We start from the raw sequence: 88,838 nt of genomic DNA, 5'->3' as shown, positions 1-88,838 counted from the left end.
AGCGTTGCTTTTTTTTATACATAAATAATAAATTCACTTCTTAATAAATTCACTTTTTATAATTTCAAGTTCTATAGCATTAAGTTTTGATGTTGTTTTTAGTTTTCCTATAAAATCATTAACTTCTTCAAGAGTTGCTGGACAACCTAAGTTTTGATCCTTATTATTTTTAGAGTTGATTAATTGTTTTCCATCAGCATCTAGAATAATCCAATAAGGTAAACCTTGGTTTTCTCCACCATTTGCTTTTAAAAACTCTGCGCCATTAGGGTTTTCTAATTTCTTATTATTTTTACTCTCTAGCACCGTAATGTGCTCAATAACATAGTTATTATTAAAAAGCTTTAAAGTACGTTCTAATTTCATATTCTTATCCATTTTTTTACACCAGCCACACCAAGAGGCATGAAACATAATAAAGATATTTTTATTTTCTTTTTTAGCAGTTATTTGAGCTCTTTCTACAATTGTTTTTGTGCTTTCTTGAGCTATAGCAAATTGTGCACTTGCTATAAATATTAAAGCTAATAGAATATGTTTAAATTTCATAAGGTAAATTTTAGATTTCCATAAAAATAAAAATTTAATTGTAAGTAATTAGGATTTGTAAACATAATTTTATAATCTTTGTGAAGAACAAAAACAGACATGAACTTTATTCAACTACATCATCATTTTCATACTTGCACTCAAGCGAGGTGAAGATGTATTGAATAAAATCAAAATATTTTTAAATCCGTTTGAGCAAATCAAACGGATTTTTTCTATTTATACCGTTTGATTTTGCCTAAAACAATAATAAAGCAAGATGACTAAACTAAAAATTGCAGTTCAAAAATCAGGAAGACTTAATGAAGATTCAATGAAGCTTCTAAAAGACATTGGTATTTCTATAGAGAATGGAAAAGATCAATTAAAAGCTGCTGCACGTAACTTTCCTTTGGAAGTTTTTTACTTAAGAAATGGGGATATCCCTCAATATTTAAGAGATGGAGTTGTAGATGTAGCCATTATTGGCGAAAATGTTTTAATAGAAAAAGGAAACGATTTACCAATTGTAGAGCGTTTAGGTTTCTCTAAATGTAAAGTCTCTATTGCTGTGCCAAAAGATTCTAAGGCTTCAAGTCTACAGGATTTACGTGGTAAGCGTATTGCAACATCGTATCCAAATACTGTAGAGCACTTTTTAGATAAAAACGGAATAGAAGCCAAACTCCATATTATTAGTGGTTCTGTAGAAATCGCTCCTAATATTGGATTAGCAGATGGTATTTGTGATATTGTGTCGAGTGGAAGCACGCTGTTTAAAAATGGATTAAAAGAAGTAGAAGTGCTTTTGAAATCTGAAGCCGTTTTGGCAAAATCACCAAAACTGTCTAATGAAAATGAAGCGTTATTACAGAAAATTCAATTTAGAATTCAATCAGTTTTAAGAGGTCAGAATTCTAAATATGTGTTGTTAAATGCTCCAAATGATAAATTAGAGGACATTATTTCTGTTTTACCAGGAATGAAAAGCCCAACAGTATTGCCATTAGCCGAAAAAGGTTGGAGTAGTGTCCACTCTGTTATCGATAAGAACCAGTTTTGGGAGGTTATCGATGAGTTAAAAGCTAAAGGAGCTCAAGGTATACTGGTTTGTCCAATTGAAAAAATGGTGATGTAATGAAAACAATTATAAACCCAAATAAATCAACGTGGTCAGAATTATTAAAAAGACCAACGCAAACAGTTGATGCTATTGAGAAAACAGTAAATGAGGTTTTCGAAGATGTCGCTAAACATGGTGATATAGCCATTGCTAAATACACCAAAAAATTTGATGGTTGCGAATTAGATTCAAATGTTGTTACTGCTGATGAAATAGAAAAGGCATCTGCTTTGGTTTCCATTGAATTAAAAAAAGCTATAGCGCAAGCGAAATCAAATATTGAGGCATTTCATAGCGCTCAAAAAACAGATAAAGTTTTTGTTGAAACCGTAAAAGGTGTACACTGTTGGCAAGAAAAAAGACCTATCGAAAAGGTTGGTTTATATATTCCTGGAGGAACTGCACCATTATTTTCAACAGTTTTAATGTTAGCAACACCTGCAAATATTGCTGGTTGTAAAGAATTGGTATTATGTACGCCTCCAAATAAAGAAGGTCAAATAGCTAACGAAATTTTATACACGGCAAACTTATGTGGTGTTACTAAAATTATAAAAGTTGGCGGTATTCAGGCTATTGCAGGTTTAACGTTTGGAACAGAAACGATACCTCAGGTTTATAAAATTTTTGGACCAGGAAATCAGTTTGTTACGGTTGCAAAGCAAATTGCGACTAAGTTTGGTGTAGCCATAGATATGCCTGCAGGACCAAGTGAGTTATTAATAGTGGCAGATGATTCTGCAAATGTAGCTTATGTAGCTTCAGATTTGTTAAGTCAGGCAGAACATGGAGAAGATAGCCAAGTTATTTTAGTTTCAGATTCAATTAAATTAATAGAATCTGTACAAAACGAGATACAAAAGCAACTTTTGGGATTACCAAGAAAACAAATTGCAGAAAAGGCTTTAATTAATTCTATAGCCATTGTTATTGAAGCTGCAGATTTAGCTTTAGATTTAATAAATGATTATGCTCCAGAACACTTAATTATTGCAACACGAAATAATGACTTTTTTATAGATAGCATAAGAAATGCAGGCTCCGTATTTATTGGTAATTATACACCAGAAAGTGCTGGCGATTATGCTTCTGGAACCAACCATACTTTGCCAACAAACGGGTTTAGTAAGGCCTATTCTGGAGTGAATTTAGACAGTTTTACAAAGGCTATTACATTCCAGAAAATAACTAAAGAAGGAATATTAAATATTGGTAAAACAATTGAATTAATGGCCGAAGCTGAAGGTTTACATGCGCATAAAAATGCAGTAACTTTAAGGCTAAAAGATTTAGAATAAACGGTCACTTCGAGTAATTTCTGATGTAGGAGAAAATGGTATCGAGAAGTTTTAGTAAAACCAAAGTTAACGATACAAAATTGTAGAAAAAGCAATTGCAATCGAACTGACAAACAATAAAAAATGAACACAAATTTCAACATAAACAACCTCGTAAGAGCAAATATAAAAGCTTTAAAGCCCTATTCGTCGGCAAGAGATGAGTATAAAAATAGTGCATCAGGCGCTATGGTTTTTTTGGATGCTAACGAAAATCCGTTCGAAAATGGTGTAAATCGTTATCCCGATCCACAGCAAAAAGAAATCAAACAAAAGCTATCTGCAATTAAAAAAGTAGAAACAAATCAGATTTTTGTTGGTAATGGTAGTGATGAAGTTATCGATTTAGCTTACCGTATTTTTTGTGAACCAGGAAAAGACAAAGTGTTGACTTTTTCGCCAACGTATGGAATGTACGACGTGTCTGCTAATATTAATAATATAGAAGTTATAAAGCAACCGTTAATTAATGATTTTCAAATCAATCTAAATCAGTTACAACCGTATTTAGATTTCGAAGATGTAAAAATCATTTTTATATGTTCACCTAATAATCCAACAGGAAACAGTATTAATTCGGAGGATATTGAATATGTTTTAGAGAATTTCAATGGAATCGTAATTGTCGATGAAGCGTACATCGATTTTAGTGCACAAGCATCATTTCTTAAAAACATTAACAAATACAATAACTTGATTGTAAGTCAGACGTTTAGTAAGGCTTGGGGATTAGCAGGTGTTAGAGTAGGAGTTGCTTATGCAAGCGAAGAAATTGTTGCTTTATATAATCGTGTAAAACCACCTTATAACGTCAGCACTTTAAATCAAGAAGCAGTTTTAAATCGCTTAGACGATTTAGAAGAAGTAAGCCATATTATAGGAATTATCCTTTTAGAAAGAGAGGTGTTAATTTCAGCTTTAAAAACGATTAGTTATATAGAAACCATTTATCCTACAGATGCTAATTTTGTGCTTGTAAAAGTAGATGATGCCACAAAACGTTACCATCAATTAATCGAAAAAGGAATTGTTATTCGTAACAGAACCACGCAACCTTTATGTGAGAATACGTTGCGTTTAACTGTTGGGACAGCAACAGAAAATAAAAAGCTTATTGAAGCATTAAAATCATTAGAGAAAAATTAAAACCATGAAAAGAGTCTTATTTATAGATCGTGATGGAACCATTATAAAAGAACCAGCAGACGAGCAAATCGATGCGTTTGAAAAACTGGATTTTTACCCAAAAGTATTTACTTACCTAAGTAAAATCGCTAAAGAATTAGATTTCGAAATTGTAATGATCACTAATCAAGACGGTTTAGGCACAGAAGTATATCCTGAAAACACCTTTTGGCCAGTTCACAACTTTGTTTTAAAAACTTTTGAAGCTGAAGGCATTACTTTTAAAGAACAATTTATAGATGTTACTTTTGCTAAAGATAATGCGCCAACACGCAAGCCGAACACGGGTTTATTAACGCAATATTTTACTGACGAATACGATTTAGCAAATTCGTTTGTTATTGGAGACCGATTAACAGATATAGAATTAGCAAAAAACTTAAATGCGAAAGGTATTTACATTAATGATGAAACGCATTTAGGAACCGATGAAATTACCGTAAAACGTGAGCATTTAGATCAATATATAGCTTTAGAAAGTAACGATTGGGAAACCATTTATCGTTTCTTAAAAATGGATGCTCGTAAAGGGTCAATTGAAAGAAACACCAACGAAACTAAGATTAAAATAGAGTTAAATTTAGATGGTACTGGAAAATCGAATATCGATACAGGTATTGCCTTTTTCGATCATATGTTAGATCAAATTGCACGTCATGGTCAATTAGATTTAGACTTAAAAGTAGTTGGTGATTTGGAAGTCGACGAACACCATACTATAGAAGATACCGCAATTGCTTTAGGCGAATTATTTGCAGATACTCTAGGTAATAAATTAGGTATAGAACGTTATGGTTTTTGTTTACCAATGGACGATTGCTTAGCGCAAGCTGCAATTGACTTTGGAGGAAGAAATTGGTTGGTTTGGGAAGCCGATTTTAAACGTGAAATGATTGGTAAAATGCCAACAGAAATGTTTTTTCACTTTTTTAAATCGTTTACAGATGGAGCACGTTGTAACCTAAATATAAAAGCTGAAGGTACTAACGAACACCACAAAATTGAAGCGATTTTTAAGGCCTTTGCAAAAGCGATTAAAGTAGCAGTAAAGCGTGATGCGGATAAAATGATTTTACCCAGTACTAAAGGAATGTTGTAAAGTGTTTGTCATTCCTGCGAAGGTAGGGATACACAAGCTATATAATTATAAATAGATTCCTGCTTTCGCAGGAATGACAGAAGAATGAAATTAGTTATAATAAATTACGGAGCAGGAAATATTAAAAGCATTCAATTTGCTTTTAAAAGACTTGGTGTAGAGGCTATTTTGTCTAACAATCCAGACGACATTAGAACTGCAGATAAAGTCATTTTCCCAGGCGTTGGAGAAGCGAATTCGGCAATGAAAATGCTTAAAGTATCTGGTTTAGATACGTTGATTCCTAATTTAAAACAACCGGTTTTAGGCATTTGTCTAGGAATGCAACTCATGTGTAAATCTTCAGAAGAAGGAAATACTAATGGTTTAGGGATTTTTAATGTAGATGTAAAACGCTTTTCGAATGTTGTAAAAGTACCGCAAATGGGATGGAATACCATTTCAGATTTAAAATCACCATTATTTAAAGGTATTAAGGAAGACGCTTTTATGTATTTGGTTCATAGTTTTTATGCTGAAGCATGCAAAGAACAAATAGCAACCACTAATTACGAGTTTAATTACGCATCAGCATTACAGAAAAATAATTTTTATGGTGTACAGTTTCATCCAGAAAAGAGTAGTGTAGTAGGAGAGCAAATTTTGAAGAATTTTTTAGAACTTTAGTTTGGATAAAAGAAGTTTGTCATTCCTGCGAAGGCAGGAATCCATATAATTGAATATATATATATTAATTAAAAAGAGACCCTTTTTTTTTAAGGGAATGTTATGAGAATAATACCAGCAATAGACATTATAGACGGGAAATGTGTGCGTTTAAGTAAAGGCGACTACAATACCAAGAAAATATATAACGAAAGTCCGTTAGAAGTCGCTAAAGCATTTGAAGCTTCAGGAATTGAGTATTTGCACGTCGTAGATTTAGATGGAGCAAAAGCAAAGCATATTGTAAATCATAAGGTGTTAGAGCAAATAGCGACGCGTACTAATTTAAAAATCGATTTTGGTGGTGGATTAAAAACTAACAAAGATTTAGGTATTGCCTTTAATTCTGGTGCTTCCCAAATAACTGGAGGTAGTATTGCTGTTAAAAATCCTGAGATATTTCAAGAATGGTTAACGAAGTTTGGAAATAATAAAATTATACTTGGAGCCGATTGCAATAACGAGAATATTGCTATTAGCGGTTGGTTGGAAGAAAGCGATTTAAAAGTGATTCCTTTTATTAATGAGTATCAGAAAAAAGGAGTGCGCTATGTTATTTGTACAGACATCTCTAAAGATGGAATGCTTGAAGGTCCAAGTTTTGAATTGTATAGTAGAATATTAAGAGAATGTCATTCTGAGCAAAGCGAAGAATCAATTAAGCTGATTGCCTCAGGAGGCGTTTCAACATTTGATGAATTACCTAAACTAGCTAAACTCGGTTGCGAAGGCGTTATTATTGGTAAAGCGATCTATGAAAATAGAATCAGCTTAAAGCAATTAGAGAATTTTATAATTAACAAATAAAGTCATTTCGAGTGATTTAGAGGTAGGAGAAATTGTATCGGGAAGTTATTCAGATGTTCTCGATACAAAATTGCAGAAAAAATAATTTCACTAGAACTGACGAAGCCAAAAGCTTAACAAAAATGCTTACAAAACGAATTATACCATGCTTAGATATTAAAAACGGGCGCACCGTAAAAGGTGTGAATTTTGTCGATTTACGTGATGCTGGAGACCCTGTAGAATTAGCTAAGCAATACGCTTTTAAAGGAGCCGACGAGTTGGTTTTTCTTGATATTTCTGCAACATTAGAAGGTAGAAAAACCATGCATGATATGGTTTTAAAAGTCGCAGAACACGTAAATATTCCATTTACAGTTGGTGGTGGAATTTCGAGCGTGGAAGATGTAGACGACTTGTTGCAATGTGGTGCAGATAAAGTGTCTATAAATTCTTCGGCTATAAAAAGACCAGAATTGGTTAACGAATTGGCGAACAAATTTGGGAGTCAATGTGTTGTGGTTGCTATAGACGCCAAAAACATAAATGGAAATTGGATAGTGTATTTAGCAGGTGGAACTATACCAACGGAACTAAATTTATTCGATTGGGCAAAAGAAGTAGAACAAAGAGGCGCAGGTGAAATTTTGTTTACCTCTATGGATAACGACGGCACAAAAGATGGTTTTGCTAACGTAGCATTAGCAAAGCTCTCCGAAACGCTTAATATTCCAATTATCGCTTCAGGTGGAGCAGGAACAATTCAGCATTTTATAGACACTTTTGAGAAGGGAAATGCTGATGCTGCTTTGGCCGCGAGTGTATTTCATTTTGGTGAAATTCCAATTTCAGAATTAAAAGAAGCATTGAAAAATAAAAATATTCCTGTAAGACAATAAGTTTAACAAACAAACTTTCTATCATCTTGAGTGCAGTCGAAAAAATAAAATGGTAACTAATTATACACTTAGACCGCGCTCAGTGCGACAAAACTAATAAAACGATGAACATAGATTTTAATAAAAACAACGACGGATTAGTTCCGGTAATTATACAAGACGCATCAACTAAAAACGTGCTCATGTTAGGTTATATGAATGAAGAAGCCTTAAAAGTAACGCAAGACACTAAAAAAGTTACTTTTTTTAGCAGAACTAAAAGTCGGTTATGGACAAAAGGTGAAGAAAGTGGTCACTTTTTAAACTTGGTAGATTTAAAATTAGATTGTGATAACGATACATTACTAATTACTGTTAATCCAGTTGGACCAACATGCCATAAAGGAACAGATACGTGTTGGGCAGAGTCTAATACAGAAAACTTTGGGTTTATTTCGAAATTAGAAGATACTATTGAAAGTAGAGTAAAGGCTGGAGATTCTTCGACATCTTATGTGGCTTCATTATTTGCTTCAGGAATTAATAAAGTAGCTCAAAAAGTAGGTGAAGAAGCTGTAGAAGTAGTTATTGAAGCTATGGATAACAACGACGATTTATTTCTAAGTGAAAGTGCCGATTTATTATTTCATTACTTAATGTTATTGCAAGCAAAAGGTTTTAAGTTGAACGATGTTGTAGCTGTTTTAAAAGGTAGAGAGAAGTAGTTTGTGATATTCTACAACAATAGATGTATAAATTTATTTTATGTTATAAATAAAACATATTAATATATGTTTATATATAAAGATTCGTCTTTTAAACAGGTATGAGGTATTTTTGTAGAAGAAATTATATATTATGAAAAACCTACTTACTTTATTTTTATTATCAGTTAGCATTTTTACATTTTCCCAAGATATAAAACGCGAAAATGTTAAAGGAAAAATTATTGTTGAAGGCAATGATATTGATGGCATAACTATTTTTAACTCCTCCTCAAATTTAGGAACAGTATCTAATGAATTTGGTGAATTTACAATTGCTGTAACTTCAAACGACCTCTTAGAGATTAGAGCAATAGAGTATCAAAATTTTAATATTAAAGTTAATAAATCGATTTTAGAATCGAAAAAATTAAGTATTTTTTTAATTGAAGAAATCAATAGATTGGACGAAGTTATCGTTTCGTCTAAAAGCCTCACAGGTGATATTGAGGCAGACCTTAACAGTATTCATACATTTAGGCCAAAACTAGATGTTATTTATTTTGGAGCCAAAAACAATAACAATGAAGATTTTAGTACTGATGAAATAAGCCAGGTGCAAAGTGCAGCTATGCACTCTCAAGCTCAAACTATGGTCAATGGTTTAAACGTTATAAATGTTGTAGATCAATTATTGATACCACTTTTTAGATCTGAAGTTAAAGACAAAAAAGCAGCTGGAATTCCTGAAGTACCAGCAAAATCAATTAAATACTATCTTGGCTCTAATTTTTTGATTGAAAATTTTAAAATCCCAGAGCATCGTGTTGAAGAATTTATTAGATATGTTGAAGATGAGGCGTTTGATTTTGACTTGTTAAATTATGGTCATGAATTAGAATTCCTTGAGTTACTTAGTAGAAAGAGTAAAATCTTTTTAAATACTAAAAGTGTCATAGATTAAAAAGTGTTTATTTTTCTTTAAGATTTTAAATATAAACTGTCGCTAAAACCAAATAGCGACAGTTATTCTAATGTGTATTTAGAAAGTTTAACCGTGCATTAGAACCACGTAAACTTGTTGTGTTTTTTTAATTATTGTCAGTTTCAATCATTTTTAAAGTTTGTTCAATCCAATCGGTGTTAAAATCTAATGGATATTCTGGTGAAACTCCCTTTCCTTCGAATGCTAAGTATTTACTAAAATTCATATCTGTAGGAGTCATGTTAAAATAACCAGAAGGCGTATTATAATTATAACCATAATTCATTCCGTAGGCAATAATACCACGAGTGGTTTGTCCTAAATGCTTAGCGTTTTTTAGTGCTTTGAGTTTTAAGGTGAATTGCTCGCCATTACTACCCGCAAAACAATTGGTTAAAATATAAACATTTTTGTTTTTTAAGAGTTTTAGAAAAGGATCTGATAATTTACTGTTTCCGCCAGCATTACTTCTTAAGTCTACAATCACATTTTTAGCGGTAAGTTTAGTTTCCATGTCTGCATAAAATCTTTTAAAGGCTTTTTTATTCTTTGTACTGAAAGAAGAAAAATCACCAAAATACATATACTGAGTTTCAGGTGTTAGTTGTTTAAATTCCCAATTGGTTTGGTTTTCTATTGGTAACTCAGCATTTGCCGTATTTCCTATCTTTTTATAAGACCATAGTCTTCCGTTTTCAAAAGAAATACTTTTAACAAAACCTGGAGTTCTTGTTGCTGGATGATAATAAAAGAGGTTGTATTTTATGCCATTAGTATGTGTTGCTTCAAAAATCACTTCTCCAGCTGTCCATTGTTTTAAATTGCTTTCTAAAACAATGCCAATAAGGTCTTTTTTGTTTTCGGCGTAATAAATACCAATGGTTTGCTGGTCTCCATATTTATAAAGTCCATCTAAATCTGTTGGTTTTTTTAAAGCCAATTCAGATTTTAAAGCCTCTAGATTAAGATTTGTTTTTGGATGATTAATATGTTTTTCTGAAGCTTTAAAATCGATTAGTTTTGCATCATCTTTACTATCTTCTTTGGTGATATATTTACTAACGAATTTCAAACTGCTGTGCACATCATTAACTAAAAGCATTTGTTGAAGTAGCATTTTGTAACATGCTTCTAAAGGAATTGGTTGCTTCATTTTAGATGACAGTGATTTATAACTTGTTTCAAACGCTGCTTTTTTATCGCCTTTTATTTGTTTTTTATATGAAGGCATTTTCTTCATTTTAGTGACTATAAAATCTAAATCAGTTTTACAGTCGCAAGTTTCTGTTTGTGCAAAAGCGCATGCGATTCCGAAGAAAAAAAGGAGATTAAGTGTGATTACATTTTTCATAATTAATTGGTTTTATGTTATTAAACTTTCTGAAGCAAAGATATTTCAGAAACAACTACAAACTCAATTATAATAGTGCTTTGGGGTGTAATGGTGCTATGTTGTGGCGATATTTAAGGTTCTTTTAGTAGCTTCTAGATACGTTTTAGAAATTGGAGTTTCAATAGCATTAGAAAGAAGTAAAAAATGTTTGCCTTTTTCGGTTTTCCACTGTTCAAAATGATATGGATTAATAATATAGGAGCGATGCGTTCTTAATAATTCTGGAAAGGATTCGGCGATTACAGATAATTTATTTCTTATTAAACTTTTCTTAAGTGTATTGTTAGAGAGGTAAAATACTTCAACATAATTGTCGCTTGATTTTACGCAAATTAAATCGTTTATAAGTAATCTTATGCTTTCGTAATTCCCTTCGCCTTTAATTTCAATTTTTTGATCTTCAAGTTTCTTGTTTCGGTATTTTCCAAATGCAAAACGACCAAAAATAATAATAGGAAGTATCGTTAGTAAAGCTGGTAGTAATATTCCTGTTAAGTGATAACTTAGTGGATAGGGATTAGGTTCGTTTGGTACTACAACAAAAAGATACAATAGTCTTGCGAAAATAACACCCAAAAAAGCAAAACTAATTAAAAAAATAAGTTCGTGTTTTATCAACCACTGTCCATTACTTTTTTTGTGTATGAATGATTGTAACGGTAAAAACACTAAATAAGAAATGCCGCCAATGCTACCATAAAGTGGTAAATATAATAATTTTTCATGTTCATAAAATTCGCTAACATCTAAAGGTTCTGTGAAATACAGAAATACAAAAATCCAAATAGCTAGGCCTAAAGCAATTAGTAAATGGTGTTTTATAGAGGAGTCAAAAGGATATTTAATATTCAATAGCGCTTAGTTTATAACGAAATTAATAAAAAAAGCATCAACCCTAAAATTTAAGGATTGATGCTTTTAAATTATTTTGGGATTCTATTATTTTATCCAACCTTTTGTTTTAAATAACCGTGCTATAAGAACAGAAATAACAGCAAAAACTAGTATCATAATTGTCATTCCAATACTACTAGCATGTCCACTAATTAAGATATGACTCATTTGGATTATTACTCCTAAAAGTGATATTAGCAGTAGAGCATATCCTAGTTTTTTTCTTAGTAATATAAATACAAAGCCAAAGAAACCTGTAAATACAGCAATTGCAAAAGTAGCAGTTACCCAAGAAGGTGCGCTTGCGACTATGTCTAATTGTTCTTGGCTGTACATATTTCTAAAACGCTCTGTATTGTAGGCTTGTTGAAGGTAGTGGTTAACTCCCATGACGTTCCATAGAAGGCCAATAACGGCAACTATCCAGAACCAAACAGGAGGTTTTTGTTTAAAATTTACAGACATAATATTTGTTTTTAGATACTTAATTCGCATACAAGTTATAATTTTTTTGCTTAACGCTATTTTATAGATTATTTTCGAGCAAATTATTTGACACTCTTTTGAAAAAATTCTTCTACGTTATTACTATTCAATATTTAGGCTATCGGTTTCACGGTTGGCAAAAACAACCAAATGTAAAAACATTGCATTTAATGGTTGATCGTACATTGAATTTTATAATGGAAGGCAAGCGTTTTAAAAGTTTAGCCTCTGGTAGAACAGATGCTATGGTTTCGGCTGAAGAAACGGCCATAGAATTATTTTTGTACGAGCCAATAGAGGATTTTGAAGCCTTTTTAAAACTTTTTAATAGAAATTTACCTCAAGATATTCGCGCACTAACGATTAAAGAAGTTGATGGTAAATTTAATATTATTCAAAACTCAAAAATTAAAGAGTACTTGTATTTATTTGCTTTTGGCGATAAGTTTCATCCTTTTTGTGCACCAATTTTAACTACTGTTCTTGATGATTTAGATCTTGAGCTTATGAAACGAGCAGCAAAGTTATTTGAAGGTGAACATTATTTAAAAAAGTATTGTTACAAACCAACGGATAATGGTATTTATATTCGTGAAATTTTAACCTGTGAGATTGTTGAGAACACTATATATTCTGCTAATTTTTTCCCTAAGAAAAGTTACTTATTACGTGTTAGAGGAAAAGGGTTTATGCGAAATCAAATACGATTAATGATGGGCACCTTAATAGATTTGGGAAAAGGGAAGCTAACATTTCAAGATATTGAAGCATCCTTAAAGCCCGATAATATAGTAAAGATAGATTATGTTGCGCCAGCTTCAGGCTTGATATTGAAGTCGGTTGAATTTGAATAACAATTTCCTAGAATTTAAAGTATAAACTCTATTTATACTTTTGTATTTTTATAGAGTAAATAAAACAATATGAGCATTAAACTGACCTTAGATTTCCTTGGAAAATTAGAAAAAAACAATAACCGAGATTGGTTTGCGGAAAACAAAAAGGAGTACGATACTGCTTTAGCTGAAGTTAAAGTTTTATTTAATGATGTTTACATAGAAATGGAAACTCATGACCAATTTGATAAAATGAAATTGTTTAGAATTTATAGAGATGTACGATTCTCAAAAAACAAGCAACCTTATAAAAATAATTTTGGAGGCAGTTTTCATCGTGCTAAGCCACAACTAAGAGGTGGTTGCTATTTACAAATTCAACCTGGGAACAATTTTATGGCGGCTGGTTTTTGGAGTCCTGAAAAAGAGGATTTACTTAGAATAAGAAAGGAATTTGAAATGGATGATAGCGAAATACGAGACATTTTAAATAATAAAACCTTTACATCTGCTTGGGGAGAGTTAGAAGGTGACGCTTTAAAAACGGCGCCAAAAGGTTTTGATAAAGAGCATCTTGCAATAGATTTATTGCGTAAAAAACAATATATTTTCTCACATAAATTTACAGATAAAGAAGTGCAATCACCAAATTTTGCCAAAAACGTAAGCGATAATTTTAAAGCTATGCGTCCTTTTTTCGATTACATGAGTGATGTATTAACTACTGATTTAAATGGAATGTCTTTAATTTAGTGTACTACATTTTATACTAAAAACAGGTTTAGCGGAATCCTCAAGGCAACGGCTAGCATCTTTTTTATTAAATAGCTGCAAGAATTTGAGCTTTTTCAAACAATTGAATATTGCTTTGTAAGCGTTGTATAATAATATTCATCATACGTTTATTTAATGCTGAGGAACTTTCGTTATAAAGAATATATTCATCTGAAGTAAACTGTCCAATTATCATTCCTTTTAGCACATTTCTAAACTTAATATCTTTATGGGTTGCATTGTCCATATACTGCAAACGTCTTTCGGTAGTGAGCTCGTAAAATACATTTTTGTGATTTGTAATGTAGTTTCTAAAGACTGCTATAAGTAAATCGTTTTGTAGTTTAATAATTGGACGTAACGTTAAGTTTTGAAAACGTTCTTCCTTGCTCATATTATCATTTATTTTAATGGAATGTATTAGAGGTCTAATCTCTAATAGTTGTAAATCTCTAGTTCTCATAATTAGATGTTTTTTTATAAAAATATTAATTTATGAGGCTATAATGATTTCATATTGAAATTTCTTGTTAACGCTCTTATCAACAATTACCTTTATAATAAATTATTTTACTATGAAATTTCACACAAGAAAATGGGTAAAACCCGAAGATTTAAACCCTAATGGCACTTTATTTGGAGGTCGTTTATTAGCTTGGATTGATGAGGAAGCAGCATTATATACTGTTGTACAGCTAAATAATTCAAAAATAGTCACTAAGTACATGAGTGAAATAAACTTTAACAGTAAGGCTGTAAAAGGGGATATTGTTGAAATAGGAATGGAAGTTAAGAACTTTGGAAAATCATCAATCACATTAAAATGTGCAGTAAGAAATATGATGACACGTGAAACTATTATTACAGTAGAAAATATTACTATGGTTAATTTAGGTGAAGATGGAAAGCCTAAGCCGCATGGGAAAACTAAAGTTGAGTATGTTAGCGATAGGTTAAAAGATTAACTTATTCTTTTAATACCTTGTTCTAAAGCACGACCAGAGATTTTCTGACTAGCACTATTTCCTTTTTTTTTAATAATTTAAAAGGAATAGATTCCACAACTTAACGAAAAGTGATGCTTTTATATTCTCTGTATAACGCAACCAAGTTTGTTTTTTTAGTACGACCATACTCACAGTAACTTGCCCAAAAACCTACTTTTTTTACAACAACAACTTCTAGTCGTTATCTACTAATATTTAAGTAATTTAAAAACAAGGTTCGGGCAGGCAAGGGTGATAATTGGACACCTGTTTAATATTTAATATTAGCCAATGGTTTTAAGTATTTTTTATCAACATAGAAAGCCCCAAATGGTATTAGTGAACCTAATACAATAATGATAAACGTTTTAGTGTTCCACTTATAAGTAATTCTTAAAAAAACAGCAAGCGCAATATAGGCTACAAATAATAATCCATGAGGCATGCCCAGGAGTTTTACATAAGCGTCGTTTCCTTCTGGCATGCGTTTGTATATTGAAGCTCCCATTAATAGTAGATAGGATGTTCCTTCTAGGAAGGCTATAATTCGAAAGGCTTTAAGCATACTATTTTTTTATTAATTTCTTTATTATTGTTTCGTTAGAATTTTGCTGAATAAACTTAGCAATATAGATGCCCGAAGATAAATTTGAAACATTTACACTCTCGCTATTATCCATGTTTTTTGATTGAATTAACATTCCATTCAAACTATATATTTCTACAACTAAATGATCTAAAAAATTAGTTTTCACATGCAATTGATCTAAAACGGGATTAGGATAAATGGTCACTGTGTTATTCAAAGTGTTTTCTGTAGTTGATAGAGTAGCGTCAAAATATTGTACAGCTAAAGCATAAGCATCTTTGCCAATTTTATCTCCAATTATGCGACCTCTAATATCGTCTATTGGAGGATGAATTCCTCCCCAAATACGTGATAAACTTGTTTGGTCTGATGCGTCTCTGTACGTTGCCCATTGTAAAGTAAAGCTTTCCGTAGGCCCTTCTTCAAAGACTAAAAAATCGTTTTGAGTAACACTAAAAGTTCCCATTCCGCCTGGAAAAAAGGCATCACCAGTTATTAATGTGAGCACTTCTGCGGCAGCTCTTGAAAAAGTAGAGTGTCCAGAAAGGTAACCTGCAAAAGGAGGAGTAACAAATGTAGGACGCTGGTAAGGCCACCATTTTTCTCCTAGAATCCAATCTACACCTGCGGCATCTGTATTTGGATCTGCAATATAATCAGGGCCTTTCCATGCTTTTATTTTAATTTTATCTATGTTTTCATCATTAGGTCCTGCTAAAGGATCACCAATAGTAACGAGTTCAATTAAATTAGTAATAAGTGGCATGCCATGCGGATCGTAACTTGGTAAACTAGCATCAGTACTTTGTCCTTTTCCTGCTAGGTATCTAATAGCTGAAACGGGACGAATATAATCGTAATAGCCTTTAATTCCCCATATGTTTACTGCAGAATCATGCATTGCGCCACCTAAGGTTAAATAGCTTTTAACATCCCATTCTAAATCACTTAAAACCAAACCTTGACCATTAAATTGCTTTACAGTATCTACATGATCGCTTACATAATTCAAAACTGTAAACCAATGTCCTGGTGGTGTTTCCGAATCAGGCCCATCAGCCCAAAACTCTGCTAAAACTCTAGCATAATCACTTCTTTTAATTAATTGAGGTGTGTATGCTAACCCTGTATTTGGATTTAAAGCATGTCCTGTTCCAGAATCTCCACCAGCAGTAAAGTTGTAAAACGCTTGATATTCTTGAAAGGTTTGTGGGTAGTTTGCAATATCAACATTGCCTATAGAAGCAGGGGAAATGTCAATTATTGTATTGTCATTAGGGTCTAAATGGGAAGACCAAGAAGCGACTAGTGCAAAATACCATTTATAAGGATCGTCAATTCCGTCTTCGTTAGAGTTTTGTATGTAATCTGGTGGTCCTGGATCGTTATAAACATAACAATCGAAACCATTGTTGATAATTTGTAAATCGATGTTCTTTAGAGCAAACGGACTCACTTCGCCCCATTCAGGGCTTAAAAATTCTGGTGTATCAATAGGGTAGGTGTTTCCGCTTTGGTCTACATATACGTCGAATGCTAGGGGTTGCCAAAGGTTTGGATTTATACTTGTATTGTCTTCATATAATTGAAGAACTAATGGTTGATTTGTAGCAGTATAGTTTTGGTTAGCGTAACTATTCAGTTCGTTGGCGCTATCTTGATTTCCAAAAGCAATAATTTCTTGTGCAAAATAATTTCCTAAAGCTGCGTAAGAATTTGTGCTATAGTCTGTCGATATAATCGTGTCATCATAACCTAGAGCATTAAAAAAAGTGCTAATTGAAGCTAAAGTAGTAGCCGAATTAGGAGCATTTGCAAAACGATGATTAAGCAAACGAAACATGGTGTAACTCATCATTTCTGCTCTTGCGGCATCAATATTCGAAGGTGTTGCAATGCCATTAAAAGTAAAGTGGTGGCCTTGATATATTTTTCCTAAAAAAACAGTTTCTGCTTGTGGATCAAAAAGGGCCCACGTATCATACATAGCGGTAGAAGTATGGAATAAGTTTCTAGCATGTACTGTAGGTCTTGCAAAATCTATACGAATAGCACTTAATAATTCTTCGTTCCACTGTCTTGCAATAGATTGCTGTGCAGTAATGGAACTCACCGTTACTATAAATAACGCAATTAATAGGATGATTTTCTTCATTATATATATAATTTAGGAAAGTTGTAAACTTACTAAAATTCGTATAATTAATACAATTAACATTAAATAATAATATACCTTTATTGCATAAATTTAAAAAGTTATTATCATGCGTGTATTAAAGCAAATCGTTTTATTTAGTATTATTTTATTTTCATTTAGTTGTTCGAATACAGAAAAACCAGCTTCTAAAGAAGAAGTATTTAAAATCGACTACGAGAAATTCACTCTAGATAATGGACTTGAAGTTATTTTGCACGAAGATCATAGTGATCCCATTGTAGCCGTTGCAACTATGATGCATGTAGGTTCTAATAGAGAAAAACCAGGACGTACAGGATTTGCTCACTTTTTCGAACACATGAGCTTTAATGATAGTGAGAATGTTCCTGTTGGCGCTAACCGAAAAATGATACCAGAATGGGGAGGTAGTAGAAATGGCGGTACTTCTAACGATTATACTGTGTATTACGAAGTGGTACCAAAAGATGCTTTTGAGAAAATTCTTTGGATAGATTCTGACCGCTTTGGTTATATGATTAATACAGTAACAAAAGAAGCCTTAGAACGGGAAAAACAAGTGGTTAAAAACGAGAAGCGTCAGCGTGTTGATAATGCTGCTTATGGTTATACAGATGAAATTAAACGTAAAAATCTATATCCTGAAACACATCCCTATAATTGGACAGTAATTGGTGCTTTGCCAGATTTACAAGCCGCAACTATAGATGATGTAAAAGAATTTTATAAGCAATATTATGGTGCAAGTAATGCGTCTTTAGTAATTGCAGGAGATATTGATATTAAAGAAACAAAAGCTCTGGTTAAAAAATGGTTTGGAGAAATACCAAGTGGGCCAGAAGTTGAAATTTTAAAGCCAATGCCAGTAAAACTAAAGGAAACAAAATCTTTATATTTTGAAGATGGTTTTGCAAAATTACCAGAATTACGCATGACATTTCCAACTGTAGAGCAATATAACCAAGATAAATATGCATTAGAGATTTTAGGTCAGTTGTTAAGTGGAAGTAAAAAAGCACCACTTTATAAAACTATTGTTGAAGAACAAAAATTAGCACCTGGAATTGGAACTTACCAAAGCAGTAGCGAATTGGCAGGTGAATTTGTTTTTAGAGTACGCGCTAATGCTGGAATAGATTTAGATAAAGTAAAATCGGCTATAGATGAAGGTTTGCTACGTTTTGAAAAAGAAGGTGTTAATACAAGTGATTTAAAACGTATTAAAGCAGAACTTGAAACTAATTTATACAGAGGTATTAGTACAGTCTTAAATAAAGCGTTTCAGTTAGTCGAAGATAATGAGTATAAAGGAGATCCAAGTTATATTACGCAGACAGCTAAACTAACAAACGCTGTTACTGCAGAAGATGTTATGCGCGTGTATAACAACTATTTAAAAGATGAAAACTATGTAATGACGAGCGTAGTGCCAAAAGGGAGTTTAGATTTGGCTGTAGCCGAAGCAGAAAAAGCTACCGTTTGGATTGAAGAAGTAAAAAAGGATGTTGCTAACGAAGAAGTTAGTCAAGGTGCTGAAGCTGTTTACAACAAAACACCTTCTAAACACGATAGAAGTGAACCCGCTTATGGTGAATTACCGTTGTTTAAATCTCCCACTGTTTGGCAAGATGCGCTTAGCAATGGCATGACAATTTATGGTATTGAAAATAACGAAGTGCCATTAGTACAATTCGATATTACCATTCCTGGAGGTCATTTATTAGACCCAATGCATAAATCTGGAGTCGCTAATTTGTTAGGAGATTTAATGTTAGAAGGTACTGCTAATAAAACACCAGCAGATTTGGAGGAAGCTATTGGTTTATTGGGAGCAAATATTAACACGTATTCTACAAATGAAGCATTCCATATCACTGGATCGTGTTTAGCTAAAAATTTCGATGAAACCATTGCATTGATTAGAGAAATAATTATAGAACCACGTTGGGATGAAGTAGAATTTACAAGACTTAAAAACGCCTTAGAAACGAGTTTAAAAGGTAGGGAAGCTAACCCTAATAGTATTGCTTCGATGGCTTATAATAAGTTAATATATGGTGAAAAGCATATTTTTTCTGTTCCAGGTTCTGGAACTCAAGAATCGGTTAAAGCTATTTCTATTGCTGATTTAAAAGCGTATTTTAGGAGTTTTTCACCAGAACAAGCAACATTTCATATCGCTGGCGCATTAGATAAAGTGGCTATTAAAAGCACATTAGAATCTTTAAACAATTGGGATACTAAAAGTGTAGTCCTTCCAGTATTTCAATTACCAGAAAGCACAGCAAAAAATCAACTGTATTTTATTGACTTTCCAGGAGCGAAGCAATCGGTATGTTTAATAGGGAAATTAGTATTATCACATGACAATGAAGATGCAAATAATTTGAGTTTTGCAAACGAAATTCTAGGAGGAGGTTCTAGCGGGAAATTATTTCAAACCTTAAGAATAGGTAAAGGATATACTTATGGAGCTTATTCAGGCATAGGCAGAAGTAAAGAAGTGTCTCCATTTACAATTAGAACTAGCGTAAGAGCAAATGCAACATTAAAGTCTTTAGAAATTATTAAGAATATGGTTGCAAATTATGAACAAGACTTTACGGAAACAGAAGTAGAACTTACTAAAAATAAAATTTTAAAAGGAAATACTAGAGCTTTCGAAAGTTTAGGAGCTCAATTAGGCATGCTAAGAAAAATCAGTAAATACAACCTGTCTAAAACATTTACAGAAGATGATCAAGAGGAATTGGTTAATATGTCTTTAAAAAATTACAAAACTATTATTTCTAAATATCTAAACGAAGAGGATATGATTTATGTTATTGTTGGTGATAAAGCAACTCAATTTGACGAAGTAAAAAAACTTGGAAAATCTATTGTTGAATTAGATATTTATGGCAATAAATTATAATTATTCATAGTAAGCATAATCAATGATAGCGATATGAATAATACACCTTTAGACTTCAATTCTGAATACATATTAGAAAATGATGTTGTTAAGCTCATACCTTTAAAAGCTGAAGACTTCAAAGTATTAACAACCTTCGCAATTAATGAACCTACTTTATGGGAATACGCTTTAATGCCAGCAAATGGATTAGATAATTTAAAAACCTATTTATATAAAGCATTACAAGATAAATTAGATAAAAAAGCCTATCCCTTTTTGGTATTCGATAAACGTACAAATGAATATGCAGGAAGTACACGTTTTTATGACTATCAATTGCAATACAACACGGTGCAATTAGGCTATACTTGGTATGGGAAAGCGTTTCAAGGTACAGGGCTAAACAAAAATTGTAAATTATTATTACTCTCTTTTGCTTTCGAAACGCTTGGAATAGAGCGTGTAGAATTTAGGGCAGATAATGATAATAAAAGAAGTATTGCTGCCATGAAGAGTTTAGGTTGCACTGTTGAAGGTGTATTAAGGCAAAATTGCGCTACACCAAATGGAGAGAGGCGGGACAGTATTGTATTAAGTATTCTAAAAGGCGAATGGTTTGGAGGACTTAAAGCTAATTTAGAATCACGGTTATAAATTTTTATTGTTTTCAATACAAAGCGCATAAGTCTTGGTTTCTTATTCTAACAGTTTCAAAATTTCCGAACGTTCTTGTTTCTTGAATTTGACCTTATTGTTTATTAAACTGTAGTTATCTTTGCCAAAAAAATAACAATGTCCAATCAAAAAAAATCGCAACAAGCAATTTTAGATAAATTGAATATCGAAGCGCTAAACCCTATGCAAGAGGAAGCGTTTTTGTCTATTTCATCTATTGCTAATACTGTTTTGTTATCACCAACAGGAACAGGTAAAACACTTGCGTTTTTATTGCCTACAATAAATGAATTGTCTCCAAAATGCGAGACTGTACAATTGCTGATTCTAGTACCTTCAAGAGAATTAGCCATACAAATAGAGCAGGTGATAAGAGAGATGGGTTCTGGCTTTAAAGCCAATGCTGTTTATGGAGGTAGACCATTTTCTAAAGATAAAATTGAGTTGGCTCATGCTCCGGCAATTTTAATTGGAACACCTGGTCGCGTTGCAGATCATCTAAGAAAAGAAACCTTTTTAGTAGCAGATATTAAAACCTTGGTTTTAGACGAATTCGATAAATCTCTAGAGATAGGTTTCGAAAAAGAAATGAGTGAAATTTTAGCAAGCTTACCAAATATTAAAAAGCGCATTTTAACCTCTGCAACTCAGGATATCGAAATTCCGAGATTTGTTGGTCTTGAAAACGAAATAACAATTGATTATCTAGATACTAAAATCTCAAATTTAGTAGTTAAAAAAGTAATCTCTCCAGATAAAAACAAACTACAAACCTTAGTCGATTTAATACATCATATAGGTAATAAGCCCGGTATTATATTCTGTAATTTCAAAGATACTATTCAATATGTAAGCGACTTTTTAGATAAAAACGAGATTCCTCATGGTTGTTTTTATGGAGGTTTAGAGCAAATAGAGAGAGAGCGTGCGCTTATTAAATTTAGAAACGGAACACATCAAATTATTATTGCAACAGATTTGGCCGCTCGTGGGTTAGATATTCCAGAATTGAATTTCATTATTCATTATCAATTGCCTTTAAAAGCGGAAGAATTCACACACAGAAATGGTAGAACAGCAAGAATGAATGCTCAAGGAACAGCTTATGTTTTACAATGGGAAAATGAATATCTGCCAGAATTTATTGCATTATCTGAAATTGCAAAACTAAGCAGTAAACCAACAACTATCGGCAGTCAATGGTCTACTTTGTATATTTCGGGAGGACGAAAAGATAAGATCTCTAAAGGTGATATTGCAGGTTTATTTTTTAAACAAGGAGGTTTAGAGCGCAATGAATTAGGTGTTATAGAATTAAAACAAGACTGCGCTTTTGTAGCTGTGCCTAAAGAAAAAGCCTTGGCAATTGTGGAGAAAGTAAATAATATGCGCGTAAAGAAGAGAAAAGTGCGTGTTACAATCGTTTAAATTCTTTTTCTTTGATTTCAATTGTCAAAAAAGTGTAAAAGAAGTGTCAATTACTATTAGAAGTCACTAAATAATAAGTTATTTACCTAGATTAAAAAATAGAATCACATTGAAAATAAATAGGCTACTTCTCATATTAATAATTTCTATGGCGTTTTCTTCGTGTCAAAACGAAGACTACGACAATATCTCAGCTACAACTAAGGTTGCTATTAGAGAAGCTGGTAATCAATTATTACTTAAAAATCAAGATTCTACCTCGTTAATTTTGCCTGTTTTAGAACTTGACTCTTCGGTTTATAAATTAGAATTTAATCAGCCTTTAACTTTTGAACCAAATCAATTAGTAACTGCAATAGATAGTAGTTTTAATGTTGCGTTTTTGCCAAAAAATTATCGTGTAGAAGTATTACAATGTTCAGATAATGAAGTTGCTTACAGTTATGAAATTCATACAGAAAAAGAACGTACTTTAATTCCATGTGCAGGAAGGGTTTTGCCAAATGGCTGTTATACCATTAAAGTCTCTTTTTTAAATCTAACGCAGGAGAATGATAGTTACACTTGGCTTTTTTGTTTTTTAGGATTTGGGATGCTTCTTTTTATACTAAAGTATTTCTTAAAGAAATCTAAACTTAAAACCAATGTAAAGGCTATAGATGATGATTTCGAAAAATTAGGCGTTTTTCAGTTTTATCCAGAGCAGAATAAATTAGTAAAAGCAGCAACAGAGATTAGTCTATCTAAAAAGGAATGTGAGCTTTTAGCTATTTTTGTAGCCAATCCAAATCAAATTATTAAAAGAGACGAACTTACCAAAAGAGTATGGGAAGATAATGGTGTTTTTGTAGGTAGAAGTTTAGACACTTACATTTCTAAATTACGTAAAAAACTACAAGACGATACATCTATTAAACTTACTAATGTTCATGGTGTTGGTTATAAGTTAGAGGTTTAAAGCTAGCGAATCCATATAATTTTCATATTTCGTATTTCTGTAATATAAAATTGAACGTTTATTTCTTTCTTAAAACGGTCCTTATTATATAGAGCACTTTTAATTTTGTTTGTTATCATTCATTTAAATTAGGATTTAATAAAATATGTATTACTCATTTTTTTGTGTAATTATCGCGTATTCTGACAATAAAAAACCTTGATTTTTGTTGGATTAACAAATAACTTGATTTTTTTTTAATCAATTCATATTTAGACGTATAGCCTTAGAAATAAACATATTTTATATTACCTGATTTCCATAAATGTTGTTTCTTTGTAGGCTATTTATCAGTATAACAAGAAATATCATATTATGAAACATTATTACAAAATTTTTGCAATAGCACTTATCTTAACCATAAGTACGCAGCTATCATTTTCACAAAACACAAACAACGGCTGGTCTTTTGAGGCAGGTTTAAGTGTCGTAAATCTTTACCCTGTTGGCGAAGACGCGCCACAAGGCGAGTTTTTTGACGAATTTATAAACCTTAATGACCATGGGAATTTAGGCGTTTACTTGGGAGTAACAAGAAATCTTACTAATAATTTGTCTATTACAGCAAAAGGAACGGTAAATGAAATAAGTAAATGGGGAGAGTTTGGTGAAGCAGATGAAAGTGTATTGGTAGACAATCTTAAGTATTATGGACTTGATGCTATGGTTAACTACAGCTTTGGTAAAGGAAAACTTCAACCGTTTATTGCAGTTGGTGGAGGTTATACTTGGATTGAAGAAGGACCATTTAATACATTCTCAACTACTTCTGGTACAAAAAACTTAATTGGAGCAGGAACAGCAAATGGATCTATTGGTCTAAAGTACTGGATTAGTGATAAGCTAGGAGTAAATTTACAAACAACTTATAAGCATGCATTTAAAGATTACTTACCTAAGCATTGGGATCACAATGTAGGTATTGTTTACAAACTTGAAAATAGTCAAGAGGTAACAATAGAAACAGAAAAGGTGACCACTACAGAAAGTCTTTGGTCTTTTGAGGTAGGTGTAAGTGTGGTAGATCTTTTTCCAGTGGGTGAAGATGCACCACAAGGTGAATTTTTTGATGAGTTTATAAACTATAATGACCACGGAAATCTAGGATACTACATTGGAGTAACAAGAAACCTGACAGACAATTTTTCTTTAACTGCAAAAGGAACAGTAAATGAAATAAGTAAATGGGGTGAATTTGGTGAATTAGACGAAAGTGTATTAGTTGATAATCTTAAATATTATGGACTTGATGCTATGGCTAACTATAGCTTTGGTACAGGGAAACTTCAGCCTTTTGTAGGCGTTGGTGCAGGTTATACTTGGATTGAAGAAGGACCATTTAATACATTCTCTACTAGCAATGGTACTGATAATCTAGTTGGAGCAGGAACAGCAAATGGATCTGTTGGAGTTAAATATTGGATTAGTGATAAGTTAGGAGTAAATGTACAAACAACTTATAAGCATTCGTTTGAAGATTACTTACCTAAGCATTGGAATCACAACGTAGGATTAGTTTATAAAATTAACGGAAAAGAAAAAATAGAAGATGATACTGTTAACGATACAGATGGTGATGGTGTTCCAAATGAATACGATTTATGTCCTGATGTAGCTGGTTTAGCTAATCTTGGTGGTTGTCCTGATACAGATGGTGATGGCATTACTGATAAAGATGATTTATGCCCAGAAATTAAAGGGACTATTGCTTTTGGTGGATGTGTTGATTCTGATGGTGATGGGATTCCTGATAATAGAGACGCTTGTCCTGAATTAAAAGGAGCAGATAATGGTTGTCCAATCAAAGTTGTTGAAACTCCAACTATTGAACCTGTAACTCCAGTTATTGTGGAAAGAAAAGTGTATTTTGGTTATAATAGTACTAAGCTTGATTTAAATGCAAAAGTGTTATTAAATGATCTTGCAGCTAGTGTAACAGGGGATTCTAATTATAGTATTGCTATTGAAGGTCATGCAGATAGTAACGGTTCTAAAACTTATAATTATAACCTTTCTCTAAAGAGAGCTGAGGCAATTAAAAGTTACCTTGCTACTAAAAACTTATCTAGTAGTTTTATTTCTATTTCTGGTAAAGGAGATACTGAGCCAGCATCTTCAAACAAAACAGATGAAGGAAGGGCGTTAAATAGAAGAGCAGAATTAACTATAAATATTTCCGCTAAGTAAAATTTAATTTATTGTTAATTAAAAATTGTGCTAACCTATTTAATAGGTTAGCACTTTTTTTTTAACACTACATTTTCTGTTACCAAAACTGACTCTTAAGATGCTAAAACAACATTAGTGTTTTTTTTAAAGAAACTCAACAACACAAACCATGTTTGTAAAACGCTAGGACAGCTGTACTTTAATAATCTGTGTGGCCTTTATTTGGTAACAAGTTATTAATTCAAATGCTATTTAATTTTATATTTTCAATAGTAATTCTCCAAAAAATGTACTACCGAAGAATAAACTATTCACCAGTGACGGTAGAAATGAAGGTGTAAATGACTTAAAAACAGAAATAAATAATTATTTAATAGAATAACACTTGTTTTCTAACTTAATCACATTATATTTGCAAAACATTAATAAATTAAATTACATTACAATGAGTAAAGGAACAGTAAAATTTTTCAACGACGCTAAAGGATTTGGATTCATCACAGAAGAAGGTGTAGATAAAGATCATTTTGTACACATTTCAGGATTAATCGATGAGATTAGAGAAGGTGACCAAGTTGAATTCGACTTACAAGAAGGAAACAAAGGATTAAACGCGGTTAACGTAAAAGTTATCTAAGATATATTCATATATTTTCAAAAGAGCCCATCTTATAGATGGGCTTTTTTTATGCGCAATAGTCTGTGCTCCAAAAAGTGTGGTTATCTTTGCCAAAAAATATTTTATGTCAAAACAGTTTTCAGATATTGGAATTAATAAGCAACTACAAGAGAGTTTAGCAGCTTTACAAATATCTATACCTACAGATATTCAAGAGCAAACCATTCCTATTATTCTAAACCAAAAAGAAGATGTTGTTGCTTTAGCAAAAACAGGAACTGGTAAAACAGCTGCTTTTGGCTTACCACTATTACAATTAATAGACGTAGAGAAAACTAATATTCAAGCTATTATTCTTGCGCCTACAAGAGAACTAGGGCAACAGATTTTTAATAATCTTGAGTCTTATGCTTTACATAGCCCTAATATATCTATCGCTTCCATTTGCGGTGGTGTGCCAATAAAACCTCAAATAGAGCGCCTAAAAAAAGACACTCATATTATTGTTGCCACTCCAGGTCGTTTGGCAGATTTAGTAAAACGTGAAGCCGTAAACATTAAAAACATCTCTTATTTTATTTTAGATGAGGCAGATGAAATGGTTAGCGCATTAAAAGAAGGGCTAGATAGTATTATTAAAGAAATCCCTAAATCTAGAAGAACATTACTATTTACAGCTACAATGCCAGGAACCATTAAGCAAATGGTTCAAAACTACATGTCTAAACATGTCGTGCATATTGAAGCAAATATGGAAACTGTTGGTCATCAAGATATCGACCATCAATATATAGTTGTAGAACCTATAGAGAAACTAAACGTTTTACTTCATTTTTTAAATGCAAATGAAGGACAGCGCGGTATTATTTTCTGTAAAACTAAAGCAGCAGTAAATAAGCTAGCAAAAAACTTAGCGATAAATAAATTCTCATCTGGAGCCATTCACGGAAGCTTAACACAAGGTATTCGCGATCGTATTATGGGACAATTTAGAGAAGGTCATATTGATATTTTGGTTGCTACAGATTTAGCAGCTCGTGGTATTGATGTAAAGGACCTGTCTTGGGTTGTTAACTACCATTTACCAGATACTTACGAAGCCTATGTGCATAGAAGTGGTCGTACCGCCAGAGCAGGAGCAAACGGGCTATCACTAACTATAATCCAGAAAGAAGAAGTAGAAGATATTGGTGATTTTGAAAAAGAACTAGACATTACTTTTACAGCCTTTAAAAAGCCAGACATTAAAAGTATTGAAGATAATAACACTCTATTATGGGCTAGAAAAATATTTAAAGCAAAACCAAATAGAGATGTTAATGAAGCTTTAAAATCTCAAATTAAAACAATATTTCATCATCTTACAAAAGAGGAGTTAGTTGATAAAATATTAGCAAGTTACTTAGCGCAAACAAAGGCGTCAAATGCAAAACCTGAAGACTCTAAAAAGAAGAAAAGTAAGTAGTTTTTATGAGTAATAATGAAAACAATCAAGATATTGAAAACTGTATTGCTACACTTCAGAAGTTATTAGAGGATACCAATAAACTTTTCGAATTGCCTGAGGATCAGCGCGTCGCACTTTTTAAAGTTGCTGGTGCATTAACGCGACCAAGTCGTGACGAGTTTCAACGCAGACGTAAAGACGCTAAAAAAGCGGCAAAACGTAAAATGATTGAAAGTGATAAGCATGCTAGAAAAACGACGGGTATTCGTTCTGCAAGAGAAGCGACTTTATTTGTAGCACCTAAATTATTGGCTGCGGCTGTAATTTCTGAAGATACTCCAGAATTAGAATCACCAAGAAACTGCTACGTTTGTAAAGCAGTCTACACCAAATTACATCATTTTTATGATACGATGTGTACCGATTGTGGTGATTTAAACTACGCTAAACGCTTTCAGACTACAGATTTAAAAGATCAAGTTGCTGTAATTACAGGTTCTCGATTAAAAATAGGATATCATATTACTTTAATGTTATTACGTTCTGGTGCAACGGTTGTTGCAACTACGCGTTTTCCTGCAGACTCTGCAATCCGTTTTTCTAAAGAAGACGATTATAAGCAATGGAGTGATCGTTTACATATTCATGGACTCGATTTACGACACATTCCAAGTGTAGAGATCTTTTGCAATTATATAGAGCAAAAATACGATAGACTAGATATTTTAATTAATAATGCAGCGCAAACGGTAAGACGACCATCTGGTTTTTATTTTCATTTAATGGAAAATGAAAAACGTCCTATCGATCAATTACCAAAATTAGCACAAACCTTATTAAAAGACCACGAAAGTTGTTTAGAAGAATTATCGAGTTTAAGTGTTGGCCCATCAAAAACAGATAAAAACAATGTGTTGCCAGTCACTTGGCATGGTCCAGAGCCTGGTATTGGTTTACGGAATTCAGCAGAGTTATCACAAATCCCATACAGTTTCGACAATTCATTACAAACAGCAGAAGTATTCCCTGAAGGTGAATTGGATGCCGATTTGCAACAAGTAGATTTGCGTAAAACAAACAGTTGGCGTTTAAAATTAGGTGAAATAGAAACTACCGAGATGGTAGAAGTACAGCTTGTAAATGCTGTAGCACCTTTCGTGCTGTGTAATCGTTTATCTAATATCATGATGAAAGAAAACACAGGTAAAAAGCATATTATTAATGTGTCTGCAATGGAAGGGAAGTTTCATAGGTTTAAAAAAGAAGACCGACATCCACATACAAATATGGCAAAAGCGGCCTTAAATATGTTAACACATACGTCTGCTGGAACCTTTGCCAAATCTGGTATTTATATGAATGCAGTAGATACAGGTTGGGTTACAGACGAAGATCCTGCAGCATTATCTAAACAAAAAGTAGAAGTACACGATTTTCAGCCTCCTTTAGATATTGTAGATGGCGCAGCACGTGTAATGGATCCATTAATAGATGGTATCAATACTGGTAAACATTGGTGTGGTAAATTCTTGAAAGATTACTTTCCTATTGATTGGTAGTTAATGAGTACAAAAATTATGAACACAGCTTTATTTTATAAAACACTTTAAAATGCTTAAACTTAATAGAAATGTACTCATTATACTTGCGTTTATCTCCATTTACATAATTTGGGGTTCTACCTATTTACTTAATAAAATTGCAGTGACTGAACTGCCTCCATTTTTCTTGGCTGCCATTCGTTTTATTTGTGCAACTGTCTTAATATTTGGGATTGCCAAGGCATTAAAAATGAAATTGTCTATCACAAAAAAACAGTTTAGAAATTCAATCCTAGTAGGGTTCCTATTTTTAGTTTATGGAAACGGCGTGTTTGTTTGGGCTTTAAAGTATGTAGATAGTGGTTTTGCTGCTTTGTTAGCTTCTACACAACCATTATTTGTGTTAGTATTAATGCGATTAATGGATAATAAAAAAATGAAACTTAAGTCCTTAATTGGTGTTGCTTTAGGTTTTGTAGGAATGTATCTATTGGTAAGTCAGCAAGAACTGGTAACCAATGAAGATGCGCTTTTAGGAATTTTTATGATTCTTACTTGTGTTTTTGGTTGGAGTTACGCTAGCGTCTTTGTCTCTAAAGCCGATTTACCAAAAAATTATTTTGTAGCTGCAGGTTACCAAATGGCTATAGCAAGTGTTATGTTGGTCGCGCTAAGTGTGTTAAAGCAAGAGGTATGGGTTTCACCGTTACAATGGAGTACAGATGTGCAAATAGTGATGTTGATATTAACCACTTTAGGAAGCATAATACCTTTTACGGCTTATAATTACTTATTAAAGCAAGTCTCCACAGAAAAAGTAGCAACCTCGGCGTATGTAAACCCAATTGTAGCGATGTTTTTAGGTTGGTATGTTTTAGATGAAAAACTAAGCTTGCAATCTTTAGTCGCAGCAATAGTGATATTAATTGGTGTTTATTTTATTACTTCAAAGAAAAAAAATAACCTTTTTATAATTCTGTCACCATTTTTGATTTCCAGATAGTAATTATTGTAATTAAATATAGTATTATTATGAGTAAAGGAACAGTAAAATTTTCAACGATGCCAAAGGATTTAGATTCATTACAGAAGAAGGTGTTGAAAAATATCATTTTGTACACATTTCAGGTTTAGTCGATGAGATTCGCGAAGGCTACCCAAGTTGAATTCGGCCTAGAAGAAGGTAACAAGGGATTAAATGCAGTAAACGTAAAGGTTATCTAAAATACATAGTCTTCAAATTTTTTCAAAAGCCTATCAATTTATGGATAGGCCTTTTTATTTTTCATGTCTACTATGTAATACTAATTTGTTTAATGTTTTGTTAAATATTTTAAACAAAAGTGGTTTTCTACTATATTTGTAGTGTTAACAAACAAACAAACAAAAAAATAAAAGATTATGAAAGTATTGAAAACATTAGGTGCATTTGCGGTAGCAGGATTATTATTGACTTCATGTGCACAAGAGAAAAAAGAAACCGTTGAAGTAAGCGAAGAAATTGCTTTAGTTTCTAAAGAATTAGTAGTAAAGGAGCAATCACCAAATATTGTTGAAGTTGCTGCAGGTAACGAAGCATTTTCAACTTTAGTTGCTGCTGTAAAAGCTGCTGGTTTAGTAGAGACTTTAAGTAGTAAAGGACCATTTACTGTATTCGCTCCAACTAATGATGCTTTTGCGGCATTACCAAAAGGAACAGTAGCAAGTTTACTGTTACCAGAAAGTAAAGCAACATTAACGTCTATATTAACGTACCACGTAGTTTCTGGAAAGTTTGAAGCTGCTGCAGTAATTGCAGCTATTAAAAAGAATAACGGTGCGTTTACTGTTACAACTGTACAAGGAGAAAACATTACGTTATCACTAAAGGGTGGTAAGGTTATGCTTAAAGATGCAAAAGGAGGAACAGCAACAGTAGTTATTGCAGATGTTGCAGCATCAAATGGAGTTATACATGCTATTGACTCTGTAGTAATGCCTAAATAAAGTATATTAAAATTGTTATGAAAAAGCATAAAGCCACTACGTATGTAGTGGTTTTTTGCTTTTTGTAAACGATGTTATTAAAAATTCACAAGTCTATTACCAACTCACGAAAATAAAATCTTACGGTTATTACTTATTAAAGATAAGGAGTCAATATTAAAACAAAGATAGTAGCGTGGTTATAGTTTGATAAATCTTATAAAACTTTAAAACGTCTACTTTAACTATTTTTAGTTGGATTTAATTGTTATAAATTCGTAGAAGTGTAACACATCATAAAAATTAAAATAAATGAATGTAATCGATTATATAATTATTGTATTAAAAGTCATTGTGTCTGTCAGTATTTTAAATGTTTGGCTAATTCAGTATAAGAAACCTACAAAGTGGAGAGGTGGTAAAGCAAACACTATTTTTGAAGAATTCGAAGTATATGGTTTGTCAAAAACATTTTGTTATGTAATTGGCTTTTTTAAGGTAAGTTTAGCCTTAGTATTACTGGCTTCAATACAATTTGGTTATTTAACTTTGATTGGAAGCTTAGGATTAGCTTTACTATTAATAGGTTCAATACTTATGCATATTAAAGTAAAAGACGAATTATACAAATCGTTTCCTGCCTTTTTATTTATTATTATGAATTTTATTATTGCCTATTTTTCTTTTTAAAAATAGTTTAAACAAGTTTTATACACAATATATAGGTTTAGCGCAGCAAAAATAAAAGATGGCGAAGATTGAATTAAATTATCTTTAATTTTAATTCGTACTGCAAAGCCAGCCAACATTAAAAATCCTAATCCTGCAGATGATAATAGTAACAAAGTAGGATTTTTATATAAACCTATTAGTAATCCAATAGCACCTATTAATTGAAGAAATCCAGTTAGTTTTCTGTATTTGGCTAGCTTATAGCGATGAAATTCTGCAATAATAAATTTTGAATAAAAACAATTCATCCCAAAATAAATAAAGGCCAAGCTTGAAAACCAAATTAATACTGTTAGTAAATCCAAAGATTATAAATAAAGTTAAAAGTTCTAATAGTTGACAAGATTACAATAAAACTAGGATTATTTAATCTAATACACATATATTTATTTTTGGCATCATCTTTGATATCTATATAGTAATTATTAAAATTAAATATATTATTATTATGAGTAAAGGAACAGTAAAATTTTTCAACGATGCCAAAGGATTTGGATTTATTACAGAAGAAGGTGTTGAAAAAGATCACTTTGTACACATTTCAGGATTAATTGACGAGATTCGTGAAGACGATCAAGTTGAATTCGATCTACAAGAAGGTAACAAAGGATTAAATGCAGTAAATGTAAAAGTTATCTAATACATACTTCAATTTTTTACAGAAGCCCATCATTCGTGATGGGCTTTTTTTATTTTTGAAATGTCCATTTTTAAGTATAGTTTAGTACGTATCAATAGCAGAAATATTAAATAGTATTATATAACAATCTATATTTAATCTATCTTTACAATATTAGTTGTTGATTGCATTATTTTAATAAATCATCCCTTTTATTTTAATTTTTGTTTTTGTCAATTTTTAAACAGATGGTATTCAGTATAAAAGAAACTGATGATTAGAACTGTTTTAATTTAAAAATTAATAGCATCAATACTCCTAAATTTTCTAGAGACATCAATCCTGACTTCGCAAAAACGTTACGATCGAGAGTAAATACCTACTTTAAAACACAAAAAATAAGCCGAAACGCTAATGCAACAATGGTTATTAAAACAATCATTATGCTATCGTTGTTTATTGTGCCATTAACATTACTATCTTCTGGTGTGGTCACAGAAACTTGGCAACTATTCACTTTGTACATTCTTAGTGGCTTAGGAATGGCAGGAATTGGTATGGGTGTTATGCACGATGCTATCCATGGATCGTATTCAAAAAACAAGTTCATAAATAAACTTTTAAGCTATTCGTTTAATCTTATTGGTGCTAATGCAACGGTTTGGAGAATTCAACATAATATTTTACACCATACATACACCAATATTGATCATGCAGACGACGATTTAAATGCACCTTTTTTTCTTAGGTTTTCGCCAAATGCAAAACATTATAAAGCGCATAAATATCAACATATTTATATTTGGTTTTTTTATGGTATCTCAACCATATCGTGGATTACGACTAAAGATTTTGTGCGTTTAAAACGCTACAGGGACATGGGTTTTTTAAACGGAAAGCACGAATATAAAAAAGCATTAATTAGCATGACTGCATGGAAGCTTTTTTATTATTCTTATGCTATCGTGTTACCAATGATTTTATTGCCCTTTGCTTGGGGCACTATATTGTTAGCCTTTATATGCATGCATTTTGTAACGGGCCTTTTGGTAAGTACTGTTTTTCAAGTCGCACATATTATGGAAGATAACACCTTTCCGTTACCAGATGCAGATGGTGCAATGAACGATAATTGGTATAGTCATCAATTTGCTACTACGTGTAACTTTTCTCCTAATAGTAAATTTCTATTTTGGCTAATTGGTGGTTTAAATTATCAAGTAGAACATCATGTATTGCCAGACGTATGCCATGTACACTATAAAAATTTAAGTAAAATTGTTTCAGATACTGCTTTAGAGTTTGGGATGCCATACCATGTTAAAAAATCGTTTTTTCAAGCGATTGTAGATCATACAAAAACGCTTAAACATTTAGGGAAAAAGGATTTAGAAAATGTTGTAAATAAAGAAAAAACAAGACTTAAGACCGCTTAAATTTTATAAATAAAACCGACACCTAACAATAACTAACGGCTAAGTGGTAGCATTATAAATGCAACCTTTAAATGAGCATTAGGTTTCCTTGGGGTTAGCGTATTAACTAGAATACAAAATCAAAAAAACACCAAGCATAATACCAGCGAGCGGCACTAATTTTTTACGCTTGTTTTTCTCTTTAAACACCAAACCACCAACCACTACAGCAATGAGTATCTGGCTTCTTTTTATAGCAGATAGCAACATAATTAATGCCTCAGGATCTTGCAAGGCTTTAAAATAGAAATAATCTGCAGCTACTAATAGCACACCAACAGCAATAATGGACCAGCGAAACTTAAACGCTTTACGTTTTGCTGCATACGGAAACCAGGTAATACTTAAGATAACCAGTAAAATAAGGATGGTATATAAGCAAAACCAAAACTGTAAGGTTTGAGGATTTAAAGTTAAACTTTGGATTAAAAACTTATCATACAAACCGCTAGAAGCGCCTAGAAAGGTTGCACCAATAATAGCAAAGACCCATTTGTTACGTTTAAAATTTATGCCTTCTTTTTTGCCGATTCTAGAGTATAATAGCACCGAAAATATAATTAAGAAAAACCCAAACCATTGGTACACATTTGGACTCTCTTTATAGATTACAATAGCACCAATAAAAGTAAAAAAGGGTCCTGCCGAACGTATTGGTGTTACAATAGTAAGTGGCAAATGTTTTAAGGCTTGATAGGCTAATATCCAAGACGCAGCCATAATAGCCGACTTTATAAAAATAAAACCATGTGTTTGCAGAGTAATGACTTGAAAATGATATCCATTGGCTTGTGCGTATTCTGGATAACAAATTGAGAGCACATAAAATACTACTACTAATAAAAACCCACTAGAAACAGTGCCTAAAAGCACTGGAAACACCTCATTACCTTGTACCGCATGCTTCTTGCATAAGTTGTGTAAACCCAAAAAAAGTGCAGCCAATAAGCCTAAATAAATCCACATCGCGCGAATATAGTTTTTTGTGGGAATTTCAGCTTAAAATATAGGATGTTATTTGTGAGCTTTTCAAAAACAAATGATTCGCTAACATGGTTAATTTTAATATTGGGTACGTAGAGCAAAAGTAGACTGGTCTATACTTTATAATCAGGTGTTTATACGCTGTAAAAAAACCAGTCTATTGTTTATGTTTGTACATTAACCTACTAAAACTTGATATCTCATGAGCTATTTTCCATTTCAACCTAACAAAAAATCATCCAAAAAAGAAATAAAAAGAGCAGGTTCTGTTCGTAATGCCTTCTCAGAATGGCTAATAGAGAACCACGGTTCAGAATACGAAGACACCATTAATAAACAACGCGCTCGAAAAAAAGCAACTCATTTTAAGGCTTCCATAACTTCCGATGACGACAAGCAACCCATTGTAGGTATTGTTGGTGGTGGTTTCGCAGGTTTATATGCTGGTCTTATTTTACAGTCTTTAAATATAGAATGTGAAGTCTTCGAAAGTTCTAAACGCGTAGGAGGTAGAATAGATACTTGGTATTCCACAAATTACGATGCAAAAGATAAAGACAAAGCCGGTTTATATGGTGAAGTAGGAGGCATGCGAATTCCGCAGTTTTCAGAAGACATGTTACCAGTACAACAATTAGCATTGTCTCTAAATACCGTTTTAGAGCGCAACGGACTTGAGGATAAAGTACTAAAGTGGCGAAAGTTTTATTATAATTCTCCTGTACAACGTTTACGTTACAATAACATGAAGGAGCCTATTACTGCTGGAGAGGCGGATTTAAACACTTTAAATTTTGATGTGGATAACGGTGGAGATATTCCTATGGTTTGGCTTACAGAAGTACAGCCCTCTAAAAGCGAAACCTATCTTCCTATAAATAAAGTATTAGATAAAGTCAATGAACCGTTTCTAGAAGCAATTAATAAATCGTTTTCTAAAGGTTTTAAAAAATTAATGAAGTACGATAATTATTCCATGTGGGCGTATTTAACTAATGTGTTTACTTTGGGAGACTTAGGGGAATATTACGATCCGGAAATGGGAGAGAAATCTGACTTTTTACCATACAATATTGCAAGTTATTTAGAAACCTTAAATGTAGGAACAGGCATGTACTCTGTGTCTTTTGTAGAAATTGTTTTGGCGACTTACGATTGGCTCGGAAGTAAAAATCCGTACGATACACAAGACGAAAACATATACATGGTAACTATAGATAAAGGGATGCAACACTTTCCAGAGGCCTGCAAAGCAGTATTAAATTTAGATACAGGTGTTTTGCCGTCAGACGGAAATATAGCCCAAGTATTAACAGGAATGATTAAAGGCGAAAAAGGATATTATGGCTATTCTCCAACAAATTTAACACCAGCAGCACACGCTCCAGATTCAGTACCAACAGCAGATGCAGCAACACCGGTTCCTGGTAAAAAATCAAATAAAAAAGAACGTGTGTTTATGAATCATAGAGTCTCTAATGTAACCTATGATAAAAAATTATACAATGGCCATGGTGGCATGAAAATGACTATTAAAAATGACGATAAAACCATCGAAAAGCAATATCCTTATGTTATAAGTACCTTACCAAATGGAGCGTATTTAAGTGGCGATTTAAAAACTAATTTTTTCGATAAACTCTCCTTCTCAAAGGCACGTGCCATTCGCGAATGTAATTATATGCCATCATTCAAAGCGTTTATTACTTTTAAAACACAATTTTGGGCCACTTTAGGCGAAAGGCAAGATGCTGGTTTAGGCGTTGGGGTTTCAGATAAATCAAACCGACAAATTGTATACCCTTCTTATGGTTACGACGCTAAAGGTGGTGTTTTACAAGTCTATTGTTGGGCACAAGATGCAGAACGTATTGGCGCATTGTCAGACCAAGAACGTGTAAACGAATGTTTAAAAGGCATTCAATACCTCTATCCAGAAGTAGAAGTTTACGATGAGTTTTCAGGCTATAAACCAGAAGACACCACAAAAACGTGGTTTTGGGATAACCATGCCAATGGTGGTGCTTTTGCTTTGTTTAAGCCTGGACAATTTAAAAACTTGTATCCAACCTTATTAACACCAGAATTTAATGGCTCTTTAATGTTGGCAGGCGAATGTTGCTCTGTTCATCATGGTTGGATTGTTGGTGCTTTAGATTCTGCATACAACGCGGTTTTAAATATTTTAAAACAAGCCAATGCAACAGATAAAATAAAACACATGGAAGACACTTGGGGAAGCCTTTCTAGTCCAGATTTAGCACTTAAAACACGTAAACTGAATAGAGAAATGAGAAATGAGAAAAAAAAGAATAAAAAAGCTTAGGGTTTTATTAATCGCGCACTAAATGTGTCGCGTAGCACTAATAAAGTACAGCAGTAATACACTATAAAAAACAAACACTAAAAGAGTACTAACTTTACATCGAAACCCATGAAATTAAAAAACCAGAACCTATTAACGCTATTAATGCTCGCTTTTCTTTTAGCATCTTGTGGGAAGAGAACCGAAACTAAGGCCGTTTTAATAGAAAGCGGCGTCCAAGCTTTTTACACCTATTCTGTAGCCTTAGAAGCTGTCGACACTAATTATCTCGCGCCAGCTTTGCAATCTTATGCACATGCAAAAATTGGTAACGATTGGTTGCTTTTTGCAGGAAGAACGAACGAAAACGAGAATCTAGGAGGATTACACAATCTTAACACAAACGATTATTCGTTAAAGTCATTTCCAGCGAAATCTTTTAACTCATTTATTTATGCGTTTAATCCAGAAACAGGAACCAAAGCATTTTTAGATTTTTGGACCCTGCTAGGAACTATTCAAACGATGGCAAAAGGTGAAAATGGGGAGTCTGAAGTTGTTAAAGCGACTTGTCTAAAAGTGGCAAACCTATTAGAAGAATACGGTACTGTTTTTATCTGTACCAATCCTCAAGCAGTACAATCTGGAGAGTACCTCTATGTTGTTGGTGGTTATGGACCTCCAGCAGGACAGAAAGCAACAGCAAAAAATTATACAACATCAGATGCTATTGCGAAAATAAATGTCCCACTTTTAATGCGACTAGTCAATAACGATTGGAATCTATCAGCTTTAGAATGGACGGATCTTTTTAAATTTGGAAACAACAGCACTTTAAAGGCTACTGGTGGTGAATTAAAAGTGATAGACAAACAATTTTACTTGGCTGCTGGACACGATTTTGGTCCAGGTCAGGTGTATTTAAACGCGGTTTATGAATTTGGTTTCTCAGCAAATGTGAGCACTTTAGAACTTACCGCAACCGTAACAGATACTATTAGCGATATGTCATCTAGTGTTTTAAGAGATAATCCGAAGCTGGCAGACAGCACTTCTATTTTTAGAAGACGCGATTTACCAATTGTTCCTGCTGTTTATCTCGATAAAAACAATGCGATCGCCTCTAATTTTGCATTAATGGCTGGCGTATTTAAATACGGTGAGAAGGTATATGCGGCTTGGAACGATGCCATTTACATTACACCAAACGGAACAACAAAATTTACTGTAGATGCTAAGCACAACCAGAATAATTCTAATGTGTATTCTTGCCCAGATTTTGTAATCTACGATACGCAAAGTCAAGATCTTCATACCTTTTTACCTGGAGGTATTGGTAATGGTAAACTTGATAAATTCTTGTCTGGGTTTTCAAATACTTTAGGCTATTCTAAGTACAATGTAAGCACTAAAGTTAGTGCGTTTGATACTATTTCAAACATTTTTCCTTCCACTAAATTTTACGGAGCAGAAGCCGCATTTATGCCAAATAGCAATGCTAAGTATTTAACGATAAATAATATGGAAACCGATGTTATCGATGGTGATAGCACTTTTTCTGGTACAGAGCCAGTACATATTGGATATATTTATGGTGGTATAGAATCTTACGAAGAGTCGCCTTCAACTTATGGTAGTGGTAAATCTGGAGCGTCTAATAAATTGTGGAAAGTGATGGTGTCGCGGTTTCAAATTGCGGATGAAAAATTGGAGTAGAAGAGCAATGCGTTTCTCAAATAGTACTTGCCTGAAATAACTTAATGTCATGATTTAAAAGCGTAATTATAATATGTAATTGCGCTTTTTTTTTGACATGAATAGTATCATAAAAAGTGCTATTTCATTGTGCTACTATTTATGTTCAAAAGTTAAAAGGTAGACTTAAAGAACGCAGATGTAGCAGTAGTAAAAGCTATATAAAAACAGCATCATTTTAATTCTTAATGGTTTCCTTTCTTTTAGAGGATTTGGCTTTGTTAAAGTTCATAAAAAGATTTATCCATATATTTCTTGACACCCTTAAAATTACTGGTAGCGCGAGAAGCATAACGATAACTAGTAAAAGGTAGCAAACTGCTAAAGTGAGATTAAATACAAAATAGGTTAAAAAGAAGGACGTTCCGCCAATAGCAATACCTACAGGATAACTAACATACATGGCTCCAAAAAAGAAAGAAGGTTCAATTTTATACCGTGTGTTACAATGGCTGCAACGCTCTTCCATAGTTAAGGTACTTCTTACATGGTATGGATTAGGCACGGTATACATGCTTTCATTGTGGCACACAGGACAGTTTCCAGTGAAAATACTATAAATTTTAGTTCCTTTTAAAAATTTCATAATCAAACGCTTTATTATAATCATTCACTACGTATTATTTGTTTGTAAATAAGACGTATTGCATTCTAAAGCCATTTTGGTATAAAACACAATAATATACTGCTTTAATAGCGCAAATGTATGGTATTGTTTTAGAGTTTTGTTTGTACAAAGGGCTCCAGTTTTTGTATATTTAGGACCTATTTTAGTATTATGAAAAGTTTGCCAATTTTAAATATTGAACAGTTTGAAGAAGAAGACGCGTTATCAAATTTTTATAGCAACGCTTTAAGTCTACATTTAAAAAAGAATGAGCGCATTGTACACAAACCACACAGTCACGATTTCTTTTTATGTGTGTTTTTTTCTGAAGGTACAGGAACACATGAAATAGATTTTAATACTTATAGCGTTTCTCGTGGAAGTGTTTTCTTTTTAAGACCAGGGCAAACACACCGTTGGACATTTTCGAGTGTTCCAAAAGGCTATATTTTTTTTCATACTCAAGCGTTTTACGAACTTCATTTTTTGAATAAAAAAATAAGCCAATTCCCGTTTTACTATTCTTATAAGAACCCTCCAAATCTTATGCTAAACACAAAACAATTGGGTGCTATAGCAACACGTTTTCAAGAAATAAATACCGAATACCACGAAAAGAACACTTATAAAAAGCAAAAGTTAGCAAGCCTTATTAATCTCACCTATATCGATTTGTCTCGTATTTATAGTACTATGGCCTCTAGAAAAGAAGTTTTGTCGTCCTCTTATTTACAAGCGTTAGCTGTTTTAGAAAACACAATCGAAACGTATTATAAAACTGAAAAATCTGCAAAATTCTATGCCAATAAATTAAACATCACTTCTAAACACTTAAATAGAATTACTAAATCTACTCTAAATAAAACCACAACAGCACTTATTACAGAGCGTGTACTATTAGAGGCCAAACGATTACTAGTACATTCTAAAAACCCGTTATCTACTACAGCCGAAACTTTAGGGTATACAGACTATGCACATTTTTCTAAACTATTTAAATTAAAAGTAGGCACAACGCCTTTAGATTTTAAGAAAAAATATGATGCTACTAGTTGATGCGTACTTTTTTTAATAAACAGGTATTTATACGCTATAAAAACACGATCCAATGGTATACGTTTGTGTATTCACGGAGCATAAGCTATAATTAGTTTCTCTTATTTTTAATGAGTTACGGGTTACCGTAAAATGATGCTGTTTGTTTTTTGTAGTTTTAATTTTTATAATTAAAAGGAATGATTTGTTAAGGATGATAAGAAAGAAGAGCTATTTACATTATCGCATTAGTACTACAAATTATATTATATTTGAATACCTTATTAATAATACTTTAAATTCTTTTTATGAAGCCTGACATTAAAAATAAAATCAATCCAAAGAATCCAAATAAAATAAAAGATTTAAGGTTAGAAAATGGTCGACTAAAAAGTGTTCCAAGTGAAATTAAGAACTTTAAAAGATTAAAATTTTTAAATTTATTTAATAATAGTTTAACTGAATTACCTGACTTTTTTGAAAATTTCGAATTGTTGGAGAATTTAAATTTGAGTAATAATAAGTTTATTCTTTTTCCAGAAGTAATTACTTTATGTAAAAGTCTTAAAGTTTTAAATTTTAGAGGTAATAGAGTAACTGATTTAATTGGTTTACAGAAACTTTTTATTTCATTAGAAAAAATTGACTTGTCATCTAATAAATTAGAAACATTAAGAGTTGATTTTTCATCTTTTGATAAATTAAAAGAAGCGGATTTAAGTAATAATGGAATTTGTAAATTCCCAAAATCATTACTTCTTGTAAACCTTAAGCATCTAAATTTATCATCAAATTCCATTGAGAACTTGCCTGATGATATTAATAATCTAAAATCGATAAGGCACTTAGATTTAAGTTATAACAATATAACTGATTTACCTGAAGAAATATGTGAACTGACAGAGCTTCGTTATTTAAATTTAACAGGTAATAATATTATTACTTTACCAAAGTCATTTGCAAAGCTTAAAAAGCTTCAAGATTTGAACTTAAGTGGTAATCCAATAGGTGATGTTCCAGTTGAAATTTCAAAACAAGGATTAAAGGGTGTTTTAAACTACTACATGCATTTAGGTGCTTCAGTACGCTTAAACGAAGCTAAACTTTTAGTTGTAGGTCAAGGAGCTGTGGGAAAAACCTATTTAATTAACAAGATGATTAATGGTAGTAATCCTGAAACCCTTACTACTGAAGGTATTGATATCTTTAAATGGCATCTTAGTTGTGAAACAGAGAATGATGGAAATCAAAGAATTAGATTAAATGCTTGGGATTTTGGAGGACAGGAAATATATCATTCTACTCATCAATTTTTTCTAACGAAAAGATCTATTTACCTATTTTTATGGGAAGCCAGAAAAGATGAATCACTAATAAATTTTGATTATTGGCTGAATATAATACAAATGCTTAGTAATGGATCTCCTGTAATTATTGTTCTCAATAAAATTGATGAAAGAGTAAAAGAAATAGATGAGAAATCTTTGAAAGAGAAATTCCCAAATATTAAAGCTTTTAAATCAGTAAGTGCAAAAGAAGGAACAAACATTGAAGATCTAGTTGATTGTATAAAATCAAATATTGCTACTCTACCACATATTGGAGATAAATTACCTGAAGTTTGGAGTAATATTAGAGAAGACTTAGAAGAACTTACGGATAACTATATATCCTATGAAACTTATATAGATATTTGCCATAGTTATGGACTTAATAAAGTAGAATCTAAACATTTAAGTAATTATTTTCATGATTTAGGAGTGTTTTTGCATTTTATAGACAATCCAATTCTAAAACCAATAGTATTTTTAAAACCTGAATGGGCAACGAATTGTGTATATAGAATACTTGATTTGAATGATGTAATCAAAAAATTTGGTGAGTTTGATAACGAATTATTAGAAAAACAGATACCTGATTATGATTCTCAGCAGATGAGTTACATAATTGAGTTAATGAAAAAATTTGAACTTTGTTTTGAAATAAATAAAGGAACTTTTATTATACCAGAATTATTAAGACCAAGTTCACCTGATTTAGAAATTAAAATTATAGACCCAATAAGTTTAATTTATAAATATGACTTTATGCCAGCAGGAATTTTATCACGTTTAACTGTAAGGTTAAAAGATTCTATTTTTGACAATTTTTATTGGAAAAATGGTCTTTATGTTAAGCATAATGATTCTATAGGAATAATTGAAAGTAATCAGTTTTCAAGAACAATCAAGATTAAAGTTTCAGGTAATAATAAAGCTACATTATTGAGTATTATTAAAAGAGAATTAGATATAATTAATGAAACATTAAATTTTCCACATCACGAAACTAATATACAATGTAATTGTGAGAATTGTTTAAAGGAAGATTCTCCATTCATGTTTGATTATGAATACCTTGAAAGAGCAAGAAATGCTAAAGTTCAAACGGTTCAATGTCAAATGTATTTGAAAAATGTAGATTTATCAAAGTTGATTGGCCCATATGATATGTCATCAGGCGAGTATAAAACTGATTTCGGATTTACTACAGAAGACTTAACGTATGATATATGGGAAATATCTTCTAGGATTTTAGAACGTAAAAATATTGTTAAAATTGAAGATTTAATTACGGATAATTTTACTGATAACCTTAGATCAAAAGGATATTTTGTTACTGACCAAACTAGAAGTGGTAAAGCCAAAAAATTTAGTGGAGAATTAGATATAATGGTTCGAAATAGTAGAAATATGCCTGTTGCCATAGTTGAAGCTATGAGATTAAGTTCTTTTAATTCTGGAAACAAAACTATTATTAATCATTTAAATAAGCTATTAATCGATTATGATACAAATGGATTATCTAGGAATTTTATGCTTATTTATTCGGAAACAGAAAAATTTTCTGAGTTTCAAGATAAGTACATTCAGTATATTAAGGAATTACCATTAAAAGAAGAATACGATGAAAGAGCAAAACTTATTTCATATAGTATGAATATTGAATTAAGTAAGAATAGTAGTTTAAAAGTAATTAAATCGATGCATCAAAGAGATAGTGCAATTTGTGAAGTTTATCATTTCTTAATTAAAATGAATTAGTTTTCGATAAAAACGTAATAGGTTCCTAGAAGAATTCAAATTATCGCTCGTCTCTTAAGAATAGTATAATTCAATAAATATCAATATTAAATTTTCACTGAACTTAATAGTGTTATTGTAAAACAGTTGTTAGTGAGTGGAATGTTATACTGTAAGAGCTAGTTATTCATTTCACACAACACTCTCCAACCTATTCTTCACATTATCTCAACACCCAAAAACAAAACAAAAAAACACCCAATTTCCAAAAATAACCAAACCTTAATCACAACATCATTTTCAAGAAAACCACTACCCAACACCATACAACTCCAATTGTTTTTTCATAATCGGTCTAAACAAAAAGGGAAAATAAGAGAGTACGAGCATCGCTGGATAACCATAAGGTAAATTAGGGCTGTTTTCTTTAGAGTCTAGTAAATGGTATGGTTTTGCGCCCATATGGTGATGGTCTGAATGCCGTGTGAGTTCAAATAATAATACACGTCCTATAATATGATCTGAATTCCAAGAATGTTTTGGTTTTACACGTTCATATCTTCCGTTGTCTTGCATTTTTCTACGCAAGCCATAATGTGCAAAATAGTTTTGTGCTTCCAAGATAGAAATACCAATAACACTGGTAATAAAGTAGATAAACATAACCTGTAGACCAAAGAAATAAAAGATGCTAAAAAGCAAAAGTACTGGTAAAAGCGTATAGATAATCATAGGATTAAGAATCGCGTTTTTGCCTTGCGCTTTTAGGCGTTGTGCTTCTAGTTTCCATGTTTTAAAATAGCCACCAATTTGAGAGCGTATTGCAAAAAAGTAAAAAATACTGCCTTCTTTAGCAGAAGTATAATCGTCTGGTGTGGCAACATCTCTATGGTGTCCACCATTATGATACGGTATAAAATGATTTTGAAGCGATGTTAATAGCATAATATGTGCTAAAATCTGCTTTACTGGATGCTCTGTTTTGTGCCCCAATTCATGACCAATATTAATGCCGTTAACGCCAAGAATAGTACCCATCATTAAAATACAAGCAATCAAATGGGAGAGCGGTATTGCTGTACTAGAAACAGTGATTAAAAACTGGTAACCAACAAAAAGATGAAGCGGTACAGAAAGATAAAGGACCAAATCGAAAAACACATCTTTCTTTGCGAGACCTTTTTCAATGTCATTTAAATTATAGGTATTGTTTGGAAGGATTTGCTCTAAAACAGGAATTAAAACGTATAAAATAAATAATCCTATATACGCATAAATACCTGTGGTATTAAAGGTTAGTAAACCTAGAAGTGGTATAATATAAGCGGCGAAGTATTTAAATTTTATCATATAAATAGAGGTGCAGTCAAACGGTTACAGTAAATATAGTTCGATTTATTATAAATTACAAGCCAAAAACCACATCAGAATTCCCACCTAAGAAACCAATTTCTCTAAAGCTTTTAATTCAATTCCAAGTTCGTTCATCATATTCATAATACAACTTATTTTAAGTTCTTCTTTGCTATATTCTTGGGTATTTATACTACAGGTAAATTCCCATAATTCTAAAATATCGTCCATAGGCACGCTATAATCATTATAGAATTTATTATCAGACATTAACAATAGCGAATTATTAAAAGCAATATTATTAAAAACTCTTTTGTAAACCATGCCATCGTTTTTAGTGAGTAACACATAGGTATTGCCTGTTTTTATTTGGCTTCTATCTTCAATAAAACGGCCAATAACAAAAGCGCCATCTTTCATGGGTAACATAGAATCGCCTTTTATAGGGAACGCTCTATGCTTGCCTGTGGGAAGAAACGGCAGCTTAATTTTTTGCAGTTGCTCAATATATTCTGGATCGTCGTAACCAGAAAGATAGCCTGCAGAAGCTTTTATAGGGACTATTTCTATAAGATCTTCATTATCAATATCTACGGTTATAGGAAACAAGATGCGCTGGTTTCCTAATTCTATAAACGAGTTGCCGTTAAGCTTGCTTAAATCGGTTTTTAAAATCGCATCTATAGGGATTTTAAAGAAATTAGAAATCGCCAGTAACATCTCTACATTAGGTTTTGTTCTGTTAGATTCATGCGCAGCAATTCGAGATCTGTTAACACATAACTCTTCGGCTAAAGTTTCTTGAGACAGGTTTTTTAAATGCCTGAGGTATTTAATATTTTTTGAGAAATAATCCATAATGTTTCAAAACTAAACAATCATTGTTTGATTTGCAAACTATATTTGCATTATGCTAAATACTATTTTACATCTAGACTTAGATACGTTCTTTGTCTCCTGCGAAAGATTGATTGATTCGCGTCTACAAAACAGACCGTTATTAGTTGGTGGCACAGGAGATAGAGGCGTGGTAGCGGCATGCAGTTACGAGACTAGGTTGTTTGGTGTACATTCGGGAATGGCCATGAAAATTGCTAGACGTTTGTGTCCTGAAGCAGTTGTAATTAAAGGGAATTCTGGTATTTATACTAAATATTCTCATTTGGTTACAGAAATTATAAAGGAGAAAGTACCTGTGTTTGAAAAGGCAAGTGTAGATGAGTTTTATGCCGATTTAACAGGTATGGATAAGTTTCATGGCACTTATAAATACGCTTCAGAATTAAGACAAAAAATTATAAAAGACTCTGGACTTCCAATTTCTTTTGGACTGTCTGGAAATAAAATAGTGTCTAAAGTGGCCACTGGAGAAGCCAAACCAAATAACCAATTAAAAATTGATTCAGGTTTCGAAAAACTGTTTTTGGCGCCTTTATCCATTCGTAAAATCCCTTCTGTTGGTGAGAAAACATATCAGATTCTTAGAAATTTAGGTGTTGATACCGTTGGTGTTGTACAACAAATGCCCGTTGAAATGATGGCGAGTGCTTTAGGTGTTAACGGTGTTACGATTTGGAAACGCGCACATGGGATTGATAATGCGCCTTTAATTCCTTTTCACGAACGGAAATCGATCTCTACAGAACGTACGTTTAATAGAGATACTATTGATGTTGCCAAATTGAGAACCACCATTTTTGCGATGGCTGAAAATTTGGCCTTTCAATTACGACGTGCAGATAAATTAGCAGGAACATTGAGTGTTAAAATTAGATATTCAGATTTTAATACCTATAGTAAACAAATAAAAATTCCTTATTCGAGTGCAGACCATACCATTATTCCAACGGCTTTAGAACTCTTTGAAAAACTCTATAACCGACGTTTATTAGTACGTTTGGTTGGTGTGAAATTCACGGATATTGTGAGTGGTAACTATCAAATAAATTTATTTGATGATACCGAAGCCTTACTAAATTTATACAAAGCTATGGATGGTGTGCGCGAGAAATATGGCGAATTAAGTATTATGCGCGCCTCTTCTATTGGTGCGAAAACCATTGGGAGATTTCAGAATCCTTTTAATGGCGAACCACCAGTTTTATTAGCACATAGAAAGCAATAATGTATCTAAATTGTCACTCTTATTATTCGCTGCGTTATGGTACTTTTTCTGAAATTGATGTATTAGAATTAGCCAAAAAAAACGAGATGTCTTGCGTAGCATTAACAGATATTAATAACACGTCTGCCTGCCTGAATTTTATAAAACAGGCAAAAAATTACGCTATTAAACCTATTGTTGGCATTGATTTTAGAAATGGTGCCAAGCAGCAATTTGTTGGAATCGCGAAAAACAATAAGGGTTTCCATGAATTAAACAGTTTGCTTTCTCATTATTTAGAAAACAAGCTTGAGATTCCAGATAAAGCCCCAAAATTGGAGCATGCGTTTATAATTTATCCTTTTGAAAACGTCTTAGAATTAGAGATCTCTGTATTCGAAGCTTACGAGTTTATAGGTATTTCCGTAGCAGAAGTTAGAAAGCTTAGGTTTTCTAAACTCAAAACCTTTACAGATACTTTGGTAGTGCTTCAAACGGTAACCATTAGAAATAAAAGAGATTTTAATGCGCACAGATTATTGAGAGCGATTGATAACAATTGCTTATTAAGTAAACTGGATAAACAGGAAGAATGTAAACAGGACGAGATTATGTTGCCTAAAGAAGATACAGCATTAGCCTTTTTAGACTTCCCAAATGTGCTAAAAAATACAGCAAATCTTATGGCATTGTGTACTATTGATTTTGGGTTTGGAAGCGAAAGAACCTCTCAAAATCTTAAACGGTATACCAAAAGCAACGCAACCGATTATAAACTACTGGAAAACCTGTGTTATCAAGGTTTGCCAAAGCGCTATAGTAAGCCAACAGAAAAGGTTTATAAGCGCATAACAAAAGAACTAGACACTATAAAAGCTTTAGATTTTGTAAGTTTCTTTTTAATCAATTACGATATTATTTCTTATGCTAAACGCAAAGGTTATTTTCATGTGGGTCGAGGCAGTGGCGCCAATAGTATTGTCGCTTATATTATTGGGATTACAGATGTAGATCCTATAGAATTAGATTTGTATTTTGAACGGTTTATCAATCCGTTTCGAGCGTCGCCACCAGATTTTGATATCGATTTCTCGTGGAAAGACCGAGAAGATGTTACACAATATATTTTTAATAGATTCGAAAACACTGCGCTTTTAGCAACGTATAATACGTTTAAATATAGAGCTGTAGTTAGAGAATTAGGTAAGGTTTTTGGATTGCCAAAAGAAGAGATAGACAAATTAAGTAAAGGCCGTTTACCTAGTAATCAATTGGATGACGTTGGACAGCTGGTTTTAAAATACGGAAAATTAATTGAAGGCTTTCCTAATTATATTAGTGTGCATTCGGCAGGTATTTTAATTCTTGACGAACCTATTCATAAATATTCAGCAACATTTTTACCACCAAAAGGCTTTCCTACAGTTCAGTTTGATATGAATATTGCAGAAGAGGTTGGCGTTTTTAAGTTTGATATTTTAAGTCAGAGAGGTTTAGCTAAAATTAAAGATGCTTTGCAAATTATTGCTAAAAACAGACCCGAGTTACCACCAATAGATATTCATGATTTGGAGCGTTTTAAAACCGATGTAAACATTAATAACTTACTTAAAAGTGGTGGTGCTATTGGCGCTTATTATGTAGAATCTCCTGCTATGCGTGGATTAATGACAAAATTACAAACGCAAGATTATTTGGGTTTGGTTGCCGCAAGTTCTATTATTAGACCAGGTGTTTCGGGTTCTGGAATGAAGGAAGAATATATAAAAAGACACCGGTTTCCAGAACATAGGAAAAATGCACATCCAATACTTTTAAAAATTATGCCAGATACTTATGGCGTGATGGTCTATCAAGAAGATGTTTTAAAAGTAGCCAATCAGTTTGCAGATTTAACTTTAGGCGAAGCAGATGTTTTAAGACGTGGCATGAGCGGTAAATTTCGTTCCAAAAAAGAGTTTGAAGGTGTGGAGCAAAAATTTATTGCCAATTGCAAAAAAAAGGACATTCTGAAGCTTTAATATTCGAAGTTTGGAATCAAATTAAAAGTTTTGCAGGTTATGCTTTTGCAAAAGGCCATTCTGCATCTTATGCTGTAGAAAGTTATCAAAGTTTGTTTTTAAAATGCTATTTCCCTATAGAATTTATGGTGGCTGTTCTTAATAATGGTGGTGGGTTTTATAGTGCAGAACATTATTTACACGAAGCTAAAATGCAAGGCGCCATTATAGAATTACCGTGTATTAATACTAGCGACCACCCAAATAGAGTGCTAGGGAAAGCTATTTATCTGGGTTTTGGATACCTTCGGAATTTAGAAAAACTAGTGATTCAAAGGTTTTTAAACGAACGCCAATTGAATGGTAATTACTTGTCTTTAGAAGATTTTATAGACCGTATTAACGTGAGTATCGAGCAGTTATCGATATTAATAAGAATTGGGTGTTTTAGGTTTACTAAAAAGCCTAAAACCGAATTATTATGGCATGCTATTTTTAAACTGAATGCTAGTACATCTAAAAGCAAGCACCCTAAATTATTTAAACCTGTTCACAAGCATTTTGAGTTGCCTAAATTAGTGACAGATCCCATTGAAAATGCTTACGATGAGATGGAATTATTAGGGTTTCCGTTGTGTGGTTATTTTAATTTAATAGGTGAAACCGTCGCACATGATATTACAGCTCTTGAAATGCCTGAGCATGTAAATAAACAAGTTATTATCTATGGAAACTTGGTTAATTCTAGACATAACAGAACGTCACAAGGAAAACTAATGCGATTAAGCACGTTTGTAGATAAAACTGGTAAGTATTTTGATGCGGTACATTTTACAGATGTGGTTTATAAATACCCAATACATGGTTTGGGCGTTTATAAATGTTTAGGTTTTATTACAGAGAAATTTGGTTTTTGTAGTATGATTATTTCAAAAAGTAGAAAGGTCGGTATTAAGTCAAATCCTAGAGTTGCAGGTTAATATGCTTGGTTATAAAATGGTTGTACTACAACGCTAAGGAATGAGCTTAAGCGTTTCCGCTATGAAACCAAAAGATTCTTAATCGCAACTGTTTTCTAAAACGCTAATGTCCATTAAATCGCGCCATACTTTATGATTAAACTTTTTAGGCGATACTCTAAAGAGTAGTATAGATTCACCATTTTTGTCGCAAAGGGTTTGTTTTATATTAAAGTGTAAAACTAGTGGTTTTCTAGTAACAAAAGTATCGTAAATAGTTGTTTCACCTACAAAAGCACCTTCTTTATTTTGTGTGATTTCTACAGTTGTTTTAGGCAATACAAGGTCTTTTTCTTTATTAACACCGCTTAATAAACCATTGTAATATTGTATTAAATAGTCTTCTACTTGTGTTTGCGTTAGCGGTTTATCAATATTAACTTTCCAAGCAAAAGCGTAGGTCCAAAAATTAGGACTTTTGGTATCGTTCCAGCCTTTTGGAAAACGTGCAGCTTCGAAACCTTTAAGTTCAATATCTGGAGCAAAGTGTAACGGGATTGCAAACAGTTCTTTTCCCCAATTATTTGTTTTTAAAAGATCTGTACTATATGTTACGCCTAATTTAGCGAGCATTTTAATAGCGTTATTATTCTTTGGGTTTAAGGTCAAAGACTTTTTATAATTACTAATCGCTTCATCGTTTTTTCCTAATGCCATTAATGCTTCAGCATAACTATCGAAAGGATTGTCATGGTCTGGAAACACTTCTGTAGCTAGCTTGAAAATTTTGGCCGCAGCTTTTGGGTTTTCAGCATGTAAAAAACGATAACCAGCAACGACAAGTTCTTGTTCACTTACATGATATTCTGGTGCATCTTTATGGTTTTTATAAAACTGAATGCCTTTATCGATGCCTTCATTTTCAATGGTTTTAAGCATGAATTGTGCTAAAGGAATAGAAGGTAAATCGTAAGGTTGGTTATATAGTATTCCTGTAATAGCCGTTGTTATAGACGTACGAAAGGAGCGACTGGAATTATTTAATATGATAACCGAAGCATTACGAGACGGGATTTTAGTGTATAACGAACGAAAACCACCAATAGAACCACTGTGTCCAACAGTTTCTACTTCTTCAGCCGTATTGCCAATAGGTTTTGTTATCAGTTCCCAACCATAGCCATAATGGATATCAGAATCGATAATGTGTTTTACAAAAATGAGATCCATATACTTTTTAGGTAACAATAGTTCTGTATTCAATGCTTGATCCCAAATAAAGAGATCTTCTACAGTAGAGTAGATGGCGCCTGCTGCATAGGCTGTAGTTTCGTCTGTACTATCATTATCATAATATTCGCCAAAGTTTTTATTATAACCATAAGCCATGTTTTTAATCAACTTTCTATGTTTGTGAAATCCAGAGTTTTTCATTTCTAAAGGTTTAAAAATGCGTTCTTGCAACACGTCTTCATAAGATTGTGCTGTAATGGTTTCTATAATGTATCCTAATAGTGTGTAGCCAGAATTACTATATTTAAAGCGTTCTCCTGGCGTAAACCGTAAGGGAATACTTGCAAATTGATTGACCATAGCTTCTGGTTGATTGTGTTTTTCTTTATTAGATCTATCGCGTCCAATGCCCGCAGAATGGGTGAGTAGGTGATGAATAGTAATCTGGTCTCCATTTGTTTTAGGATAGTCTTTAAGATAGGTAGAAATTGGTTCGTGTACATCCAATTTATGTTCAACAACCAATTGCATTATTAGCATGGCAGTAAACGATTTGGTCATGGAAGCAATTTGAAACTTAGTATCTACTTTGTTAGGAATATCCCATTCCATATTTGCAAATCCGAAGCCTTTTTTATAGATGATCTCACCTTGATCTGCAACGAGAATTGTACCATGAAACATATCGTATTCTGAATACAAACTAACGAGTTCGTTTATTTTATCAACTTTACTAGTTGTTTCATTTTTGTCTGTTGATGGTTTACAGTTAAGAACTGATAGCGTTAATACCAATACGAGTAAGCGGCTTAAGATTTTAGTCATGAGTTTATTTTTATAATTTCAAAACTAGTTGTAATGCCTGTGTTAAGTGTCAAATAAATGTAAAATAAGTGTGAATAATTGTAAAAAGAATACTGTTTATGACGAGAAGAAGCTAATAAGCACAATACATTTGGGTAAATAGTGTACATTAAAAACACTAGACTATAGTTTTTGGTGAACGGATTCAAATTAAACATTTAAGCTCTTTTTTCTATCTAGTTTATATATCTTTAGTGCGATTATTAAACACGCTACAATGTATAGATTATTACTTTTCTTTTTTTTAATTATTGCGACTAACTTATATGCGCAAACGAATAGTACTATTCCTTCCGGTCAATTGTATACCACTGCGCCAGAATGGGCAAAATCTATGTATGGTACTAATCCAAGTGTTAACCAAGTAGATGTTTTATACAAGCGCTATTATAAAGATAATTTATTTGTAAAATCATATCACACACAATATTACAAACGCTGGAGAAAAGCGATTAATAATTTTGTAAATGATGACGGTTTTTATGATCATAATAAAAAAACTGAGCTTAAAACGCTCTTAGATAAAAGACTATTACAAACGGCTTCAAAAAATCGAGGATTTACAGGTAATTGGTCAATGCTTGGTCCTTTTCAAAATTTTAGAGCAGGTGGCACAATAGAAAGCGGCGCACAAGCAAACGTGTATTCTGTAGGACAATGTGCAGCGGCTACTTCTATTTTGTATTGTGGAACCGAAAACGGAGAAGTTTATAAAACGTTAGATGGCGGAGATAACTGGTTTAATGTGTCTTTATCTTTAATAACAGCATTGGCTCCACAAGCAGTAATAGCAAATGCAGGGATTTCTGCGCTAGCGGTTCATCCTACAAATCCAGAAATTGTATACATAGGTTCTGGAAGTGAGGTTTTTAAAACGATAGATAGTGGTATAAATTGGACTGCTGTTTTTGATAGTAACATTACTTTAGGTGGTTATATTGAAAATCCAGCAGAGATTTTTATCAATCCTGTAAATCCTCAAATAGTATTGGTAGCAGGCAAAGCAGGAATGCATCGTACTGCAGATGGAGGCGCAACTTGGACACAAACTTTAAATTTTGAATGTTTTGATGTTAAAGCAAATACTAATGATCCTAATATTTTATATACGGTAAGACGTAATAATGCAACCAATACCCATCAGTTTTTAACCTCTACAAATGGAGGCGTAAATTGGACTCCACAAACTACAGGTTGGTATAATTCTACAGATGATAATAGAACTGTTGTAGGAGCCAGAATTGCTGTTTCTAACGCCGATCCAGATAGGATTTATGCGTTTTTAATAGGAGATTCTAAATCTGGTGATAGTGGGTTTATAGGCATCTATAGAAGTAATGATGGTGGAACCTCTTGGGCAAATACTATGGGATTTGACGGTGCACCTTACGACGGAACAACACATCCTAATCTTATCTCATCTAACCCAGATGGTAGTGGTTTTAACCAAGGCTTTTATAATTGTGCTGTGATGGCTTCTAATACCAATGCAAATGAAATACTAGTAGGAGGCATTGGGATGTGGCGTTCTACAGATGGCGGGCAAACCTTTACTTGTATTTATAATTATGGCTGTGGTAATTACAATCCAATGCATGTTGATATGCAAGATTTTAGAGCTTTTGGTAATGAATATTGGGCAAGTACAGATGGTGGTGTTTATAAATCTAATGATTTGTTTGCAACGCAACCAGAATTTAAAATGAATGGTGTAAATAGTGTAGATTTTTGGGGATTTGATTCTGGATGGAATAACGATTTACTTGTTGGCGGAACGTTTCATAATGGAGTAGATGTCTATTATGAAGGATTTCCTAGTGGCGCATTTTTAGATTTAGGAGGTGGAGAACCTGCTTCAGGATATGTAAATCCTAGTAATACGTTACGTGTATATTCTAGTGTTATTGGAAGTAAAATTATACCTCAAACTATTACTGGTTCTGTATTAAACGCAGCAATAGCCATGCTACCAAATGAAAGTCCGTGGTTTGCAGAGTCTTCAGAAATGGAATTTCATCCCAGCTGCCACAACATTTTGTATTTAGGAAAAGACAACCAGTTATATAAAAGTTTAGATGGTGGAACTAGTTTTACATCAGTCTATACAGCAGCAGCGAATACAGAAGTTTTGGATATAGAAATTTCTAGAGCAAATACAGAAACCATGTACATTGTTGTGCGTCCAAATTCTGGTAATGCTTCGATAATAAAAACAACAGACGATTGGCAAAACACATCCACAATAACATTGCCAAGTACAGGAGGTAACCGATCATTAATTAGCTTAGACCCAGAAAACGATCAAGTACTATGGTTGGCTTATGCCCGCGGAAATAATGGCAATAAAGTATTCAAAACTACTTCTGGTGGAACGTCTTGGACTAATGAAACGTCAAGTGCATTAAATGCTCAGAACATTCAATCTATTGTTACTATTGGAGGCACAAATGGAGGCGTTTATGTAGGTACAAGTGCTTCTGTGTATTACAAAAACAACAGCATGTCTTCATGGACTTTAGATGCTATAAATTTACCAGCGACGGTAGGAACAAGTGCTTTAAAACCATTTTATCGTGATGGTAAAATACGTTTGGCAACCTACGGAAAAGGAATTTGGGAAAGCCCATTGTATGAAGCAACAGCTAGACCTGTTGCTAAAATTATGGTCGATAAATTGACGGCAACTTGTGCAGGTGATGTGTTTTATTTTGATGATTACTCGATGTTAAATCATAGCGGAGCCACTTGGGCTTGGACCTTTGAAAATGCGAATACAGCAACCTCTAATATTAGAAATCCAGAAGTTGTTTTTACTACTTTAGGCTCGCATTTGGTTACTTTGACGGTTACTAATGCTGCAGGAGTTGCGTCTAGTGATACTTTAACAGTAGACGTTCAAGCTTTAAGCGCAACAAGTTTAGCTGAAGATTTTGAAGTCCAATTTATGCCAGAAGGATGGACACAAGAAGCCAGTAGCAATTTTAATTGGACGTATAATAACACGGTAGGTGGTTTTGGACAAAGTACAAGTTGTATGATGGTTAATAATTATATTTTTAGCGCTGTTGGAGCATATTGTGACATTATTGCGCCTTTAAATATGACAGCAACCAATGCTAGTGATGCTGTACTTACTTTTGATGTTGCTTATGCACTATATTCAGGTCTTTATGCCGATGGTTTAGAAGTTTTAATCTCTTCAGATTGTGGCACGACCTACACATCTGTCTATAATAAAGTGGGAGCAGATCTTGCTACAGCACCAAATACAACTAGTGAATTTGTACCAACAGATACGCAATGGAGAACAGAAACCATAGATTTAGCTGCATATATTGGCTCTAACAATGTGTATGTGAAATTTAGAAATGTAAATGCTTATGGTCAAACCTTGTTTATTGATAATATTAATCTAGGAAATAATATACTTAGTGTCGATAATTTTGAGACTAACACATTTTTAGTCTACCCAAATCCCGTGTCAAGTAATGGTATTATAACAATAAAAAGTCCTGAAGATAATACCATTAAATTTACACTGTATAGTATTCAAGGAAAGCAGATAGCACAATTTAAGACCGCATCGAATACTACAATTCCAATAGGGCATTTACAATTAAGTTCTGGGCTTTATATGTATGTTCTTCATAGCGAAAATCGAATTCAAAAAGGAAAACTTTTGGTTTCAGATAGTGTTAGAAAGTAGTGTTTAATATCACTTTTAGTTCTATAGATTAAACTTATAACAGAGAAAATTTAAATTTTTTATAGCAGCTTCTTTTTTAGGAGTTGCAACTTTTTTATGATCTCACAAACTCAATCTGCCATTCATAAAGTCTATTAGGTTAAATAATAGTACTATGCTTATATTTGTTTTTATGGATAAAATTAATGCTATACTAATAGATGACGAACAAAGCGCAAGAAATGTGCTCACTAATTTATTAGAAAGAACATCTTCCAATATTAATATCCTAACCACTTGTAGTAATTTAGAAGATGGTGTAAAACAAATTAAAGCACTACAACCCAGCGTAGTTTTTTTAGATGTACAAATGCCTAACTATGCAGGTTATGAAATTGTAAACTTTTTTGATGAAATAAATTTTGAAATTATTTTTGTAACCGCTTACGACCATTACGCTATAAAAGCTTTTGAATTAAATGCAATTGACTATCTCGTAAAACCTATTGATAGAAAAAAATTAGCATTGACTCTAGTAAAATTAGAGGATAAATTAATAAAACAAGCTGCATTAGTAGACTACCAAACCTTATTAAAAACAATTAAAGATAAGGATTATAAAAAAATTATAATCCCAGAACTAGGTAATAGACGCATAGTAAGCATAGAAGATATTATTGCTCTTGAAGCTGATGGAGCTTATAGTAAAATCTATTTAAAGAATAGTAAAACCATTACAACGAGTAAGAATTTAAAATATTTTGAAAACGTTTTCCCTAAAGATGTCTCATTTTTTCGTTCTCATCGGGCATGGATTATTAATATTATACATGTAGAATGTTTAAATAAAGCAGAACAAACTATTACTTTAGCTAATGGAACGGTTAAAGCTAAAATTTCTAGATCTAGAATAGATCAATTTAAAAACATTGTTCAATTATAATAACTATTATCTCTATTGATAAAAAAAATAACATTATTAATTATTTTTTGTACTTCATTTTTTATGCAGGGACAGGAACCTGTGTATGTACATTTCTCAGAGAAAAATGGTTTACCAGACAAAGAGTTTTATGATCTTTTTGAAGATTCTAAAGGCTTTATTTGGGTGTGCGCAGACAAAGGTTTGTTTAGATATAATGGTAAAAACTATAAAAGTTATAGTAATAACTTACAACGAGCCTTATCTGTTTTTAATGCCCAAGAAGATCATTTAGGGCGTATTTGGTGTAATAATGTTTCTGGTCAGTTTTTCTATACAGAAAACAATGAATTACAATTATTTGCAGATTTAAGCAAAGAACTTAGAGGGCAGTTAGCAGAGTTTATTATTAAAAAAGAGTATTTATGGGTATTTGCTTATTATAAAACCTATAAAATAAATTTAAAAACAAAAAAGATAGAATATACTCATTCCCTTCCTAGAAAAATAAAGGGAGCTCCTTTTGTATTTAAAGATGCCATTTATTTTGGAAGTATAGACTCTATATATAGTATTACTCCCAAAAATAATATTAATAGAATTGTACCAGTAGGTTTACCTTTTAAAGATAAAAGTGGTAAAAAAATAGGTGTAGATCAAGCCATTATTTTTAAAATAGATTCAACACTGTTTTTTAGGCAAAAAAGAAATGGTATAAATCGTTTCTTTCATATTAACAAAAAGAAGAAAGAGGTAAATGTTATTAATGGTTTTGAAGCTATTGCTAGAGAACGTATCTATCATCAATTTGAAAATAATAATGAAATTTGGTTTGCTACAGGTACAGGTGTTTGGGTCTACGAATATAAAAAACAGTCTTTTAAATTAAAGAAACGCTTTTTAAAAAAGAATGATGTAACAAAAATTGTAAAAGATAACGACGCAAATTATTGGTTTACAACTTTAAACGACGGTATATATGTAATCCCAAATATTAATATTGAAAAAGCTACAATTTCTAATGAAAATAAAAACATTAGCAGTTTAGATGTTATTAATGATAGTACACTAGTTTTTGGAAATACGAAAGGGAATATTGGGTTTTATAATACTAAAACAGATAGTATTAGTATTATAGATTTACCAACAAAAGATCGTGTTTCTGTTTTAAAGTATTTTCCATCAAAAAACACCGTATTTATTAGTAAAGATTTTGGTGGATTTACGTTTAATATGAAATCCTTTGAGCTTAATAAAATTAGTGGCCTTTCAACGGCTAAAAGTTTAACGATATTAAATAATAAAAAACTACTTTATACCAGCAATAGTGGTGTGAATATAAGTGATGAAACAGGTTTAAATAATGTTGTAATTGACAAAGATCAGGGAGGGAAAAGAACGTATACATCTTATTACAACACCACTAATAAATCTGTTTATATTGCCTATGTCGATAATTTATTGCGCTACGATAGCTTATGGAATTCTAAACCCATTCGTTATAATAACAAATCAATAGATGTCAAATCTATAACTAAAACTACAAACGGTGTAATCTGGGTATCTACATTTAAAGATGGTGTTATAGGTATTAAAAACGATAGTATTATCCATCATTATTCTATTGAAAATGGATTAACATCTAATAAAATTGGTATGGTTAAAGCAGACCATAACCAATTATGGATAACCCTAGATAATAGCATACAATTATTAGATATCAAAACCAAGAAAATACAAACTCTAACAAAGAGAGAAGGTGTTGTATCCTATGATATTTCGGGAATTGAAATACTTAAAAATAAAGTCTACTTTTCGTCTAACGAAGGTTTGTTTTCTATAAATAAAGAACAACCATTTAAAAACGAAAATCCAGAGGTTTATTTTAATACAGTTGAAATTAATGAAAGTGACACTTTAATCGCCTCTAATTATAGCTTAAAATATGACCAGAATGCTATAAAAATAGGGTTTAATGTCAATGGGTTTTTATATAATCAGAAACGAAAATATAACTATCGCCTAAAAGGGTTTAATAACCAATGGTTAACTACAGATCAAGGAGCGAATTCTGTAAAATATAATAGTCTACCTGCTGGTAAATATACTTTTGAAGTGCAGCCTATTATCGACGAAAAATTTGATGTTAATAAAATAAAAGCAATCGATTTTACAATAAATAAACCTTTTTGGAAAACTTGGTGGTTTATTTTAGGAATTTTTGTGTTCTTTATTGGTAGCACTATTTTGTACTTCAGAAAAAAAATAAAAAAGGATAAGAAGGAACGCCTTACGGAATTAGAAAAAATATCTTTAGAAAAAGAACTGATATCCATAAATTTAACAGCACTAAGGTCACAAATGAATCCGCATTTTATTTTTAATGCTTTAAATTCTATACAAGATTTAATATTAAAACAAGATACAGATGCCTCTTACGATTATATTGTGCTATTCGCACAATTGGTTCGAAACACCCTTGTGTATTCAAGTCAAGATTTTATTTCAATAGATAAGGAGTTAGATTTTTTAAATGTGTATTTACAATTAGAAAAACTACGTTTTGGTGATGATTTTAATTATACCATTCATTTTGATGAAAAAGAATCTTTAGAAGTTCCATCGTTGTTAATACAACCATTTATAGAAAATGCTTTAGTACATGGTTTAATGCATAAAGCGGGTAAAAAAGAACTCCATATTGTATTTAGTTTTGCGAAAAACGTACTACAATGTACAATTACAGATAATGGTATTGGTAGAGTGAAGTCTACAGAAATATCAAATAGACAGGGAAACCATCACAAATCATTTGCTTTAAATGCAATAGAAAAACGCTTAGAAATCTTTAAAAAACAGTATGCCGAAAATATAGGTTATGTTATTGAGGATTTATATGAAAATGAAATAGCCAAAGGCACAAAAGTAATTTTAACGATGCCCTATAAAAATAGGTTTTAATTTTTTTATAACACGTTAACTATTTTCTAGTAGTTATTTTATTCTTTTCTTCAACTCCAATTCTTACCATTCGCAAAGCCAATCTGCAATTCATAAAACGTTTTGTTATAATAATACATAGTTCTGTTTTATTTGGTCTTTTAAAATAAAAATCAAATATATTATGAAAACACGTTTACTTTATTTATTGCTACTTGTATGTAGTTTTTCTTTTTCACAAATATTACCATCTGGTCACTATGGTAAATTTGAATTTACCAATGGAAGTTTGGTAAACATAGCAGCAAATGGAGGTCCAGATTTGGCAGGAACAGTAACATTTGGAATAGATAGAAATGGGAATGTTAACGATGCAATAGCAAGTACTAGTGTTTTAGCAGGCCATACTTTAGGAACTTCAGACTACAAAGAGGTAACGTTAAGTTTTTGGGTGAAAAACAATCTATCAACCAACAGTAACGGTCAACGTATAATTCAAGTTTATGGAGCTGGAGGTTATGGTTTTAGATTTGAAATGGATGGTCAAAAACTGTATCTAAGGTCAAAAATTGAATCAGTTGTATCAGGTACACTTAATGATTGGAACTCGGACGATTATGTTACTATAGCAGATAATCAATGGCATAATATTACTTTAAGAACAACTCTAACGTATTCAGGAGCAAGACTAGAATTAGATGTTTTTGTTGATGGCACTATACAAAATAACATTTCTGGTTTTATTGATCCATTTAATACTGGAATTGCAACATTTTTAGAATCTGCACAAATGGTGATAAACCCAACCGGTGGATATACAGGAAGTATAGACGATGTATATTTCTATAAATCGGCACTTTCAGATACACAAATCGCTGATTTATCTGCTTATTACCCAACTACAAGTGCACTAACTAAATTTTATATTGATGCATCAGTATCAGCAACAGGAAATAATGATGGTTCATCTTGGTCGAATGCATATAAAAATTTGCAAAGTGCATTAACAAACGCTACAGATGGAGATGAAATTTGGATAGCTTCTGGAACATATAAGCCAGAAATAAGCAATCGTTCTGCAAGGTTTGATATTATAGCTCCAAATTTAAGTATCTATGGTGGTTTTACAGGTACAGAAACACAACTGTCTGAGCGTGTTTTAGGTAGTAACGAAACTATTTTATCTGGAGATTTACTAGGAAATGATGTTTTTGTAGACGATCATTATATAAATAGTAATAATCATTCAAGTAAGACAGATAATAGTCATCACATTTTAAATATTACAGATTTAGGTGAAAATTTAGTATTAGACGGTTTAACGGTTTCTAACGCTCATAATAGTACTTCAACAAGAGGTGCTGCTATTATTAAAGAAAAGTCAATAGTAAAATTAACATTAAATAATTGTACTATTTTAAATAATATAGCTAAAAATGGTGCATCAGGTTTATTTGCAGAATTTGAATTAAATAATGGCTTTCCTTCTTTAAATTCTAATACAGGTGCTAGAGGAGAGCTTATAGTAGAGAATTGTAAAATTATAAATAATATGTCGCTTTATGGTTCTGGTATTTACAGTTATGCAAAAGCAGATACAAATGTCGACATAAGGATTGAAAATAGCTTATTCGACAATAATGTGGCCGGAGATTTATCTAATAGCACTAAAGGGTTAAGTGGAAGTGCAGCATGGTTTAGATCGATTGGTACAAGTACAGATGTAAATATAAAATTAATAAATAACACTTTTGTTAATAACATTGATGATTCTACAGGAAATAGTCTTAACGATAACAGTAGAGCAACAGTTGCTATTAACAAAACAGCGGGAACTATAATAGCAGAAGTTGTTAATTGTATTTTTTGGGATAACTACAGACCAACACAGACTACAAACACTCCAGTAAGATCTATTACGAATACTTATAATGCTGCAGCGCAATCTATAAGTGTTTTAAATTCTATAGATCCATTAAACTTTAACGATGCAAGTATTACAAGTGCTACAGCTACAAATACTGCAAATCCATTGTTTACAAGTCTAACAGACTATACATTGCAAGCTAATTCTCCAGCAAAAGATGCAGGTAATAATAGCTATGTAAATACCACATTAGATTTACTTGGAAACCAACGTGTTTTTAATACAACTGTAGATATGGGAGCTTACGAGTTTAGTACTACTTTAAGTGTAAACGAAGTAAGCGTTTTATTGGAGAATTTTGCAGTGTATCCAAATCCTGTAACTACTATTTTAAATATAAAACTAGAAGGTACAATAGAAAAAGTAGAGGTGTATTCTATTTTAGGTGCTAAAGTTTTGGAACGTACTAAAAACAATATTAATGTTGCAAATTTATCATCTGGAGTATACGTTTTAAAAGTATATACAGAAGATGGTAGCATTAGAGTAAAGCGTTTTATAAAAGAATAAATTCATTTTTAGTAGGCTATGTTTTTTTAAAGGCTCAGTTGTTATAACTGAGCCTTTTTTTGTCATTTTTATAGGCTATATACGTGGCTGATGACTTTCAATTTTAACTCAAAATAAATCATTTATTGAAATGTTTTCACCCCTTACAAAGCCAATCGGTAATTCATAAAACCCTTTGTTATACTTTACTACGATTCATTTTTATTTGTATGAATCTTAAAATTAAATACAAATGAAAACAATAATTACAGTCGCTGCCTTATTTTTTGTGGTAAGCATATCACAAGCTCAAAAAAACTTTTACGAAGCAATAGAAGCTAATGGAGAAACGACCACTTACGAAGGTTTTGCGGGAAAATCTGCAAATGGCGATGGAACTTACAATTTTGAAAGAGGTGTGCCAGCTGTTAAATTAACAGTAAAGAGATTAGCTACTGGTCAGCCGGTAGGTTTCAAAGCAGTACCAGTTTTAGAAAATTATGGTGGTTTTAGTGAAACCGAATTAAGCGACTACGGTAGAGTAGATAGCTACCCAAATGTAATGTCTATAAAACATGACTATACAGACGACGGTTATATGATGATTGACGATCTATTATTTGTAGTAGATAATATCCCAGATAACGGTGTTCCAAAATTAGGAAACGTGACTTCTATATTTGTAATGGTCAAAGACCGAGCAGAAACAAAAGCGGAGACCGGAAAGAAAAAGAAGAAGAAAGGTGGTTTATTAGGAAGAATGAAAGCAAAACTAAAAAATGCAGGACGTAAAACGTCTCCAGCATTTAAGTATATAAAGACAGTAAACATAGAGAAAAAATTTAACGATTATGTAACTGCAATGAAAACCAAACAAGCAATACCATTAACGTCTAAAGATAAAGCTGATATTGCTAAAATTAAACGCGCAAGAGAAGCTGGAGATGAAGAAATAAAGAGATATAACGACTCTATTAGAGCGACACCTGCTCATAAAAAATTAGTGGCTCACCAAGCACGTATGAAGCAGATGGATAATAACAATGCTAAAAAAACAGTAACTATTATTAACAAAACTGGTAAAGATATTTACGTTTATAAAGAAGGTTCTAGAAATGGAACACGTATAAATAGTAATAGCTATACAAAAGTAGATTGCTCATTCAATTACACATATAAATTCGATTCAAATTCTGGAGGTGCAGGTTCTAGTTGTTACACAGCAAATTCTGGTTGTGATAGAAGCGTTACAATTAAATAATTATTAAATTATATATAGGAGGCTATCTTTTTTGGTAGCCTTCTTTTTTGTGATTTAATACTATAAATACTGTTTTCTAATAGTATTTCTCCTATGTGATTTTAAAAAGTTGGCCATGCGTTTTTTAAACCTCACAAGTAAAAAACACCATTCACAAAGCCAATCTGCAACTCACAAAATGATTTGTTATAACATAACACGATTCCATTTTCTTTACACAAATATTTTAAAACAATACTAAAATGAAAACAAAATTACTTTTACTATTCACACTATTATCTTCATTAAGTTACTCCCAAACGTTTGATTGGGAATCAGTGTCATTTAATGGCACTAACTATGTAAGACAAACTGTTGCGGGTATACAAGCGGAATGCACCAATTCTTCAAATGATGTTACTGTGCTTAATGGCGGTGGTTTTGCAGGAACTACTGGAAATATAATAGTTTCTGGTCAACCTGTAAACTCTATCACTGTTACATTTAGTGCTCCTATAAATATTCAATCCATATATGCTTTTGACGGAAATGCTGCTGCTGGTAGTAGAACATTCTCACCAACAGGAGGTGCAAATTCTAATGTTGTTGCAATACTAGCTTTAGGAGCAGGAAGTACAGTAAATGTTAATTGGACAGGTGTTACTAGTTTTACAATTACAGAGAGTAGTGGTGGTTTAGCCAGGTTTGCTATAGATGATATTGTGTTTACACCCTACACTGTACCAGGTTGTACAGGAACTGTAAACATACCGGATACCAATTTTGAATTGTATTTAGCTAATAATTCAGCAATTGATACCAATAATGATAATGAAATACAATGTAGTGAAGCAAGTGCCTTTACAGGAACTATTGATTGTTCTAGCCTAAATATAACAGATTTAACAGGTATAGAAGCTTTTACGGCTTTAACATCGTTAAACTGTAGTGATAACTTACTAACTTATTTAAACGTTTCTAACAATACGAATTTAACAGATCTTAATTTCAATTATACTTCTATAAGTAGTATTGATCTTTCTAATAATACGGCTTTAACAGAATTGCGATGTGTTGGTAACTCACTAACCAATTTAAATGTTTCTACCAACACCGGTTTAACATATCTTGATTGTAATAATAATTCTATAAGTACTATAAACGTTGTCAACAATACAGGTTTAACGTATCTTGATCTTACTTCTAATTCTCTAAACAGTTTAAATGTTTCTACCAACACCGGTTTAACATATCTTCATTGTAATAATAATAATAATATAAACAGTTTAGATATTTCTAATAATTTGAGTTTAACAGACCTTAATTGTGCTAATAATTCTATAAATAGTTTAAGTGTCATAACAAATACTAATTTAACGAAACTTAATTGTGCATCAAACTCTTTAATGAGTTTAAATGTTTCTAACAATACGAGTTTAACAGAATTATTTTGTCACTCAAACTCTTTAATGAGTTTAAATGTTTCTAACAATACGAGTTTAACAAAACTTAGTTGTAGTTACAATTCTATAAGTAGTTTAGATGTTTCTAATCATACGAATTTAGTAGAATTGTATTGTAGATCAAACGGTTTAACAAGTTTAAATGTAGCGAATGGAAACAATACAAATATTACAACCAACAGGTTCGATGCAGGTAGTAACCCAGATCTAACTTGTATACAGGTAGATAATGTCGCTTACAGTACAGCAAACTGGACATACATAGATCCTGCATCAAGTTTTAGTCTTAATTGCCAAACAACTATACAAAGAACCTTAGCAATTACTGCTACAAACGGATCCGTTGCAACCAATCCAAATCCAACCAATGGAACATATACTGATGGAACAGTAGTTAGTGTAATACCAACTCCAGATGCAGGTTACCAATTTGATGGCTGGTCAGTAGATGCAAGTGGAACTACAAATCCATTAAGTATTACAATGGATTCTGATAAAACTATTACAGCAATATTTAGTTTAATTCCTATACAACATACATTAACTATCATTGAAACAAATTCAACAGTAACAGTGAGTCCAAGTCCAATAAACGGAACTTATGCAGACGGAACGGTAGTTACATTAACAGTAACTCCAGATGCGGGTTATATATATAATAGTTGGAATATATCTAATTATGGTGTGTTTTCTCAGAATCCAACAACTATTACTGTAACCGCTGATACAACTATTGAAGGCGTTTCTGTTATAGAAAGACCAGTTTTAACTATAAATGCAATCAACGGAACAGTAACAACAAATCCTAACCCAGTAAACGGAACCTATGCTAGTGGAGAGGAGATTGTTTTAACAGCAATACCGGACACAGGATATCAATTTGACGGATGGTCTGGTGATGCCAGTGGCAATTCAAATCTAACAGGTATTACAATGGATTCTAATAGAACGGTTACAGCAACATTTAGTTCAATTCAACGAACATTAATTGTTAATATTATTGGTACAGGTACTGTAGATGTTGCTTCTGGAACAGTTTACAATCATGGAGACGTAGTAACATTAACGGCTACACCAGGTTCAAGTTTTGCTATAAAAGAATGGACTGGAGATGTAGTAGCAGGTACTGTAAATTCAATACAAATTACAATGAATGCCGATAAAGCAGTGACTGTAGAGTTTGAACCAGCTTTAGGAATAAATGAAGTAGATTATCTTCAAGGGTTGAAAATATATCCAAATCCAACTAATGCTATTTTAAACATTCAATTATACGAAACTCTGGAAAAAGTAGAAGTATTCTCTCTTTTAGGAACAAAAGTTTTAGAAAGCTCCAGCTCTAGAATTAATGTTTCAAACTTATCGAAAGGAATGTATTTGTTAAAAATTGAAACTCAAAAAGGTGAGGTAGGCGTAAAGCGCTTTATTAAAGAATAAACCCTATCACGAATAGATTATTTTTAAAGGCTTAGTTATTATAACTGAGCCTTTTTATTGTCATTTTTTTTATGTTGAAAAATTAATCTTTTTTTTTAAAGAAGCTAGTTAATAACAATAATACCATTCACAAAGCCAATCTGCAATTCATAAAACGCTTTGTTATAATATAACACGATTCCATTTTCTTTACACAAACAATAAAACCCTACACAAACATTAAAATATTACAAAAATGAAAACACGAATACTTTTAACACTACTTTTAGTAAGTAGTTTTGCTTTTGCTCAACTGCCTACAGACGAAATTGCTAAATATTCCTTTACAAATGGAAACCTTGAAAATCAAGTTACGCCAGGAGTAGAAGATTTGGTGCAAACAGGAACAGCAACAGTAAATATTAATGATCGCTTTGCGACAACAACAAATGCTAAACAACTTAATGGAGATTACCTTACTAGAGGGAATTTTAATTCAACTAATAGTTCTATAAGTTTTTGGATTAAAACGTCGACAAACGACGCGAATTATAGAACAATTTTTGATAAAAGTTTTCGTTCTGGAGCTGGTTTCGGAACATTTGAAACAGGGTTTCATATCTATCAAAAAGATGGACAAATAGGAATTCAAGGTTCTTACGTACAAAGTAATGCTCCAGGAGGTGCGAATACACAAAATTCTTTTGATTACTTCAATACAGAATTAATTGATGATGATGAGTGGCATCACATTGTTGTGAATTCTCGTCGTACTTATCCAGAGGTTGGTAATTTTGCTAATTCACAATATCTTCTTACCTATTATTTTGATATTTTTATAGATGGCGTTTCACAATCATTTACAAAAACAAATCAAAACTCTTTGTCTATAGACAATCCATTAAACGCAAATCAAAACGTAACGATAGCAAATAAAGCTACTGCTTCACCACTAACAAATGCCAATGTGTATTTAGATGAAATTGATGATATTTATTTATATGAAAGAGTATTAACAACTCCAGAAGTAAATGCATTAGGAAACAACTTAGGGTTTTGTTTTCCACCAACGACAGCAGAGTTTTCAATAACAAATACTTTGTCAACAGAAACAAATATTATTTTTCCAGAAGTTGCTACGTATGACATTGCTGTTGTTGAAGATGGAATGCCATTTGCGAGTGCATCAATAATTACTAGCCAAGGTACTATTAATACGACTATTCCCAATCTAACTCCAAACACAACATATAATGTTTACTTAAGGAGGCATTGTAATTACGGATCACCATCTGCATGGTCTGGTTTTAATCAGTTTACTACAAGTTCGGGAATTGTATATGTAAATCAAACTGCAGCTGGATTAAACGATGGAACGTCTTGGACAAATGCATATACTAATTTACAAACGGCATTTACAAACTATATAACAGGAACAGATATTTGGGTTGCTACAGGAACATATATTCCAGATTTTATAGATACTTCAATTAGTTTCAATATTACTGAAGATAATACTAAAGTGTTTGGTGGTTTTGCAGGTACAGAAACAAGTTTGTCACAAAGAGATTTGATTGCAAATCCAACTGTATTATCTGGTGATCTTTTTGCAAACGATGATGCTATACTTAGTTTTGGAAACACAACACGAGCAGATAACAGTTCACGGGTATTACATATCTATTTAGCAGATGATGTTACTATAGATGGGTTTACAGTAAGTGGAGGAGAAGCTGTTGGAAGCGGAGCAGGAATTCACAAAAATGTAGAATCTGGGAATCTGGTAATGCGTAATGTAATTGTTGAAAATAATGTTGCAGTTAATTCTGGTGCAGGAATGTTATGCCAATTAAATAGAACAGATGATGTACGCATAGAAAATTCTATATTTAGAAATAATTTAAGTACATATTATGCAGGTATATATGCATATTTTTTTAAATCAAGTAGTACAACTGGAGTAGTAGAACTTCAAAACGTTTTATTTGATGGTAATAAAATTGAAGATGCACCAGGACGACCAGGGTTAACAGGTCCAGCAGGTGGTTTTAAAGCTAGTAATTCAGGAAGTTTAAGCTTATATATGCGTAATTGTACAGTCGTAAACAATACAGATCAAGGAACATTAAGTTATTCGTTTAGAGGTGCAATATATACAGATGGAACGCAAGGACAAATGGCTTTCTATGCATACAATTCTATTTTTTGGAATAATAGAAGAAGTGGGTTTTTGTTACATTCTCAAGGATTTGGTGCTAATGTAGAAAGAGCAAATAATGTTATTGCCGAAGATGGATTATTAAGCTTTCCAGCAGTTTGGAGAGTTAATGTTTCTACAAGTGATCCTTTATTTACAGATTTAGCAGGTGGTGATTATACTTTACAAAATGGATCGCCAGCAATTGACGCAGGAGATAATACTTTTGTGTTAAATGATGTAGTTACAGATTTAGTAGGAGAAGACCGTATTATTGCTAATACTGTCGATTTAGGCGTTTATGAATTAAGAGCAGAATGTAATGAAATATCTATTGCAGGAATAACAGCGGTACAAGGTACTAATCAAGCAAATATATCTTGGAGTCATTCATTCAATCCATCTGGACCATTCGATTTAATTTATGTAGAAAGTGGACAACCAATGAATACTGGTACAACAGTTTCTGGCTTAACAACAACAAGTCATCAAGTAACAGGATTAGCATCTGGTTTTTATGATGTATATGTGAGAGCTTATTGTTCAGGAACTCCAGGAGTATACACAATGAAAACAATAGGCTTCGATACTCCAATTTTTGTTAACGAAAATGCAGCAGGAACTAATACAGGTGCAAACTGGCAAAACGCTTTTGTTTTATTAGAAGATGCATTAGCAGTTGCACAAGATGGAGATAAAATATGGATAGCAGCTGGAACTTATACGCCACCAGCAGGAAATCGTAATAATTCTTTTACAATTACTCAAAATGATTTAAAAGTTTATGGTGGATTTGTAGGAACGGAAACACTTTTAAGTGAAAGAGATTTTATCAATATAGAAAGTACATTAAGTGGTGATATTAATAATAATGATACAGGAGTCGGATTTAGTGGATATTCTCGCGGTGAAAATGTATACCATGTTTTAACAATCAACGGAAATAATGTGTTAATAGATGGTATTGTAGTTGAAGGAGGACAATCGAATGGTGGTGCAGTAAACGAAAAATTTGGTGGAGGTATTATTAAAGGCTTTACAGTTCTAGATTTAAGTATTAAAAACTCAACGTTTAGAAAGAATGTCGCAATTGGAGGTGCTTCTATCTATTCTAGATTCGATTCAGGAGGAGATTTAGACATTCAAAACAGTACTTTTTATAACAACCTATGTACTTATGGAGGTATTTACATATTAAATGGAGTCAATCAAGTAAGTAGTGCAACAGTAGTAAACAGTTTGTTTTATAATAATACATCACAAAATAATGGTGGAGATTTAGGCTTTACAGGAAGTGCAATGTGGTTGAGATCTAATGGAAGCGGAGGTACATTAACATCTAATATTGTGAATTGTACATTTGCAGAAAACAGAGATATTGGAACGCGACCACTTACACAACGTGGTGCTGTAAGTTTATCAAGAGGAACTGGAGCGACACACAATACTACCATTTCTAATAGTATTTTTTATGGGAATGAAGGTGGTGGAAATGCAGTAACTCCTGCTTTAACTAGAGGTCATACAACATTTGTAAATGCAATTTCTGTAAATAATTCTATAGCAGAAGATAATTTTTCTACCGTTCCACCATCTGTAAAGAATAATACTAGTAATGCAAACCCTTTATTTATAAATGTTGTAGCAAGTGATTTTACTTTAACTTCTATATCACCAGCAATTGACAATGGAGATAATAGTTTTGTACTAGGAACAGAAGATCTTTTAGGAAACCAAAGAATATTCAACTCAACAGTAGATATGGGTGCTTACGAGTATAATTCTACATTGAGTGCAGAGAGTTTCGAGTTAAATATAAATGAATTGAAACTATACCCAAATCCTGTAAATAACATTTTAAATATTCTGTTAGATGGTACTTTAGAACGAGTAGAAATCTATACTGTACAAGGACAAAAAATACAGGAAGGAACTACTTCTAAAATTTATGTTTCAAACCTATCTACTGGATTGTATTTATTAAAAGTATATACACAAGATGGAAAAATAGGAGTAAAACGTTTTATTAAAAATTAAGCTATTAACCACTAATTTTTAACCGTAAAAACTCAGCTGTAATGGCTGAGTTTTTTTTGTTTAACTATTTTAAATTTTAATTCTGAAGTTTGATAAAAAGGCATTTTTGAATGTCTTGAAAACAAAATAACTTTGTAAAGTTTTTTTTCTTAATAAACGAATAAGAATCAATATTATGTGAGGAATAGAAGTACTCTAAAAACTATGTTTTCAAATAAAAAGAGACATAAATCTAGTCATAAACACTGTTCTCGTTTAATTTATTAGAACAATTAATATATACGCATTACTGCGTATTGTATGAGTCTTAAAAATAAATAATATTTGTATATTATATTAAATATCAATTTATTATGAACAAAAACAGACTTGTAATCCCCGTTTTATTAGTGCTAACTGCTCTTGTTTCTTGTAAAAAAACAGAAGCCATAGATAAAGGTGTTTCTTTAAGTTTACCAGCAACTACTGCTGCACCTGTAATAGTCATAATAAGAAAACCAAAAGGTTGGCAAGAAATTTTATGGGGAGGAAACACCTGTAAAATATGTGGTTGTAAAATGGATAAGCATGGTAATAAAAGGATTTCAAAAAAATAATATTAATATAATTAAAAATATTATAGTAGTACTAATTGTATTTGTTTTAATGCCATTCCACTCGTTTTCGCAGGATGTTACTCCTTCTAAAAAGGAAAAAAAGCGTCAAAACAATCAAGTGAAAAAGCAAAAAAAGCAAGCTAATAGTCATAATAATAAAACATTGAATTGGTTAGCGGTTATTGATAAACCAATGGATAGTGATGAGGTAAAACAGCTTTTTAATACACTAGGAACGCCAAGTGAATTAAAGGACAATGATAAACTTACATAAGCTTTAAAAAATATACTTCTTAAACTTTATCGCAATGAAGGTATTAGACTAGGTTTTAATAGTAACAGTGAAAGAGCTTTAAAATCAGTTGATTTTTTCCCTAATAATAAGGACTATCTGGAATGTAAAACATATTTACCAATGGGTTTTAATTTTACAGATACACCCGAAGAATTAAAAACAAAATATAAGAATAGTATTGAAAAAGGAGATACGTATTCAATTTTTATTGGCCCAACAAAATATCCAAATCTTATATTTAAAGTGTTTTATAGTAACAATGAAATTTCTCAAATATCTTTTATGTCTCTAAATGCCAAAGAATAAAGGGAGCTGCTTAAAAAAAGGACATCCAAAAAAATCACTAAAAATACTAGAACTGAAGACAATTCCCTCCGCGGTTGTTATAAAAGAATATATAACAATTACCGTAACGATTATTTAGATCTTACTGATAAAAAGAGGCACAATAATAGTTTAGTAGAGGAATGGGATGCAAATTTCGCTATTCCGCCTGTTTTTAGTCATTACACTATCGAAACAAAATATGGTTCATTTCAATTAGAAACTTACAAAGGCCTTGATTTAATAAATGCAAATACAGCATTAGAAAAGTTATATAATAATTGGTATGCTTGCAGAACTGGCAGTGGTAAAGCGTTTCAATTTATAAAAGAAGTAGAAGATTTAAAGAATGAAGATTATTTAAATAAAGAAATAATTTTCTTTTTAACCACTACAAACGACAATTTATTAATAAAATTTCATTTCAAAAAATTCACGATACAATTAATAATTCTTATAACGAAAACAGAATAATTACATATCAAAAAAGCAATGGTAATCTAGTAAAGAAGATAACAGACCTTAAAGGTAATCTTATAAATACTATTAAGCTTGATTATGATAATGAAAGTAATTTGTTATTTGAAACGACTCTTGATGAAAAGGAACATGAAGTTCAAAAAATCACCTACAATTACGATAAATGTAAATCAGCATATATTACAGATTTGTTAGACGATTCTAATTCTCAAAACCCAAATAAAATTTTTAGTTGTAAAACTAAAACAACAGTTAAAAAAATTAGCAATTTTACTTTTTCAACTGTATATATTAATAAAATTGGAGTGGGAGAAGTAAAAAAAATCGATTTAAAACAACATAAAGATAAACCAATTTTAAGGTATTACACCTTTAGTTATAAAGAAGACGAAAATAGTATTCAAACTAACTTACATAAAAAAGATAAAATTAAAGTGTATTAAACGCGTATATATGATGATCAAGGCAACATAATATATATTAAAAGTGGCTATGCAGAATTGTTTTACACTTATAAATATGATGAAAATAATAATTAGAAAGAGAAAATAGAAACTTCTAAAATAAAAAGTAAAAGAAGAATTTTTAAACAAACGATTACATACTAAATCACATGAAAAAATATGTCCTCATTGTATTCTTAGGTTTCACATTAGTGCTAAACGCAAATATGGCATCTCCAATGCAATCGGGAACCTTAGGCGCAAATCCATTTTTAAATAATCATGTAAATGTATTACACGAAAATATTTTAATAACTATAGATGAGGATTTTCAATACGCGAATTTTGATATAGAATATAGTATTCAATCTGAAAAAGATGGAATAGAAATACCATTTTTATTTTATGCGTCAGAGTATTATAACGATTTTAAAGTTACAATAGATGGCAAACCTGTTGTATTAAAAAAATACAATGATTTTTGGGATGACTTTAATATGAAAAACAAAAGGCTAACCAATTTCGATTATTTATATAATCTTAACAGGGAGGACATTTCAGAAATAAATACAGTGTTTAAAAAAGGAAAGTCTGAAACTATTAATATCGATGATTTTATTTATTTTGAAACCAATATAGCAAAAGGACAGCATAGCATTAAAGTAAGTTATAAAGCCACTAAATGGCAATATAAACATAGTAGAATAAACGAAACTAGTTTTAGATATGCGTGAGCTCCAGCAAAATATTGGAAATCATTTGGAACACTAGATATCAAAATTGACGCTAGCAAAGTAAAAGAGAACATTTCAACCAATTTAGGAATACCAGTAAAGGGAGAAATAAACACAATTTCAATTTTTCATTTTAATCAATTACCTGTAGATATCCTACAAATAAATTTAGAACCAAATTTAAATGGTTTTACAAAGCTGCTATTAAAAATAGAGACGTTTGGCTTAACTTTAATTTTTATGCTATTAATCACAGCAGTCCATATCAAGCTACTCTTTAAATACCGTAAAAATAACCCTAAAAGTAAATTCTCTGTAATTACATTACTTGGAGGTTTAATTATTCCTTTACTATTTGTTTTAGGCTTAATGTTTTCTAGCTTTTTAATCGATTACTTTATTGGTGTTTACGCAAGTGGTAGATCTAGTTATGGTGTTTTTTATTCCTTTTTACTATTACCAAAATACTGGTTGTATTATTTAGTATTTGTTTTTATACTCGATTTTATTTTTAAGAAACAAAGTCAAAAAAAGTTTTTAATTTTTTAGTAACCATTGGTAAGTTTTATTCTTTATTACGTAAATCTAAATCAAGTTCATTAAAATTATTGGCTGCGCGAACTAAAAGCGTAGACCCAATAGATTCGAATAAATTATTTGTTTTTAGAACAAATTCAGCTTGTTTTTCAGTGTTGTAATCTGGAATACCAATAATAGTAAGATTAGTAGCTTTTGATTCTTCTTCTATAATATTATAAAACGGTTTTTGTTCCAAAGTATTATTTACAATTTTAATCTCCACTTTAACCCTTATATCTTCAACAAGTTTTGAGATTTTAGATTCAATAATGGAAACATCTACATTATTGTTATTTACAAAAAGGACTCTAATAGTGGTGTCATGCCATCGTGGAGAAGCAATAATAAAACGTGCAATATTAAGCATCATTTCTGCATTTTTACTATCTGTTTCTCGCCACCAAAAATCAACTGAACTATAGTTCCCGAATTTTGATACACGATCAAAATCTAAATACAATAAATTATAATCTAGATGCAATAAAGTTTGTGTCATGTTAGAATATTCTTTAGAATCTTCTAAACCTTTTGGCCAGCCCATCATAATGGTATTGGGCTCTACACCAGAAAACCCAAAGGTTGATGCAATATTAGTAATACCATTATAAATATTATCTACTTTTATTTGTCTAGCAAAAATACCAAGGCCTTGAAACATATCATCTCTAACAACCTGATCGGTTTTTTTTAATGGAGGCTTACTGTTTTCTTTATCTAAAATCAGGTTAAAATTGGTTACAATTCCTGTACGTCCAGAAACAGTTTTACATAATTCTAATAAATAGGATTGATGCTCACTTTTACCACTAAACAGTATAATATTTGGATTCCAATTCGAATTTTTATCTACTTGAGCATCAATTTTCTTGAGTCCTTTACTAACTACGTTTTCCCAAACACTTTTCCAAACATCGTTAGACTGTAATTTCACTTCTTTACGTTGTAGCCCAAAATACATTGCGCTAATAACAGCTAAAGCTGCTACCATTGCTATCATGTCCAATTTAAACATCACGGTAAAACAGGCTATAAACCCAATTAAACCAATCCATCGCTTGACCTTAAATTTAGGCTGAAAATCAGGATTTGCCCAACTTTCAAGAAAAAACGAGATATTTATAAACCCATAAGCGGTTAAATAAAACATAGAAACCACACGCGCAATAATGTCTAATTCTCCAATAATAATTCCTAGTTCTGCAATAATAAAAGCAAGAAATAAAGCATTAACAGGTTCGTTATTTGTTCCTTTTCCTTGGCTAAAAAAGGATGGTGTAACTTTATCAATGGACATGGCTTGCAAAATTCTAGGACCTCCAAGGATGCCTCCCAAAGCTGAAGATAGCGTAGCTCCCCAAATTCCAGCTACAACAACAGGAGCAAAGAGCGCCATTTTCATTAATATATTATAATCTGTTTTTAACACTTCAGAATCGATTGTAAAAGCCATAAAAACAGCCAGTAGAATATAAACAACAAGACCAACTCCAATAGCATATAAAGTACCACGAGGAATAGATCTTTTTGGGTCTTTTAAATCACCACTCATGGCAATTCCAGCTGTAAAACCAGTAACTGCAGGAAAAAACACGGCGAATACTACTTCTAAAGGGACTGCATTTTCAGCTGAAAATAAATTTATTGTTGTTGGAGCAAATGCTGTAGAACCAAGAAATATTGAAATCAGTGAAAGAACAATTGCGGCTAGAATAATAAACTGAACTTTTAGGGCAAAGGATGTACTTATAAGCGCTAACAGTGTAAGTGCAAACAGCGCAATAGTGCCTGTAAGTCTTAAATCATTAATTGATGTTCCAAATCCAAAATAGGCATTAAAACTTTCGGCAAAACCAATTAAATAGAGCGCGATTGAAAATGCTGTTCCAACAAATAATGCAATACCAATGGAGCCTCCAATAGGAATCCCCATACTTCTGGATAGCACATAATAAATACCACCAGCACCGATTTTTTTATCTGTAGCAACAGAAGAGACACTTAAACCTGTAGTAACAGCAATAACATGGGCAATAACGATAATTACAATAGTACCAATTAGGCCTGCATTACCAACAACCCAACCTAAACGCATATACATAATAACGCCAAGAATGGTTAAAACAGAAGGCGTAAAAACACCTGCAAAGGTTCCAAATTTCTTTTTTTGTGGCATTAATAAAATTTTATTTTTTGAAGAAAATATTCGGATGCCAATATAACTATTCTTTTTATTATATAATACTTGTATGTATATTGAAATAGTTAGGCTCGAGGTTTTTAAGTTTACTGGAAGTTTTAATCACTTAAATACCTTGATTTTAAAAAATTATTTTATGAAATGCTAATAAGATATCTCTTCGTTAAGTAACGTCTTGATGGTTATCTTGAGAGAATAGAGGAATTTATTTAATATGTAATACTAACGTAAATACTAAAATAGTATATCACTAAAAAAAAGGTTGCCTCTAGAGACAACCTTTTAATAACCATTCCTATTATTTTAAACTTTCTAATAGTTTTTCAGCAACGAGTTCAGACGAAGCAGGATTTTGACCAGTAATTAGATTGCCATCTTGTATTGCATAAGCTGCCCAATCTTCTTTTTTAGAGTAAATTCCACCATTTTCAGTTAGCATGTCTTCAACTAAAAAAGGAACAACATCTGTAAGACCAACGGCAGCTTCTTCAGTATTAGTAAAACCAGTTACTTTTTTTCCATGTACTAGAGGTGTTCCATCTGTGTTTTTGACACCTTTTAAAGCAGCAGGAGCATGACATACAAATGAAATTGGCTTATCTTGACTATTAAACTTTTCTATTAATGCAATAGAAGTAGTGTCGTTTGCTAAATCCCATAACGGACCATGTCCTCCAGGATAAAATACAGCATCAAAATGATCTGGATTCATATCTGCTAATATCTTAGTATTAGCGATTTTTGATTTTGCATCTTCGTCTTTATTAAAACGATCTGTATCTGCTGTTGCGGCATCTGGTGAATCACTGCTTGGATCTATTGGTGCAGCGCCTCCTTTGGGTGTTGCAATAGTAATAGTTGCTCCTTTATCTAATAATGTGTAATATGGGTTTGCAAATTCTTCAACCCAAAATCCTGTTTTTTTTCCTGTATCTCCCAAGGTATCGTGAGATGTTAATACAAATAATATGTTCATGTCTTTTTCTTTTTTAATTATTATTGTGTTCTTCTTTACTAATTAATTATGCTATAACAGTTACTAAGTCTTCCATTGGTTTTCTAACCTTTACAAGGTTTACTAACCAATCTTCATCTTCTTTTCTATACCCTAATGGTAATAAAACAGCACTACGCAATCCCTTTTCACGAAGGCCTAAAATTTTGTCTACAGCGTCTGGCTCAAAACCTTCTAATGGAGTAGCATCGACACCTTCGTAAGCTGCAGCGATTATAGCCGCACTAAAAGCAATGTATGCTTGTTTAGCCGCGTGATTAAAGTTTTCTTCTGCGTCTTTTTGTGGATATAATTTTAAAAGCATTTGACGATAGTTTTCCCAACCTTCGTTTTTAAATCCACGAATCTCGTTTGTTAAATCGAACATATAGTTTATTCTATCTACAGTGTAGGTATCCCAAGCAGCAAAAACGAGTAGGTGAGAACAGTCCGTAATTACGGATTGGTTCCAAGCTACGGGTCTAATTTTTTCTTTAATATCTTGATTTTTAATTACAAAAATCTCGAAAGGTTGTAATCCACTTGAAGTAGGAGCTAAGCGTGCCGCTTCTAAAATGTGTTCAATTTTATCTTCGGCTACTTTTTCGCCATTCATAGCTTTTGCAGCGTATCTCCAGTTTAACTTATCTAATAATTCCATATCATTAATTTTATTTTTTAGTTATTTTCTGTTATTCTTTTTATGTCATTTGAAGTAATTATTACTTCGGCATGACTTGAACTATTTGCCAAGTTCAGCATTGCTTGCGCAATACTTTCAGGGTTTATTATCTTGTAGTCTTTTAATTTTCCAATAAATAAAGGTTGTATTATTTTAAATACATTCAACGCTATTTTTTCTAATGCTCTACGTTCTTTGCGTTCACCGCCAATTAATGAAGGTCTTAAAACAAAGGTGTTTTTTATATTTTGTTCTAGTACATCGTGTTCCATTTCACCTTTTGTTTTATTATAAAACACATTACTTTTTTTATTGGCTCCCATTGCAGAGATTACTAAAAACGTAGAGATGTTATTTTCTTTTGAAAGGATTGCAGCAGTTACCGGAATACCATAATCGATCTGTTTATAACGCTTTTTATTTGGTGTTTTATTAGTCGTCGTGCCAACGCAACAATACACTTCGTCTGCTATAAAATGGGCTTTAAATTCTTCTAACTTTAAAATATCGCCTATAAATTGTGTTACCTTATTAGGTAACCCTTCAATTTTGGAACGTGAAAACAACTTGATGCTTTCGTATCTATCATCTTCAATTAATTTTTGAAGTAAAATAGTACCCGTTAAACCTGTTGCGCCTAATATAATTGCAGTTTTCTTCATATTACTTAAATACTTTTATACTAGTCCAAGCAGATTGGTAGGCGTCTTCTAAATGTGTTTTGTCTAGTGTAAATGCACCACGTTTTTGAGACATCATTAAAAATGATAACGGGTTTATGGAATAGGCATATAACAGATAATTTGACATGGGTTTAATTACACCTTCTGTTTTACCACGATCCCAAAGGTCGAGTAGCGGTTGTAAATGTTTGATCCCTTCTTGTCTGCTAGTTTCATCAATCATTGGAGTATTGTCACATTGTGCTAAAAACATAGCATTTTCACATTCTTTAAGTTTATAATCTGCAATACGTTTCCATATTAACTCAAAGCCTTCTTCAACAGATAGTGTTGTATTGTAAGTGGCAAATGCATACTTTGTGTATTTTGCTTTAACTTCTATATAAGTCTTATTTACTAAATCTTGTTTGTTTTCAAAATAGATATAGATTGTTGCTGGAGAGACGTTTGCCATTTTAGCGATTTTACTCATTGGTGTAGCATGAAAACCACTATTGTTAACTAGTTCTATTGTTGCGGTAACAAGTGCATTACGTTTATCTATACTTTTTTGAAGTTTAGCCATCATCTTTTCTATCTACTACAAAGGTATGATAAAAATGAACGTTCATTCTTTTTTTAACAAAAATTTAGATTTATTGTGTAATACAATACAAGAGGAAATGTGTCATTAAGTAAGTTAGAAGAGAAACTTATAGAACTAGTACTAAAATTAGTATCATTTTAGTACTAGTTAAAAAGCGTACACCATTGTTTCGATTAAAAATCATTAATTACTCAAAAGTATGGCGTTGCTCTTGTGTTGAAGATGCGTTTAATAATTGGTTAAATATTTTGATGCTATCAAAATCTTGGGTGATTACTTCAGATACAGCAATTCCCGAAATACCAATTTCTAATAGGTATGAAACGTCTTCTGTAGTTATGCCTCCAAAACCAATAATAGGGATAGGTGTTTTTAAAACATCTGTAATCGCTCTATAACCGTTTAAACCTAGAACGGGATCCAAATTATCCTTAATACTTGTATCTCTAAATGGACCTAAATTAATATAGTTAATTTCTTTATCTAATAATTTTTCGCAATCGGTTAAAGTATTTGCTGTCCCGCCAATACTTTGCCAAGTGTATAAATGTTTTCGCACTAGAATAGGACAGGCGTCTGTTTTCTCTAAATGCACACCATCTGCCTTAATGTCTTTTGCTATTTTATAATGACTACTAATTATTAATCTAGTTTGAAAATAAGTAGTGATTTTTAAAACGTCTTTTGCTAACTTTAAATATTTCTTTTCTGAAATATTTTCACAATGTAATTGTACTAATTCAGCACCTGAAGTACAAGCTTTTTGTATGTTTTCTAGATGTTCTTTTGGAGAGTTTCCTTGAGATATATAATGTAATTTAGGTATAATCATGTTTTAGTATTTTTGTGACTGTTCAAATGTGTTTTATTTAAATGACTTCAAATGTAGTTTCATTTTTTTGAAAATTGCTAGAGGTGTAGTACTATTCCAAATACCACCTAAAACCCCAACACCATTATAACCTAAGGTATCAAATACAGATAAATTATCTGCCGTAACGCCACCCATTCCAATAATTATTTTGTCGATAGCATTAACATCAAAACCACGACCATTATAACCTTCTTTTGATAATGATGACAATACAGGACTTAATAAATGATAATCAAATTCAAAATAACAATTTTCTAAGTCCTTAGGTTCATGAAAAGACGAACTTATAGTTTTGCCAAATAGGCTAAGATTTTTAAAGTAACGACCAGGATTATCTATATGCTCTATTCTTTCTTGTTCTTGAAAATGAATGCCTTTTAAATTAAACGTGTTAATGAGCTCATGATGATAGTGCACTACTATTCTGTTGTGGTACTTTTTATCTATTTTATTTAAATAGTCACAATGCGCAGCGTAGTCTTTATGTGGTTTTCTAAAATGATAATTTTCTAAGCCTTCTTGAAATAACTGATTAAGAATTTCTATTTCGTTTGGGACATCATTTTCTGGAGCTATTACAACTATCATTGTTTAATTCTTTTCGTCAGCCTTAACGTATTTAAGGATTTTATTATTTTTTTTGATGTGATATTAAAACAACCTCAGCAATACAATTCTAAATAAAGCATAAAAATATCTTAATCTTTGTTTTACAAAGATACTTTAGATTCATAATACTTTATGGGTTTATACTTTTATTTCATTCTTAATTATAGTTAGATTGTTTCTTGATACATGTGTTTTAAACACGAGTCAATCCAAATTCACCAAGTATATTATCTAATGTATTAAATAATCCAGGATTTTTTTTAAATTTTAGTACATAGGTTATAAAAGAACAATTGCCAGAAAATTTGAAAAGGACTTGACGACACTTGAATTCACACTTTATTTTTTAGAAAATAGAACGACTACCAAACGTATTGTAAAGTAATAATTAGAAAAATAATCTCCAAGAGCAAAAATGCCCGTTTCAACAATATTGAAGGGGATATTTTTGTTTTATTTAGACTCATGAAAACTCTTTTTTAGTCGCTAAAAATAGTAAAGCTTTAGTAGTTTAGTGTATTTTTTTTATTTTAGCTAAGAAATGTTAATCGCGTTGTGATTACTTGATTCCCCGAATGTCACCATTTTGAAAAACAATTATTAACGTTTAATTAAATATTATGACCTACTTAGTCTCCCAGATTAGCACAAAAATGTCCTTTATATCGCTTGTTCTCTTTTTTAGCATTCAACTTAATAGCCAAAACTTATCGTGTGGTACTCCATCGATGACTGAAAACCAAATAAGATATACACTTGATGTTGTGGATAAGGCAGGAGCAGAGGGTAAAAATGCAGGGACTACATGTTTGCCAATTAGAATTCATATTGTTACGGATGATGTTGGAAATGGAGGAGTTCCGATGGCAGATGTGAATGAAGGCGTAGCAAACTTGAATAATTTCTACCTAGTTGCAGGCATTGAATTTTATATACATTCTGTAAATAGTATCAATAGTAATGCTTTGTATACATTCGATACTACAGAAGAGACTGCAATGACTGCTGCAAATTCTATTTATGATGCCGTGAATGTCTATTTTGTGAATAGCATCACTGTCCCTGGTATTGGAGGAGCTTGTGGTTATGCTCGTTTTCCAAACAATAATACTTCGACTCTTAATATGCTAATGGATAATGCATGTCTATTAAATGGTCCTAATGGAACTTTTGTGCATGAGTTTGGACACTTTTTTAACTTAGGACATACACATCAGAGTACAGGAAATGGAAATACAGACCCATTCGCTGAAAATGTTCCTAGAACTGGACCAAATGCGAATTGCGATACTACTGGTGATTTATTATGTGATACAGAAGCAGATCCAAATGGTAGTAATGATGCCAATTGTAACTTTATAAATGATGGCGTTAGTACGCAAGATGAAAATGGTCTTACCTATACACCAGATATCAATAATGTAATGTCATACTACTCAGATGCATGTGGTGGAATTTTTACACCAGAACAGTATACACGAATAGCAAATGGTTTAGCAACACGACTTAGTCATACTGCTTATAATTTATTGGGAGCTGCGCCTGCATCTGTAACAAACCCTTCAAATTTAACAGCTTCTTTAAATAATTTATACGGAGCAGATTTATCTTGGACTGACAACGCAACAAATGAATTAGGATATTTAATTGAAAGATCTAATGACGGAGGTGCGACTTGGATTGTTCCTGTTGGAGCTGGTGTGGACGCTAATGTTACTTCTTATACGGATACTACAATAGTTTCAAATACAACCTATGATTATAGAGTAAAAGCTTCAAATGATAGTTGTAATGATTATTCAGCTACGGCATCAATTGTAGTAGGACTATTTTATTGCGGACCTTTATATTTCCCATCTAATGTTGAACCTATTACTTTGGTTGATGTTGCCGGCATTAGTAATGTAACAGATGCAACGATAGGCGGTCCTGAGCATGAAGACTTTACACTCGTTGTGGGAGCAATGGAAGAAGGAATGTCCTATCCAATTGCTTTGGAAGGAAATACAGATGGTGGTTTTACAAATAGATTTGCTGTTTTTATCGACTGGAACCAGAATGGTGTTTTAGATGATGGCGGAGAAGTTTATGAAATTATAGAAACGATTTTTAACTCAACCGGAACCGATGGCATGCAAGCTACAGGTATGATTGTTGTACCCGCGGGCGTTACTGCTGGTAATACTATAATGCGAGTTAAGAAAATATATAACACTACCAATTATTTAAATCCTTGTTTAGGAGCCGGATATGGTCAAGCTGAAGACTATACAATTACTGTAACTGCTAGCGACGGCGTAGGATTAAGTCCAAAAGTATATATTCAAGGCGCAGCCTTAAACCCCAATGTGGGAGAAGAAGCCTTAATGCGTGACGATTTACGTGTAGCAAATCTATTACCAACCACAAGTCCGTATACAGATGGATTATCTTGTGATATTTCCGTATTTAATACCACAGGAACGAATGCGGTTGTAGATTGGGTTTATATAGAATTAAGATCTGCTGCATCAAATACAACAATTGTAGACAGTCAGTCAGCTTTATTGTTAAGAAATGGGGCTGTAGTAGGTGTAGATGGTTTTTCTGATCTAGAATTTGAACAACCACATGGAGATTATTATGTAGCTGTTAAACATCGTAATCATTTAGGCATTATGAGTGACTCAACAGTAAGTTTGTCAAGTACTGTAACATCAGTTGATTTTACAGATGCCAATAATCAAATCACTTATGGTATGAATGCGCAAACCACTTTTGGTATGCCAGCCAATATAGTCGCGCTATGGTCTGGAGATGTTAATGCAGATAAAAAGGTTCAATATTCTGGTACCAGTCCAGATTCATCAAGCATATTATCTCATGTATTAAATGATATTGGAAACGTTTTTAATTTTCCAACATTTTCGGTTTCAGGTTATAATAACAATGATGTTGATATGAATGGAGAAACACAATATGCAGGAACAGGTCCAGACACACCATTTATACTTCAGAACGTAGTATCACATTCAGGAAACTTTTTAAATTTTAGCACATATACTATAGAGGAGCAATTGCCTGAAAATTAAATTGTTATATAATTTTCAAAATATAGGAGAGTACAATTAGTTGTATGATGTTAAAACACAAAAACAAACAAAACTTCATATAAAGACTATCCATAAAGGACTGTTCAACATTGGTTTATTGTTTTTTGTCGATAGTGTTAAATTAAGTTCTAAAAAATAGAATTAATTAGAGTATATTTAAAGAGTATTTCTTGCCTTAGTCTTAGTAATTATAAATTCATATTGCTTAATTTTAGGTTTTGAGAACAATCAATTTTACCATATATTTTAATACCAACAGCTATTATCCTATTCATTATGCAAAAAACAAATCACTTATTTAGCAGGCAAGTTCTCTTCATATCAAACCTTCAAATAAATGTAAAAAAGGTTAACAAAATTAGTTTCTTAGCATCCCTTTAATTTTTTTTAGCCCTTTTTTCCTACGGTGATTACTTTTAATAATCTTAGTAGATTAGATGAAGAAAGCCAATAAATTTCAGTGTTATGCGCAAATAGAAATTCATTTATATCTAAAAAAAAACAGTAGCTTTCATCTATGATGATACGTAAAAATATAATTCAATCATTTTTTATTAAAAGGTGTTTTAAAGATTACTAATTATTTATCTTTTAATAGTCCTAAAAAAGTAAACAAATGAATAACATTACAATTGATATACTTTTGAAACCAAAAATTTCGTACAGTACTTCTATTTTTAATATCATTTCCTGCATATTTATGTTATGGCTATGTCTGATAAATACAACAGAAGTGTGTGCTCAGGAAAAAACTGTATACGATGTACAAAACCTGAAGCTAGATGAAACTACAGCTGACGGAATTATATCTTTTCAAACTATTGCACCACACCTCACAGGTGTTGCAAAACTTCGACAGCATGTCTACGAAAACCAAGAGCTTTATCCTATGGAGCAAAAAGCGATTGAAACCAGTAGAGATAAAAAACATGAAGCCCATAAGCGCTGGGAACGTTACATGCGAAAGTTGCCAGTATATGTTTACATAACAAAAGATGTGCAAAATTACATTGAAGTAACAACGGAAATTAGTAATAGTTTTACAGTCTGTCAAAAATTCAATGACAATTTGATGGTGAAAATTGAGAACAAAAATGATTATCCTATCAGTGCAGAAATAGAGTTCGAAGCTGGTAATCTTGTTAATTTCCCAAAATCAGACGAAGAAATAAAAATTGTATTCAATAAAAATCAAAAAATAATCTTCAATTACATTGGTAACGGAAGGGCTACATTTAGTTTGCCTGCAAAATCAAAAGTATCAGCAACTATACCCGTAGTATATACTTGCGATGGAAGAAAAGGGAAAACAAATAGAACTGAAAATAATCAAATCTCGATAAATCACAAGATTAATCTTGTCGGATATATTTATAATAGTGAAAAAAAGGAGTTAAACAGAATAACTTCATTTCCTATAACGACCTCTAAGATTAAACTTGTATATCTATAAAATAAAGCTTCTTAATTATGAAAAACATAACAGTAAAAACGGTAGTAACACTTGTAGCATCATTACTTATTTTATTTACCGCTAGTGCACAAAATATTTCTGGAGTAGTAAATTCATACACCGCAGTTTCTGCTGTAAGCGGAACAAGTATCATTGTAGGAAATAGTGCTGGATTGGCAATTAATGATCCCATAATGATAATACAAATGACAGGTATTAGTGGTGGTGGAAATGCTGGAGGAGTTGATAACGGCGCAGGTAACTACCACTTAGCAAAAATAACAAACATTGTTGGTAACACATTAACGGTTGATACAGCTGTAATAAAAACATTTACACCTGGAACAGAAAGAGTGCAACTGGTAAGAATCGCAAAATATTCAAGCGATGTAACAGTTGTTGGTACAGTTTCAGCGCAACCATGGAATGGAACCACTGGAGGCGTTGTTTTTATAGATGCGTGTGATAGTAATATAACGATGAATGCAGATATTAATGCTTCAGGAGATGGTTTTTTTGGAAGAAATACAACAGGAGATTTTGCAGTAGATAACTGTGCTGAGTCTGCAATTTTTTTAGCTACACCAGATGATAATTGGGGAACTGACCCTTTATATTTTGGTGGAGACGCTGGAAATTCAGCGCCATTATCGGGAGGTACAGGTAGAGGTGGACATGGTGGTTGTGATGGCGCACAAGGATCACCAGATGGAGGAGCGGGAGTAGGTGGTGATGGAGCAAATTCTACAGATGTAGCACTTGGTTCTGGTGGTGGTGGTGGTGGTTATGGTGGTGGTGGAACTAGTGGAGGATTTGGTACAACAATTTCCGGTACTGCAGCACCAGGAACAGGAAGTGTTTTTGATACAGCAAATAACTTACGACTATTTATGGGAGCTTCAGGAGGTTCTGAAGTTGAATGGGCTCCAGCTACTGGTAACGGTGGAGGAATAGTAATTGTACTGGCTAATAACATAACAACAAATGGGTCCAATAGAGATATAGTAAGTGATGGAGATGATGGACCAAATTCAGGAGTATATTCCTTTTTCGGAGATGCTTCAAATGTAACAGGTGGAGCTGGAGGAGCAGGATATATAGTTGTGCAAGCAACTTCAATAAATGCACAAGTAAGCGCATTTGCTAGAGGTGGAGATGCTACAATACAAAACGGAGCGGCGCCAGCGTTTGTTGAATATGGAGGTCCAGGAGGTGGAGGCTTTATTATTAGTGCTTCTGCAATTACGACTACAGATGTAAATAGTGGTACTATTTTGGCCGGAAACGGAGCTTTAGCAGGAGCTTCTGGTAAGGTAGTTACTGACGCAGGAATTAGTACTGCTTTTACAATTGCATGTTTAAACTGTTCGTTTGCAAATGCAGGTAAAACTGCAGAAACATGCAACAACAACTTAACGCGTCTTCGCACAGATGACTTTGCCAGTTTCGATTTAAACCCAACAGGAACAGATCTAGGATCAACCTACACAGTTTCTGTTGATAATGGCGGCGTTATTACACCAACAACAGGAACATATGGTTCTGCAACAAGTTTTAGATTGCAAGATGGTTCTGCCAATAATACTTTATATATAATTAAAATAACCGACAGCACAACAGGTGCATGTACCATAACAACAACAGTACAGCAAAGTAACTGTGATATAGATTTCTGTGATTTAGCTATTGTTGGAAACGTAGATAGTGACTTAGATGGTGTAGCTGATTATTGCGATGACGATGATGATAATGATGGAATCTTAGATGCACAAGAATTGTGCGGTACAGATCCTTTAACGTTAAATGCTGATGTAGATATTGAAATTCAAATAGATCTTGATCAATTTTCAACAGAAGTTGGATGGCAATTATCACAAGGAGCTACGGTACTTTTTAATGTGCCTCAAGGAACTTATACGACAGGAAATATAACAGTAACTCAAACAGTAACTATAACAGAAAATGCAAATTATACCTTTATAATTACAGATACTTTTGGTGATGGGATCCAAGGGAATTCATACCGCATTTTAGTGGATGGAGTACCCGTGGTTAACCAAACTTTTGGATCGCCAACGGATACGACTACATTACAACAAACTAATAATTTCTTAATAAACACAATTGCAAGTAATCCTTTTAGTTGTTTATTGGATGATCCTTCTGGAGATTCCGATGGCGATGGAATCATAAATTATAGCGATGCAGACTTTTGTGTATTAAATGGAAATGGTGTTTGTTCTAGTTTAGATTCAGATGGCGATGGACTTATAAACTCATTAGACACTGATAGTGATGGCGATTTATGTTTTGATGCACTTGAAGCTGGACACGCAGATGGAGATACTGATGGAAATCCTGATGGAATACTTGGAAACGCTCCAGTTACAGTAAACGCTGTAAATGGCAGAGTAATTGCACAAGGTGGATATACAGGAACCGATTTAGCAGTTACAAACGCAGCAATTTCAACAGCCTGTGTGGTGCCAACAATGAGTGTTGGCGATGTAACGATCGCAGAAGATGGCGGAAGTGCATCAGTTCCAGTAAGTATCGATAATCCAAGTTCAGTAGATACTGTAGTTTCAATTACTACTGTAGACAACTCAGCAACCAATCCAAACGATTATACTACTACAACAGTAACGGCAACGATTCCAAACGGACAAACGACTGTTAATGTATCGATTCCAATTACAGATGATACCACAGGAGAACCAACCGAAGACTTTACCGTAAACGGAACAGTTACAAGTGGCAATACAAGTAATCCAAGTGATAGTGGAACAGTAACCATTACAGATAACGACACACCAGCCATGAGCGCAGGCGATGTAACCATCGCAGAAGATGGCGGAAGTGCATCAGTTCCTGTAAGTATCGATAATCCAAGTTCAGTAGATACTGTAGTTTCAATTACTACTGTAGACAACTCAGCAACCAATCCAAACGATTATTCAAGTACTATAGTAACGGCAACGATTCCAAACGGACAAACGACTGTTAATGTATCGATTCCAATTACAGATGATACCACAGGAGAACCAACTGAAGACTTTATCGTAAACGGAACAGTTACAAGCGGAAACACAACTAATCCAAGTGATAGTGGAACAGTAACCATTACAGATAACGACACACCTGGAATGAGCGTAGGCGATGTAACCATCGCAGAAGATGGCGGAAGTGCATCAGTTCCTGTAAGTATCGATAATCCAAGTTCAGTAGATACTGTAGTTTCAATTACTACTGTAGACAACTCAGCAACTGATCCAATCGATTATTCAAGTACTACAGTAACGGCAACGATTCCAAACGGACAAACGACTGTTAATGTATCGATTCCAATTACAGATGATACCACAGGCGAACCAACTGAAGACTTTACCGTAAACGGAACAGTTACAAGTGGAAACACAACTAATCCAAGTGATAGTGGAACAGTAACCATTACAGATAACGACACACCTGGAATGAGCGTAGGCGATGTAACCATCGCAGAAGATGGCGGAAGTGCATCAGTTCCAGTAAGTATCGATAATCCAAGTTCAGTAGATACTGTAGTTTCAATTACTACTGTAGACAACTCAGCTCGTATAACTATACGTGGCGT

General features: G+C 32.4%; 66 protein-coding genes and 2 pseudogenes. 48 read left to right on the top strand and 20 right to left on the bottom strand.

What is annotated here, in order from left to right:
• Positions 1–33: 33 nt before the first annotated feature.
• Positions 34–549 carry a thioredoxin family protein gene (locus RH82_RS05720; protein WP_034058942.1) on the bottom strand — a complete coding sequence of 172 codons (516 nt, stop codon included), beginning with the start codon at positions 547–549 and terminating at the stop codon, positions 34–36.
• A gap of 259 nt (positions 550–808) precedes the next feature.
• Here RH82_RS05720 and hisG point away from each other — a divergent pair, with 259 nt between their 5' ends.
• The 9 genes from hisG to RH82_RS05675 all read left to right on the top strand — a co-directional run bounded on the left by hisG (position 809) and on the right by RH82_RS05675 (position 9,309).
• Positions 809–1,666: an ATP phosphoribosyltransferase gene (gene hisG / locus RH82_RS05715; protein ID WP_034058940.1), complete on the top strand. Its 858-nt coding sequence runs from the start codon at positions 809–811 to the stop codon at positions 1,664–1,666.
• Complete coding sequence (gene hisD, locus RH82_RS05710) at positions 1,666–2,949, top strand: histidinol dehydrogenase (protein ID WP_034058939.1); 1,284 nt, start codon at positions 1,666–1,668, stop codon at positions 2,947–2,949. Before hisG ends, hisD begins: the two co-directional genes overlap by 1 nt.
• Positions 2,950–3,072: 123 nt before the next feature.
• Positions 3,073–4,134, top strand: a complete 1,062-nt coding sequence (hisC, locus tag RH82_RS05705; RefSeq protein WP_034058937.1) for a histidinol-phosphate transaminase — start codon at positions 3,073–3,075, stop codon at positions 4,132–4,134.
• A gap of 4 nt (positions 4,135–4,138) precedes the next feature.
• Complete coding sequence (gene hisB / locus RH82_RS05700) at positions 4,139–5,272, top strand: bifunctional histidinol-phosphatase/imidazoleglycerol-phosphate dehydratase HisB (protein WP_034058935.1); 1,134 nt, start codon at positions 4,139–4,141, stop codon at positions 5,270–5,272.
• An 84-nt stretch (positions 5,273–5,356) separates the two neighbouring features.
• Positions 5,357–5,938 carry an imidazole glycerol phosphate synthase subunit HisH gene (gene hisH / locus RH82_RS05695; RefSeq protein ID WP_034058933.1) on the top strand — a complete coding sequence of 194 codons (582 nt, stop codon included), beginning with the start codon at positions 5,357–5,359 and terminating at the stop codon, positions 5,936–5,938.
• Between the two features lie 102 nt (positions 5,939–6,040).
• Positions 6,041–6,784, top strand: coding sequence for a 1-(5-phosphoribosyl)-5-[(5-phosphoribosylamino)methylideneamino]imidazole-4-carboxamide isomerase (gene hisA, locus RH82_RS05690; protein ID WP_034058931.1), 744 nt, complete (start codon positions 6,041–6,043; stop codon positions 6,782–6,784).
• Between the two features lie 122 nt (positions 6,785–6,906).
• Positions 6,907–7,662 carry an imidazole glycerol phosphate synthase subunit HisF gene (gene hisF / locus RH82_RS05685; protein WP_034058966.1) on the top strand — a complete coding sequence of 252 codons (756 nt, stop codon included), beginning with the start codon at positions 6,907–6,909 and terminating at the stop codon, positions 7,660–7,662.
• A gap of 62 nt (positions 7,663–7,724) precedes the next feature.
• Positions 7,725–8,366 (top strand): bifunctional phosphoribosyl-AMP cyclohydrolase/phosphoribosyl-ATP diphosphatase HisIE, encoded by a 642-nt coding sequence (gene hisIE / locus RH82_RS05680; RefSeq protein ID WP_262494851.1) that lies wholly within the window; start codon positions 7,725–7,727, stop codon positions 8,364–8,366.
• 133 nt (positions 8,367–8,499) lie between these two features.
• A complete protein-coding gene (locus RH82_RS05675) occupies positions 8,500–9,309 on the top strand; it encodes a carboxypeptidase-like regulatory domain-containing protein (RefSeq protein WP_034058928.1) in 810 nt (269 codons plus the stop codon).
• A gap of 127 nt (positions 9,310–9,436) precedes the next feature.
• Here the strand turns inward: RH82_RS05675 and RH82_RS17730 are convergent, their stop codons facing one another.
• From RH82_RS17730 to RH82_RS05660, 3 genes are all read right to left on the bottom strand, one after another.
• Positions 9,437–10,681 (bottom strand): S41 family peptidase, encoded by a 1,245-nt coding sequence (locus tag RH82_RS17730; RefSeq protein ID WP_052158236.1) that lies wholly within the window; start codon positions 10,679–10,681, stop codon positions 9,437–9,439.
• A gap of 96 nt (positions 10,682–10,777) precedes the next feature.
• Positions 10,778–11,575: a LytTR family DNA-binding domain-containing protein gene (locus RH82_RS05665; protein WP_034058926.1), complete on the bottom strand. Its 798-nt coding sequence runs from the start codon at positions 11,573–11,575 to the stop codon at positions 10,778–10,780.
• Between the two features lie 87 nt (positions 11,576–11,662).
• Positions 11,663–12,082, bottom strand: coding sequence for a hypothetical protein (locus RH82_RS05660; RefSeq protein WP_034058925.1), 420 nt, complete (start codon positions 12,080–12,082; stop codon positions 11,663–11,665).
• Positions 12,083–12,180: 98 nt separating this feature from the next.
• Between RH82_RS05660 and RH82_RS05655 the strand changes: the two genes are divergently transcribed.
• Both RH82_RS05655 and RH82_RS05650 read left to right on the top strand, forming a co-directional pair.
• Positions 12,181–12,957, top strand: a complete 777-nt coding sequence (locus tag RH82_RS05655; RefSeq protein WP_034058923.1) for a tRNA pseudouridine synthase A — start codon at positions 12,181–12,183, stop codon at positions 12,955–12,957.
• A 69-nt stretch (positions 12,958–13,026) separates the two neighbouring features.
• Positions 13,027–13,692 carry a DUF2461 domain-containing protein gene (locus tag RH82_RS05650; protein WP_034058921.1) on the top strand — a complete coding sequence of 222 codons (666 nt, stop codon included), beginning with the start codon at positions 13,027–13,029 and terminating at the stop codon, positions 13,690–13,692.
• A 67-nt stretch (positions 13,693–13,759) separates the two neighbouring features.
• On the opposite strand, the gene RH82_RS05645 is transcribed toward RH82_RS05650, so the two are convergent.
• Complete coding sequence (locus RH82_RS05645; RefSeq protein WP_034058919.1) at positions 13,760–14,176, bottom strand: hypothetical protein; 417 nt, start codon at positions 14,174–14,176, stop codon at positions 13,760–13,762.
• Positions 14,177–14,288: 112 nt separating this feature from the next.
• Here RH82_RS05645 and RH82_RS05640 point away from each other — a divergent pair, with 112 nt between their 5' ends.
• Positions 14,289–14,678, top strand: coding sequence for an acyl-CoA thioesterase (locus RH82_RS05640; protein ID WP_034058916.1), 390 nt, complete (start codon positions 14,289–14,291; stop codon positions 14,676–14,678).
• A gap of 292 nt (positions 14,679–14,970) precedes the next feature.
• Here the strand turns inward: RH82_RS05640 and RH82_RS05635 are convergent, their stop codons facing one another.
• Together RH82_RS05635 and RH82_RS05630 are read right to left on the bottom strand one after the other, a co-directional pair.
• Entirely contained in the window at positions 14,971–15,264 is a 294-nt protein-coding gene (locus RH82_RS05635) for a DUF3817 domain-containing protein (protein ID WP_034058914.1), read from the bottom strand.
• 1 nt (position 15,265) lies between these two features.
• Entirely contained in the window at positions 15,266–17,443 is a 2,178-nt protein-coding gene (locus RH82_RS05630) for a T9SS type A sorting domain-containing protein (protein ID WP_034058911.1), read from the bottom strand.
• A gap of 109 nt (positions 17,444–17,552) precedes the next feature.
• Between RH82_RS05630 and RH82_RS05625 the strand changes: the two genes are divergently transcribed.
• From RH82_RS05625 to RH82_RS05570, 12 genes and pseudogenes are all read left to right on the top strand, one after another.
• Complete coding sequence (locus tag RH82_RS05625) at positions 17,553–20,378, top strand: M16 family metallopeptidase (protein WP_034058910.1); 2,826 nt, start codon at positions 17,553–17,555, stop codon at positions 20,376–20,378.
• Positions 20,379–20,411: 33 nt separating this feature from the next.
• A complete protein-coding gene (locus RH82_RS05620; protein ID WP_034058908.1) occupies positions 20,412–21,014 on the top strand; it encodes a GNAT family N-acetyltransferase in 603 nt (200 codons plus the stop codon).
• Positions 21,015–21,152: 138 nt separating this feature from the next.
• Positions 21,153–22,463: a DEAD/DEAH box helicase gene (locus RH82_RS05615; RefSeq protein ID WP_034058906.1), complete on the top strand. Its 1,311-nt coding sequence runs from the start codon at positions 21,153–21,155 to the stop codon at positions 22,461–22,463.
• A gap of 148 nt (positions 22,464–22,611) precedes the next feature.
• Positions 22,612–23,421, top strand: a complete 810-nt coding sequence (locus tag RH82_RS05610) for a winged helix-turn-helix domain-containing protein (protein ID WP_052158235.1) — start codon at positions 22,612–22,614, stop codon at positions 23,419–23,421.
• Positions 23,422–23,775: 354 nt separating this feature from the next.
• The gene (locus RH82_RS17725) at positions 23,776–25,647 is read left to right on the top strand and encodes an OmpA family protein (RefSeq protein WP_052158234.1); all 1,872 of its coding nucleotides are present in this window, start codon (positions 23,776–23,778) and stop codon (positions 25,645–25,647) included.
• A 427-nt stretch (positions 25,648–26,074) separates the two neighbouring features.
• Positions 26,075–26,266 (top strand): cold-shock protein, encoded by a 192-nt coding sequence (locus tag RH82_RS05600; RefSeq protein WP_034058905.1) that lies wholly within the window; start codon positions 26,075–26,077, stop codon positions 26,264–26,266.
• Positions 26,267–26,372: 106 nt separating this feature from the next.
• Positions 26,373–27,713, top strand: a complete 1,341-nt coding sequence (locus RH82_RS05595) for a DEAD/DEAH box helicase (protein WP_034058904.1) — start codon at positions 26,373–26,375, stop codon at positions 27,711–27,713.
• 5 nt (positions 27,714–27,718) lie between these two features.
• Positions 27,719–29,254 carry an SDR family NAD(P)-dependent oxidoreductase gene (locus RH82_RS05590; RefSeq protein ID WP_034058901.1) on the top strand — a complete coding sequence of 512 codons (1,536 nt, stop codon included), beginning with the start codon at positions 27,719–27,721 and terminating at the stop codon, positions 29,252–29,254.
• Between the two features lie 52 nt (positions 29,255–29,306).
• Positions 29,307–30,239, top strand: a complete 933-nt coding sequence (locus RH82_RS05585; protein WP_034058899.1) for an EamA family transporter — start codon at positions 29,307–29,309, stop codon at positions 30,237–30,239.
• 29 nt (positions 30,240–30,268) lie between these two features.
• Positions 30,269–30,460 (top strand): annotated as a pseudogene (locus tag RH82_RS05580) (cold-shock protein).
• A 177-nt stretch (positions 30,461–30,637) separates the two neighbouring features.
• Complete coding sequence (locus RH82_RS05575; RefSeq protein ID WP_081979196.1) at positions 30,638–31,222, top strand: fasciclin domain-containing protein; 585 nt, start codon at positions 30,638–30,640, stop codon at positions 31,220–31,222.
• 291 nt (positions 31,223–31,513) lie between these two features.
• The gene (locus tag RH82_RS05570) at positions 31,514–31,891 is read left to right on the top strand and encodes a DoxX family protein (protein WP_034058896.1); all 378 of its coding nucleotides are present in this window, start codon (positions 31,514–31,516) and stop codon (positions 31,889–31,891) included.
• Here the strand turns inward: RH82_RS05570 and RH82_RS05565 are convergent.
• Entirely contained in the window at positions 31,888–32,238 is a 351-nt protein-coding gene (locus tag RH82_RS05565) for a DoxX family protein (protein WP_034058894.1), read from the bottom strand. The genes RH82_RS05570 and RH82_RS05565 overlap by 4 nt on opposite strands.
• Positions 32,239–32,381: 143 nt before the next feature.
• Between RH82_RS05565 and RH82_RS05560 the strand changes: the two genes are divergently transcribed.
• Positions 32,382–32,573, top strand: a complete 192-nt coding sequence (locus RH82_RS05560) for a cold-shock protein (protein ID WP_034058891.1) — start codon at positions 32,382–32,384, stop codon at positions 32,571–32,573.
• Positions 32,574–32,974: 401 nt separating this feature from the next.
• The gene (locus RH82_RS05555; protein WP_052158233.1) at positions 32,975–33,988 is read left to right on the top strand and encodes a fatty acid desaturase family protein; all 1,014 of its coding nucleotides are present in this window, start codon (positions 32,975–32,977) and stop codon (positions 33,986–33,988) included.
• A 102-nt stretch (positions 33,989–34,090) separates the two neighbouring features.
• Here RH82_RS05555 and RH82_RS05550 read toward each other — a convergent pair whose 3' ends face one another.
• Positions 34,091–34,993, bottom strand: a complete 903-nt coding sequence (locus RH82_RS05550; RefSeq protein ID WP_034058886.1) for an EamA family transporter — start codon at positions 34,991–34,993, stop codon at positions 34,091–34,093.
• A gap of 220 nt (positions 34,994–35,213) precedes the next feature.
• On the opposite strand from RH82_RS05550, the gene RH82_RS05545 reads away from it, so the two are divergent.
• Together RH82_RS05545 and RH82_RS05540 are read left to right on the top strand one after the other, a co-directional pair.
• On the top strand, positions 35,214–37,337 hold the full coding sequence (locus RH82_RS05545; RefSeq protein ID WP_052158232.1) for a flavin monoamine oxidase family protein: 2,124 nt from the start codon (positions 35,214–35,216) through the stop codon (positions 37,335–37,337).
• Positions 37,338–37,445: 108 nt separating this feature from the next.
• The gene (locus tag RH82_RS05540; protein ID WP_034058884.1) at positions 37,446–39,032 is read left to right on the top strand and encodes a hypothetical protein; all 1,587 of its coding nucleotides are present in this window, start codon (positions 37,446–37,448) and stop codon (positions 39,030–39,032) included.
• Positions 39,033–39,249: 217 nt separating this feature from the next.
• Here the strand turns inward: RH82_RS05540 and RH82_RS05535 are convergent, their stop codons facing one another.
• A complete protein-coding gene (locus RH82_RS05535; protein ID WP_034058954.1) occupies positions 39,250–39,657 on the bottom strand; it encodes a DUF983 domain-containing protein in 408 nt (135 codons plus the stop codon).
• 192 nt (positions 39,658–39,849) lie between these two features.
• Between RH82_RS05535 and RH82_RS05530 the strand changes: the two genes are divergently transcribed.
• On the top strand, positions 39,850–40,734 hold the full coding sequence (locus tag RH82_RS05530) for an AraC family transcriptional regulator (protein WP_034058882.1): 885 nt from the start codon (positions 39,850–39,852) through the stop codon (positions 40,732–40,734).
• A 287-nt stretch (positions 40,735–41,021) separates the two neighbouring features.
• A complete protein-coding gene (locus RH82_RS05525) occupies positions 41,022–43,796 on the top strand; it encodes a COR domain-containing protein (protein ID WP_034058880.1) in 2,775 nt (924 codons plus the stop codon).
• Positions 43,797–44,087: 291 nt separating this feature from the next.
• On the opposite strand, the gene RH82_RS05520 is transcribed toward RH82_RS05525, so the two are convergent.
• Together RH82_RS05520 and RH82_RS05515 are read right to left on the bottom strand one after the other, a co-directional pair.
• Positions 44,088–45,125 carry an alkane 1-monooxygenase gene (locus tag RH82_RS05520; RefSeq protein WP_034058877.1) on the bottom strand — a complete coding sequence of 346 codons (1,038 nt, stop codon included), beginning with the start codon at positions 45,123–45,125 and terminating at the stop codon, positions 44,088–44,090.
• An 87-nt stretch (positions 45,126–45,212) separates the two neighbouring features.
• The gene (locus RH82_RS05515) at positions 45,213–45,986 is read right to left on the bottom strand and encodes a LexA family transcriptional regulator (RefSeq protein ID WP_034058874.1); all 774 of its coding nucleotides are present in this window, start codon (positions 45,984–45,986) and stop codon (positions 45,213–45,215) included.
• Between the two features lie 52 nt (positions 45,987–46,038).
• Here RH82_RS05515 and RH82_RS05510 point away from each other — a divergent pair, with 52 nt between their 5' ends.
• Positions 46,039–47,253, top strand: a complete 1,215-nt coding sequence (locus RH82_RS05510) for a DNA polymerase Y family protein (protein WP_034058872.1) — start codon at positions 46,039–46,041, stop codon at positions 47,251–47,253.
• Positions 47,253–50,212 (top strand): annotated as a pseudogene (locus RH82_RS05505) (DNA polymerase III subunit alpha). Before RH82_RS05510 ends, RH82_RS05505 begins: the two are co-directional and overlap by 1 nt.
• Before the next feature lie 78 nt (positions 50,213–50,290).
• Here RH82_RS05505 and RH82_RS05500 read toward each other — a convergent pair.
• On the bottom strand, positions 50,291–52,249 hold the full coding sequence (locus RH82_RS05500; RefSeq protein WP_052158231.1) for a serine hydrolase domain-containing protein: 1,959 nt from the start codon (positions 52,247–52,249) through the stop codon (positions 50,291–50,293).
• Positions 52,250–52,505: 256 nt separating this feature from the next.
• On the opposite strand from RH82_RS05500, the gene RH82_RS05495 reads away from it, so the two are divergent.
• The 13 genes from RH82_RS05495 (at position 52,506) to RH82_RS05435 (ending at position 74,025) form a co-directional block, all read left to right on the top strand.
• A complete protein-coding gene (locus RH82_RS05495; protein ID WP_034058870.1) occupies positions 52,506–55,994 on the top strand; it encodes a T9SS type A sorting domain-containing protein in 3,489 nt (1,162 codons plus the stop codon).
• Positions 55,995–56,148: 154 nt separating this feature from the next.
• Positions 56,149–56,916, top strand: coding sequence for a LytR/AlgR family response regulator transcription factor (locus RH82_RS05490; RefSeq protein ID WP_081979195.1), 768 nt, complete (start codon positions 56,149–56,151; stop codon positions 56,914–56,916).
• A 63-nt stretch (positions 56,917–56,979) separates the two neighbouring features.
• Positions 56,980–59,856, top strand: a complete 2,877-nt coding sequence (locus RH82_RS05485; RefSeq protein WP_034058867.1) for a sensor histidine kinase — start codon at positions 56,980–56,982, stop codon at positions 59,854–59,856.
• A 163-nt stretch (positions 59,857–60,019) separates the two neighbouring features.
• Positions 60,020–62,272 (top strand): T9SS type A sorting domain-containing protein, encoded by a 2,253-nt coding sequence (locus tag RH82_RS05480; protein WP_034058865.1) that lies wholly within the window; start codon positions 60,020–60,022, stop codon positions 62,270–62,272.
• Between the two features lie 232 nt (positions 62,273–62,504).
• Positions 62,505–63,512 carry a hypothetical protein gene (locus tag RH82_RS05475; protein ID WP_034058862.1) on the top strand — a complete coding sequence of 336 codons (1,008 nt, stop codon included), beginning with the start codon at positions 62,505–62,507 and terminating at the stop codon, positions 63,510–63,512.
• A gap of 242 nt (positions 63,513–63,754) precedes the next feature.
• The gene (locus tag RH82_RS17720) at positions 63,755–66,391 is read left to right on the top strand and encodes an InlB B-repeat-containing protein (RefSeq protein WP_052158229.1); all 2,637 of its coding nucleotides are present in this window, start codon (positions 63,755–63,757) and stop codon (positions 66,389–66,391) included.
• 235 nt (positions 66,392–66,626) lie between these two features.
• Entirely contained in the window at positions 66,627–70,604 is a 3,978-nt protein-coding gene (locus RH82_RS05465) for a choice-of-anchor Q domain-containing protein (protein WP_034058859.1), read from the top strand.
• Between the two features lie 353 nt (positions 70,605–70,957).
• Positions 70,958–71,200 (top strand): hypothetical protein, encoded by a 243-nt coding sequence (locus RH82_RS05460; RefSeq protein WP_034058857.1) that lies wholly within the window; start codon positions 70,958–70,960, stop codon positions 71,198–71,200.
• A complete protein-coding gene (locus RH82_RS05455) occupies positions 71,172–71,474 on the top strand; it encodes a hypothetical protein (RefSeq protein WP_034058854.1) in 303 nt (100 codons plus the stop codon). Before RH82_RS05460 ends, RH82_RS05455 begins: the two co-directional genes overlap by 29 nt.
• A gap of 141 nt (positions 71,475–71,615) precedes the next feature.
• Positions 71,616–71,801 (top strand): hypothetical protein, encoded by a 186-nt coding sequence (locus RH82_RS05450; protein ID WP_034058852.1) that lies wholly within the window; start codon positions 71,616–71,618, stop codon positions 71,799–71,801.
• Positions 71,802–72,394: 593 nt separating this feature from the next.
• On the top strand, positions 72,395–72,742 hold the full coding sequence (locus RH82_RS05445) for a hypothetical protein (RefSeq protein ID WP_034058849.1): 348 nt from the start codon (positions 72,395–72,397) through the stop codon (positions 72,740–72,742).
• A 170-nt stretch (positions 72,743–72,912) separates the two neighbouring features.
• Complete coding sequence (locus RH82_RS05440) at positions 72,913–73,476, top strand: hypothetical protein (protein ID WP_034058846.1); 564 nt, start codon at positions 72,913–72,915, stop codon at positions 73,474–73,476.
• 240 nt (positions 73,477–73,716) lie between these two features.
• Positions 73,717–74,025 carry a hypothetical protein gene (locus tag RH82_RS05435; protein WP_034058843.1) on the top strand — a complete coding sequence of 103 codons (309 nt, stop codon included), beginning with the start codon at positions 73,717–73,719 and terminating at the stop codon, positions 74,023–74,025.
• Positions 74,026–74,041: 16 nt separating this feature from the next.
• Here RH82_RS05435 and RH82_RS05430 read toward each other — a convergent pair whose 3' ends face one another.
• From RH82_RS05430 to RH82_RS05400, 7 genes are all read right to left on the bottom strand, one after another.
• Entirely contained in the window at positions 74,042–76,228 is a 2,187-nt protein-coding gene (locus RH82_RS05430; protein ID WP_034058841.1) for an amino acid permease, read from the bottom strand.
• Positions 76,229–76,550: 322 nt separating this feature from the next.
• On the bottom strand, positions 76,551–77,228 hold the full coding sequence (locus RH82_RS05425) for a type 1 glutamine amidotransferase domain-containing protein (protein ID WP_034058838.1): 678 nt from the start codon (positions 77,226–77,228) through the stop codon (positions 76,551–76,553).
• 46 nt (positions 77,229–77,274) lie between these two features.
• The gene (locus RH82_RS05420; RefSeq protein WP_034058836.1) at positions 77,275–77,907 is read right to left on the bottom strand and encodes a nitroreductase family protein; all 633 of its coding nucleotides are present in this window, start codon (positions 77,905–77,907) and stop codon (positions 77,275–77,277) included.
• A gap of 17 nt (positions 77,908–77,924) precedes the next feature.
• A complete protein-coding gene (locus tag RH82_RS05415) occupies positions 77,925–78,590 on the bottom strand; it encodes an NAD(P)H-binding protein (RefSeq protein ID WP_034058834.1) in 666 nt (221 codons plus the stop codon).
• Between the two features lies 1 nt (position 78,591).
• The gene (locus tag RH82_RS05410; protein WP_034058832.1) at positions 78,592–79,176 is read right to left on the bottom strand and encodes a TetR/AcrR family transcriptional regulator; all 585 of its coding nucleotides are present in this window, start codon (positions 79,174–79,176) and stop codon (positions 78,592–78,594) included.
• 208 nt (positions 79,177–79,384) lie between these two features.
• Positions 79,385–80,029, bottom strand: a complete 645-nt coding sequence (locus RH82_RS05405; RefSeq protein WP_034058830.1) for a thiamine phosphate synthase — start codon at positions 80,027–80,029, stop codon at positions 79,385–79,387.
• Positions 80,030–80,062: 33 nt separating this feature from the next.
• A complete protein-coding gene (locus tag RH82_RS05400) occupies positions 80,063–80,659 on the bottom strand; it encodes a beta/alpha barrel domain-containing protein (protein WP_034058828.1) in 597 nt (198 codons plus the stop codon).
• Positions 80,660–81,333: 674 nt separating this feature from the next.
• Between RH82_RS05400 and RH82_RS17715 the strand changes: the two genes are divergently transcribed.
• From RH82_RS17715 to RH82_RS05385, 3 genes are all read left to right on the top strand, one after another.
• Positions 81,334–83,751, top strand: a complete 2,418-nt coding sequence (locus RH82_RS17715) for a GEVED domain-containing protein (RefSeq protein ID WP_162182448.1) — start codon at positions 81,334–81,336, stop codon at positions 83,749–83,751.
• A gap of 637 nt (positions 83,752–84,388) precedes the next feature.
• Positions 84,389–85,225 (top strand): hypothetical protein, encoded by an 837-nt coding sequence (locus tag RH82_RS05390; RefSeq protein ID WP_156112423.1) that lies wholly within the window; start codon positions 84,389–84,391, stop codon positions 85,223–85,225.
• 17 nt (positions 85,226–85,242) lie between these two features.
• The coding region (locus RH82_RS05385) for a beta strand repeat-containing protein (protein ID WP_034058823.1) at positions 85,243–88,838 on the top strand (3,596 nt) is incomplete at its 3' end.

This window comes from Lacinutrix jangbogonensis, assembly GCF_000797445.1.
GTDB classification, from domain to species: Bacteria; Bacteroidota; Bacteroidia; order Flavobacteriales; family Flavobacteriaceae; genus Lacinutrix; species Lacinutrix jangbogonensis.
Note: the sequence above shows the minus strand (reverse complement) of the source record. Positions and strands in the feature narration are given on the sequence as shown.

What these genes read in the sequence shown, in the direction of transcription:
- RH82_RS05720 (WP_034058942.1), bottom strand. Translation starts at nt 549, where the DNA reads ATGAAATTTAAACATATTCTATTAGCTTTAATATTTATAGCAAGTGCA.
- hisG (WP_034058940.1), top strand. Translation starts at nt 809, where the DNA reads ATGACTAAACTAAAAATTGCAGTTCAAAAATCAGGAAGACTTAATGAA.
- hisD (WP_034058939.1), top strand. Translation starts at nt 1,666, where the DNA reads ATGAAAACAATTATAAACCCAAATAAATCAACGTGGTCAGAATTATTA.
- hisC (WP_034058937.1), top strand. Translation starts at nt 3,073, where the DNA reads ATGAACACAAATTTCAACATAAACAACCTCGTAAGAGCAAATATAAAA.
- hisB (WP_034058935.1), top strand. Translation starts at nt 4,139, where the DNA reads ATGAAAAGAGTCTTATTTATAGATCGTGATGGAACCATTATAAAAGAA.
- hisH (WP_034058933.1), top strand. Translation starts at nt 5,357, where the DNA reads ATGAAATTAGTTATAATAAATTACGGAGCAGGAAATATTAAAAGCATT.
- hisA (WP_034058931.1), top strand. Translation starts at nt 6,041, where the DNA reads ATGAGAATAATACCAGCAATAGACATTATAGACGGGAAATGTGTGCGT.
- hisF (WP_034058966.1), top strand. Translation starts at nt 6,907, where the DNA reads ATGCTTACAAAACGAATTATACCATGCTTAGATATTAAAAACGGGCGC.
- RH82_RS05675 (WP_034058928.1), top strand. Translation starts at nt 8,500, where the DNA reads ATGAAAAACCTACTTACTTTATTTTTATTATCAGTTAGCATTTTTACA.
- RH82_RS17730 (WP_052158236.1), bottom strand. Translation starts at nt 10,681, where the DNA reads ATGAAAAATGTAATCACACTTAATCTCCTTTTTTTCTTCGGAATCGCA.
- RH82_RS05660 (WP_034058925.1), bottom strand. Translation starts at nt 12,082, where the DNA reads ATGTCTGTAAATTTTAAACAAAAACCTCCTGTTTGGTTCTGGATAGTT.
- RH82_RS05650 (WP_034058921.1), top strand. Translation starts at nt 13,027, where the DNA reads ATGAGCATTAAACTGACCTTAGATTTCCTTGGAAAATTAGAAAAAAAC.
- RH82_RS05645 (WP_034058919.1), bottom strand. Translation starts at nt 14,176, where the DNA reads ATGAGAACTAGAGATTTACAACTATTAGAGATTAGACCTCTAATACAT.
- RH82_RS05640 (WP_034058916.1), top strand. Translation starts at nt 14,289, where the DNA reads ATGAAATTTCACACAAGAAAATGGGTAAAACCCGAAGATTTAAACCCT.
- RH82_RS05635 (WP_034058914.1), bottom strand. Translation starts at nt 15,264, where the DNA reads ATGCTTAAAGCCTTTCGAATTATAGCCTTCCTAGAAGGAACATCCTAT.
- RH82_RS05630 (WP_034058911.1), bottom strand. Translation starts at nt 17,443, where the DNA reads ATGAAGAAAATCATCCTATTAATTGCGTTATTTATAGTAACGGTGAGT.
- RH82_RS05625 (WP_034058910.1), top strand. Translation starts at nt 17,553, where the DNA reads ATGCGTGTATTAAAGCAAATCGTTTTATTTAGTATTATTTTATTTTCA.
- RH82_RS05620 (WP_034058908.1), top strand. Translation starts at nt 20,412, where the DNA reads ATGAATAATACACCTTTAGACTTCAATTCTGAATACATATTAGAAAAT.
- RH82_RS05615 (WP_034058906.1), top strand. Translation starts at nt 21,153, where the DNA reads ATGTCCAATCAAAAAAAATCGCAACAAGCAATTTTAGATAAATTGAAT.
- RH82_RS05610 (WP_052158235.1), top strand. Translation starts at nt 22,612, where the DNA reads ATGGCGTTTTCTTCGTGTCAAAACGAAGACTACGACAATATCTCAGCT.
- RH82_RS17725 (WP_052158234.1), top strand. Translation starts at nt 23,776, where the DNA reads ATGAAACATTATTACAAAATTTTTGCAATAGCACTTATCTTAACCATA.
- RH82_RS05600 (WP_034058905.1), top strand. Translation starts at nt 26,075, where the DNA reads ATGAGTAAAGGAACAGTAAAATTTTTCAACGACGCTAAAGGATTTGGA.
- RH82_RS05595 (WP_034058904.1), top strand. Translation starts at nt 26,373, where the DNA reads ATGTCAAAACAGTTTTCAGATATTGGAATTAATAAGCAACTACAAGAG.
- RH82_RS05590 (WP_034058901.1), top strand. Translation starts at nt 27,719, where the DNA reads ATGAGTAATAATGAAAACAATCAAGATATTGAAAACTGTATTGCTACA.
- RH82_RS05585 (WP_034058899.1), top strand. Translation starts at nt 29,307, where the DNA reads ATGCTTAAACTTAATAGAAATGTACTCATTATACTTGCGTTTATCTCC.
- RH82_RS05575 (WP_081979196.1), top strand. Translation starts at nt 30,638, where the DNA reads ATGAAAGTATTGAAAACATTAGGTGCATTTGCGGTAGCAGGATTATTA.
- RH82_RS05570 (WP_034058896.1), top strand. Translation starts at nt 31,514, where the DNA reads ATGAATGTAATCGATTATATAATTATTGTATTAAAAGTCATTGTGTCT.
- RH82_RS05560 (WP_034058891.1), top strand. Translation starts at nt 32,382, where the DNA reads ATGAGTAAAGGAACAGTAAAATTTTTCAACGATGCCAAAGGATTTGGA.
- RH82_RS05555 (WP_052158233.1), top strand. Translation starts at nt 32,975, where the DNA reads ATGGTTATTAAAACAATCATTATGCTATCGTTGTTTATTGTGCCATTA.
- RH82_RS05550 (WP_034058886.1), bottom strand. Translation starts at nt 34,993, where the DNA reads ATGTGGATTTATTTAGGCTTATTGGCTGCACTTTTTTTGGGTTTACAC.
- RH82_RS05545 (WP_052158232.1), top strand. Translation starts at nt 35,214, where the DNA reads ATGAGCTATTTTCCATTTCAACCTAACAAAAAATCATCCAAAAAAGAA.
- RH82_RS05540 (WP_034058884.1), top strand. Translation starts at nt 37,446, where the DNA reads ATGAAATTAAAAAACCAGAACCTATTAACGCTATTAATGCTCGCTTTT.
- RH82_RS05535 (WP_034058954.1), bottom strand. Translation starts at nt 39,657, where the DNA reads ATGAAATTTTTAAAAGGAACTAAAATTTATAGTATTTTCACTGGAAAC.
- RH82_RS05530 (WP_034058882.1), top strand. Translation starts at nt 39,850, where the DNA reads ATGAAAAGTTTGCCAATTTTAAATATTGAACAGTTTGAAGAAGAAGAC.
- RH82_RS05525 (WP_034058880.1), top strand. Translation starts at nt 41,022, where the DNA reads ATGAAGCCTGACATTAAAAATAAAATCAATCCAAAGAATCCAAATAAA.
- RH82_RS05520 (WP_034058877.1), bottom strand. Translation starts at nt 45,125, where the DNA reads ATGATAAAATTTAAATACTTCGCCGCTTATATTATACCACTTCTAGGT.
- RH82_RS05515 (WP_034058874.1), bottom strand. Translation starts at nt 45,986, where the DNA reads ATGGATTATTTCTCAAAAAATATTAAATACCTCAGGCATTTAAAAAAC.
- RH82_RS05510 (WP_034058872.1), top strand. Translation starts at nt 46,039, where the DNA reads ATGCTAAATACTATTTTACATCTAGACTTAGATACGTTCTTTGTCTCC.
- RH82_RS05500 (WP_052158231.1), bottom strand. Translation starts at nt 52,249, where the DNA reads ATGACTAAAATCTTAAGCCGCTTACTCGTATTGGTATTAACGCTATCA.
- RH82_RS05495 (WP_034058870.1), top strand. Translation starts at nt 52,506, where the DNA reads ATGTATAGATTATTACTTTTCTTTTTTTTAATTATTGCGACTAACTTA.
- RH82_RS05490 (WP_081979195.1), top strand. Translation starts at nt 56,149, where the DNA reads ATGCTTATATTTGTTTTTATGGATAAAATTAATGCTATACTAATAGAT.
- RH82_RS05485 (WP_034058867.1), top strand. Translation starts at nt 56,980, where the DNA reads ATGCAGGGACAGGAACCTGTGTATGTACATTTCTCAGAGAAAAATGGT.
- RH82_RS05480 (WP_034058865.1), top strand. Translation starts at nt 60,020, where the DNA reads ATGAAAACACGTTTACTTTATTTATTGCTACTTGTATGTAGTTTTTCT.
- RH82_RS05475 (WP_034058862.1), top strand. Translation starts at nt 62,505, where the DNA reads ATGAAAACAATAATTACAGTCGCTGCCTTATTTTTTGTGGTAAGCATA.
- RH82_RS17720 (WP_052158229.1), top strand. Translation starts at nt 63,755, where the DNA reads ATGAAAACAAAATTACTTTTACTATTCACACTATTATCTTCATTAAGT.
- RH82_RS05465 (WP_034058859.1), top strand. Translation starts at nt 66,627, where the DNA reads ATGAAAACACGAATACTTTTAACACTACTTTTAGTAAGTAGTTTTGCT.
- RH82_RS05460 (WP_034058857.1), top strand. Translation starts at nt 70,958, where the DNA reads ATGAACAAAAACAGACTTGTAATCCCCGTTTTATTAGTGCTAACTGCT.
- RH82_RS05455 (WP_034058854.1), top strand. Translation starts at nt 71,172, where the DNA reads ATGGTAATAAAAGGATTTCAAAAAAATAATATTAATATAATTAAAAAT.
- RH82_RS05450 (WP_034058852.1), top strand. Translation starts at nt 71,616, where the DNA reads ATGGGTTTTAATTTTACAGATACACCCGAAGAATTAAAAACAAAATAT.
- RH82_RS05440 (WP_034058846.1), top strand. Translation starts at nt 72,913, where the DNA reads ATGAAAAAATATGTCCTCATTGTATTCTTAGGTTTCACATTAGTGCTA.
- RH82_RS05435 (WP_034058843.1), top strand. Translation starts at nt 73,717, where the DNA reads ATGCTATTAATCACAGCAGTCCATATCAAGCTACTCTTTAAATACCGT.
- RH82_RS05430 (WP_034058841.1), bottom strand. Translation starts at nt 76,228, where the DNA reads ATGCCACAAAAAAAGAAATTTGGAACCTTTGCAGGTGTTTTTACGCCT.
- RH82_RS05425 (WP_034058838.1), bottom strand. Translation starts at nt 77,228, where the DNA reads ATGAACATATTATTTGTATTAACATCTCACGATACCTTGGGAGATACA.
- RH82_RS05420 (WP_034058836.1), bottom strand. Translation starts at nt 77,907, where the DNA reads ATGGAATTATTAGATAAGTTAAACTGGAGATACGCTGCAAAAGCTATG.
- RH82_RS05415 (WP_034058834.1), bottom strand. Translation starts at nt 78,590, where the DNA reads ATGAAGAAAACTGCAATTATATTAGGCGCAACAGGTTTAACGGGTACT.
- RH82_RS05410 (WP_034058832.1), bottom strand. Translation starts at nt 79,176, where the DNA reads ATGGCTAAACTTCAAAAAAGTATAGATAAACGTAATGCACTTGTTACC.
- RH82_RS05405 (WP_034058830.1), bottom strand. Translation starts at nt 80,029, where the DNA reads ATGATTATACCTAAATTACATTATATATCTCAAGGAAACTCTCCAAAA.
- RH82_RS05400 (WP_034058828.1), bottom strand. Translation starts at nt 80,659, where the DNA reads ATGATAGTTGTAATAGCTCCAGAAAATGATGTCCCAAACGAAATAGAA.
- RH82_RS17715 (WP_162182448.1), top strand. Translation starts at nt 81,334, where the DNA reads ATGTCCTTTATATCGCTTGTTCTCTTTTTTAGCATTCAACTTAATAGC.
- RH82_RS05390 (WP_156112423.1), top strand. Translation starts at nt 84,389, where the DNA reads ATGAATAACATTACAATTGATATACTTTTGAAACCAAAAATTTCGTAC.